A 115,343-nucleotide genomic window follows, 5' to 3' on the forward strand; every position below is an offset into this window, starting at 1 on the left:
TATGCATGCTTTCCAAGCAAAACAAAAGGGAGATACTTCAAAGAGCCAGAAGATGAGAATCGCAGCTGCTTTCAGCGTGATAGGGACCGTATCATTCACTCTAATGCGTTTAGAAAATTAGGATACAAGACACAAGTTTTTATCAATTACGAGCACGATTACTATCGCACTCGGCTCACTCATAGCCTTGAAGTTGCACAAATTGCAAGATCTATTGCGCGTAGACTCGGCTTAGATGAGGATATCACTGAATGCATAGCGCTTGCACATGACCTTGGTCATCCCCCATTTGGTCACACAGGTGAGGATGCTCTAGTTCAAGTTAATAATGAGAAGTATAAGTTTGATCATAATGTTCAAGCTATAAGAATTTTAACTTATCTTGAACAAAAACATGCTGATTTTGATGGTATGAATCTAAGTTGGGAGGTGGTTGAAGGGGTTGCAAAACATAACGGTCCCTTGCTTGGTCAAAACGCAGAATCTTCTACAAATAATCAGCTGTTATTAGAATATAATGAAAAATATGATCTAAAACTTGAAGAATTTTCAAGCATTGAAGCGCAAGTTGCCTCAATTGCCGATGATATTGCTTACAGTGTTCACGATCTTGATGATGCACTCAGGGCGAATTTAGTAACCATCGAAGATTTGCTGAATGTTCCTTTAATTGAAAAAATGTTTAAAGACATAAGGAGCAGATATTCAGAATTGCCTCAGAGCAAACTCATACATGAATCACTGAGTGGAACTATAGGAACTATGATAAGTGATGTTGTTTCTCAGACTGAAAGAAATATTGAAGATCACAAAATAAAAAGCGTAGAAGACGTAAGAAGTCTAAATAAAATGCTAGTCACATTTTCACCAGAAGTTGCGAATGCTACAAAAGAAATGAAAAGATTCAACATGGAGAAAATATACAGAAGCTATAAACTGAGTAGAACGATGAACAAAGCAAAACGCATAATACAGGAACTCTTTCAATGTTTTTATGAAAACCCAGGATTACTTCCCACAGAGTGGAGCAAACTCGCTTGTGAATCTCAGCGTTCAGTAATAATATGTGACTATATCTCAGGTATGACAGATAGATTTGCTATACACGAGCACAGAAGAATTTTTGATACCTCATACGAAATGACTTCTTTCTAATGACTGATGATCATTTCATGTCAATTGCATTAAGGCTTGCAGAAAAAAATCTTGGAAATGTTGCACCAAATCCTGCTGTCGGGTGTGTTATTGTAAAGGATGGTACAATTGTTAGTGAGGGATACACAGGGATTGGTGGGCGTCCGCATGCGGAGGTAGTCGCTTTGCAAAACGCTAAAGATTCAACTCATGGCGCAACTATATATATCACTCTTGAGCCATGTTGTCATCACGGAGTCACGGGGCCTTGCACTGCAAAAATCATAAAAGCTAGCATAAAAAGAGTAGTAATTGCAACTATTGACCCAGATAGTAGAGTTTCAGGCAGAGGCATGAAAGCTCTGAAAGAAGCAGGAATTGAAGTTGAGCAAGGTATTATGCAAAAAGAAGCAGAAGAACTGAATGTCGGTTTTTTCACCACTAAAGAATTACATAGACCATTTATAGCTTGCAAAGTCGCAACAACTCTTGACGGAAAAATCGCAACATTTACAGGCGATAGCAAATGGATAACAAGTGAAAATACGAGAAACTGGGTGCATGAGCTCAGAACGAAATATGATGCAATTATGATCGGCAGCAATACTCTTATTAATGATGATCCACTCTTAACTTGCAGATTACCAGGACTTGGAAGTAGATCGCCAATAAGGCTAATTATAGATAGCCAAGGGAGATTAAAGGAAGAGCATAACATTGCAAAGACTGCAGACAAAGTAATAACTTGGGTCATCACAAATAAAGAAGTAGAGAAAAAAATAAAAAACATTAACTACTTAGTAGTTAATTCAAGCAACGCAGGTAAGGTTTGCCTAAAGGACATGGCATTAAAACTTGTTTCAGAAATTGGTATAACAAGATTATTAGTTGAAGGTGGAGGAGTGTTAATCACAGAACTATTAAAGTGTAATTTAATCGACAGGTTGATAATATGCCGCAGTGGTAAAATTTTAGGCAATGATGCCACTCCTTTTGTAGGAGATTTAGGGATTCAATTCATTAACAACTGTTATCAGTTTAAAAAAACAAAGATAATAGAGTTTAGTGAGGATATAGTTGAGGTTTGGGATAGGTCGTCATAATCCTTACATACTCAAACAGTAAAAAAAAGGTATCCGTTCAGCGGAGCGGTAAAATAAAAAGTAGACAAGGAGTGCTAAAAACATAATATCACAAGTAGTATGTGTGGTAAATATGTCTGATCTACTAGCTAGTCTTCTCAAGCTCTGTGAAAGCTTTAAAATAGAGATAGAGCAACTAAAAGCAGAGATAAAGAGGTTAGAGATAGAAAACGAAAATTTTAGATCTGAGAATAAGGCGCTGAGAATCGAAAATGCTGAATTGAAAGAAAGACTAGGTCTGAATTCACAAAATTCATCGATACCGAGCTCAAAAGAGTTATACAAGCTAAAGAAGAAAAAGAAAAAAAGTGACAGGAAAATAGGGGCACAGATTGGGCATGAAGGAAAGTATCGCCCTAAAATGGAAGCAGATGAAGTGGTGAAAATAGAGTTCTTGCGAATGCGGAGGAAAAATTGCGATATCGAAAGAGCCATACATTCATCAAAAAGTTGATTTGCCAGAAATTAAGCCTTATGTTGTGGAATACCAATGGCCGCTGTTGCAAGTGTGGAAAAAGAAAAAGTAGCAGGCTACCAGAAGGTGTTACTGCGGATACATTTGGTCCAAAAGTTAAGTCAACAATCGCGGCGCTGAGCGGATTTTACAAGAACTCGAAAAGAGAAGTAGCAAATATTATAAAAAATATTTTCAACCTGGACATCAGTGTTGGTAGCGTGTCAAATAGCGAGGCTAGAGTTGCAGAAAAATGCCAAGAAGCATATGAGCAAATCGAGCAAGAAGTAAGTAAAAGTGAAGTTCTGCATATCGATGAAACGAGCCATTATAACAAAGGTAAACTTGGTTGGTGCTGGATGTTTGCCAGTAATACAGCAAGTTTTATAAAATTGACAGAGTCAAGAGGAATGAAGGTTTTACAAAATAGTAAGTTCTGCAATCGCAATAGCTTACGACAGGTACGCAGCATACAACTACTTTGCCGATAAAAACAGGCAAATCTGTTGGGCACATTTATCAAGAGATTTTGAAAGGTTAGCGCATAGTTGGAACATTGAAGTTAAAGTTCTGGGCTGTTACTTAAGAAACGTAGCCACTGAATTATTTGCACTAAAAAAGGCCTTGCTAAAAAATGAGATAGATGTTTTTAGATTTACCAGACGTGCCAGGAAATTGCGAAAACGTACAAGGTATTACTTGAAGGAGATATCCTACTTACCTGAAGCAATTGGAGCTTCTCGAGTTGCAAAAAATATTTTGAAATCTGAAAGAATAATGTGGAATTTTTTAGATGACCCAGAAAACATTCCGCTGACAAACAACCATGCTGAACAGCAGATACGGCATTATGTCGTTTATCGCAAAAATTCATATTTTACCCAATCGAAGTGGGGAACTTGAACGGATAATTTCATTATACTTGACATGGAAACAAAGGGGTCTCAATCCTTTCCAAAACCTCTTATCTATCATCTCTCACACCGCTTAGCTGAACGGATACAACCCAAGAAAGGTTTTTCTACGTCATACCGCCGCGGTATCTCAGCATAGATTCCGCTAACGAGTAGCGGAATGACGCATTTGTTGTTTTTCAAATTGTAGGTAAACCTAAGCCACTTTAGCTATATAGGGTCACAACAATAGATTTTTAAGATCGTTTACGGCCTTCTTAATATCTTCAGCCTTGAATATCGCCGATCCCGCAACTAAAATATCTGCACCTGCTTTTATTATATCAGCTGCGTTAGAAAAGTTAATTCCACCATCTACTGAAATTTGTGTTTTAAGGTTACGCTCTTGTATCATTTTTTTTATAGTAGATATCTTGTTCAACTGTGAATGAATAAATTCCTGCCCTCCAAAGCCAGGGTTGACTGTCATAATCAGCACAATATCTAGCTCATGTATTATGTATTCAAGCACACTTGGAGAAGTTGAAGGAACAATTGAAACTCCAACTTGAATCGGTTTTTTTTCGTCGTTTACATTTTTGTATGACTTTATCTTTCTTATCAACCTCTCAAGGTGTATCTCTGCTTCTGCATGTACAGTGATAATATCAGCACCAGCATTTATAAAGCTTTCAATGTGGTTACCAGGAGATTTGACCATTAAATGCACATCAAAAGGAAGATTGCTATATTTACGTATTGCAGAGACAACGCTAGGACCAATTGTAATATTTGGAACGAAATTCCCATCCATAACGTCTATGTGTATGTAATCTACACCTAAATCGCTAATTTTTCTTACTTCTTCCCCTAATTTTGCAAAATCTGCTGAAAGTATAGAAGGTGCAATTTTAATACTCATGAGCTGCCTTTTTTGCTAAAAAATAACTTATTTTTAAAACTCTGTCACCCTAATACTATGCGCACCATCTGAGTAGCTATAGAAACTGGATACTGATATCGGTATGCCTATTTAACTAGATCTTAAATTAGATAAAAAAAGGTAGTCTTGATAAAACTTATTTACAGCAAGTTTTTTTACATTTGGACTTTCTGTTTGTTCTTTTTTGTACCCTAATTTATAGCTTATTGAATCCTTATATGAACTGATCGTTTTGTATGCTTTGTTCATCTCTCTAGGAAAGATGCCATTAGCAATTACAATGCATAACCCTGTAGCTGTTGCAAAAGCTAGAGTGGTAAATGCTAGATTTTGTAAAAAATTCCTTCCACTAACTTTTTTTTCCTGTATATTAGCAGAGTGCGATTTGTTTGACACTTCTTCTAGATATTCATGCCATATGTGATTGCAGTGCGTACATTTTACCTTTCTTCCAGACGCACCAATTTGCTTAGGAGATACTAAGTAAGTCTTAGTACAATTATAACATTGTATTTTCATAGTACTTACGTATAAAGTAGTAACAAGCTTAAATGATACAGAGCTACAAATTTAATATCAATATATATATAACAAATGGAAGGTTTGCAACTAAAAAAAACACAGAGTGAGATAAAAGATATTTGGAAAAATAGAGAAAAATTTAATGACTGTAATCTAAAGAAAACAGCAAGAATAGCAATTAAAGAGGTAATTGAGCTCCTTGATAGTGGCAAAATTAGAGTAGCAGAAAAGCTATCAAGTGGAGAATGGGTAGTACATAAGTGGATAAAGCAGGCAATATTATTACATTTTCTCACCGAAGAAAATAAAATAATAGATAATACTAATTGCTGGTTTGATAAGATCGGTAACAAGTTTAGTGAATGGAATGAGGAGAAATTTCGCCGGTTAAAAATTAGAGCAGTTCCTGGGTGTTTTGTTCGCCGATCTGCTTATATAGGTACAAATGTTGTTCTAATGCCAAGTTTTATCAACGTTGGTGCATATGTTGATTCAGGAACAATGATAGATACCTGGTCAACGATTGGTAGCTGTGCGCAAATAGGAAAAAACTGTCATATTTCCGGTGGAGTGGGAATAGGTGGAGTTCTTGAGCCTATTCAAGCTTCACCTGTCATTATAGAAGATAATTGCTTTATTGGAGCACGTAGCGAAGTGGCCGAGGGTGTGGTAGTGAGAGAAGGATCAGTCCTTGGCATAGGTGTGTTTATTGGGGCATCAACAAAGATTATTGATAGAGAAACTAGCAAGGTATTTTACGGCGAAGTGCCACCTTATTCTGTAGTGGTACCAGGGTCTATTCCATCTAAAAATAATATTTCAACCTATTGTGCAGTCATAGTAAAAAAAGTGGATGAAAAGACGAGATCGAAAATCTCTATAAATGAAATATTGAGGGATTAAACTATCTTACTCCTTGTCGTCACTTTTTTTATCATTATTACTAACCACAGTAATGGCATACGCGCATAACTCTGAGAAAGAGACTCCATTTTCTTGAGATAGTTTATATAATTTTTGTAGACTTTCTTTTACTTTATTAGGAATATTCCCTCCACGTTCTTTTACAAGCCAGGAATCTTGATGATGAATTGGATGAGCATCACTTTTTGGATTTCCTATGTATATTGCAAAAGGTGAACTTTGTCCTTTGAAGTCACATTGTACAGTAAATTTTTTTATAGATTCAGCCATCTAAAGACCTCTACTTTTCTTTTTGGTCGATTTTATAGCAGGTGGAAGAGGTGGTTTCTTTATAAAATCTTGTCTATTGACAACACTTTCTCTACCTTCCAAAGCTCGGCGAACATCAGCTCTGCTTAATTGCGACTCTTTTGCTACCTTCATTCCATGCTTTGCCATAATATTAGCATATGCTAGTACTTTTTTTACCAATGCTAGATCACCATCTAGCATTTGAACTAGCACTTGAAACACTTCCGCTAAAGTTAGCCCATCAGCATTTATAACCTTGTTTTCTATAAAATTGACAGCTTCTTCAAATTTGTATTCAATACTATCATCTTGAGCTATAAGGGCAACATAATCGGTGTTTTTGTCGTCCATAACTGAAGCACTATTACTCACAAACTTAAGTGTATACTATATATATAAATACTCTACTATTTTATATTATGGCACGCTATAGTTAAACATTTATTAATAACATGCTCACTTATATACACGAATTAATTGACAAAAGTCAAGGATCAATATCCATCAGTGATTTCATGAATGCCGTTTTGTACCATGAAAAATACGGCTATTATACAAGTAAATTACCGCTTGGTAAGGATGGTGATTTTACTACCGCACCTGAGATCAGCCAATTATTTGGTGAAGTAATTGCAGTTTGGATAATGCATACATGGGAAAAATTAGGAAAGCCATCAAAATTTTCTCTAGTTGAACTTGGGCCAGGCAAAGGAACACTCATTCACGATATAATAAGAGTCACTAAAAAATACAGCAGCTTTTTTAATTCAATGTTGATCCACTTAGTTGAAATAAGCCCTACTTTACGGAAGATACAAAAGGAAAAATTAAAAAGCTTAGATGTTAATTGGCACAAAAATATTGACAACCTACCAGAACAACCAACCATTTTTTTAGCAAATGAGTTCTTTGACGCTCTTCCGATAGATCAGTTTGTATATCATGATGAGGGGTGGTATGAAAATATGGTGACAAAACAAGATGATGGCAGTTTCTTGGTGTCATGCCAGTGCGTGACACTGGAATCCAGAAAAAAAGAATCATGGATTCCAGTGTCAGCTACTCAGATGACAAATGGAAAATTTTTTAATGGTGCAGTGGTGGAAATATGTTCAGTTGGGGTTGAAATATTAAAAAAACTTGAGAAGAAGATATATAATAATAAAGGAGCTGCTTTGATTGTAGATTACGGTTATGTATACCCCGCATATAAGAGCACTTTGCAATCGATAAAACAACATAAGTATGCTAATTTTCTTGAGAATGTTGGTAATAGTGATATTACCGCACTTGTGAACTTTCAAGCGTTAAGAGATTCATTAAAGCATGTAGATTGTGAGATTTTAACTCAAAGGGAATTTTTATATCTTTTTGGCATAAAAGAAAGAACCCAGGCTTTAATGAAAAGCGCAAGTGATGAACAAAAGAATAGGATCTTTAGTGAATTCTTAAGGTTGACTGAAAATATGGGCACTCTTTTTAAAGCAATGCTATTGATATAGCTAACCCAAGAAAGGTTTCCCTACATCATACCGCCGCAGCGCTAACGAGTAGCGGAATGACGAATTTGTTGTTTTTCAAATTGTAAGTAAACCTAAGCCACTTTAGCTATAGCATAGCTAAAGTAATTTATGTTATTGGGTAAGTTAAAAATATGATATAAATAAGATAGGAGGGAGCTACTCACTATAGGAATAGAGTTGTGCACGACCCACAACTGTACGAACATTTGTTTGCGAAGAAATGTTATAGCTGGTTTTGCCTCAAACACAAAGATGTCATACGAGTAGCTGACTACTTGGATCCAGCCTTTCCATCCAAGACGGCAGTGCCCAGACACTGGAATAACAGCAGTCCTACGTCATACCGCCGCGGTATCTCTAGATCCCGCTAACAAGCAGCGGGATGACGGTTGTCTCCTAGCTGTCATCCCAGTACTGGTAGACTCAAATCACAATGCTCGTATAGCTGCAACCCTGGAGGTACTGTTTCTCACCCACTGGAGATATTGCACGGTACTATCTACTTGATCATCGTGGCGCGTTTCTGGGAACATTAAAATCTCATACTCAAAATCGTTCAGCCATACTGCTTGGTGCGGCAGAAAAACCTTGCCAGACTCTATAGTCGGAACAATTTGATAAAATCGAGTGAGTTTGTCATCATGTGGCATTATTTCAATAATGGGTAAATCACTGTTTGTCTTTAGCTCTTGTACTAATTGCTGACCACTTGTTTTGGCTTCGATCAAAATCGCGTGTGGTGACCATCTTGCAGCTAGTGATAAAACTTGTTCTTTAAGCTTTGGATACTCAAGCTTTGCGCGATATACATCAAGTAAATAGAATTTATTATCTATTTTTGCCCAGGTGGTGCAGACACTAAAGTTGCTCATGTTACTTGTTGAAACCGCAGTATCCCAACTTTGTGTTATATGCGAGAGATTATCAGGAAATTTTTTATAGCGTTTCAACCACTCTGGTTTAATTATACCACTTGAAAGCGGCAGAGGGTTTTGTTGATATTGAGCAGCAAAAGCGTAACTCCCAAGTTCAGCTTTTATTATCTCAACTTCTTCTTTTCCTCCATCGAGGGGATATAACAACTGACCTTCTTCTCTTGAATATAATATCCTTACAGGTGACGCTGGTTTATTATATAATCGCCTGGTCGCACAGTGCTGAGCTACTCGGATGATAGGAACGGGAGGTATTGGCTTTTTGATTGAATAAATAACCTGCTTATTTTCAGAAATCATTGGCAAACAAATATGATGCCATATGTTTTTTGGCTTGGAGAGAAGGTGTCCAGTTAAGTCCTCCTGGTGTAGCCTGTGCATTACAAGAACGATGACTCCTTTTTTTCTATCGTTCAGCCTGGTTACTAAAGTCTGATCAAACCAGTTTGTGGCACGCTTTCTAAGCGTTTCACTCAAAGCTTGAGCAGAACTGAGCGGATCGTCCACAATGATAAAATCACCACCTTCACCAGTTAGTGTTCCACCAACTGATGTTGCGATTCTGTATCCTCTCTGCACTGTTTGAAATTTATATTTGGTATTCTGGTCTTTGGATAGTTCTATCTCTGGAAATAGCGCTCTATACCAACTAGACTGCATCACGCACCTGGTGTCGAGCGAGTGCTTTTCGCTGAGCCGCTGAGAATAACTTGCAACTATTATTCTCGCAGTTGGTTGGTTTCCCAGTATCCATGCGGGCCACGCAACGCTTATACACATGGACTTCATCGAGCGCGGAGGCATATTGAATATTATTCGTTTCACTTCACCAGCGCTCGCCGCTTCCAGCCTATCTGCTATGACTTTTATATACTGATAATCGTTATACTCACACCCCGGCACTACCGTTTGAAAGCACAGTTCAATGAATTTTAGAAAGTTCATGATATAATGTTGAAACCAGCGCGTAACGCTGGGATGACAGAAAAAGGAGCACTGACCCTTTATGGTCTCTTAAATTGCAATTACAAATGTTAAGAAATTTACCAAATAAAAAAAAAGGCAAAAGAAGCCCCGTGGTTATTATCCGCTTTAAAATATTGGCGTTTTTTATGTTTTAAACGCTTGACAAGCGAGATTCAGCCGCTTTTAATTGCAACTAACCTACGCTGCAAATGTTTAAGAAATTTACTAAGCAGAAAAAAAGACAAAGAATCCCCGAGTTAGCTAGTCTTTTACTATCTCTGTCGAGTATTGGCATTTTTTGATGTCTTGTAACGCTTTATAAGCGCGTTCAGCTTATTTAGATAAAAATCTAGATGTAGATGAAGTTTTGTAAAGACATACAGTATCTATATACTGCAAAAAATTGAACATAAGACGCCGATACATTAAGTAATCCTTACCTTTTAATCTGCAGATTGGCGAAAGCAAATACAATAGCTTCACTATCATGATAAGGGCGCTGGCGAAGGGTGTCAAGTAAGTTTTTTCGTTTCTATTCCCAATAAAAGTTTGTTATATGGTTATGCAAGAAGTTTAATACTCATAGTTTCAAGCATATACTGAAATATTTCATTAGCTATAGCAACATCTTGGCGTGGGGCTTTGCCGTGTTCTATAAACACAGAGATTGCATAGCGCGGGTTATGGTAAGGGCCATAGGCGATAAATAACTTATGACTTTCGCCCTTAGAGTTTATTTCTGGTGTACCGGTTTTGCCGGCAATTTGTATACCGCTTAGCCCTTTCTTATAGGTTCCAGTTTTAGAATTCACCACATCAAACATAGCTTTTCGAACTATGCTAAGATGCTCACAATCCACATCAATATCGGGAAAATCTTGTATCGTTTCATTCATCTTAATGCGGGGAATTACCTCTTTTCCTGTTGCAATCCTCGCTGCAAGAACTGCAAGCTGTAGTGGTGTTGTAAGCATATACCCTTGTCCTATAACTAAGTTGATAGTGTCACCTAAATACCACTGCGAATATAGCTTTCGTGTACGCCAATCTCTATCTGGCAACAACCCTGGAGCTTCTTCTTTAAACGTTCCAATCAGTGGCCCACTTCCAATACCAAATTTTCTGGCCATTTCTACTAGAGAGTCTACACTTATTTTTTTTCCTATATTATAAAAGTAAGTGTTGCATGATAATGCCATTGCCTCATTTAAAGATACATACCCATGGACTTTGCTTTTCAGACAACGAAATTTCCGCTCACCTATTTTCATATAGCCCTTGCACGAGAATTTCTCTTCTGGTGTTATTATCCCGTCTTTTAAACCCGCAAGCGCAACTATTACTTTAAATATTGAACCAGGTGGAATTTGATATGATAACGCACGATTCACAAGCGGTAATGAAGGAGCATTCAAGTTTTCCCAAGTCTCATTTGATAGCCTGCTAGCAAAAAGATTATTATCGTAAGAAGGTGAATTATATAATGCTAAAATTTCTCCATTATTTACATCAATTACCACTGCGGAGCCTTGGTGATCTTTAAATACCTCTGCGGTTTTCTCTTGCAGATTAATATCAATTGTCAGTTGTACATCTTGTCCGTCTTGTTGTGGTATGCTTGATAATTCTTTTATGACGCGTTTTTTAGAATTTATTTCCTGCTCAGATTTTCCTGACTTGCCTTTCAATATATGATCATATGTATATTCAATACCGCTGATTCCTACTTCGCTTATGCCTTGCTGTCTTTTTGTATATCCGATTACATGAGAACACATTGAACCAAACGGGTAATAACGTTTATAAAGAGCAGTTATTTTTTCTGACGATTTTGCTATTTTAGACTCTACTTCTGATAATGTCTGCAAATCAACTTCCTTACCAGAACCATCAAACAAAACAACATACGAAATTTTGTTTACCGCAAGTTCAATGCTATTCCTATCTAAAATTTTGCCCCGCTTAGGCATAATAGTAGCAACTCTTATTCTATTACTATTAGATAGTGCTTCGTACTTTTGTCTGTTTCGTATTTGTAAATTATATAACCTGCAACTAAAAACCGCGGAAATGGTAAGCTGAATACCACCTAATATGAATGCTCTGCGGTTAAAGACTTTGTTTTTTGTCCACATAACATTCCTTCAAAACACACTTTTTTCCCCTCTTTTATTGTTACACTTCTGGCTTTTACCGTATTACAAACCCTTTTTTCCCACTCACTTAAGGTCACAAACTTATAACCTGATTTTTTTAGTATTTTAATAATATGAGGTAAAGCTTCAATTGTGTTTGACCTGTTATTGTGATCATGAAACAGTATAACTGCTCCATTATGTACATTACTTAAAACTCTTTCAACTAAAGTTTCTGGCTTATCACCTTGCCAATCTAGCGAATCAACTGTCCATAATATTGAATACATATTTAATTGATCAGTATTTTCAATCAGATTATCGTCATAACATCCATATGGCGGACGAAACCATTTTACATCTTGTTTTATTGCATTTTTAATTGCTGTATTTGTCTTTTCCAATTCTTGCAATTGTTCCTCACTTGAAAGTGATGTCAACTTCCTATGCGACCAAGAGTGATTGCCTAACTCATGACCTGATTCATGAATTTTCTTTACTATTTCAGACGTTTTTTCATTTATACGTTCACCAAGCACAAAAAATGTTGCTTTTGCTTCATAGCTTTCCAGAACATTAATAATATCGTTTACTCTATTGTTAGACGGTCCATCATCAAACGTAAGCGCAACAAACTTATCGTCGTTATTCAATAATTTTTTTATATTACTTAAATTTCTATATGATAGATCTAGATTACAACTGAGCCCACAGTATGGTAAATTAAAATTACAATCACTACAAAAAGCCGTACTTGAATATAGTAAGAAAAAAGTGATTATCCTTATAAACATTTGTAATCAGCAAAGTGATAGAATACTACACTTTTTTGCTAAGTTAAGCCATCTTTAATTGCTGTAGCCTTTACTTCATCGCTTCTTTAATATATTGTATTAACAATTTTATATAATATATTATGATTGCAAATATAAATACCGTTGCGCTTCAGGGAATTAGCACAGTAAATGTCAATGCACAAATTCATATGGCAAATGGTATTCCAGCTTTTAATATTGTTGGCTTGCCGGATAAAACTGTTGCAGAATCCAGAGAGCGCATCAGAGCAGCGTTAAATTCAATCAATCTACTACTACCTCCAAAAAGAATTACAGTTAATCTCTCCCCTGCGGATTTGCTGAAAGAAGGCAGTCATTATGACTTGGCTATTGCTATTGGACTACTTGTTGTAATGAATGTGATACCAGTTGAAAAAGTTCAGTCTTATATAATCATGGGTGAACTGGCTCTTGATAGCAGAGTTATTCCAGTTTCAGGTGTGCTGCCAACAGCAATTAATGCAAAAAAGGACAATAAAGGAGTAATTTGCCCGAGAGGAAATGGTGTAGAAGCTGTATGGGTGAAGAATGTTTCAATTCTGGCTATAGAGAAATTAACTGATATTATCAGACACTTTAAGGGTGAGCAATTAATTCAGCCAGTAATTTTTAATTATAGTGATGCACCCAAAGAAAAAAGATTGGTTCCCGATATGAAGGATATCAAAGGCCAAGTTGTTGCAAAAAGAGCAGCTGAAATTGCAGCAGCAGGTGGGCATAATATGCTTCTTGTTGGCCCTCCTGGTACTGGAAAGTCAATGCTTGCTAAACGCTTTATAGGGTTGCTGCCTGATTTGACCGAACAGGAGATGATTGATGTTAATATTATTTCCAGCATAACAAAAACTGGTAATGAAATATTCAAAGTAACTCGCCCCTTTCGTGAACCTCATCACTCATGTTCCATGCCAGCAATGATAGGAGGAGGAAAGAATGCAAAACCTGGAGAAATTACCATGGCTCACAACGGCGTGTTATTCCTTGATGAGTTGCCAGAATTTCCAAGACTTGTGCTTGATTCTCTGCGCCAACCACTTGAAGATAGAAAAGTTACCGTTGCAAGGGCAAATGCTCACATAACCTACCCTGCAAATTTTCAACTGATTGCTGCAATGAACCCTTGCAGGTGCGGTTATTTAGGTGATGCAAGCAGATCGTGCAACAAAGCTCCAAAGTGTGGGACAGATTACAAAAACAAAATATCAGGCCCATTGCTTGATAGAATAGACATATGCATTGAAATGCCAAACGTTAGCATACTCTCTCCTGAAATCTCTGTGGAGGGAGAAAGTACTAAAATCATAAGAGAAAGAGTGATAGCAGCAAGAAAAGTTCAAACTGAGCGCTATAGTGAATTAAATATTCGTTGCAATTCAGAAGTAAGCGGTGAAGCATTTAATAAATTTACTGAACCAGATCAGGCAGGGTTAGAATTGCTAAAATACGTACTAAAAGAAAATTACATTTCCAATCGAGGCTACACACGTGTATTAAAAGTTGCAAGAACCATTGCAGATCTTGCAAAAAGTGAAGAAGTAAAAAGAGCACACATTGCTGAAGCGCTGAATTACAGAATAAAGGTATATTAAAAAATTAGTTTACTTGACAGGCAATTTTTTTTACTATATGCTTCCTTAATGAAATTTTAACATTCTATTTAAGGAGTAGAGTTATGGCATTAACAAATTATAAGTATGGAAAAGGGGATGGCATTTTTCATGCTATTTCAGAAGGATATATACGAGCTGAAAAATACTGGGGAATTCCTGGTGCTGCTGGTGGAGCTGGTCAGTACGCTATGCATAATAAAGGGAGAACAGCATTATTTCCGCTTGCAGTTGCAAGTGTTGTCTTTACAGCAATGCATATGAAAGCAGGCTTTGTTAGTGCAGCAGAAGCTTCTGGGTTTCTTGCTAAGACTGCCAGTTACTTTGTTGGGACAAATCAAGCAATAGCTGCTTCATTACCTGGATTTATCGGAACAGGTGTTGCTGGTCAGATAGTTGCGGGTGCCATAATGGCAATTGCTGCAGCTGCTGTTCTTTATGGAACATATCAAGTTGCCTCAAAATTAAAAGATGTTGCGGTTGAAGCATGTGAAGGAAAAAGAAAAACTGCATCATAACTTCAACAAAACAAAAAGGGATAGGTTTCTGTCCCTTTTTATAAACATTTTCTATTTTTTGTATCGGTTAAGTGGTGTCGTTTAAGAATCTAGTTATTATAATTAACGGCACTTATTAGTATAAATATTAAGAATAAGTAAATCCCGTTTACTGTTTACGCCTATAGAAGTGAAAAGTATTTGCATATTATTAAAAAAGCGGTAACTTACTATCAAGTGAATTCGCTAAATTTGAGTAATTTAAATGTCTATTGATCTTAGTCTGCCGGAGTTACCTATATTACACCCAAGGATTACCGTTGTGGGAGTGGGTGGTGCTGGTGGAAATGCTGTGAATAACATGATCCAATCTAATTTGCAAGGAGTGAATTTTGTTGTCGCAAACACCGATGCTCAAGCACTAGAAAAGTCGTTATGTGATAAAAAAATTCAGCTTGGCATTAATTTAACTAAGGGACTTGGTGCTGGTGCTTTGCCTGATGTTGGCAAAGGTGCAGCAGAAGAATCAATCGATGAAATTATGGAGCATATAAAAGATAGTCATATGCTTTTCATCACAGCAGGAATGGGTGGTGGTACTGGAACCGGTGCAGCACCGGTAATTGCAAAAGCAGCCAGAGAAGCAAGAGCCGCAGTTAAGGATAGGGCGCCAAAAGAAAAAAAGATATTGACTGTTGGAGTTGTAACTAAACCGTTCGGCTTTGAAGGTGTGCGCCGTATGCGTATTGCAGAGCTTGGACTTGAAGAACTGCAAAAATACGTGGATACACTTATTGTCATTCCAAATCAGAATTTATTTAGAATTGCAAATGAAAAAACTACATTTTCTGATGCATTTAAACTTGCTGATAATGTTCTGCACATTGGCATCAGAGGAGTAACTGACTTGATGGTCATGCCAGGGCTTATTAATCTTGACTTCGCTGATATAGAAACAGTAATGAGCGAGATGGGCAAAGCGATGATCGGCACTGGAGAGGCAGAAGGAGAAGATAGAGCAATTAGTGCTGCAGAGGCTGCAATATCTAATCCATTGCTTGATAATGTATCAATGAAAGGTGCACAAGGAATATTAATTAACATTACTGGTGGTGGAGATATGACTCTGTTTGAAGTTGATGCTGCAGCCAATAGAGTGCGTGAAGAAGTAGATGAAAATGCGAATATAATATTTGGTGCTACTTTTGATCAAGCGATGGAGGGAAGAGTTAGAGTTTCTGTTCTTGCAACTGGCATTGATAGTCGCGATAACAAATCAGAAACTTCACCTATAAGTCAGAGTGAAGACTCAGAGAAAGAGAAGTTTAAGTGGCCCTATAGTCAAAGTGAAAGTATGCAAGACAAAACACTGGAAACAAAACCAGATGAACAGGTAAGCGAAGGAGCTAAGTGGGGCAGCAATATCTATGATATACCAGCTTACTTAAGAAGAAAAAAATAATGCAACTTTGGCTACTCAAGTCAGAGCCAAGTGAATACTCATGGCAAAAAATGGAAAAGGAGCAGGTAGTTGAGTGGGATGGTGTGCGCAATTATCAAGCTCAAAATTACATGAAAATTATGAAAGTAAGCGATCTTGCGTTTTTCTATCATACAGATAAAGAGAAAGCAATACTTGGAATAGTTGAAGTATTTAAAGAGTATTATCATGTTGATGACCCCAAGTTTGGATTAGTGAATGTAAAGTTTTTGAAACCTTTAAACAACCAAGTAACGTTAAATAATATAAAACAAAACCCACTTTTGAAAAATATGGCTATATTAAAACAACCACGTTTATCAGTTTCTCCAGTTTCGGAAATTGAATGGAATGAAATAATAAGCATGAGTGATGTGTAATACCCTGTCATCCCAGTGCTTGACACTGGAGTCCATAGTTCTCCTTTTCTGGTCACACGCACAACTGTACAAATGTTGCGATTTGAAAGTAGTCTCTGCTAGGAAGGATGTCATCCCAGTGCCCAGACACTGGGATCCAGGAAACTTGATTTTAAATGAGTGCACCAGATGGTTGTATAATAAAAACTGGATTCCAGTGTCAGCTACTTGCATGACACCCTTACTGGTGCGTTACTCATGTTAGAAGTAAATGTTCTTGATGAGAGATGGCGCAGCATTACAGATGATCCAGAAGGCTTTGTATTAAATATTATAAATGCTTCTCTAAAAGAATTAAAAATAGATCACTATAAACCAAATATATCAATAGCTCTGGCTGATGATGATTTGCTGCACCAACTTAATTTAAAATTTAGAAAAATGGATAAACCAACTAACGTGCTATCATTTCCGTGTGAACAATTATCTAATGAGTGTGATTTAGGAGATATAGCAATTTCAATAGACACAATAAAAAGAGAATCGCATGAGTATTGTATACCCATTCTTGCTCACATTGCACACATGTTAGTGCATGGATTACTGCATTTACTTGGTTATGATCACCAAAAAAAAGAGGAAGAAATTATAATGAAAAATCTAGAAAGAGAGATTTTAGCTTCACTTGGCTACAATATGTGCGCGATTTAAAAGGAATTTAATAAAAATATAGTAGATGATAATAAAATATGTTATCTACAAAGGGTTTTAGCTATAAACAATAAAAGGTAAGTGATATGGTTCAGTTTTCTTTGCCAAAGAATTCTAAAATTAATCAAAAGGGCAAAATTTATCCTATTCCTGCTAGAGCAAAAAACATCAGAAGATTTCAAATTTACCGTTGGTCTGCTGATGACGAGAAAAACCCTAGAATAGACACATTTTTTATTGATATGGATAGTTGTGGCCCTATGGTACTTGATGCATTAATAAAAATAAAGGATGAAATAGATTCGACTTTAACTTTCAGACGTTCTTGTAGAGAAGGCATATGTGGATCTTGTGCCATGAATATTGACGGAACCAATACTCTTGCATGTACTAGATCTATACATGATATAAAAGGTGACGTAAAAATATATCCATTACCTCACATGTATGTAATAAAGGACCTAGTCTCGGATTTGAGCCAATTTTATGAGCAATACAAATCAATTAAACCTTGGTTACAAGCAGATAAGCCTGCCCTACCAAATAAAGAATACTCTCAATCTTCTGAAGATAGAAAAAAATTAGATGGCTTGTCCGACTGTATATTATGTGCTTGCTGTTCGACTGGTTGCCCAAGCTACTGGTGGAATAGTGATAAATTTTTAGGACCAGCAATACTATTACAAGCTTACAGATGGATTGCTGACAGCCGTGATAATAAGACAGGTGAAAGACTTGATGTTTTAAACGACCCATTCAAGTTGTATCGTTGTCATACAATAATGAATTGCACAAAAACTTGTCCTAAAGGACTTAATCCAGCAAGAGCAATAGCGAAAGTAAAACAGCTCATGGTAGAGAGAGAAGGAGTTTAAGTATTATCTTTTGCATTCTTCGTAAGAGAACAGCAAACCTTCCGAAGCGTAGGGTATTGTTAATACCCTGAACGCTTTTCCGTTTGTGAAGTGCATCGTATCATCGTACGATTCAAATAATTTTTTGAACAACTCATGTCTTTGGTTACTAATAGTTTGAAAATCCTCTTTTTCTAAAAGCTTTTTAGATTCGAAGAGGTAAAGCATAACTTCGTGATAAGTTGGGTAAGATGCCAAAAATTTTGGGTCAAATTGAAAGGTTTTTATAAAAGCATTATTATAAAATTTTAGCTTTTGATTCTTACTATATATTACTATAGCAACCGGTAACCTCTCAAGCAAATTTTTCTGTGTAGCTAAATAACTGTTTAATTCAGTATATAATTTCTCTGCATCACTAACATCTTTCCCATACATTACTATGCTACCAGAACCTTGTATTGGAATTTTAACAAAATCGAAAACCTTAGGTTCGTTCTTATAAGTTATGACATGTCTTCCTGGTTTTGTGCTATGAGCGCTACCGGTAATAGCAAATTTCTTAGAACCATCTACATATTTATCATAAAACAAGTTATAAAATTCCACCTTTCTACTCTTGTTATATCTTAGTATTGGAAATGGTAAAGAGTTGAAAACGTTTTTATAGCTCTCCACTTCCTGTGTAAGCTTACTATTTTCTAACTCAAGTCCGTTAGCCTTTATCTTACAGTCTGAGACATTCCTTATCCATAACAGCACACCTATCACATTGTTAGAATCATCTATTATGCTTCTACCGTAACATATGCAATAAACCTCACTGTCTTTTGACTTTAAATCTAGAGTAAAAGATTTATTTATTTCCTTTGCCTCAACAAAATTTTTGATTAAGCTTTCTGATTGCTCAAAAAAATTCACAAACTCATTAAATGAGTAAAAAACAGTATTAAGCAAAATTAGTAAATTGGGAGAGAACTTTTCTATACGTTTTTTTGCATCCCAAATATAAAACCCATCATTCACAGTATCAATTAAATTATTTATGATAACATTTTGATGCTGTAAGTTCTTAATCTTATTACTAATTTTTAATTTAGAATAAGAGAGAAAGAATAATATTAGAATCAATATTAAAACCACTTCATACAAAAAAAACATAGCACTTTTAAAACAAATGTAAAAATTTGTAACCGCTCAGAATTATGCTGAAGAGGTATATAAGTAAAGATTGCCTAACATTTGAAAGCCCAATCTCTTATAAAGGTTCACAGAAGATTTCATACAATGTGCTACTATATATTTGCATTCAAGCTGTTTAGCTATCTTTATTCTTTCTAAAACCATTTGGGTACCTATTCCACGATTCCTGTAAATTGGTAAAACTCCATCACTATAAAAACCAGCTACGCTATCTTGAACATAAAGACCGCATGTCCCAATAATTTCATTATTTAGTGTTACAAGAAAAAATCTTAATCTTGAGTTCTTATCATCATAATTTGATAATCCGCGAAAAAATGTGCTGACAATTCCAACGCCATGATAAAAAATTTTAGAAGTGTGTAGATCTAACTGTTCTAAGAGGTTGCTACCATTCACAGCATTTAACCTCAAGTTTGGAATAACATCAGCAGGTAAAAAGTAATTTTTCATATTAAGTAAAGCTTTTTTTGGTGTGCTAACGTGTTTTATTTCACACTTTTCTAAAATATCTCTTATTTTCATATGTGAATTTATTACCCATGTTGCTTCTATATCTCTTGTTCTGAGATAATCTAGAGTTTTTTGTATAGAAAGCTCGGTACATTGATCTCCACAGAACACAAAATTAAATAATGACTCCCTGGTACCATTTATTGTAAATATGATGTTATCAAATTCATCGTGTACTTCCCACTCAGATAAATTCGCTGTGTACAGTATATAATCCTTTAGATTTTGAACAATTAAGCTTGAATAATAAATTTTTTTATCCTGCATACACCAACAATAAACAATAAAAGGCTCCTATAAGAACACAGGCTAAAATTGCAGCTATAACGTCATCTAGCATAATACCTAAAGGACCTTTGGTATTTTTATCGATTAAATTTATAGGCCACGTTTTTATTATATCAAAAAACCTAAAAGAAAAAAAGCACAACAACAATGAAGAACAATTCATCTCTTGGCTTAACAATATCGAAACTAAAAGTATCGTCAGCAATTGACCAACCACTTCGTCAATTACTACCTCTTTTGGATCACATGAAGTCTTGTAATGTTTTATATAATTACCTGTAGACCATAATCCAATTAAGAATAAAAAAGAAATAATTGCTGCACCTAAAATTTTGTTGCTCAGGATTACAGGAACAAGCGGAAAAGAAGCCAAACTACCCACAGTACCTGGCATTTTTTTTACTGTTCCAGACAGCCACCACGTTGATATTAATTTATATAAAAATTTCACAATATATCCAAATACAAAATTAACTTATAAGAACAGAAAGAGTATCCTCTATAGAGGCGCTTTCATACAATAATCTATAGACCGCTTCACATATAGGCATTTTTATCTTTAGCTTTCCTGCTAAATTAAATATGGACTCAGCAGTGCTAAAACCTTCAATCACTGACTTGCCTTCTGACAAAATCTGCTGAACATTAAAGCCATTGTCACTATTACCTATTTTAAACCCAAAAGATAAGTTTCTTGAATTCAAGGATGTGCATGTCATAATTAGGTCACCCAGACATGCTGGCCCAAGTAGTGTATTTATATCCACACTACCGTCACCAATTTTTGCTGAGTATAAAGCCTTAATTTCGCTCATACTTTTCGTAATCAATGCTGCATGAGCATTAAACCCAAGTTTACTACCTAGAACAATCCCACACGCTATAGCAAAAACGTTCTTTAACGCTGCACAAATCTGTACTCCTATAATGTCGTTACTAAACTCCAATTTAACATTTTCTTGTTGCAGCTCTGATACTAGCTTTGAACCTAATGTGTTATTTTGGCATGCAAGAACCATTGAATAGGGTAATTTTCTTGCAACTTCTACAGCAAAGCTAGGACCTGAAAAAATAGCAATAGGATTGTTAGGTAAAATTTCATTTACTATTTCACTAGGTAATTTTAATGTAGACTTTTCTATTCCCTTACAAGCTAAAATTATTGCTACATCTTTTTTCAGATTACAATTATGCAATTGCTGACATACCTTCCTCAGAGACTGAGTGGGAACAGCGAGGATTGTTACTGAAGCATTAATTATGTCTTCAATAGCCAATTTTACTGACACATTATCAGAAATTCGACAACCGGGTAGCTTGTCACTTTCTCTTTTCCCGTTGATTGATTCAAATGTAGTTTCATTGTGAGTCCACAAAATCACATCTTTCTTACTACCTAATGAAATTGCGATTGCTGTACCCCATGCACCAGCACCTAAAATTGATATTGCCACACAATATTCCTGAAAATATTACTTATACTTTAAAATAGTAGGATAAGTAAATTAAAAATATAACACAGACATATAGAATAGTTAAATATTTATTAACCGAAGTATTCTTTTAATAATAGTAACTTTAATTCAATATTTACTAAAAATATTATTACTATCATGGTATGTCTATTATATTTTAGATCTATTTATATAACTTTGGAACAATATATTTACTATTAATTAATAAGTGTAATTTTGATCATTTGTTAATAAAAATTTGATTTATTACTTTCCTTAGTTATATATATTACTAAAATTATAAATTATTTATGGGGTGTAAAATATGCGTATATTATTAATTGAAGATGATCAAGTAAGTGCAAAGACTGTAGTTAACGCCTTAACTTCTGATGGACACTTCTGTGACGTTGTTACTTCTGCACAAGATTATAACAATAATATGGTTTCCTCAAACGGAGATTACTATGACCTAGTTATTTTAGATATACACTTACCTGGTGATATTGACGGATATGATATATTGTTAAGACTAAGAAGTGCAAAAATCAAAGTTCCTGTCTTAATACTTTCATGCATATCCGCTGTCAATCACAAAGCTAAAGGACTCGGGTATGGTGCCGATGATTACTTAACCAAGCCATTTCATAAAAGCGAGTTATTAGCTCGAATTAAGGCCATAGTGCGTCGTACTAAAGGCCATCCTGAATCGGTGATAAAGATTGGTAATATAAATATCAATTTTGATCACAGGGTTGTTGAGGTGAAAGGTAAAACGGTTCACCTTACTAATAAAGAGTATTCTATGATAGAATTGCTAGCACTGCGTAAAGGAACAGTACTAACAAAAGAAATGTTCTTAAATCATCTTTACAATGGCTTGGATGAACCTTCAGATAACAAGATAGTTGATGTTTTTATGTGCAAATTACGTAAGAAACTTGAAAGTGCAAATGATGGAAAAAGCCACATAGAAACCGTTTGGGGCAGAGGGTATGTTCTGAAAGAGTATATTGATGATGATGAATATTCTAATGTTAATGTAGGCGAAAGTAGTGATGGCTATCAAGCAGAACAAGTGAAGGACAACGCATGAAATGCCTACACATTTAAATATAGCATGGCTTATATCGCACGTATCATGTGAACGCCTAGGTGAAATATAAGCCGAGTTCTGTTTATGTAGCTATTTATCTGGAGTAAATGTTACCATTTACCGCATGCGATTTACCCGAGTAGATATGAGGAAAACATAAAATCTACTTCTATTTAATCTTGCTCCTAGTGTTGGTTACTCGACTACCAATGTTGCCATTGCCATGGTGTGCTCTTACCACACCTTTTCACCCTTACCTAAAAATATTTTAGGCGGTAATTTTCTGTAGCCCTATAACTGGAGTTACCTCCGGCGGGCATTACCCGTCACTATTTTTCCTTGGAGCCCGGACTTTCCTCTGCTATGTTTATCACACAACAGCAGCTACTTATTTCACCTAGGAATTATACTTTAACATGAAAATCACAAAAGCAAAAGACAATTTCCTAACAGTCTACATATTAAAAACATTTAGACAAATAGCTAAAGGTGATATTCCGGCACATCATCACTATCCCAAGATAAGCTTTTTTCACTTTTAGACTCCGCTTCAGTTAGTCAAGAGCCTGGTCCACCGCTTGAAGACGATGAGCTACTTCTTGATCGACTACTACTTTCTACTGATATACTATTTAGCACTGTTTCAGATTGATATATAGTTCGCATTCTGTCATCAGTGGTAAAAATTTCTTCATCGCTACTTGAAGATGATCGCCTTCTATAACCCAAATCAGTTAGTTCTAACACAGGAGCAGCATTACGACCCTTAACATATCTATATGCTATGAATCCTATAATTCCAACAATACCTATTGCTCCAACCAAAGATCCCCCTATCATTCCTGCCCTATTAGACCCTATAGCAAGTTGAGTAGGCTGTGGTGAAGAAGTAGTTTGAGGAAGTAAAGTCGTGGTAAATATAGGAGTTGTTGATTCCTTTGTTTCAGCGCTCGGTATAGTGAACACGGTTTGCCCCAAAGTTGTTTGTCCATTAGTTGACATCGTAACTCGTTCAGTAGCTGTTGTCGCTTGCAGAGTAACAGTTGCTTTAGCTGCGGTTGTAGGTTTTACAGTACTTGTTTCAGTTTCCGAAGTTACTATCGGCGCACTAGTTGACGTTGTAGCAACCATGGTCGTTTGTGAAGTAGTAGTTGTTTTTGCTACTGTTGTTGGCTTCACTGTTACTGTACTTGTTTGAGTCGTTGACTCTGTTGAAGGTTTACTCATCATAGAAGTCGTTGCAACGGTAGTTGATGCTACTGTTGTTGGCTCTACTGTTACTGTACTTGTTTGAGTTGTTGACTCTGTTGAAGGTTTATTCATTGTAGAAGTAGGTGCAACGGCTTCCGTTGTCAGTTTAGTAGTCTTCACAGTGTCGGTTTCTGCTGTGTTAGTAATTGCAGCAGTCGGCGTTTTCTTAGAAGTCACAACCGTTTCTGTAATAGTTACAGGAGCCACGGTACTACTAGAAATAATATCTGGCGTTAATCGACCGTTAATGATATTAACAAAATCACTGAGAGTTTTGATGCTACTTGCCGGTATTATTGTTACCTTAGAAGGTTTTTCAAATCTCTGATGATTGAAAATTGCGATGTTTTCTTCACTTACTGCAGTTACAATAAAACTGTTTTGACCACTGTCTTTAACGTACAATTGCTCTATAGAATCTGCAAATTCGTAAACAGTAAAGTTCGATTTTGATCCATTCTTAACAAGATTTGTTAAATGTAACGTTTGTTTATCAGACAACCGGCCTTCTGCAAGAAAAGCAACTAGATTACCACCTTCAATATACTGCAAAAAGCTTATTTCATGTTCACTGGAGAGAGATGGTGCTTTATTTATTTGACCATTTCTATTACCAAGCAAATACTCATCTGCTCTCTTTCTATCCCTCAGATCCTGAATAACTTTAGCCATATCAAACTTAAAAATATGTGTCTTTTTTACCTCTTGATTTTCCTTAGTAATCCTTTTGCTCATTTGCGTATAAAGCATCATGTTTTCATTTAATACCAATTGCCCTGGGTTATCAAACTTCAATAATTTTCTTTCTGTAACACCACTTTTTCCATCTAATACTCTAAATTTTCCACTTTTGTCTGATTTTAAATACCAAGAAACTAAAGTTTGATCCTTTAAGTTATGGGCGATTACAATTACGTCACCATTACCAACTTTCACTGCTCTTGGTTGAAAGTAACTATTGCCCACATTTGCAAGACTATCATTATTAATATTCTTTTGTAATTTTGTTTTACCTAAATGTTCAACTGAAGGAATATTAACTGATTGTTTAATTCCGTAAGTGTTAAAAGACAAACCTTTAACGTATCTTTCTCCTTCTTTGCCAATTTCTTCTTCGGGAAAGATGATTCCAACTTTATCTATTTCAGCTAAATCTTCTATTAATGTGAGAGATAATTGATCTTTAAATTCATTTGCTACGCTGATATTTGTACCCCATTCGTATGTTTTTGATTGATATAATGGACTAATAAGTAATTTTACTTTACTGCTCCCATTACCATTATCTTGATAGCTGAGTCCATAAGCAACTCCATTCCCCTCAATTAATTCTACGTTTGTTGGATTAAAACCTATCGCTTCTTTAATTTCCGGTGTATTTGAGTTGATCCCGAGCAATCTTCTTAATATAGACATAATTTTATTTAAAATATTAATAAAATGCTATTATGATTACTCCTGTGTGTTAATGTCAATGAAAATTTTAACTAAAATTAAAAAATTAATATAATATTTTATACTAAAAGGTAAATATAAGCTTGAAGAGGGCTAAGAAGCTTTATGCTATTTCTCAAAAAACCAACAATTGCAATCATTGGTTCTACAGGTATAATCTGTTAAAGTTTACATGAGTCTCATGAATGATAGAAAAAGAAGAGCAGTTTAGTTTTACATCAGAAAACCTCAAGAAAGCGGGAAAGTTTATAGAGATGTATCCCAAAGGTAGAGAAGGTAGTGCTGTTATGCCTTTACTATATCTGGTTCAAGAGCAATGCGGATGGGTTTCTGAATCTGCTATGCGTTATGTTGCTGATATGCTGCATATTCCACATATTCGTGTATATGAAGTGGCAAATTTTTACACCATGTATAATTTAAAACCAGTAGGCAAATATCTAATACAAATTTGTAGAACAACTCCTTGCTGGTTGTGCAATAGTGAAGAAGTTTTAAATACCTTTAAAAAAAAACTTGGAATCGATATCGGTGAGACTACTAAAGACAATTTGTTCACTTTAAAAGAAGTTGAATGTCTCGGTGCATGCATTAATGCTCCCGTTGTGCAGATTAATAATGACTTCTATGAAAATCTTACTCCTGAGAAAGTAGAAAACATCATAGCAGAACTTTCAGGCAAATAGATGAAAGAAGAATTTGCATTCAAGATAATCAAGCAATCAGGTTCTGCAAGAGTTGGCATTATTAAAACTCCAAATGGAAACATAGAAACACCAGCATTTATATTTTGTGCAACCAAAGCTGCTATTAAAGCTGCAGATATCGAGAGAATCAGAGAAGAAGGTACTCAGATAATACTTTCCAACACCTATCACCTAATGCTTCAACCAGGAGAGAATACTGTTGCAAAACTTGGTGGTTTGCACAAGATGATGGGATGGAATGGGCCAATGCTAACTGACTCAGGTGGATATCAGATATTTAGCTTAGGCCACGGATCAGTTTCGGAAGAGATAAAAGGAATAAGAAAAAAACAAAAAACTTTGATCAAAATTAATGAGGATGGGGCAATTTTTCGTTCTTACATCAATGGCAAAACTTATTGCTTAACTCCTGAAAAGTCTATACAAATTCAACAAAAATTAGGTGCAGATTTAATCCTAGTTTTAGATGAATGCACTCCATTTCACGTAAGCAAAGAATACACAGCAAAATCAATGCTCATGAGCCACAGATGGGCTGAACGTTCTTTAAATGAATTTGAAAAAAACAATAATGGCAAGCAGGCACTGTATGGAATTAGTCAAGGCGGAATATATCACGATCTGCGTAGAGAAAGTTGTGATTTTATCAACAATTTACCATTTTTCGGCCAAGCAATAGGTGGATCACTTGGTCAAAGTAAAGAGCAGATGTACGATGTAGTTTCTTTCACTATGGACCACCTAAAAAAAGACAGGCCTACTCATTTGCTTGGTATTGGTGGAATTGTGGACATCTTTCATGGAGTAAGTCTTGGAATTGACACGTTTGATTGTGTGCATCCAACTCGTTTGGCAAGGCATGGTGGTGCACTTATTAAAGTAAAAAATAGAGATTCTATTTCTTCAAAGTGCAAAGAGCATGTTAATTTGCGGAATCAACAATTTGAGCTGGACAATAACCCAATTGAAAGTGACTGTTTATGTTTTACCTGCAGAAAACATTCAAGAGCTTATATACACCATTTACTGAAAGCTAAAGAACTGCTAGCTTACACGCTCATCACTATTCACAATGTTTTCTTCATGAATAAGCTTATGGAATCAATAAGACAGGCAATATTAGATGATAGGTTAGATCAAGAGAAGAATAACTGGATTAGTGAAATACCATTGCACTTTGATTTGGCCTCTCTTTAAGTCTTTTCTTTATGCCGTTGATTTTTACTTCTTGTTATATTTACTTTATTTATCACACTATTAATTAGAAAGGTTATAATAAATAATTAATCTATTAATGTTAGTCTCTACCCATATGATTTGTAAGGATTAGAGGTGAAGATATGGCTAAAGGAAATAATACCCTATTAATATTTGATTTTGATAACACTATCACTAATGGACACATGCATGGTGTTTTCTTTGGTAGACACTCCGGAATTAAAAAAAGTGATTTTAATTCTGCTGTGGAAAATGCAGTGACTGATCACAATATAAAAGATTTTCTAAAAAATACAGACGGAATAAAAAATGAAGAGGGGCTGAAATCTACATTACAGTCTGCACTTTCAAACGGAATAGAAGTGAATATTGCATCATATACAGGATATCCAAATGCTGTAAAAAGGGTTGTAGAAAATCATTTGGGCTTATCTAAAGAACAAGCAGACAGTATTTCTGTATTTGGCGGATTTCCAGCAGATTATGATAATGAGCTTCCAAAAGATCTCAAAGAACAACAAAGTCAAGTTGGAAAGAATTTACACATCTGTAAAGCAATTGTGAACTATAAGAACAATCACAATGGTCAGTTGCCAAAAAATGTAATGTTGGTTGATGATAGTGCAGGTAATATAAAAAAAATTAATGAGTTTGTTGAATCAATGAGCAAAAGAGAGGGATGGCTTGAAGAAAATGGACTTAGTCTTCAAGATATAAAAAACATTAAATTTGAAGGTGCACAAGTACCTATGAACAGAAATGGTAAAGTGGTAGGAGATGCTAATTATCTAGAAAGGGTACAGGAGTTTGTCAATGCTAATACCAACTCTCATTGTTGGCCAGTCAAATAGGAGACATTGCAGAGTTGTTTAATTGTGGAGCTGGCAAGAGAAGTAATAAATTTGCACAAAGCACCCTCAAGCAGAGCAATTGTATCGTATATTTTATTGCGCAAAATGTTCTGTTTTATATATAACCAAAGCCTCTCAACAGGATTTAGCTCAGGTGAGTACGGAGGTAGGTATATAATATCGATATTTTTAGGTACCTTTAAATTTTTTGACCTATGCCAACTAGCACAATCCATAACAAGAAAAGCCTCTCGTGTTTCTAGATATTGCGACATCTGCTCAAGAAATATGTTCATGCAATCAGTGTTGACATTTGGTGCAAATAAGCTAGAACTCTCTCCATTTCTAGGATTAACCGCACTATAGAGATAGAAATTTTGCCTACCTAATTTTGTTTTAACCTGTGTTCTAATCCCCTTTTTAAACCACCCATGTCCAACCTTTGAATGTGTGCCAAACCGTGATTCATCAAAGAAAAATAGCTCTTTTTCTGGATACTTGCTAATAGCTCCATTGAGATTTTTTTTTGAATTCCTCTTGTTTGCTTTTATCTTGTCCATTATGAACTGGTCTTGGTGTAATATATGAGAATTTCATCTTTTGCATATAGCGGTGTACTGTAGATTTGCTGATATTTAATCTGAACTTTTCCTGGATTCTTATTCTCATTTCTTTAATGGTAATATTAGGATTTTCTTCTATCCACTCTTCAATTTGCTGTAGTTGAACCTGATTTAATTTAGTTTTTCTACGGCGTTGTGGAGGAGCAAACAGTTTTTCTTCTCTGCCAAATTTCAAGAGTTTTACCCACGAAGTTAGTGCGCTTCTTGAAATGCAATATATTTTTGCTACAGCCGTTATACTGTACTTTTTTGCTGCAATTACAGCATTTAGTTTTTTTGAAACATATGCATTATTCCTTACTTTCTTCAGCATTTCTTTTGCTGATTCTACTACTTTTTCATCCAATAATTTTGATCTTAATGCCATTTATACCTCAACTATTTTACTTACTTCATTATGGCTTTTCTTCCATCTTTGTCCATCTGTTTGCCGTGTAATGGGAATTGGTATAACTTGGTACAAGAACCAATTTATGAAAATTTGAAGAAAGAAGAACCTATATACCAAAATCTTCAAGATATTCAGAGATCATTGTCTGAAACGGTACCAAAAGAACCTATATATCGGAACAATGAAAATCGACCACCATTACTTCCTAAAAAAAGGAAATCAAGTGATGGTATGGTTGCTGATGGTGAGAATAAAAAACAAGATATTAAGGGCATGTTGTCATCTGAAACACAAGCAAACCCAACACGCTCAAAACGTCATGCAATGATGCTTGACCCTCAGCAAATAGAATCTATACACCAGAATGCTGAAGAGCCACCACTAGGTAAAAAATACGCACATACTGAAACCATCTCCTTATCAAAGGCATTTGATACAATCAGAGATTTTTTTCAAGATTGTGGTCAAAAAATAATAAATACTATTCATAGATTACTAAAGAAGGAAGTAATAACAGGAGTTAAAGAGCAAGGCTATGATGTGAATAGTGAAAAAGGTAAAAGTGAAATTACGATTTATGGTAATAAATTGATAGATATTGACAAAATAAAAACGGATTTTATTGATACCTCTCTAATTCGAATAATGGAATTGGGTGAGGAGAAAATCAAAGATCTTAACAATAATTATAAAGGTGATCAGCTAGGGCGAGAGATATCGAAATTATTGAACGCTGGTTCGCAAAAGGAAAATATAAACTCAAACTATAATGATGGAGAGCCTATATTCCAGACTCGTAAAGAGGCATTGAACTATCCTCCGCAAAAGAAAGACATAAACTCGAACTCTGTGAGAGGAAACTATAATGGTGGAGAGCCTACACATCAGACCGTTCAAGAAGCACGGAACTATCATCGGCAAAAGAAAGGTATAGACTCAAACCCTGTAAGCAAAAAACCACTTGCACCACCAGTACCTCCTAAAAATTATACGGAAAAAGTTACGCAAAGCAGAAATGCAGGTGGGATTAAAATAGGTAAGTGATTCATGTATAAAAGACAAGAGTTAACTGACAGAAGAATTAAAACTAATGTCAGGCTCTTGTTTAATACATATAATTGCTTATATGTGTGGTTCATAGCACATTGTTTCAACTTTACGCTTCTTTAATCACTGTGCTATAGCTAACCCAAGAAAGGTTTTCCTACGTCATACCGCCGCGGCGCTAACAAGTAGCGGAATGACGAATTTTTGTTTTTCAAATTATCGGTAAACTTAAGTCACTTTAGCTATAAATTATGAAGATCTATTGTAAAGCAGCCAAATCAATATAACAGAATACACTAAGCTTTAAGCATAGAAACCACTTTATCGTAACTTGGCAGTGACTTAATTTCTCCAATTGCAGCTAGAGTGGCTTTTTCATGCTGAGATAATAATTCTTCTGCTGCTTTTTTTACGTTAGCAGTGGTAACTGCACTAATTTTTTCTATTAATTCACTTTTACTGATATATTTATTATAGTTACCATAGTAGTGCCCCAATGTTTCAGCACGTGAGCTCACACTTTCGCGTGACATTAAAATTTGGGATTTTACTCGCTCTTTCACTCTATTTACTTCTTCTTCCCTCAAATCATCTGTGGACAACTTCTTCAACTCTGTCGTTATAGATTTTAAAAGCTTATCTAAGTTACTACTGTCTGTACCAGCAAAAATGGAAAACATTCCTGTATCAGTATAGCTGGAATTAAATGAATAAACAGAATAAGCTAATCCCTGCTTTTCCCTTACTTCCTGGAATAAACGTGATGACATTCCGCTCCCTAATATAGAATCAAGCACTTGAAACGTGTGATATTTATCGTCATGGCGAGAAACACTAGGTAGACCAATTAGCAAGTGCACCTGATCTAATTTACGATGTTCTAAATACTCACCACCAGTGTGGCTCGTCGCATTTTGGCTTTTTTTCAGCTTTTTAGAATGAATCTTTGAGAAAAAATCTTTGGTTAATGCAACAACTTCTTCATGTTCAACATTTCCTGCAACGGCAAATAGCATATTCTCGCCAAAGTAATGCTCATTTATGTAATTATCTAGATCTCCTCGAGTAAAAGATTTTACAGTATCTTGCGTGCCTAAGATTGACCTGCCGAAAGGTTGATCTTTATAAGCTGCCTCAAAATATTTATCGAAAACAATGTCACTTGGTGAATCATTAGTTTGAAAAATCTCTTGTATTACAACGCCCTTCTCACGCTCCAATTCATCTTCTGGAAATGTTGAATTCATCAATATATCTATTAGTATATCAATACCAGTTTTGATGTCTTTCTTGAGGACTTTTGCATAATAGGTGGTGCTTTCCCTACCAGTGCTAGCGTTGAAAACTCCACCTATGTCATCAAAAGCTTTTGCAATTTCAAAGGCAGTTCTTGTCTTCGTCCCTTTGAAAGCCATGTGTTCTAAAAAATGGGATATTCCATTTTGATTTGCACTTTCTGCTCTGCTGCCAACGCCAACTCGTATGCTTAAAGCTACAGAATCAACATCACGCACCTGCTCAGTTATTATGCGCAGACCATTATCTAATTTTGTTACCTGGGGTACATTCATCTTATGTGTTCTTTTTTAAATTCTCTTCTGCAAAATCCCAATTAATTAAATGATCAAGGAAAACTTTTATGTAGTCAATTCTACGGTTTTGACAATCTAAATAATAGGCGTGCTCCCACACATCCATAGTGAGTAGTGGCACTTGGCCATAAATTATTGGCAAATCTGCATTTGGAGTCTTGGTGATTTTGAGCTTTCCTAACCTACCTTTTTCGAGCACTAACCATACCCATCCACTGCCAAACTGGCTTACTCCATGACTCGAAAATTCTTCATAAAATTTATCAAAGCCACCGATATCGTCTTGAATTTTTTTTGCTAGAAGACTACCATCTTTAGGCTTACCACCACCATTTTTTTTCATTGAATTCCAATAAAAAGTATGGTTCCAAACTTGTGCTGCATTATTAAATATAGGCAAGTTGCCGCTATTACCATGCACTTTTGTTATTAATTCCTCAATTTTTACATGTTGATAATCTGTATTTTCAACTAGCTCGTTGAGTTTATTTAAATATCCTTTATGGTGCTTATCATAATGAAAATCTAAGGTTTTTGCAGATATATAAGGCTCCAAAGCTGTTTTATCGTATGGTAATTCAGGTAAAGTAAAACTCATAAAAACCTCTTTATTTCTAACCTACTTGGATGGTAGGGCAATATATGCTTTTGTGCAACATATAATTAATAGCTAAAACATTTAGGTATCTATTGCTTTATTCTAAATTATACTACAATAACGATTATTATATAAGCCATAGAAATGGATTAAATGCAAAAGTTACTTGACACCCTTCGCCAACCCCCTTATCATGAAACTGAAGCTATTTATTTATCTTCTCTGTACAGATTAAATGACAAAAAAACTCACGTATCTGGCGTCTCATGTTTAATTTTTTGCACTATGTGCACCTTATGTCTTATAAAATTTCTACCTACATAAGCTGAAACGCGCTTATAAAGCGTTTAAAACATAAAAAAACGCCAACTTAAAAAATGGATAGTGAATAACTAGCTACCCTAGGGTTTCTTTTGCCTTTTTTTCTGTTTAGTAAATTTCTTAACGTTTATAATTTAGATTAGTTGCGGTTTAAAAGTAGCTGAATCGCGGTTATTAAACGTTTAGAATAAAAAAACGCCATACTTGAAAGTATAATGTAAGTAATTAGCCAACCACGGGGCTTCTTTTGCCTTTTTCTCCGCTTAGTAAATTTCTTAATGTTTATACGGAAGGTGTCATTCCAGCGCGTGACGCTGGAATCCCAAAAAAAGGATGATGTCATCCGAGTAGCTGACACTGGGATCCAGTTTTCCATATAATCTCATCGAAAACGTTGTAACCACTTTCTATGCTAGTTTGCTTGTGAGCAACCTGGATCCCAGTGTCTGGACACTGGGATGACAAAAAAAGGAGCACTGGGATGACATCATAGGGGCGCTGGCCTGACAATCGTCATTCCGCTACTTGTTAGCGGGATCTGGAGATACCGTGACGGTATGACAAGGAAGAACAGTTGCATTCCTGCACAATTTATTCTCATGACAAAAACGTCTTAACTTTTTCTCTACTTTTTCTGGGCAAGGTCACTAATTGACATGGTATCTTGTTAAAATATTTTTTGAAAAAATGGATTGAATTATAGGTAGATTTGGCTATTATTTGTAATACATGGGTATTGGATAAAATGTTTGAATTTAGTTCTGTGCTGCTAGCTCGAATTCAGTTTGCCTTCACAATAGGCTTTCACATTATATTTCCTGCTTTCACGATCGGGCTTGCAAGTTTTCTAGCCTTTTTGGAATGGTGTTGGCTTAAGACTGGTGATACACGTTTCCGTGATGTTTATAAATTCTGGATCAAGATTTTTGCCGTTGCTTTTGGCATGGGAGTGGTATCTGGAGTTGTAATGTCATATCAACTTGGTACCAATTGGTCGATTTTTTCTGACCGCATAGCCAATGTTCTCGGCCCTCTATTTTCCTTTGAGGTTTTAACAGCCTTTTTTCTGGAGGCATCTTTTTTGAGTATTATGCTATTTGGATGGAATAGAGTAAGTTCTCGTATGCACTTTGCTTCTACTTGTATTGTTGCAGTGGGAACGCTTATTTCAGCTTTTTGGATTATTGCAGCCAACAGTTGGATGCAAACACCCGCTGGATTCACGATTGGTGAGAATGGTCTCCTATATCCAACCAATTGGTTAGAGATTATTTTTAATCCTTCTTTCCCTTATCGCTTTATTCATATGGTAACAGCAGCCTATCTTACAACAGCTTTTGTGGTTGGTGGTGTAGGAGCATTTTATCTTTGGAGAAAACGACATGCTCCTCAAGCAAGAATTATGCTTGGTATGGCAACCATTATGGTAGCTTTAGCTGCACCATTTCAGCTGTTCATGGGAGATAGGCATGGATTAAATACACTAAAGCATCAACCTGCTAAGATTGCTGCAATGGAAGGTATATGGGAAACCGAAAAAGGGGCTGGCTTACTTTTATTTGCTTATCCGGATCAGCAAAATGAAATTAATCACTACGAGATAAAAATTCCTAATCTTGCCAGCTTGATCTTAACACATGATTTTTTAGGAGAAGTAAAAGGATTAAAGGAATGGAAAAAAGAAGATAGACCACCTGTAGTATGGGTATTCTGGTCCTTCCGTATAATGGTTGGAGTTGGAATTTTAATGATCATAATTGGGTCAGTAAGTGTTATACAGTATCTTCGTGGCAAATTATTCCAAAGTTGTTTCTTACATGGATGGTGGATATCAATGATGCCGTCTGGGTTCATAGCGTTACTTGCAGGTTGGTTCACTACTGAAATTGGTCGTCAACCTTACACTGTATATGGAATTATGCGCACAATTGAATCATTTTCACCTGCGATTACCGGTCCTCAGGTTGCATGGTCTTTGATTGCATTTATCGTTATGTATACCCTTATATTTGGAGCAGGTAGTTACTATATTCTGAAACTTATATACAAAGGAATTCCTGTCATTAAAGAAGAAGAGCAATTTTATAAACACGGTATTGGAGCTTCAGTGATTGATGCTGGTACATCTGGAAAGGACAACAATCATGTTTGATTTTTCTTCCTTAATTAATTTACCCCTAATCTGGGGATTACTAATTGCCATAGCTGTTTTACTGTATATTTTAATGGATGGGTTTGATTTAGGTATTGGTATTTTACTTCCTTTTGCACCGTCAGATAAATGCCGTGATCACATGATAAGTTCAATTGCACCATTTTGGGATGGAAACGAAACATGGTTGGTACTAGGTGGTGGAGGGTTGTTTGCTGCTTTTCCTCTTGCATATTCAATATTAATGCCTGCTTTTTATATTCCAATCATTATTATGCTGCTTGGCCTTATAGTGCGCGGAGTATCCTTTGAGTTTCGTTTTAAGGCAGAAGGAAAATACAGGCAATTATGGGATTATGCCTTTCATTTTGGGTCACTTGGTGCTGCATTTTGCCAGGGCATGATTTTAGGCGCATTTATACATGGTGTAGAAGTAAACGGACGCAACTTTTCTGGTGGCCAATTTGATTGGGCAAGTGCTTTTAGTGTAATGACAGGCGTTGCTGTGATATTTGGATATGCACTTTTAGGTTCTACATGGCTCATAATGAAGACAGAAAATATAACACAAGAATGGGCACGCAAGGTTGCTTCTTATACGCTTGGTTTTGTAGGTATTTTCATGGGACTAGTGAGTGTAGTGACACCATTTTTAAATGAACGTATTAAAAACTTTTGGTTTAGTATGCCAAATTTTTATTATTTATTTTCTATTCCATTACTCACATCTTGGCTATTTTTCATGCTGTGGTTTGATCTTCAGAATACTAAACGGGAGTACCGTCCATTCTTTCTCAGTATTGCTATTTTTTTTATGGGATATTTAGGTTTAGGAATTAGTATCTACCCATGGATTATACCTTTTCAATATACCATTCTGGATGCAGCTGCTTCTGGGCCAAGTTTATCTTTAATGCTCATTGTTATAATACCGCTTTTACCAATCATTTTAACTTACACTGGTTATTGCTATTATGTCTTTCGTGGAAAATCAAATTATGAACACACATATTAAGGAGTTAGTGACCTTATGGTTAAAACGTTACCCTTAAATCAAGCAGTCGTTCTGGCAATGGCGTCAACTTAAGAGCCTTCATTAGCAAATCCTCCTATGGATTTTCTGACTTCTTGTCATATAAGTAGCTTGACGCTGACATTCAGTTTTCTTTATAATTTTCTTTGTGAAAGAACAAAAATGCTTATTTGTAACGATAGCTGGCTTACCAAATGCTGGGAAGTCTACATTAATTAACAGCATCATAGGCAAGAAAATTGCAATTGTCACCCCTAAAGTGCAAACAACAAGGACGCAAATAAGGGGTGTTGCAACATGCAACAACACACAAGTTGTCTTTACTGACTCCCCAGGAATTTTCTCAGCAGAAACAAAACTTGAAAAAGCTTTAGTCAAATCTGCATGGTCGGCAGTTAAGGATAGTGACATCACTTTGTTGCTTGTTGATGTAAGCAATTATTTGAAAAATATAGAAAGAATTAAGACTATATTTATGCGGCTGCAGCGCACAAAAGGCAGATGCATTTTGGTTATCAATAAAACTGATTTGGTAAAAAGGCCTGAATTAAAGATGGCGCATGAGCATCTGAATTTGCTTTATAAATTTGAAAAGGTTTTTATGATATCAGCATTAAAGAATGATGGACTTTCTGATTTGATGAATTACTTGTCTGAAGTTGCATCGGTGAGCCCCTGGTTTTATGAAGAAGATCAAATAACCGATTCCTCGACAAATTTTTTATCAGCAGAAATTACGAGAGAAAAATTATTCTTGAACTTGCGTGAAGAATTGCCATACTCTACAGCTGTTATAACTGAACAATTTGAGGAAAAAAAAGATAAGAGTTTAGTCATCAAACAGATCATATTTGTGTTGAAAGATAGTCATAAAAAAATAGTGCTAGGAAAAGATGGCAGTAATATTAAAAAAATTAATATCGAAGCGCGTGCTGAACTAGAAAAATTATTTGAGTGCAAGGTACACCTCTTTTTATTTGTGAAAGTGCGACCTTGGATCGACCGTCCGGAGGAGTATATAGGCAATGCTTAATTCTTTATTGGTATTTGATATTGAAACTATACCAGATGTAAATTCCTGCAAAAATTTACTCAATATTAGTGATGATAGTAGTGTAGAAGAGAAGAGGGATGCATTAACAAAATATCATCTTGAAATAACAAACGGGCAAAACTCTTTTCTGCGTCAGCCTTTTCACCTTGTTGTAGTTATTAGTTTTTTACTTTGCAATATAAGCTACCAGAGTGGTTATGAGGTGTTCACACTGCAAGAAATAAGATCTGGAGGCACACTAAATTCCAGTGAAAAGGAGCTAGTGAAAGGATTTTTTAACTACATATCAGAGAAAAAGCCAAGATTAGTTTCGTTCAACGGACGCACTTTTGATATACCAGTGCTGAAGTATCGTGCTATGGTCCATGGCATTCAAGCGGAATATTTTCATAAAGCTGGCGATAAGTGGAATAGTTACAATCAGAGATATAGCAGTGATTGGCATTGTGATTTGCTTGAATCCCTCTCTGATTTTGGAGCTTCTGCGAGAGTAAAAATGAACGAAGTTTGTGCAGCATTTAATCTTCCTGGTAAGATTGGAGTTGATGGGTCACAAGTTATGGACTTATACGATAGCGGCAAGATACAAGAGATTCGAGATTATTGTGAAACAGATGTAATTAACACTTATTTGATTTACTTAAGGTTCATGCATCATCAGGGAAGGATTACTACTGAAAGCTACAACAAAAGTGCGGAAGAGCTGCTTTTAGAGTGCGAAAAAAAAGAATACCTAAAGAAATTTAAAGAAGAATGGGAAAGAACTTGTGGTGGAAAAATTTTACTTCCATAGAATAAATAGTCGAGTTATAATGCACTAACAAGCGAATCTCTGTACTAAATTTTGGTTAATATACACGTTGAGCATATTAAGAAAGTTGCTTTTAAGGTATTGCATTTTACTTTTATTTTCGTTATAAGGTTGCTTTAAGTTGAATTTTCAACATTTTTATACTATTTACATTTAAGATATGATTTCGAAATTTTTTGGGGGCACTTCATGAAAAAGTCTATGTATACTAAAACTGCTCTAGTTTCTTTATTAACTTTATGTTCTTTCAGCAGTTTTGCAGCTGACTTTCCTGATGAGAGTATGAAGGAAATAAAAAAGCAAGAGAGCACAAAAACTTCTGGAAAAACAGAAGTTATGAAAACATCAAATAAAAAACTGAAAGAAAAGATGGACAGAATATGTAATGCTGATCCAAGAAAAAAAGCTGAAGAGCTTAAGAAAAAGGAAGAGATGAGATTAGCAGCCGAGCAGAAGAAAAAAGAGGAGATCAGGCTAGCAAATGAGAAAAAAGCAAAGCTTATAGAGGATTCAAAAGCGAAAGCTCTAAACGCTAAGAATTCTAATATAGAAAAAGGTAAAGTTTCAAAAACTAAGCGTTCTAAAACTAAGAATGCTAAAGTTGAAGCTAAAGATGTAAAGAAGGATATAAAAGTTGTTAACAAAAATACAGAGGAAAAAGGTAAGGCAAGTCCTGTTGTTTCAGTTGGTGGAGTTGATATTATCGATACCAATCAAGGGCAAAGTAATTTAAGAATAACTTTTGGTGGTGTTGTTGATGCTCAAGGTTATGGCAAAGCTGGACCAAGTGGCGCAGATTATAAACGTTATAACGTTATGCCAAACAGATCTACAGAGTATTATAATGCCACTCCAGATATAACAAAAGGAGCAAATCCAATATTCTATGAAGGAATAGGAAATATTGGTGATTACAGCAACGATATGGGTATGATTGCTGATGCAATATTGCACCTCAGAGCAGAAAATAAGAATGAAGATTTAGGTCTTCTTTATGGTGCTGACGTGCAGTTTCATGTCCCAGTGACCGAAGGTAAGGGAGCTTCACAGGGTGTTTATGCTGCAAAAGGCAGAAGTGCGCATGTGTTTGTTAACTCAAAATATGGTGACGTGAAGCTTGGTTACCAATTTGGTCCTGAGGCTCTGATGAGGCTTGATGCAACAAGAATTGCGACTGTTGACGGAGCTGCAGATAGTGACTGGTTCAGAAAAGTGAACTTAGAAGGAAGCGCTGCTAGCTTTCCATTTTATGTAACACCACGTCTTTACACTGAAAGTTTTTCGAGTGAAAGTGAAAAATTCTCTTTCCGTATGGCAGGGAAATATAACAAAGGCGTTATGACTACACTGCCATTTAGAGTTGCTTACTACTCACCAAATTATATGGGCGCAAGATTTGGTATCAGCTACTCACCTCGTTATGATAGTGGTTTGTTTACTGTAAAAGAAACAGTTTCAGAAGATAAAGGCGGTAAGATAGAACATAAGGAAACGATAAAGCATGTCGGCCCAGACTATGAGCACATAGTAAGTGCTGGTGCATCATATGAATATGACTTTGATAAACATAACATAAAAGTTAAAACTTCTGCAGTTGGTGAATATGGCTTTCCAAAGCAACCAAGTAAAGATAAGCATCTTTATAAGGAATTTGTGGAGTATAATGACCTGATGGGTGTTAATTTGGGTGTAAGCGCTGATTATAAGATTAATGAAGATCAAGGCGTAAAATTTGCTGCCTCTTTTGCATACTTGGGCAAATCTGGTCAACCAAGTGGTATTACAAAACCAGGTGCTGATAAATATGAATCAATTAATAGTGCAGATCCTACTGATGGTAAAAGAGTGGGAGGGCTGGAAGCTCAATTTGGTAAAGATAGTATAGATACCATGTATTGGACCGTAGGAGCTGGGTATCAACATGAGAATATCTACACAAGTTTGACGTATTTTGGCAGCAGAATGAATGACAAAGATATGCTTCATGATGGTGCACTTGGCGTTCAATATGATCTGTCTCCTGCATGCAGTAAGAACAAATTTGTTCCTTACGCAGCTCTCCATTATTTTATGACTAACGAAACAGGTAAGCTGAAAGATGAGTCTGATGCTGATGTACCTTCTAACCAAGGAATTCTCCTTCTTACTGGTGTGAAGTTTTCTTTCTAACCAGCCAGTACACACCACAGTTAATTGTGGTGTATTCTTGTCTGTTAGTGTTTATTTGTCGATCAAATAAACATATGGTGTCCTCTCTCCTGTCATCCCAGTGCGTGACACACAACTGTACGAACATTGTGATTTGAGGACACTCCACCAAGAAGGATGTCATCCCAGTGCCCAGACACTGGGATCCAGCTTTCCATGCAACTTCATCAAAAGCGTTTATTCAGCATAAGATCAGCCACTTTTTATGCTCACCAAATCAGTTTGCTTACTTACAAGCAAAATTTCCTGGATTCCAGTGTCAAGCACTGGAATGACACCCTATGGTCACCGGAATGACGCTTTATGGCTACTTAGATGATGAGAAAAGAACACACTGCCCTTATTCTACTGGCCGTATAGCTACTTTCAAATTTAATCAATTAAGCAGGAGGCCCCTATGCAAACCACACTAAAAAATCATTTAGCTGGAGAATTACTTACCACTGCTACGTGCTGGAAATTAACGCTTGCAGGTGGAGAAGTAATGGGATTCACTGACTATGATGAAGACTTAAATATTGATAATATACTCTATAAATCTTCAAGTGGATTTACAGCCAGTAGTATAATATTAAACAGCGATTTAAAGACTGATAATTTGGAAATTGAGGGAATATTAAATAGTGTTGATATCAAAGAAAAAGATGTTTTATCAGGAAAGTACGACTTTGCAAATATTGAGATATTTCTTGTGAATTATAAAGACTTGACCCAGGGAACAATGAATCTACATTCAGGAATTTTTGGTAAAGTGACATTAAGTAGTGGAAGATTTATTGTTGAAATTAGAGGGCTTTCAGCAAAGCTTGAGAGAAGCATAGCAGAATTATACTCTCCTGCATGCAGAGCACAATTTTGCGATGATAAATGTAAAGCCGATACTAAAAAATTTAGTAAAATAAGTACAATCACTAAAGTAATAGACGAAAGAAGATTTGAAGACACGAATTTAACTGAGAGTGATGAATATTATAAGCACGGAGTAGTAAAATTCTTTGGCTCAATAGCGTTTGAAGGTGTAGTAAAAGAATATAAAAATAAAGTAGTTACGTTGTTTACTTCGCCTCCATACCAAATTTTTGCTGGAGATAAATATTCAATACTCGCAGGTTGCGATAAAACATTTCCAACTTGCAGAAGCAAGTTTAACAATACTGTGAATTTTCGTGGTGAACCCTATATACCAGGTTTTTATATTGTTTAGCAGTACAATTTTCAATATTATGAATAAGCATGGAAAGGTGGCTGAGTGGTCTAAAGCACACGCTTGGAAAGCGTGCACATATGAAAATATGTCGGGGGTTCGAATCCCCCCTTTTCCGTATGTTACTTCTAGAATAGTATAAAACCCCCGGTCGCGCACACAACTGTACGAACATTGTAATATGGTACAATGTTACAACTATGCGGTGGTAATTTACGATAAATTCATGTAGCCATTTCAAATTTAGCCATACCAATGTCAGTAAATTGATTAAGCAAATAACACTTGAGTAGCAGTTCCTTCCTACGATTAATTTCAGATTTGTTCCGAAAATTAAACCCGAATGTTTGTTTCAGTCGCGAGAAAAAACTTTCTACATAAGATCTTTTTCCGTAGTTTGTTTGCCTTTTCCACCTCTTCATTCCATCTTCGCTGTATGACTTTATTAGTCTAATTGCAGCATTTCTCTCTGCCATACTTTGGATGCTCTGCTGCATTGTTTTTTTGGAGGAATTTTTGTCTTTATGCCGCATTCATCACACAATTTATAGAGTTTATGTCTGTCATATGCTCTGTCTGCATATAGTGCTTTTATGGCATGCTGAAAATTAACTCCTTTAAGTAAATCGCAAGCTCCATAGTGATCAGACCGTTACTGTATTTTGCAGCTATGGCTTTTTTGCTGTTTATATTCAACATTACATGCAATTTTCTTGTCTGTTCATAGCCACGATATTTTCTATCAGCGCTATTTTCCTTGCTGTGTGTTGTTATAAATGCTGATGCTTGTGCTATCTATGGCAATTTCGATATCTTCCATATTATTTTTATCAATTCTGCAATCATTGATCTTAATATTAAGTTTTTTTTGAAGCTTGCGAATAGCTGATAACTGCCAAATCTCTTCCTATTTGTTGCAAATATCCTTTTATAAACCCGACTGTTTGTCTTAAGCCAATTCTAAAAAGATTAACGATTATATGCACTAAAATCACAACTTTATCACTATAAATATAGTTGCCGCCCTGCATTTTTGGACTATTTTCATACCAATTTTCGATAGCTTTATCGATGTAACGAAAAATATTTCCTCTTTTTTCTAGAAATTTGTTATATTCATGGCAGTTACTAACTCTCATTTTTTGTGGCATATTTTTTCTTCAACAGTTAAATAGCTATTTATAATGAATTTTGTCAGTAGCCACCAGATTTTTTCAGTTGCTATGCAACAAAGCTATCCCAGTGTCAAGCACTGGGATGACAGGAAAAGAGGCTATTTGGATGACATCTTTCTTCTTGGTATAAATTATTTTATATCTCAATGTTCGTACAGCTATGCAAGTTGCCGCATAGTGGATGAGCTCTAAGAGTATAGTTTTTACATAATAATATTTCGTTCATAAATCAATGTTTCAACGTACAGCAAGAACATTTCCATTGTAATTAAGGTTCTTAAGATGTATATTAATGAATCTTGTTTTCAATAAATAATGAAAGTAATAATTGTCATGATAATGTTATTGTGTAGCAGTTACACAATGGCAAGCGAGCGAATAAGTCTGGTGGGTAAAAAACTATCTCAAGGATATGTAGCTCCAGTGCTTACAGAAGATAGCGTTATTTTATCAGATAAGCACGGCGCTTTATATTCCTTTGATATTGATAACTCAAAGGCTATGAATTGGAAATTACACCTCTCACATAGGAAAAAAATTGGTAACATGAGCCTATTGCGTCACGGAGGAAATGTTTTCTTTATAGTGGATAACGTTCTACACACAATAGATGCAAAAACCGGCAAGATTGAGTGGGAAAAAGAATTGAGAGCTCCAGTAAGAGGGAAAGCAGCAGTAATAAATAATAAATTGGCAGTATTGACTATTGATAATTATCTGTACGTGTTTGATATAAAAGATGGCAGCTCCGTTTGGACTTATCAAAACGGTATCAATGAGGTTCGAGGTTTGTATTCCATATCGCCAGCAATTTCTAATGATAAAATAATAGCACCATTTTCAAATGGTGAGTTAATAGCTTTTAATGAAGACGGTAAAAAATTGTGGAGCCAAAAATTGGCTACAAACCTTTTGGATACACAGCTCACAGATGTAACTACTACACCGAGAGTACTTGGCGATACTTTAATAGCTACAAATAATTCTTATATTTATGGCATTGACGTGAAATCAGGAAATATTTTATGGTCAAAGTCACTGCAAGTAAAAAGTGTATCAGACATTGAATCATATTACAGTCCTCTCATTCCTGTAAAGAAACAAAAAGAAGGCGGAAGAATTTTTATAGTTACTAAAGACGATAAAATAATTGGCCTGGATATAAAAAATGGAGAAACAGTCTGGGCATCTGATTTAATAGAAAATACGCAACTATTTGCTCCAATTATGCATGCCCATACACTGTGGGTGACAAGCAATAAAAGTTCAATGTTTGCTTTTCCGGGATCTGAAAGTGCAGGAAAGGTAGTCAAAGTACCTGGTAATGTGTTTCACACTCCAGTGTTTACTCGCAATAAGATATATGTAACAACTGAGGGAAAAGGTGTTTATTCTTTAGAAAATAGGTTTGTTTTTTATGACTGATTATGATTTAATTGTTATAGGTGGTGGCCCAGGAGGCTATAAGTGTGCTATCGCTGCTGCAAAACTTGGATTGAAAGTTGCCTGCATAGATAAAAATAGCATTTTTGGTGGTACGTGCCTGCGGGTTGGGTGCATACCCTCCAAAGCATTGCTCCATTCTTCCTATCAGTATGCTCACACGAAAAATGATCTGTCGAAGCTTGGCATAAAAATTAAGGACGCAAGTTTCGATTTAAAAGAAATGCTAGGCTATAAGGACGCCAGAGTTCAGGAACTTGGAAAAGGTATAGAATATCTGTTTAACCTTCACAAAATCACTAAAATCAATGGGCTTGCTTCTTTTGACCAAGGTAATCTTGAAGTTTCAGTTGAAGGTAAGGTGCTGAAGACAAAAAATATAGTAATTGCAACCGGTTCTGACGTTATTTCTTTGCCAGGAATTAATATCGATGAGAAAGACATTATTTCTTCCACCGGTGCACTATCTTTAACTGAAGTACCAAAAAAACTTGTCGTAATCGGAGCTGGGGCAATAGGGCTTGAAATGTCTTCTGTATGGAGGAGGCTAGGGTCTGAAGTCACTGTAGTAGAATTTTTTGACAGAATCGCTGCAGCAATGGATGGAGAATTAAGTAAGTCTCTACTTTCTAGTCTACAAAAACAAGGAATAAAATTTTTACTTAGCACTAAAGTTGAGGAGATAAAACAAAGTAGTAATTCTTTGAGTGTGAAAGTTTGCTCTGCTCAAGATAACCAAACAAATACTATAGAAGCAGATAAGGTGCTGGTTGCAGCAGGACGCAAACCATGCACTGAGGGTCTTGAAAAAATAGAGAAAGACAGTCGTGGTTTCGTTCAAGTTAACAACAGATATGAAACTAATGTGAAAGGAATATTTGCTATTGGTGATGTGATCGGTGGAGCAATGCTTGCTCATAAAGCAGAGGAAGAAGGGGTAGCAGTTGCAGAGATAATCGCTGGGCAAGTACCTCACGTTGATTATGGAATCATACCATCTGTCATTTACACTCACCCTGCGGTTTCTTCGATTGGTAAAACCGAAGAGGAACTCAAAAATGCTGGCCGTGAATACAAAGTTGGTAAATGTCAATTTGCTGCAAACGGCAGAGCAAAAATCACTGATGATGCTGAAGGATTCGTGAAAGTGCTGACTTGTAGCAGAGCAGATACAATACTAGGTGTGCATATCATAGGAGCATACGCTGACACGCTAATAAACGAAGCAGCGGTTGCAATGGCATATGGCGCAGCAGCAGAGGATATATACAGAATTTGTCACTCTCATCCTGATATAAATGAAGCCTTTCGAGATGCGTGCATCGATGCTTTCTTTAAAAAATAATTGTGGACCTCGGTTCGATCATTGAAAAATGGTATGAGTGGCTGAGGTGCAACAGATCTTATTCACCAAACACTTTGGAATCATACATGAGGGACTTGAAGGATCTTATAAGTTTCCTAAATACTCACATTGGTGGAGAAGTAAATGTTGGTACTCTGAAAAATTTAAGTATACCTGAGTTAAGAAGTTGGCTTACCTCTCGTTACGCAAGAGGTGTAAATGCAAGATCCAACACTCGAGCACTCTCAGTAATCAGAAATTTCTTCAAGTACATAAAAAATAACCACAATATAGACAATGAAGCTGTATTTTCCTTATCAAGGCCAATTCAGAGAAGAACTCTGCCCAAAGCATTATCAATACCTAATATAAAAACTTTATTGAAAGAAATGAAACTATCCGACCTGGGTGAACCTTGGGTGGTAAAAAGAGAAATTGCGATTATCGTCCTGCTATATGGTACAGGCTTAAGAATCAGTGAAGCGTTGAACCTTAGGGTTAGTGATATTAACAATGAAAGTTTAATAGTAACAGGTAAGGGAGATAAACAAAGGCAGGTATTCATTCTTCCGGTAGTAAAAAAGTGTATACAAGAATATGTAAAAGCCTGTCCTTATCTTGGCACTAATAATGAAACACAATATCTTTTTTTGGGAGTAAGAGGAAAAAAATTGGGAAGAACTTATGTGGCTAATCGTTTGCAGAAAATAAGGAGAATATTAAATCTGCCAGAAATCTTATCTCCACATGCATTTCGTCATAGTTTTGCTACTCATTTGCTTCAGGAAGATATTGACATAAGATCAATACAACAACTGCTTGGCCATTCAAGCCTGGAAACTACTCAAGTTTACACTCACCTCAATTATCAAGATGTTTTTAATATGTATAAGAATTTCCAACAAAGTTTGGAGAAGAAGCCAAAACCCTTGTAACTCGAGGATTATCTGTGGCACTACCAGGTCCTATGTCTTTTTCATCTCCTTTGTATAAAAAATATCCTACTAAAAGAAGAACAAGTGCAACTGCTGCAAGACAAGCACCTATTACTGGATAATCGTATAAAACTGCTAAACATGCACCAACAGCAAACGCTCCAGACAACACAAAAGCAGCAGAAGCGTAGTTGCTTAGTTTTCTACCAGGAGAAATTGCTTGCGAGGATTTTTCGTTTTTATTACTCAGACTTTTAGTACGGAGCAGTCTATTTTCTGATGAAAGCCTATCTCTTTCTTCAGTCAGTCGAGCTACTTGATTAGTAAGAGCGCTAATCCTTGCTTGCTGACTTAATTTCTCTTGCTTTGCACTATCCAGCTCTTGCTCTGTTTCTGCAAGTTGAGCTTTTATTTTTTCAAGCTCAATTACAACTTCTTGAAAAGCTCGCTCAAAACCTGCTGGTATATTATTCGTATTTGCCACAGGTTGTTCCACACTTGCAGGAAATTTTTCATTTAGATAATTTTTAATGGACTCAGTTGGCTCACTAGCATTTCTCAATGCAGCAGTAACAATTGCACGATTTATGAAGCAATTATCCTTTACCAATTCTTTTACATCATCTAGATCTTTTCTATTAATAGTACCGGTTAATCGCTCTTTAATGGCTTGTTCAATTATTTGCTTCACCCATGGATTTTTCTCTATATCTTGTATTGGCTTTATTTGACTAAAATCTAGGTCTTTATGTTTTAAAAGTTTAGTCAATACTTCTTCGTTATCTAATGTTATTCCTTGTAAACATGATTGAATAATTAAGCTAAGCAGCGTTTCTATTTCTTCATTTCGGCTTCTTTTCCAGCAATTAGGGTTAAATTCTTGATTTAATGGTCTTTTCGCTTGGTAAATGTTTCCGCTAGAAAGAGCATCTAATAATTCTTTTCCTTTCTGTGCTCTTTCTAATTCTAGTTTTATTGTGTCCTCAAATCCTCTTGCAATACAATTCACAGAGCTTTTATATTTATAATTTCTGACATTAGTGCTTGCATTTGGGTGCGTGAGCAATATTTTTACCATATCTCTAGCTCCAACTTGGCAAGCAATATGTAGGGCTGTATTTTTTTGTATTAAGGGTGTCCTTACCTCCTCCTTTACACCGTCATAGCTTTCTGTCAAAACCTTGAAACCAATATTTTCTTCATGATATCCTACAAAATGATCAGTAGTAAACCATATAGGTTCATTATCATCTTTCGTTACTATTTCATTACTATCAATGTACTTGAATTTACTAGCGTTTATTGATCCCCGTCCATTTCTTAGTGTAAAGCGCTTGGAACCCAAAAAACCATCACGTACTATTTCTTTTCCAAGGTATTGAAAAACTACATGACCTTGGCTGTCTTTCTTTTGCCTTTCCTCATAAACATATTCCCTACTTCGAGCGTTAATATCGATACTGCTATTTTGTATAAGCAATTTAGCCATTTTTTCTAACATGGGTTGTCTACCATAAGTGACATCACAGGCTCTAGCAATAGACATCAAAGGTGTCGTGCCTTCTTCATCAAACGCATTAACATCCGCATCTCCTTCCAAAGCTTGTTTAAAAGCTTCTAGGTTTTCATCATCAATAGCTTTAAATAACTTTTGTGTCGGTGCATCTAGAGTTCTCTGATATCTGTAACCATTAGTATTTGTCCTATTCTCTCCATAAGGCATATTAAACCCATCTAATAATTTACTAACATAATTATGTAAAAGAAAAGGAAAATTGCAAGCAATTTATCTAAAATCCTAGAATTAACTACGACTCCAAAAACTTTTCTGCATCAAGCGCAGCCATGCATCCTGTTCCTGCTGCAACTACTGCCTGACGATATACCTTATCTTGAACATCACCTGCAGCAAACACTCCTGCTTTACTAGTTAAAGTTGTTCCAGGTTTTGTAATTATATAACCCTGCTGATCCATTTCAACAAAGCCTTTAAAAATACCTGTATTTGGTGCATGCCCAATTGCAATGAACACTCCATCCACTTTTAATTCTTGAGCTTCCGTTGATTTAACTATAATACCAGTAACTTTTTTCGGATTTTCTTCTCCAAGAATCTGCTCTACGGTATGGTTCCACATTACTTTTATTTTATCATTTTTAAAGAGCCTATCTTGCATTACTTTTTCCGCTCTCAATTTATCACGCCTGTGTATTAATATCACTTCTTTGGCAAATCGAGTTAAAAATATTGCTTCTTCAACAGCAGTGTTTCCACCACCAATCACGGCTACAACTTTATTCCTAAAAAACGCACCATCACAAGTTGCACAAGCTGAAACTCCGTAACCTTGAAATTCTTTTTCACTCTTGAGACCAAGCCATTTTGCTTGCGCACCGGATGCAATTATAATTGCATCTGAATAGTAGTCATTAGTATTACCAGAAGATCTAAACCTATACTCATTAGAATCCTCAAGTTGTTCAACGCTTTTTATCTCATCATCTATTATTTTTGCTCCAACCTTTTCTGCATGCAACCTCATTTGCTCCATTAGTTCTGGACCCTGTATTGAAACAAAACCAGGATAGTTTTCAACATCTGTAGTAATTGTAAGCTGACCACCAGGCTGCATTCCCGTTACTATAATTGGCTCTAAGTTTGCACGTGCTGCATATATAGCGGCAGCATAACCCGCTGCCCCAGATCCAATAATAAGAACTTTTGTACTAAATTTATAATTCTTCACTGTATGAGTTTAGATAATCAGCTACTCCTTCATCGCTTGCCTGCATTGCTGGCTTACCTTTTTTCCACCCTGCTGGACACACCTCACCATGCTCTTCATTATGTTTAATTGCATCAACGATTCTAACGAATTCATCGATATTACGCCCTAAAGGCAAATCATTTATCGATTGATGACGTACAATAAATTTATCATCAATAACGAAAGTTGCTCTCAGCGCAATTGAGTCATCATATAAGACCCCATAGTCTCTTGATATAGACTTTTTGATATCAGACACTAAAGTGTAGCTAATCTCTCCAATACCACCATCATTAACTGGAGTGTTTCGCCATTTATAATGTGAAAATTTTGAATCTACACTTATTCCTATCACTTCAACACCACGCTTTGCAAACTCATTTATTCTATTATTGAGCGATATCAATTCAGTTGGGCAAACAAAAGTAAAATCAAGTGGATAGAAAAAAAGGACAGCATACTTATTTTTTATGCGCTTACTCAGACAGAAATCATCAACAATTTCTCCGCCGGAGAGAACAGCTGGAGCAGTAAAATCGATAGCAGATTTTGTTACAAGATTCATAATTGACCTATTCTTTTAAAACAACTCTAATTTTACATCTTGATAAACTTATATGCAAGTTTTCTTTAGTTTTAGTCCTATAAAAACTTCCTAAAATAGCTCTTCTTTTTTACCGATAAGATACAATCCAGGTTGGAATACTGAGTTGGTGAGTATAAAATTCTACGTCATGCCACCGCGAACCGTCATACCGCCACGGTATCTCAGCCGCTCACAAGTAGCGGGATGACGGTTGTCGTTTAGCTATAAATGTTAAAAAATTTACCAAACAAAAAAAAGGCAAAAGAAGCCCCGTGGTTGGCTAATTACTTACATTATACTTTCAAGTATGGCGTTTTTTTATTCTAAACGTTTAATAACCGCGATTCAGTTGCTTTTAAGCCGCAACTAATCTAAATTATAAACATTAAGAAATTTACTAAACAGAAAAAAAGGCAAAAGAAACCCTAGGGTAGCTAGTTATTCACTATCCATTTTTTAAGTTGGCGTTTTTTTATGTTTTAAATGCTTTATAAGCGCATTTTAGCTTATATTAGGTAAAAACCTAGAAGTTTTATAAAGACATAAGGTGCACATAGTGCAAAAAATTAAACATGAGACGCCAGATACGTGAGTTTTTTTGTCATTTAATCTGTACAGAGAAGATAAATAAATAGCTTCAGTTTCATGATAAGGGAGTTGGCGGAGTTTGTCAAGTAAGTTTTTCGCTTCTGCGGGCTACTTGAATAACGGCTACAATGTTCATACAGCTATGTACATAGCTGGAACCCAAAAAAAGAACCAAGTAGCCAAGGCTACTTGGATGACAAAAGGTAATACAAGAAATCTATTGGCTCTCGTATATCTTAGTGAAACTTAACAAGTTTATCTATAGTTTTAGTGATGATTCTTGGAGTATCCGGAGAAACTGCTGAGCTCAGCCTATTTAACCGCTCTATAGCGAACTCGCTATTCTCATTTGCTATGAAATCACATAAAATATTTTCTATATCCTTAGTAACACTTTCATGCTTTCTCAGAGGATGATTATGTGGATACCTACTGATGGTTTTGATACTGGAATACTCAACAAAAGCTTGATCCTTAAAAGCAAGTTGTCTCAATTTCTCTTTGAATTTTCCTTCTTCCTCTTTTGCTAAAAGGCGAGACTTTATCAGTGATTTTATAATCAAATTTATAGCTTGATGTATTTCAGAATGCACTATAACTTTAATGGTATTTTCTTCTACTATACAATCATAAATATTTTTTTCGCTCTGTAACGACTCTATTAATTTCTTGCTACTTTGTGAATTCAATTCCAAATTCTCCTCACTCATAGGAGTTATTATGAAGGTGTTCTTACTCACTCTGATGTTAAATTGTGGAGAGCCTTCAGAAAAGGAAAATGCTACATCCTTAAATTCAAGTGCATGATTGTATGCAGCAAAAAGGGTGTGTGCTATAACACTGCTGGGCACCTTCATTCCATGTTTACTCAGGTGGTTCAATACATTTTCAACCTCATGATATGTAAAGTCTGTATCTTTTAGCAATTCAACAACTTCTATGCCGTTGTGTTGTTTATACTCTATTCTCACTTCTTCTGTAAAAAGTGTTTTAGCTGCTATATGTTTATCAAGCACTGTGAAAATCTTGATGAAATTCTCTAAATCTTGTTTGTTAACTAATTCGATACTAATTAAGTTTCTGCTAATAATTGAAATATTTTTTGTCATTTTTTCCCACTAAAAAAACTCACTGAATGAATTGTATTTTTAATTCATTAAGAATTGTTTAAAGTGAGCATACTAGTTTTCATTTACGTATTACACGACAAAACAAGATAAAAAGTTACATAAAATCATCATGTGGTATAACACACTCTCCACATTCATCATTGCTGTTTGTGTAGGTTGTGACATCAGTGTGATTGTCATTATTATTTAGCATATCATCCAACTTTCCTTCTTTTTCAAGATCCATCAATTTGTCACACCCCCCAATGTGCTTATCGTTGATAAAAATCTGTGGAACTGTTCTAACGTTATACTTTGATTTTATGTCGTTAAATAGATCTGAGTTTTTGAGCACATCAATTTCTTCATACTTCACACCTTTTTTATCTAGTAAATCCTTTACCCTTATGCAGTATGGACAGCCCTTCTTTACATATATCACAACATTTTTCACAATTTATCTCCGTAGCTTACTAAAATATAGTTATTATATATAAGAAACATGTAAAAACATCAAATTGTATGAAAATTATTTATAATTGTGAGCAAGGAATAGAAAATAATATAGCACTAACCTTCGGAAATTTCGATGGCATTCATTTAGGACACGAGTTTGCAATTTCTACTCTAAAGAAGGTAGCACAAGAAAGAGGATTACCCTCTGCAGTTTTAACTTTTGAGCCTCACCCATCAACTGTTTTATTTGGTAGAAACAATTTTAGGTTAATAGACCAAGAACAAAAAAAGGAACTAATCAGCAGCTATGGTATAGATTACTTATATATTATTAATTTTAATAGAGGTTTTTCTGAGGTTAGCTGCGATGACTTTATCAGTGAGATTTTAATAGATAAATATGGCGCTAAACACATAATTGTCGGAGAAAATTGCACTTTTGGTCATAAACGATTGGGTAATATATTAACTCTAGAGAAATATTCTGAAATATATGGATACTCTTTGACTAAATTAGAGCCATTAACAATTGACGGCAAAATTTGCTCTTCTTCTTCAATAAGGGAGTATGTACAAAGGGGCGAAATAGAAATTGCTAATAAATTGCTCGGCAGGCCTTATCAAGTTTCTGGTGTTGTGACAAAAGGTGCATGTAGAGGTAGAGAAATAGGATTTCCAACCATAAATATTCCTATAGAAGATTGCATGATAAAACCTAAGTTTGGCACATATTACGCTAGAGTGACTTTTCCTGATAGTAATCCAAATTGGTTATATGGAGTAGTCAATATTGGTATGAGACCTACTTTTAAGGATCTGAAAAAGCCTATAATAGAAATGCACATATTCGATTTTGATGAAGACGTATATAGTCATAAAGTCAATATACAACTTTTAAAATTCATAAGGTCAGAAAAAAAATTCCATAGTATTGAGGAGTTAACAAAACAGATAAATTATGATATACTTAAAGTTTATAGGTTAAAGGCAAATTTATGAAAAAGTTATGCTTAGTTGTTATATTAATTATAGTATTGATTGACCAAACGAGCAAATTGTACATAAACTCATTGATTGATGAAGGAGAATCAATTGAGATCGCTAGTTTTATAAAACTAGTTGAAGTTTGGAATTCAGGTATTAGTTTTGGAATGTGTAGCGCTTTACCACATGGCGGTTTCTTTTTTTCAGCATTTTCAATACTAATAATTGGTATACTTGCATATTTGATATACAAGTCTGACGATCAGTCAACTTACCTTGGTTTTTCTCTGATGATTGGTGGAGCAATCGGAAACGTAGTTGATAGGATCTATTGGGGAGCTGTATATGATTTCATATATTTTCATATTGATGATTGGTATTGGCCAGCCTTTAATTTAGCAGATTTATCTATAGTTTGTGGAATGTTTACATTGTTATATAAGTGGTATATATACGATATGCTTATTTCTAAACAAAATGAGGAATAAAATAATTGTTTTTATATTAGGTCGAAATAATGCTTCATAAGTTTTTTAGTTTTCTTATACTACCTGTACTTTTTTTTACTTACCCAATTTCTTCGAATGCTTTAAACATAGAGCACAACATAAAATATACTAAACTCAGTAACGGACTAGATGTTTATGTTGTTTCTAATCATCGGATTCCAGCCGTTTTACATGCAGTAATATACAAAGTTGGGGGAATGGATGATCCAATCGGCAAAGCAGGATTGGCTCACTACTTTGAACATTTAATGTTTGAAACTACAGGGAAGTTCACAGATATAGAAGCCACTATGAGTAGCATTGGGGCTCAATTTAACGCATTTACCACTAAAGAATATACCTGTTATTTTGAGTTGATCCCCAAAAAAGATTTACCACTTGCAATGGAAGTTGAAGCAGATAGAATGGGCAGCTTTAATGTTACTCAAGACAAAATAGATAGAGAAAAAAACATCGTATTAGAAGAAAGAAAGATGAGATTTGATAACCAACCTCATAACTTGTTATGGGAAGAAATGGATAGTGCATTTTACCGTACTGGCTATGGTAGGTCTGTTATCGGCTGGGAGAGCGATATCAAAACTTACAATTTGGATGACATAACGAGGTTTCATGATAACTATTATCACTCCGGCAATGCAATATTACTGATTGTGGGTGATGTGGAACTTGATGAAGTAGTGAAATTAGCAGAAGAAAAATATGGCGAAATTAAAGCTAAGCCTGTAATGAGAAATTACCCAAATCAGGATCCAGTGCATAATGCAGGTCTATCGGTGACCTTAGAGAGCACTGAAGTAAAAGAATCAGTTTTATATTTTCGTTATCGTGTTCCCTTATTTGATCACATAAATGAAGCCTCTGCTGCTCATTTAGCGGTTGACATTTTAGGTGGCGGCAAATCCAGCAAACTGTATAAAGATTTGGTTTTAGATAAAGATGTGGCAGTATCAGTGTTTGCTTATTATAATAGCCTAGCTTTTAGTGATGGCTACATTGATATTATGATAATTCCAAAAAGTGGCGCTAATTTAGATATTGTTGAAAGAGAGTTAGATAATGCTATTAATGGCTTCGTATCTAAAGGGGTGACGAGCGAGGAATTACAAAGCTCAAAATATAGGTATAAGGCAGCACAGTTTGATAATCTATCTGACTTAACTCATATAGCGATGTTCTATGTGCCACACCTTGCACTTGGTATTCCACTTGATGAAATAGATATTTCATATAGCAAGATTAATGATGTCAATCTAGAGGATGTAAATAATAAAATCCGTGCTATTTTTTCTGCTAATAAGTTAATTGGTCGTTTATTACCAAAAGGAGATAATAATGAGAATAAGTAAAATTATATTTCTATTTTTTTTCTGTCTAGGCTTTAATTTACAAGCAAGTGGTAACCTAAATATAGAGGAGGTCACTACCCGTAAAGGATTTAAGTTTTTATTTGTAGAAAATCATGATTTGCCAAAAGTTTCACTAAATATATCGTTCAAGGATGCAGGTTATGTGTATGAGAATAAGGAAAAACAGGGGCTTGCTTGGTTTACTTCTCTTGTAATCCAAGAAGGGGCAGGAAAAAATGATGCCAAAGATTTTGCGAAAAAGCTTGAAGATAAAGGGATTAGTTTAAATTTTATTGCTGATTTAGAAGCATTTAGGGTTTCATTAAATACTTTGTCTGACAATCTAGAGGAAGCAATTTCATTACTGAGCGATACTATAATGCGTCCTAAAGTTGACCCTGAAGGGTTGAATAGAGTTTTCGAGAAAGCCAAAGTTGATTTTAATAATCTTGAAAAAAATCCTTATTTTGTTGCTGGAAAAGAATTAGATACGTTATTGTTTAAAAAACATCCTTACTCAAAAAGTGTGTACGGTACTCTTGATACTATAATGAGCATTACTAGAGACGATGTTTTAACATACATAAAGCGTAATTTTGCTAAAGATAACATAGTTATCAGTGTTGCTGGTTGTACAAAAAAAGAAGAAATTATTACGCTATTAGATAAATATTTATCTAAATTGCCGTCAAAAAGATCAAAAGTTAGAAAAATACCTGTAAAAAATAATTTTGGTTCTGCAGAAAGTAAGAATATTTTTATGGATATACCACAGAGTGTGATACTTTTTGCTCAAAAAGGTATAGCTTATGAAGATCCTAATTATTATAACGCTGGTGTCTTAATTGATGCACTTGGTGGCATGAGGCTGAATTCAATATTAATGACAGAACTGAGGCAAAACTTGGGTATTACTTATGGTGTTTATGCAAGTATTATTTCCAATAAACATGGAAATATTATATCTGGATTTATAAGTACTGATAGTTCTACTGCTGGCAAAGCTATATCAGCAGTAAAAGATACATTTAGCAGAATAAAAAAGCAAGGAATTGACGAACAATTGTTCAAGGATGCAAAAATTGGCTTGGTAAATAATCTTGTCCTTTTCCTGTCCAATAACACAAATACAGCAACGCTGCTAGATAATATGCAGATAAATGATCGTGATGTTAACCGTATAAATAATTATGCGGATATCATTAATGATGTTAAATTAGAGGAAGTAAACGAACTGGCAAGTTCTTTACTGGAACCTGAAAATTTATTTTTTGTTGAAGTTGGAAAAAACGCTCAAGGTCAATAATTATTACAGTCATATATCTTCTGCTATTGACCTTACTGCTTCTACATAACACTTATGCTCCTCAGCTAGAATGCGTTCTGAGAGGCTTTGAATATCATCAGCTGGTAACACTGGTACAACAACTTGAGCAATTATGGCTCCAGCATCAACTTCAGGAGTGACATAATGTACAGTACAACCTGTAATTTTTACACCTGCTTTTAGAGCTTGCTCTTGAGCGTTTAGGCCTTTAAAAGACGGAAGTAAAGAGGGATGAATATTTATCACCTTGTTATGCCATTTACTCAGAAAATCAGCTTTGAGAATTCTCATAAACCCTGCAAGGCAAATTAAATCAACCTTATGTTGAACAAGTATTTCGTGAATTTTACCAGCATCAAGCGGTTTATCTTTAACAATAAACGCTGAGATTCCTGCTTGCTCTGCTATTTTCAGACCAGCAGCTTCGCTATTATTTGTGATAACACATGCAACTTCTGCGGAAAAATTCTGATCTTGACATGCTTCTATTAAGGCCTGCATATTCGACCCCCTACCTGAAATTAGTATTCCGAGTTTTATCTTTTTCATTATAGCACAGTTAGTTTAGAATTTAGTTAATACTAACAAAACAGCTCAAAAGGAAAACTTATTTTATAGCAAAGAAGGCAGACTAAACTCTTTATATAAGTGGACCTCTAATTTTGGACCTCACTGGACAACACAAAATAACGAATAGCCCCATGTACCCAGCTAAAACTAGCTTTAATGCTTAGATATTGTGCTATTTTTGTATAATATACTACTATAAGTATATATTTTTGTAATCGCGTTATTATTTATTTAACAAAGTATTAGTATAATTTATTACACTGGATTAAATGGAGAAAGTTCAATGAGTAAATTACCGAACAATGCAAAAATAGGTAAATCTCAGGTTACTCAGTGGGAGGTAATAAAAAATTGTGAATATGCTGATAATTGCTTGTCAAAAATAGTAACTTTGTACGTTATTAGAATAACTCAGCTATCAGATTTTTATACGAGTGACGAACCTGAAATTAACACTGTTTTAGCAAGAATAAGCGTGACAAGTGAAAATGTATTTTTAAACAAGGCTACTACTATTGAAGTTATGGAAGGTATTTTTCCGTATAAATTCAACAGCAAGAAGAGAAATAACGTATTAAGGTTAGAAGATTTGTATAATTATTTATGTTCTATTGTTAACAATAGCCTTCCAAAAGAAATGCTTGAAAGTCTTGTAAGGGAATATAAGGATGCTGTTAACTTATTTAAAGCAATTACTTAACTGAACGTAGTATTTTTAAGATTTTATTTTCTATTTCAGAAATGCCGCTTTCAAGATCTTTATCTATCAAATACATGGTAGAGAAATATGTTTTCTGCTTACTTTCAACATTGATAGTTAAAGTTCCGGGAGTGATTGTGACTGAATTGGCAAATAACGCAATGCTTTCATCATTATGCCCTTTGCATTTTCTTAGAATAATGATTGGCTCAAGCTTAGATTTGAGTTGTAGCACCTTTTTTGTTACATAAACACTTGATAAAATGATTTGGTACATTAACCATGGTATATAACTTACTAACTTATAAAACGACAGTCTACTCGTACTATTTAAAATCTGGCTAAGAGCTCTTTCAGCGTTTATCAACCTTCTAAAGATAAACGATGTGAATATAGAGGAAAACACTCCACAAAAAATAAAAAACGGCTCAAAATAACCAGACAATACAGTCCATAGAACAAATAAAATTATAAATGACAGAGAAAAAAACTTGATTTCCTTCCTAAAGTTGAGGTTTTTCATAGTCTGTAATATAACTTAAATGACTCTTTAAGGAAAGATAATAACGAATATTTAGGTTCTTGACTTCTATGTTAAAAGATATAACAACTAAGTTATGTATTTTAAGTGAGGAAGTTATGAAATATGACAAATTTATGGAAATATTAAAAAAAATAAATGACCTTTCAGATTTGAGCAAGGACAATATAGTTGAAAAAATAAAAGCTAAGTTACAAGAAGAAGATCCAGATTTATGTCAAGAGTGGGAAAAGAGTAAACCTGACAACGATAGTGGATCTGGCATAAATTACATATTTACTATATCTCGTGGTCAAAATTCTAAGGAAGTCAAATTGTTACATCTTGCTTCTTATTGGAACTGTGCAAATGTAGCAAAAGCTCTGATTGAAAACGGGGCAGATATTAATGCAGAACATGATAATAAAATTACTCCTTTACATATTGCTGCTCACTATGGCCACGAAGATGTAGTAACCATTCTAACTGGAAAAGGAGCAATTGTTGATGCAAAAAATGGTGATGGATGGACTTCTTTACATTTTGCTGTTGAAAAGAACCACGAAAATGTAGTAAACACTCTAATTGGAAAAGGAGCAAATGTTAATGCAGAAAATGATAAAGGATGGGCTCCTTTACATCTTGCTATTACAAATGGCCACAAAGAGATAGTACAAGTTCTATCAAAAGCAGAAGGAATCAACGTTGATGCAAAAAATAGTGATGGGTGGACTCCTTTACATCTTGCTGCTGCAAATGGCCGCGAAGATATAGTAGAAACTCTAATTGAAAAAGGAGCAGATGTTAATGCGAAAGATCATTATAAATGGACTCCTTTAACATTTGCTTTTCAAAAAGGCCATGAAGTGGTAAAAGGAGCTCTATTAAAGGCACAAGAGAACATCAAAGCTTTGCATTCAGCTGTTAAACATAATAATGAGGAGGAGGTGAAAAACCTATTAAATAAAGGAGTAAACGTTAATGCAAAAGATGATGATGGATGTACTCCTTTACATCTTGCTGCCAGAGAGGGCTGCGAAGATGTAGTAAAAATTCTCATTGCAAAAGGAGCAAATGTTAATGCAAAAGATGATGATGGATGTACTCCTTTACATCTTGCTGCTGAAAATAACCACATAGAGGTAGTAAAAATTCTAGTTGAGAAAGCAGATGTTAATGCAGAAGGTATTGTGGACGAGACTCCTTTACATCTTGCAGCCAGAGAGGGCCATAAAGATGTAGTAGACATTCTAATCAAAAAAGGAGCAAAGGTTAATGCAGAAAATGATGATAGATGTACTGCTTTACATCTTGCTGCTGAAAATAACCACATAGAGGTAGTAAAAATTCTAGTTGAGAAAGCAGATGTTAATATAAAGGATGCTGATAGATGGACTCCTTTGCATCTTGCTGCTGAAAATGGCCACGAAGATATAGTAAAAACTCTAATCGCAAAAGGAGCAAAGGTTAAGGCAAAAAATGGTGATAGACGTACTCCTTTACATCTTGCTGCTAAAAATGGCCACGAAGATGTAGTAAAAACTCTAATCGCAAAAGGAGCAGAGGTTAATGCAAACAATGGTGATAGACGTACTCCTTTACATCTTGCTGCTGAAAATGGCAAAATAAAAGTGGTGGAAGTTCTGCTACACACTGAAGCAGACCCTTCATTAAAAGATGTTGATGGAAAAACGCCAAGAGACCTTACTAAATATCAAGGTATAATTCAGCTTTTAGAGGAAGCGGAAAAAAAGCAAACGTTAAAAAATGAGAATAAAAAAACGCCAAAGGATCTTACTGAAAATAAAGATGTAATGCAGCTTCCAGAGAAAAAGGAAGAAAAACAGGTTGGAAAAAATGCAATTGTGAAAGAAAAAGAACAATCTGCAAAAAATGCAATTGTAAAAGGTGTTATTGTGTGTTTTGTAACTGCAGTGATAGTTGGTGTTGCACTTGCATTTGCTACTGCCCTATCTGTACCAGCAATAATTGGACTAGCTGCAGGATCTGCGCTCATAGTTGGTGCTGGTCAATATATAATGTCAAAGCCTAAACCTGAAATGTCAAAGCCTAAACCTGAAATGAAAGAAGTAAAGGAACCTGTGCCTAGAGAGACAGAAAAAGCACTTATTTGATTTTTGTTATCCTGTTGCTATCAGACTAGCCTGGCACCTTATATTTATTGGGATAACTGTTTTATTATGAATTAAGTCAAAAACTCTGTAATATATTGAAGCTTAAAGATATCTTTAGATATGGAAGTTATTGCAGAAAATAGGAAAGCAAGGTTTGAATATTTCATCTTAGAAGAATTTGAAGCGGGTATGGTCTTATTAAGCAGTGAAGTTAAATCGCTAAGAGAAAGAAAAGTAAATATTTCCGACGCCTACGTTGTTGAAAAGAATAGCGAAGTATGGCTGCACAATATGCATATTGCAGAATATAAAGCTGCGAACCGAAAAAATCATAAACCAAAAAGGGAACGTAAATTACTCTTGCATAAAAAGGAGATAAATAAACTAATTGGTCAAATCAAGACTGCTGGGATAACTGTTGTGCCGCTTTCGGTCTATTTTAACGATAAAGGATTTGCAAAAACTAAAATTGCCATTGTAAAAGGAAAAAAACTCTACGATAAGAGAGCAACCATAAAACAGAGAGAGTGGGATCGTGAAAAAAGTAGATTGTCTAAGAATAATTTATAGCAAAATATGTCTTTAAATCCAGTAATTTTCAGCATCGGTCCTGTTTCTATATATTGGTATTCCTTAGCCTACGTTTTGGGTATAGTGTTTGCATATTGGTATTTACATAAGCTAGATGACCAAAAAATATTTACTAAGAATTTTTACGATTCGTTATTAACAGCCACTATTGTAGGTATTATCCTTGGAGGTAGACTTGGCTACGTATTGATATATGATCCAGTTCTTTATATAAGCAACCCTATTGAGATATTGAAGACCTGGGAAGGAGGGATGTCATTTCATGGTGGTGCTATAGGAGTTTTGCTTGCAGTAATAATTTCGTGTAAAAGACATAATATCCCTACATTTTATGCACTGGACCTAGTTTCTTGCGGAGTTCCCATAGGTTTATTTTTAGGTCGCATAGGCAATTTTATAAACGGAGAGTTATTTGGCAGAGTTACAACTATGCCATGGGGTATGGTATTTCCAGAGAGTGGTGATAATTTGCTGCATCATCCAAGCCAGCTTTATGAGGCACTTTTTGAAGGACTGCTACTTTTTGCAGTTGCAAATTCACTGTTTTTCTTAACTAGAATAAGACTGTATCACGGTGCGTTAACTGGTATTGCAGTTATGTGGTATGGAATAGCACGTTTTTTCGTTGAGTTTTTTCGCGAACCAGACTATCAAATTGGCTATTTGTGGCTTGATTTAACTATGGGGCAGTTGCTTTCTATACCTATGGTTTTGCTAGGAATGCTTGTATATCTAGGCGCATTAAATTTAAAATTTAATACGAAATCTGTCACATAGAGAAAAGGTGAGTTCAATAGAAAAATGTAGCCAGAAGCCCCACATTATGCACAATTGTACGAATTTTCTGCGTTGCAGTAGAATGAATCGGTGGGCTTTGTTGCATCGCTAGCTATGATGGATTAAAGATAAAAAAGGTGGAGAATATCAGTAGCTTATTATTCTGGTATTTATAACAAGAACGGTCAGTGAATACCTAAATTTGAGTAAAAGAAATTTCACTACCACTCACTAATCTGGCTAAAATTCAAGAATTTCAATGCTTTAGCTATTTTCAATAGAATTAAATTTATTAATATAAATAACAAATTACTATTCTTAAATTTGATCAGATTGATTGCAAAAAAACAAGATTTTCAATAAGTTGCTTATAATCCTAATTATAGTTAGCCTTTCATAAGTAGCGATGCAACAAAGCCATCCCAGTGTCAGCTACTTTCATGACACCATTTGCTGTGCAGTTTACCTTCAAAAATGAATGTTCGTACAGCTATGGAATGAATCGCGGTATGACGTAGCTTCGCTATAGGCAATGAAGGAAATATTAACTATACTTCTTTTTACCATTGTTTATATTTCCTATTCACATATATTAATATTTTACTCACTTAAAGTAAGCTAACTACCGTTATTAATATTTTTGTAATAAAAATTGTATATGGTGCATGTAATCAAATTAAGAGGAAGATTGTGGAAATTACGCCATCAATAAAAAAAGAATTGAAGCAAAGTACTCTATATGTTTGCCTAGAAAAATGCAAAAGTGCATTTTGGTTTATCTTTTGGTTTAGTGCGGGAATCAATTTATTAATGTTATTCCTACCACTTTATACCTCTCAAGTGCTTGATCGGGTGATATCGAGCGAAAGTGTATCAACACTAACTATGCTGACAATTATCACTTTATCTGCATTTGCATGTTCTGCAATGCTTGAAACTTGTCGATATTTAGCCATGGCAAAAATAGGTGATTGGATCGATAAAACTGCAACACCAGATCTGATAGTAAGGTCAATCAGGCTAACGTCAGTGCAGAGCTCAACTTCAAGTGGTGAAGCAATACGAGATCTCGGAGTGATAAAAAATTTCATTACAGGAAATGGTATATTCTCACTGTTTGATACTCCATGGTCGTTAATTTACCTTGTTGTGATTTTCATGATACATACCTCCACGGGGTTTATAGCTATTACTGGAATTATTATATTAGTCTCTATGGCAATATGGAATGAACTTGCCACTAAACGAATATTACAAGAAACCAACGAAGAAACTATACGGAATATCAATGCTATAGATGTTGCAACAAGAAATGCAGAAGTGGTTGAAGCTATGGGCATGTCAGAATTCATAGTCTCTGATTGGTGTAAACGAAATGATCAGAATCGAGCAATGCAAATTAAAGCACAAAATCGCTCTAATGTAATTACTGGAATCACTAAGTTTTTGCGCTCAACTCTGCAAATATCAGTAATTGGAACAGGTGCATTACTTGCAATCACAGCTCATAAGACTGCCGGTAGCATCATCGCTGCTTCAATTTTAATGGGTAGAGTATTAGCACCATTTGATGCTGCGGTTCATACTTGGAAGTTTTTAAATCAGGCTAGAATGTCATATGGAAGGCTACAAAGACTTATATTAACATCGCCAAAAAGAGAGCAAACGATGGCTCTACCAGAACCTGAAGGAAAATTGGAATTTGATAGAGTATTTTTTACTCCTTATGGAAGCAATAAGCCGACAGTAAAAGGAATATCATTCATTATAGATCCTGGAGATGTAGTTGGTGTTATTGGTGCAAGTGCTTCTGGTAAATCCACTATCGCAAAATTAACTGTTGGTGTATGGAAGCCAATATCTGGTGTAGTCAGACTAGATGGCGCTGATGTATATACTTGGAATCGAGAAAATTTTGGTAATTATGTTGGCTACTTACCTCAGGATATTGAGTTATTTAACACTAGTGTCAAAGCTAATATTGCTCGCATGAGGCCAGATCCAAATCCTGAAGAAATAATCAAAGCAGCAAAAATTGCAGGAATACATGAACTAATACTAAGCTTACCAAATGGATATGATACAACAATAGGAGGTCCTGGAGGAGTAACGCTCTCTGGCGGCCAAAAACAGCTTCTTGGACTTGCCAGAGCTTTTTATGGTCACACAAAACTTTTAGTACTTGATGAACCAAACGCTAACTTAGATAGCAATGGAGAGGCATGCTTAATTAATGCAATTGGCATTGCAAGAAAACAAAATACTACTACTGTTATCATCACTCACAAGCTACCGTTATTGTCCGTAGTTGATAAGGTGATCCTCATGTCAGATGGTGTCATTTACGCTATGGGACCAAAAGATGAGATTTTGAGCAAATTAGTTGCTCCATCATCAAGTACCACAGAAGATGAGCGCTCTTCAGCAAATGGTTAGTTTACTTACAATAAATTCTGTATCTGAAATAACAACTGTTCCAGAAAAATATATATTTCTTTACCATTAGAAATAATATTACAAGAATAGTAAATATATTAATAACTCTTATTAATTAAAGTCAATCGGCAGATATAGCTAAAGTGGCTTAGGTTTACCTACAATTTGAAAAACAACAAATTCGTCTTAATGAATTTTCTTAATTTATTATCTAAATAACTTAATATTAGTGGTAATTTTATAAAAAAATTATAATATAAATAATGTTGCTGCGAAAATTTATAACAATATTTCCCTCTAACGTTTAATGAATTTCAATAAATTGCCTTTTTAATTCTAGATAAGTATATGCTTTGTTAATATGTTTAGTTCAAAATCCAAAAGTAAGTTTATGCTTTCTATTGGAGAAGAAGGCATAATGTTACTATATTTTAAAAATAATACTTTAAATAAAAGGTATTTTGTTAAGGGCAAAAACGATAAAGCAGTTTCCGATTTAATTTCATGTCTTTCGTCAGATAAAAAAGCACCTTTATACCTGGTGCTTAATCATGCAGATCAAAATTACTCGCTACAGTTTATTACAAGGGCAAACAAGATTAGTGCCTATCTATCAGCAAAAACAAAGATGGAGCATTTTTCTCGTAATAATGACATAAGTTCAGTTTTTTTGGTTGAGAAGCCAAACAAATTCAATCAAAACTGGTGCTATCTTCTTGTTTCATCAAAAGCAAAGCATTTAGTAGAATATTGGTTGAATGTGTTTATTGAGATAGGCTCCAACTTTAAGGGAATATTAATGTTTCCTATAGAAATAAGTAATATAACAAAAAAGATTCTACATAAAGATCCTAATAATTGGAAAATTATAGTTGCTGCAACTAAAACGGGAGGCTATAGACAAGTGGTTCTTAAAGAGAATAAAATGGTATTTACGCGCTTAACATCATTTACTAATGATAATTTACCAGGAATTATCGCTGGTGGAATATATCAGGAAGTGCAAGATACTATTCGATCCTTAACTAAGTTTGGGTTTGAAAAAAATAACCCTATCGACCTTTGTATCATAGTGTCAGAAGATATCAAAGCTAGTTTATCAGTCATAAATTTTTCAGAGAACAGTGTGAACATATTAACTCCATATGAGTTAGGCAAACTATTAGGAGCAGAACTAGCTATAAGTGAAAAAGATAACTTTTGCGATACCATAATTTTGTTTCATAGCTTTAAGAATAAATTAGCAGCTATTTTTAATACAAAGGAAACTAAAGAATTTTATCTATTCAATTACCTTTATTTAAACTCTCCTCGAATTTTTCTATACTTCGCCCTGGTTTTAGTTATAACAAACACCCTTTGTTTGCTAAATTTGTATTCAAATTTCAATGTCGCTGATAATTTATCAGCAAAGCAGAACACCTTAAATAACCAATTAACAAAACTTAGCCAAAGCTATAATGTAAAAAAAATAGATGAAATTTATGATTTTATTAATATCAATAATATTTTATCAAAAATAGAATACTCTCCTCTTACACAAGTTAAGTATGTAGAAAAGTTAAAAATACCAGGTATAGAGCTTCGATCATTTGAATGGAATTATAATGAGGCAAAAAGTTATATTACCACAACTTTAAAGTTTAATTTTCAATCCGGTAAAAATATTTCTCATCAATACGAGAAACTACGAAAAAATTTAAACGATAATTTTCGTACCTATGACATTAATATTTCTAGCTTACCTGCTGCTAAAGAGCAAAATCTATCTATTGATGTTGAAATAGGAGAGGCAATGTAGATTAATGACTATCTCTCAATTAAAAAGAAAAGCTACAATTCAGTTTATATCGTATTTGTTATTATCTGTTGGATTAATAGGGTTATTAACATATGTTGTTATCTATAACGAAAAGATTTATAATAAAAACCAAATTGCGATTGATAAAATACGTTCTATTAATTTACAGATTACTGGAATTCAAAAAAAGGAAGTTGTTCTAAATAAAAACCTAGATTTATGGAAAAAAATTTCTTCTTCAAATTTACATAGTAGCAGATACATTGCAAATTTAAATTTCGAGCTTAGCAAGTTATATAAAAAGTACTATATATTAGAACCTGAAATATCAATTTCTATACCCGAAGAAGTTGAGCTCCACAACAAAAGTGAACGCACAAAAGTAATAAAAAGTGAAGTGGTCCTAAATTTAAGCTCAATCAGCGATAAGCATATTTTTTTATTTCTACAGTCTATTCCAAATCTGCCCGGTTATGTTATGATCAAATCTCTTATTTTAAATAAGCAGAGAAATATTGATGCTGCAACTATGAATCAGATTTTGAATGGTAATATGATAGAGATAGTGAGAGCTAATATAGTCTTTGATTGGTATACTATATTAAGTAGATAAGGTGATGAACATAAAGCTGTTTTTTATTTTTACGCTACTCATTTCCAATGTTAATGCATATTGCAGTTGTGAAGATATCATAGAAAGCATAGAAATTTGTAAGGAGTATTCTTGCCGACAATATATTGGCAATGAAGATTTTATTGAGCATAAAATATTAGGATTAAATAGTGAAAATTTATGCGTATATATAGAAAAACAAGGTAATGATGAAATGGTTTGTCATCATTCTCAGTATGGAATGATGATAGAAAAAAGATATTTTGAAAGTATTCTTAAAGTTGGCAATCAAGAAATCGACGATTTTATTGATATAGCAAATTTGCGTGCAAAAGAGTGTTTCTTTATCAACAATCAAAAACTAAGCTATACAGATCGGGACGATATAATAAGAGAAGCAGTGGAAAGTGACTTTGACGTTTTGTCACAATATAGTAACGTAAAAAGCATTTTTTTTGATGAAGAGCCAGTTAATAGAATGGTCAATGAAATGGAAAAGTTCAATTTACGATCTTCAAGAGCTGTAAAAGAGGAGGTATCAGATAATTTCAACTGTAAGGTAGTGAGTTTAGACTCAATTTTATATCTTTCTCCCGATACATGGAAAATATGGGTAAATGGAAAACTGTTTATAAATACTAAGGATTTAAAAGTGCACTCAGTCACTGAAAATTATGTAACTTTTGTATGGACCGTAGATCAAAAAGCAATAAAAAAGCATGCGAATGATTCTCAAAATGTATATTTTGGATATGGGAGTATTATGTTTACGCTTTATCCAAAACAAAAATTTGACTTGGATGGCTTATCTATTAAATAACTTAAATATATATGCGCTTGTAGCTCAGTTGGATAGAGCGTTGCCCTCCGGAGGCAAAGGCCGTGGGTTCGAATCCCTCCAAGCGCACTTTTAATTAAATTTGACAATAGTATTTTCACATAAGATAATAAAAGGATTTATTTAGAGCATAATTATGTCTGGTGGTACCATAAACAAAGTCATACTAGTTGGTAATTTAGGAAAAGATCCTGAAATTAGGACTACACAAAATGGAAAAGAAATGGCAAGTTTTTCAATAGCCACGTCTGAAAGTTGGACTGACAAACTTTCCGGTATGCGCTCTGAAAAGACAGAGTGGCATAATATCGTAATTTTTAGTGAAGGATTAGTAAAAATCGTCAAAGATTTTGCACGCAAAGGCAGTAAAGTTTATGTTGAAGGTTCTTTGAGAACTAGAAAATGGACTGACCAAAACGGTGGTGAAAGATACACAACAGAGGTGGTTCTATATAATTTTAATAGCGCTCTTACTCTCTTGGATTCACGAAATAGTGCGCCAAATTCTGATTACAAGCCAAGTGAATACAAACAAGGTGAAACAGGACAAAAAGATAAACACGAAAGTTTTGACAACGATATAAAAGATGAACTACTCGATGATGAAATACCATTTTAACAATTTAAATTGAAATCTACATTTTTATGGACTGCTTGTGTTACTCCTTTTAATTGCAATGGAGATAGTATAGATTATAGCAGTTTGCAGCGTTTACTGACAATGCAAGTTAAAGCTGAAAATGGCGTAGTGTTGCTAGGTAGCACAGGTGAGAGCCTATCGCTTACTGATTCTGAAAAGCGTACATTAGTTGAATTCGTATGTAAGCTAAAATTAAATACGAAAATTATAATTGGCGTACCAGGAGTGAATCTATATCAGACTCTTGAATGGCTTGATTTTTGCAAGGGTATGCCTATTCATGGCTATCTAATGACAACTCCCATTTATGCAAAGCCCGGAATTATGGGGCAGACTTTATGGTTTGAAAAGCTGCTTGAGAAAGCACATGTGCCGGTTATGTTTTACAATATTCCATCGAGAGCAGGAGTGAGTCTTCACGCTGAAACTGTACGCAACTTATCTAGTCACGAAAAATTTTGGGCTATCAAAGATTCAAGTGGCACTGTTGATACTTTAACTCAGTATAAGAAAGTTGCACCAAATATTGAGGTCTTTTGCGGAGATGATAATATGATATCTGATACGGCCGCTTATGGTGCGGCTGGCCTGGTTTCCGTTGCTGCCAATGTTTGGCCACGCATAGCGCATGAATACGTTAAGAAGTGCCTCAATGGCAGGAACCCTCAGGCAGATATCTGGCAACAGGCTTGCGAAGCGTTATTTATTGCCAGCAACCCAATACCCACTAAAGCACTTTTGCATGATATTGGGCTCATAGAACATCAAACTGTCCGCCTACCACTCAGCACAGAAGACTTGCCTTCTGTTGAAAAATTGAGGCAAGTCAATAAAATGATTCTTGGATGGAAAGAATTGGCTACTCTCTAAATAGTCTTGCAACTTTGATTTAATATACAATCCAAGTGTCATTTGAACACTCCCGAATTTACCACTTTATGCCACTGGTCTTCATCTAAAATTTCTACACCTAATTCCACTGCCTTTTTATATTTGGATCCTGGTTTTTCTCCTGCAATTAGGTAGTCAGTTTTAGCAGAAAGATGTGAGCTGACCTTTGCTCCTAGAATTTTGGCTCTTACTTTTGCCTCTCCTCTACTCATAGCAAGTAGCTTACCAGTAAACACTATAATTTTATTATTTAAAACAGAGTCACTAGAGTTGGAGCTCACAGAAAGAATTTGAAGACAAGCAGTAAGATCATTTAACATTTTGATGTTATGTTCCTTAGAAAAAAATGATTCCAAAGATTCAGCTACTTTTTTTCCTATGCCGTCTATACCTACTAGCTCAGTATTATCTGATGACAGTTCAATCATCGAATTATACCAATTATCATAAGAAACATAATAATCTGCAAGCAATTCTGCTGCAACTTGGCCAATAAATCTAATACCTAAAGAAAATATAAACCTATCTAGAGTTATTACCCTTCTGCTTTGTATAGCATTTAATAAATGAGCTATTGATTTCTTGCCCCAACCAGACTGTTCTTCCAGATTAAATTCATCCAATTTTTCTTCTAAAGTAAAAATATCATGGATTTGTTTTATCAGACCAAGGTCGTAAAAAAACTCTATCTGCTTATCACCAAGGCCAACAATGTCAAATGCATCTTTCGATACAAAATGCTTTAGTTTTTCTATTATTTGAGCTTTACAGGCAAATTCCTCAGGACATCTTACTGCAGCCTCTCCCTCAACCTGACGTACTTTACTACCACATTCAGGGCATACTTCAGGAAACACAAATTCAGGTGTATTTGGAAGACGAGAATCTCTGCTTACTTCAACGATCTGGGGAATTACATCCCCTGCCCTTTTGATTGTTACAATATCTCCCTCTCTTATGTCTTTACGTTTTATCTCATCTTGGTTATGCAGACTTGCTCTACTAACTAGCACCCCACCAATATTAACTGGCACTAAATCTGCAACTGGAGTTAAAACCCCTGTTCTGCCCACCTGTATAAATATTTTATTTAACTTTGTTTTTGCATAAACCGCAGAAAACTTGTATGCAAGTGCTGAGCGCGGTGCTTTGTGAGTATTCCCTAGACGATTTTGTAGTACCAAATCATTTACTTTATAGACTATTCCATCAATATCATAATCCAAGTTATAGCGACAGTTATAGACCTCGTTATAGAACTTCAGCATTCCATCTAAACTACTCGTTAAGGACTGATGCTCATTTACGCAAAAACCAAGTGCCTCAAGCTTATTTAGTATTTCACTTTGACTTTTCTCTGCCCCACCAATTAAAGAATAAGCAAAATATCTAAGAGGTCTGCTTGCTGTAATGTTTGCATCCAATTGCTTCAGAGAACCAGCGGCTGCATTTCGAGGATTGGCAAATTCATCGTTTTCATTTAACTTTAAAAAGTCGCTGTTACCGATGTATATTTCACCTCTTACTTCTAGTCTTCCTTGCACAACTTGCAAAAACTTAGGAAAGCCTTTTATTGTTGCAACATTGTGAGTGACATCTTCCCCTACAAAACCATCACCTCGAGTTGCAGCTTTAACAAATCTTCCATCCTCATAAATTGCAGAAAACGACAACCCATCAATTTTTGGTTCACATAATATCTCTATTTTGTCCTCAATTAAAAACCTCTTTATTTTAGACAAAAATTTCTCTACACCTTGTTCATCATAAGCATTCTCAAGGGAAAGCATAGGTTCTTGATGTTCCACCTTAGAAAACCTCTCATCAGGTGGAGCACCAACACTATCTTGTGTTGCATAAATTTCTGGCTCTATTTCAGCTAACTTTTTCTTCAGTTCATCATATTCAGCATCACTTATTTCTGGCTTATTTTTTTGGTGATACAAAACATTATGATAATTTATTTGATCTTGCAGTTTTTCTCTCATCTTTTCTAAGTTAGTCATGATACCAATATAATGCTACATTAGCCTTTGTCGTCAAGCTGTGAATTTTCTTGAATTTATCATATGGTCTTAATCCATCAAATATCAAAGGTGCCACAATGCTATAGCCATACTTATTCTTCTCTTGCTCAATTGTATTAGCAGATCTCGCTTGCTCTAGCCATATATTTATATAAAATTAAAATAAATTAGAGTAAACAATATTGCTATTTAAATGCTAACAAGATTCGCTCCAAGCCCAACTGGTTACCTCCACGTAGGAAACGTACGAACTGCCTTGGTTTGTTGGATGTACACACGCAATCAAAATGGAAAATTTTTACTCCGTTTTGATGATACTGACCTTCAGCGTTCAGATGTCAAATATATAAATGATATCATACAAGATTTGAAATGGATTGGTATCAATTGGGATGCAAGTTTCAAGCAATCAGAGCGCTTTGAGCGTTACAATGAGGTGTTTTTGCAGTTAATAAAAGAAGGGCATATTTATGCATGCTATGAAACAAGAGAAGAGTTAGACATTAAACGAAAATTGCAGTTAAAACAAGGACTTCCCCCTGTATATGACAGAAGCGCGTTACTTCTAACTGAGCAAGAGAAAATTAGTTATGAGCAAGAAGGAAGAAGACCACATTTTAGATTTAAGTTGGATAGAAATGAGGTTGTTAAATGGAATGATGAAGTTAAAGGTGAAATAAATATTGCAACCAGTAGCATAAGTGACCCTGTGGTAAAAAGAGAAGATGGAATTTACACATACATGTTACCTTCTGTTATTGATGATGTTGACTTTAATGTAACCCATGTTGTACGCGGGGAAGATCATGTAACTAATACCGCAGTTCAGCTCCAAATGATTAAAGCATTAAAAGCGAAAATCCCTACATTTGCTCACCTTTCTCTGCTACATTTTGATGATAGCAAGATATCCAAGCGAGCCGGCGTGCTAGATATCAAATCTATAAAAGAAGATGAAATTGAACCGATGGCACTAGTTAGTTATTTAGTGAAGCTCGGAACATCCAATCCAATTGAAGCTTGCGCCTGTATGCAATCTTTGATTGATTCATTTAATATTAAAAAATTTAGCTCAGCATGTACGCAATTTAGCTTGAGTGAAGCATACAAGCTAAATAGCAAAGTGCTGCAACAAATGCCATTTGAAATTATACAAGAACGTTTAAATCAAATTGGAGTGGACTCCTCAGAGTTTTGGTATTTTATAAAGAACAATATAGAAAGGTTTTCTGAGGTGGCCAAGTGGTGGAAAATATGCAAATCCGATATAGAGCCTGTGATTCTTGATAAGGAGCTTATAAAAATCGCGCTCAATACATTGCCTCAAGACGATTATAATGAAAACACATTATCAGAGTGGGTCACAACTATTCGGCACACAGTAGATATAAAGGCAAAAGACCTATTTATGCAGTTGCGCTTAGCTTTAACAGGAACAGAAACAGGACCAGAGCTCGCTAAATTATTAATTTTTATCGGCAAAGAAAATATCATTGCAAGGTTAAAAGAAAAGTGAAAACTAAAGAATTATAGCTAATGCAATCCCTACGTCATACCGCGATTCATTCGCGGTATCTCGGCAATAGATCCCGCTAACAAGCAGCGGGATGACGAGCTTATCGTCACGCCGCCACGAACCGTCATACCGCGATTCATTCGCGGTATCTCTTAACATAGATCCCTTACTTAACCGTCATACCTTAACATAGATCCCGCTAACACGTAGCGGGATGACGAGCTTATCGTCACGCCGCCACGAACCGTCATACCGCCGCGGCGCTAACAAGAGATCCCGCTAACAAGCAGCGGGATGACGGTTGTCGTTTAGCCATAAACATTAAGAAATTTACCAAATGAAAAAAAAGGCAAAAGAAGCCCCGTGGTTATTATCCGCTTTAAAATATTGGCGTTTTTTATGTTTTAAACGCTTGACAAGCGAGATTCAGCCGCTTTTAATTGCAACTAACTTACGCTGCAAATGTTTAAGAAATTTACTAAGCAGAAAAAAAGACAAAGAATCCCCGAGTTAGCTAGTCTTTTACTATCTCTGTCGAGTATTGGCATTTTTTGATGTCTTGTAACGCTTTATAAGCGCGTTCAGCTTATTTAGATAAAAATCTAGATGTAGATGAAGTTTTGTAAAGACATACAGTATCTATATACTGCAAAAAATTGAACATAAGACGCCGATACATTAAGTAATCCTTACCTTTTAATCTGCAGATTGGCGAAAGCAAATACAATAGCTTCACTATCATGATAAGGGAGCTGGCGGAGTTTGTCAAGTAAGTTTTTGTATTTTAATTTTAGAATTTTATAGGCTTTTGTTCTCATGAAAATTATGTTCTCATGAGTAAATTAATGTTATCCTTTTTTGTTGATCTAAAGTTTCTTATGTTCATACACTTACGTGTTCATAGTGTTTATTCGCTGCTTGAAAGCTCGGTTAAAATTGAGGAGCTGATCGGCCTTTGTTTGCGAAATAAAATGCCAGCGGTTGCAATTACTGATTCAGGTAACTTGTTTGGCTCGCTCGAGTTTTCAGAATATGCGGCAAGTAGGGGAATACAGCTAATAATAGGATGCAATATTATAGTTAAACATTCAGAACAAAATTTACCTATATTATTGCTTGCAAAAAATGAGCAAGGGTACACTAATTTAGTCACTTTGGTGAGTGAGTCTTTTAGAAAGCGCAAGAATAACAGCGATATTCCTTACGTTGATTTTGATGAGCTATTGAATTTAAGTACGGGTCTGATCGCTTTAACCGGTGGATGTTTGGCTCAACCATTGTTGGGGCAAGATAAAGAAACGGTTGAAAAACTGCTTTCAGCATTCAATGGTCATTTATATGTTGAATTGCAGCGTCATGGGCTGAATAAAGAGCTAGAGCTTGAAGAAGCTTTGATAGACTTTGCTTATCAGCGCAATATACCACTAGTTGCAACGAACGATGTGTTTTTTCCAAATAGGTCTGACTATGAGGCTTATGATATATTAACGTGTATATCGGAGGGGAGTTATGCCCTGGAGAATAACAGAAAGAAGTTAACTACCGAGCATTACTTCAAGTCTGTGGCAGAAATGGAGGAGCTGTTCAGCGACATTCCCGAAGCAATTCATAACACTTTAGTGATAGCTAAGCGGTGCTCTTACATGCCAAGAAGCAGGCAGCCTATTTTGCCTAAATTTCCTTGTAGAGAAAATAAAACTGAGAATGAAGAACTGAGGGAGCAGGCAGTTGCAGGATTAGAATTCCGTATTGCGAATGAGACAGACATAGACCTTAAACAATACTACGATCGGCTAAATTACGAACTGAGTGTGATAACTTCGATGAACTACGCTGGCTACTTTTTGATAGTTTCTGATTTTATTCGTTGGAGCAAAGCAAATGGCATTCCAGTTGGTCCAGGAAGAGGCTCTGGTGCTGGATCAATTGTTGCTTGGGGCTTGCAGATTACAGACCTTGATCCAATAAAGTTTGGCCTAATATTTGAAAGATTTTTGAATCCTGATCGTGTATCGATGCCTGACTTTGATATCGATTTCTGCCAAGAGAAAAGGGACCTGGTTATTGATTATGTTCAGAAAAAGTACGGTTATGTTGCTCAAATAATCACTTTTGGAAAATTGCAGGCAAGGGCAGTATTGCGTGATGTTGGGAGGGTATTACAAATGCCTTACTCTCAAGTGGATAAAATATCTAAAATGGTTCCATTTAATCCAGTAAATCCTGTAACTTTATCGCAAGCGATAGAGTTTGATCAAAATCTGCAGAAAGAACGGGATAGTGATGAGGTAATTGCAAAGCTTCTTGATATATCTCTTAAGCTTGAAGGGATATATCGTCACGTTTCAACTCATGCTGCTGGAATTGTAATATGCGATCAAAAATTAGAAAATTTTGTTCCTGTGTATTATGATCCAAATTCGGCTCTGCCAATCACTCAATACAGCATGAAATATGTAGAGAAAGCTGGGCTAATAAAATTTGATTTTCTTGGACTTGGTACGCTAACGCTAATAGATCATGTATGTCGTTTAATTAATCGTGATGGAAAAAAGATTGATATTTCTTCAGTTCCTTTAAATGACCAAAAAACCTATGAGATACTCTCAAGCGGTGATTCAATTGGAGTGTTCCAGCTTGAAAGTTCGGGAATGAGAGAAGCTTTAATTAAACTAAAACCGGACTGCATTGAAGATATTATCGCTTTAATTTCCCTTTATCGTCCAGGACCTATGGATAACATTCCAACTTATGTTGCAAGAAAACACGGACTTGAAAAGCCAGATTATATTCATCCGTTACTTGAGGAGGTATTAAAAGAGACATTTGGGGTAATAATTTACCAAGAACAAGTGATGGAAATAGCCCGTATTCTTTCCGGGTATAGCTTAGCGGAAGCAGATCTGCTGAGACGTGCCATGGGTAAGAAAATCAAGGAAGAGATGGATAAACAACGTGAACTTTTCATCCAAGGAGCAACAAAGAATGGCGTTGATTATGACAGGGCAAGTTATATTTTTGACCTTGTTGCAAAATTTGCTGGTTATGGGTTCAATAAATCTCATGCTGCAGCATATGCGGTGATATCTTATCAAACGGCTTACCTTAAAGCTAATTATCCATTAGAATTTTTTACAGCACTAATGAATCTGAATATTGATGATAGAGATAAACTGAATTTATTTTATCATGCAGCAAAGTTTAGTGGCGTTACCGTTCTTTCACCTGATATAAACAAGTCTCAAGCTGAATTCTCAATAGAGGATGAACGCATACGTTATGGTATTGCTGCCTTGAGGAATGTTGGTTTTTCTATAGCGGAAGGAATAGTGAACGTACATTCAAGCGCTTGTAAGGACATATGGGAATTCATTCAAAATTCAGGTCATACAATAAATAAGAGAGCGCTAGAAAGCCTGATTAAATCCGGAGCATTCGATAGCGTGCATAAGAACAGAAAGCAGCTATATGAGTCAATGGACACGCTGATTTACTTTGCAAATAAAAACAAACAGGATAGAGAATCAAGTCAAGCTGCTTTGTTTGGTAGTCTTGATGTCCTCAAACCGAAACTTGAGAATGTGGAAGATTTTGATGAAGAGGAAAAATTAGAACATGAGTTATTTTCACTAGGATTTTATTTAACTAATCATCCGCTTGAAAAATTTAGAACTCTTCTGGAAAAGTTAAATATTGGGTTTATCGGAGAAAATAGAACAGCAAAAACTGCTGGGGTAATATTAAATGCACGTATGAGAACTTCAGAGCGTGGAAGGTTTGTTATCCTCACACTTTCTGATCCCCATAACGTTTCTGAAATAGCATTCTATAATAATGAAATAATAGAAGAAAAAAGAGATTTATTTTCACCAGGAACATTTGTGATAATTGATCTTGAAGCTTCGGAAAATACGACAAGATTAGCAGGCAAGGATATATCTGAATTTACAAAAAGAGTCACTTCTATAATAAAAGAATTAGTTCTCACCACTGAGTGCACGGATTCGCAAAAAGCCGCTATGGAATTAAACGCAATATTGAAAGATGAAGGCAGAACCAAAATAATGCTAAGACTTCTTCTCGAAAAACATAAAGTGAGCATCTTATTACCAGGTGCATACTCAATTGCTCCTCAAGTTATTTATGAAATATCTAACTTAAGCTGGATTAAAGGCGTAGAAATTAACATAAATAACTTGCTTATATAAAAAAGCTTTATATAATGAAATATTTAATCGGTATTAAAGGAAGATATAGTGAATCTTTATGAATTTACTTTTATAACACAACAAGGATTATTACAGCAAGAAGTAGAGGAGATGGTCCAAGAGCTAGCTATTTCATTGAAAAATATTAAAGCAGATGTTATGTTCCAGCAAATCAGGGATATTCTGAAAAAAGGAAATGACAAGCTTACAACACAAGAGTTAGAAGTGCGTGCTGAAAACATTAAAGAAGGTCTAGTTGCTTACTCTGATTTCTTGGAAGATCTTACAAAAATTTTATGGGTTGAATTAGAAGAAGATCTTTCAAATTTGAAAGAAGTGAAGTCAAAAATCGATAAAGAGTTGAAAGATGACCTAAAAGATTTAGGAATAACGCAAGATTTTACAAAATTTCTAGGAGGCAGTACTAAAAGTGCGTTTATCCATAACGCAGTAAATGCTTTGAAGAGAAATATTTCAGAACATCTAATAAAGATTTTTCAAGATATTTTGAAAGATTTTAGAATAAACGGTCCAACTCAATCGAGCAAAGCGTTGGAAATGCTTTTGAAAAACATTGAAGCATCAGGATTAATCAAGTATGAACATTGGGGTCTTTTGGATTTTGCATATCACAAAAATAAAATGAAGAGCGGTCATTATTGTATAATGTGCATAAGTTCTACTGCAAGCATTCTGGATGAATTTATGCGTAGAATGAAACTTAATGAGAACGTTATTCGCCACTTTCCTGTGCAGGTTGATAAAATTTTTGAAGGTAAATCTCATATGATGAATAAACAAATTGAGGAGCAAAGCGCATAATGATGAAAAGACGAAATAGTTTTAATAATTCTTACGTATCTGTAAATAATAGGACTGGCTTTAGGCGTTCTAAAGTTTGCCCTCTTGCTGCGTCTAAAGATGAAGACATAGATTATAAGAATATAGATTTATTATCCAAGTTTACCTCTGACTATGGTAGGATATTACCTAGAAGATTAACAGGCGTATGTGCAAAAAAACAAAGGAAGTTACGCTTAGCGATCATAAGGGCACGTTTTTTAGCTCTTATTCCTTACTGTACTAAAAAAGTTTAGGTAATTTATGTTGATAATTTTAAAGGAAAATATAAGGACTTTAGGTAAGCTTGGTGAAGTTGTCAAAGTTAAACCAGGTTATGCACGTAATTTTCTTTTTCCACAAAGAAAAGCGGTGAAAGCTACCAAGGAAAATTTAACAAAGCTAGAGGAGCAACGTTTATTACTGGAAGAAGAGAATATAAAAAGATTAAATGTAGCAAAAGAGCTTGCGTTGTCACTACATGATAAGTTTGTGGTATTAATAAAGCAAGCTTCAGAGGATGGTAAAATTTTTGGTTCTGTAACAACACGTGAAATTGCGAAAATTTTACTACAAGAAGGACATGTGATAGATCACCGTAGTTTATCTTTTGGTGGAATAAGCATCAAAAACTTGGGTGAATACCAAGTAAACGTAGAATTACATAGTGAAGTAGTAGTACCAATTACTATATACGTCGTGAAATCCGAAACAGATGCAAATGAGCTAAGGCAAGTAAAATTGCAAAATCAGAAGTCTGAGCAACAAGAGGCAGAGCAAGATGCGAATAAAGAAGCTGCTGATGGTGATGATAGCTGATCAAAGATGATCCCTTGTTATAGCCGAAAAGAAATGTCTGCCATGGCTAAGCTGGTGTCATCCCAGTGCTCCTCTCATGTCATTCCAGTGCGTGACACTGGAATCCAGTTTATTTCATCATGGACATTATTTTATGCTTCTAGAATCCGTTGTCCATTGAATAATTTGCAAATACTTTTATATCTGGATTCCAGTGTCACGCACTGGAATGACACCATTATTGGAATAAATCAAAAATGATTCCCCGCTATAGCCGTAAAGAAATTTCTGCCATGGCTAAGCTGGTGTTATTCCAGTGCGTGACACTGGGATCTAGCATGTTCGAAGATAAGACGGGGGTCATCTAATGATTCCTCGTTATAGCCGAAAAGAGATGTCTGAGATTTGGGAAGAGAGCAACAAGTTTAATATATGGCTTAAAATAGAAAAATTAGTGTGTGAAGCTCAAGCAGAGTTAGGAGTGATTCCGAATAATGTTGCTGAGAACCTCTCTGGTGCTATTGAATTTGATGTTGAATGTATCAACGAAATTGAATCCATTGTAAAACATGATGTTATAGCTTTTCTGACATATATTGCTGAAAAAGCGGGAGTTGATGTTCGGCATCTACACTATGGAATGACAAGTTCTGACGTTTTGGATACATGCCTTGCGGTGCAGTTGAAAAAGTCATGTGATATTTTACTCGAGAATCTAAAAAATTTACTTGCAGCATTGAAAAAAAAAGCTGAGGACTATAAAGATATTGTTTGTGTTGGGCGCAGTCATGGAATGCATGCAGAACCAACAACTCTTGGATTAAAATTTGCTAGATTTTATGCTGAATTTAAACGCAATTATCAGAGATTAATTAGCGCGCAAAAAGAGATCTCAATTTGTAAAATATCAGGTGCAGTAGGTAATTTTGCAAATGTTGATCCGTTTGTTGAAGAGTATGTAGCGAAAGAAATGGGACTCATACCTGAAACCATATCATCTCAAGTCATTCCTCGTGATAGACATGCCATGTTCTTTTCAGTTTTGGGAGTGATTGCAAGCTCAATAGAAAATATTGCAATTGAAATTCGTCATTTGCAAAGAACTGAAATCGGCGAAATTTCTGAGCATTTTTCCACTGGGCAGAAGGGAAGCTCTGCTATGCCACACAAATGTAATCCTATTTTAAGTGAAAATCTGACTGGACTCTCACGTTTAATACGCAGTTATGTTTTTCCTGCGTTAGAAAATGTTGCATTGTGGCACGAACGTGATATATCACACTCGTCTGTGGAAAGATGCATTGCTCCTGATGCTTGTATAACAATGGATTTTGCTTTAGTGCGATTAACAGATTTGATAGATAAATTGGTGATCAATAAGGAAAACATTGAAAAGAACTTAAATTCTTCAAAAGGTTTAGTTTTCTCACAGCGTGTATTGCTTGAGTTAGTAAATAGTGGTTTGGCGAGGGAAGAGGCGTATAAAATTGTTCAGAGCAATGCAATGAAAGTGAAACAAAACAACAGTGATTTTCTGGCCGAATTGAAACAAGATAAACTCTTACTTAAGGTTATTAACTCGGAAAAACTTGAATCTTTGTTTGATTTGAAATACTATACAAAACATGTAGGTCACATGTATAGCAAGGTTTTCAATTAGGCTGAGTAGCTCAGTTGGTAGAGCAGGAGGATCATAATCTCTTGGTCGGGGGTTCGAGTCCCTCCTCAGCCACTCGAACTAAACTATGTTTAGCAAGATAGTGCTATTGGTGAAACCCAGTGTCAACTACTTGGAGTGAGTTGTGTATCCACTCAGGTGAAGAGACAATGGATAAGAGATTGTGAAAAGGGTTTAGCTTTTGGCCTATGATCTCTTTAAATGACAGAATTTCACTACAAAACTTAACTTTCTTCTATGCAGTTAGCTAAGTCAAGAAAGGTGAATCTATCTCTTGTTGTAAACGCAAGATCGACCACTTTACAATATTGTTCTTTATTCCAACTGAGGTGCTCTGGTAAGTGTGGAATTGATAGATCTTCAAATATTTTTTGCAGGTGTTTTGCAGGTAGTAAATTTTGCTTAATGAAACTAGAAATATTATGCCATTCTTTACAAATAATCTCTTGGATTTTTTGCTGCAGAATTTGCTTCTGTTCAAAAATTCTTACAAATTCGATATTATCAAAGTACTGAGTTATATGTTTTACATCTAAAGTGGTCGGTTTGATAATCGGGTTTTGTATTGATAATATCTTTTCCTGTAAATTAGCCATAGTAATCGTTGTGACAGCAATTTTTTCACCATGTAGTGAGGAATAATCTTTTGTTACCATTTCCATTGCGTGAGCTATCATATGCTCTCCTTGGCTTGCAGAATAGCTGCCTTTTGACATCACCATTCCAAGTCCTGAAATTAGTAGAACTTCCATAAGTAATAGGACCTCTTTTCCACTTCTTTTAGTAAGCGCCGTATATTCTCTTAGCAAAATTTGCTCCAAATCGTGAACAAGTGTAAAAGGTAATTCATTGTATTCTGTGCTAAGCAACAAATGAGATAGTAGCCAGTCAGCCTGAACTGTTGAACGACAAATGAAATCTGCAAATCCGCTTAATGTGAGGCGCAGTGGTGCATTGGCAAGTATGTCTATATCTATATATATTGCTCTTGGAAGATGTGCTTTGAACGATTTTTTATATCCATTTACTAATATTGAAGCATTTGCGGATGTATATCCATTCATAGAAGCGGCTGTTGGGAAGGATATATAATCTTTTTTCTCGAGGTAGCTTGCATATTTGCAGATATCGTTAACGGTGCCGCTACCAAATGCAACTATTAAGTCACTATCTTTTACTTTGTTTCTCACTAGATTTACGGTTTCAAGAGAGGCAGCTCTACTTGGTGTCATTTCTCTACCTGATGTCATCCCAGCGCGTGACACTGGAATGGCAGGTGGGGTTGGAATAATTAAATGAGAAATTTTATTAAATACGTTTTTGTTTAAAAGTTTTGCTGTATTTTCATCTGCAACTAGAAAGATGTCATTTCCGTGTCGTGTGCATATTTCATAGATATCATCAGCAAGGTGGTAATCTGTTATTACTTCCCTTAGAAAAGTTTGTTGGGCTTGATGTAATATTTGTTTTAAATAATGCATAGAGTGTTTACAATATAGCAATATAATTATTTTAAGGTTGACATGAAAATTGACCCTGTAGAGCTAACTAAGAAATTGATCTCTTTTGAGAGTATAACACCAAGGGACGGCGGGGCAATAGAGCATATAGCAACAATCTTCAAGAAAAGTGGCTTTGATTGTGAAATTTTAGAGTTTGGTGATAAAGTTAAAAATCTTTATGCGAAATATATAAATGGAGTACCAAATTTGTGCTTTGCTGGGCATGTTGATGTTGTACCACCGGGTCAGTTAAAAGATTGGGCATTTGGTCCATTTAATCCAGAAGTGAGGGATGGTATATTATATGGAAGAGGGGCGGCTGATATGAAAAGCGGAGTAGCTGCGTTTATTGCTGCTATGGTAAATTTGATTGCAGAGAAGTTTCAGTTCAATGGTTCAATAAGTGCATTGATTACCAGTGCTGAAGAAAGCACGGAAGAATATGGAACAAAGGCAGTTTTGGAATGGATGAAAAGTAAGCAAAAAAAGGTGGATTTCTGTGTGGTTGCTGAACCAACCAGTAGTGAGAAATTAGGTGATACCATAAAAATAGGCAGAAGAGGTTCTGTAACATTTGAATTAATTTGCCATGGAAAACAAGGGCACGTTGCCTATCCAGACCTAGCAGATAATCCAATATATAAGGTAATATCGATATTGAGTAAGGTAAAAAATACTACTTTTGATCGTGGTAATAAATATTTTCAGCCTTCACATTGCGAAGTTACTACTATCGATGTTGGAAATAATACTAGCAATCTAATACCTGGTTCAGCAACTACACGTTTTAACATTCGATATAACAATGAACAAACACCGGGTGACCTATATAAGCTGATTGATGAAATATGCTCTAGTGTAACTAACGATTATAAGCTTTCTATGCATAGCAGCAGGGACGTTTTCCTCTCTACTCCCGATAGGAATACTGATATTATGCTTGATGCAATAAATAAAGTTACCAGTATTGATGCTGCGCTGAGCACAAGTGGTGGCACATCTGACGCTGCATTTATCAAAGATGTTTGTCCAGTGATTGAATTTGGTATAATCAATAAAACTGCACATCAGATAAACGAATGCGTATTAGTAAACGATATACACAAGTTAACAGCTATATATAAGGAATTTATAGAAAATTATTTCAATCCCACTAATAAAATATTGAATCAGGTCAACGTGGTTAGTAATATATCTAGTGGTCCATTGTTAGCTTAGATGTAATCAGATCTCTTGCATAACTGTTGTTTGAATAATAACTTGTATCATTCCAGCAAAATGTGTCAAGTAAGTTTTTTCGTTTCTATAGCTACTTGGATGACAAAAGAAGAAATACTAGACTTTATACCTTTTGCACTCAAATTCACATAAATCATGAATTATGCACGTTTCACACGAAGGTTTCTGTGCTTTGCAAACATATCTACCATGCAAAACTAGCCAATGATGAGCATAAAGCAGGTATTTTTTGGGAACCACATTTAAAAGAGATTGCTCTGTTTTAAACACATCTTTTTCTTTCACAAGCCCAATTCTATTGCTCACTCTAAAAACGTGAGTATCAACTGCCAATGTTGGAATGCCAAGCCCCGAATTTAAGAACACATTAGCGCTCTTTCTCCCCACTCCAGGCAAAGACACCAAATCATCAAAATTAGTAGGTACTTTGCTGTTGTATCGTTCTACCAATATTTTACTAAGCCCGATTATATTTTTTGCTTTGGAATTATATAAACCAATACTGCTTATGCATTTTTTCAGCTCACTCTGCCCAAAGCTCAGCATTTTTTCTGGCGTATCAGCGATATTAAATAGTTCTCTTGTAATTTTATTAACGCTTACATCAGTTGTCCGCGCTGATAAAACTATCGCAACCAGTAACGTAAAATGATTGGTATAATTTAGCTCTATTTTTGGCGCAGGATTTGATTGTTGAAACTTTTCAAATATTAGTTCTACTTTTTTTGAGTCCATTTCATTTACCACACCTCTTTTAAATATTTAAACAAAGAACCCCTCTTTCCCATCATACAAATACAATTTGTCCATTCTAACCACGTCAAAATTGTGTTCTTCAAGTTTGATTAGCAAGTTATTCACATCACTATTTGTAATAGCTTGCTTTTCATTATTTGCGATAAACCTACAGGTTATTTGATCACTTGAAGGTTTTGAGTTTCCTGGCCAAATCGCAAGACCTTTTGAGTATATTGCTATCATTTGCAGATTACTCGATTCAAATAACCTAACTATTTGGTCAAAGTTGCTGGATTTGTCCCAAGCAAGCGCTATATCACTACCTACTAGCTTTTTGGTTTTATAGTCCTGTTCATAGCTATTTTGTATTTCACTTATTTTGCTATTTGTACTGCTACCGACTGTAAGCTCAGATAATGTTTTCGGTTTTTTTCCTAGATTATCTATAACGGCTTCTGCAAATTCTTTGGTACCAATTTTCTGTTTACTCTTTTTCTCTTTATATAAATCGGCGGTATGTATTCCATCCTCCAAAGTCTTGAGCCATGCATCGTAAATTAGTTTTGCAGTACTCACTTGACTGATGTAGACCAACATATGCACTGCAGCATTCAAAAGTCCAGAAGGATTAGCTATGTTTTTTCCTGCAATATCAGGAGCAGAACCGTGCACTGCTTCAAACATTGCATATTCATTACCTATATTGCTACTTCCAGCGAGTCCAACAGATCCAGAGGTTTGCGCCACAATGTCCGATAATATATCGCCATATAAGTTCTCGGTTACTATAACATCGAAATTCTCCGGTTCTGTGGCAACACGTGCCATCCCAATATCGACTATATAATGTTCTGCCTTTATGTCCGGGTATTCCTTTGCAATACGATCAAACGCCGCATGGAAAGTTCCGTCAGTCATTTTCATTATGTTATCTTTAGTAAGACAAGTTACCTTCTTTCTACTATGTTTTTTTGCATATTCAAAAGCGTACCTGCATATTTTTTCTGAGCCGGATCTAGTAATAATTTTAGTGCATTGGTAAGAGTCACCAGTGAGCCTGTGCTCTATTCCGGTGTAAACGTCCTCTTCATTTTCACGTATTACTACGATATCAAACTTGTCGAATTTATTTTCTATAACAGGATGATATGAAATGCATGGTCTGATATTTGCATATAACCCTAGGTTCTTTCTGAGCGCTACATTTAAGCTTTTGTGGCCTTTACCTTGAGGAGTTGTTGTCGGAGATTTTAATAATATTTTTGTCCTTTCAATTGATTCCCAACCACTTGGAGAAATTCCGTGAGACCATTCTTTACTGTAAACACGCTCACCTATTTCAATAATATCTATTGAGATTTTCGCTTCTGCTTCGTGCAATATCGACAGCACCGCTTCCATAATTTCTGGTCCGATACCGTCGCCATATGCAACTGTGATTGGTGTTGACATAACTTCCCTAACTGTAAATGATTTAATGTTAATTCAAATAATAGAGTGACACAAGTAGCTAATATTACCCAAATTAGTATATTTACGGTTATTTAATAACGTATTTTTATATTATATGATGATATTATGAAATATAGGTGGGGTTATGAATACTGAAATAAATGTTAAAGTAAATTATGTAGGGTTTGCAAGGCGTATTGTGGCAGAAGTACTTGACTTTCTCATATTTTCTCCTGATTTTATCTATGTTGTATTTATGTTATTAAGTGATGAAGATTTTGTTCAGGAAATTGAACAACTAGTAACAACAATATCACTTGTAGCTTATATAGCGATCTCAACATTAGTACTAACAGTATTCAAAATATTAATGATAACAAAACTTGGTGGTACCCCAGGAAAACTATTGTGTGGTATGCATATTAAAAATGCTAATACATTTACAAATGCTACCCTAATGCAAGCAACAATAAGATGTATTTCTAAGGGAAGCATCTGGATTATTTTTCGCTTTTTGCTTCATCTGCATTATCATGGTTATACTTTTCTATATCTTTTAATTGTGCTAATTTTATTTTTGTTTGCAGTATTTGATCAACGTAAACAAGCATTCTATGATAGGTTTGCAAAAACAGTAGTAATAGACTATAAACCTAGTTGATATTTTTCTTTATAGGTAGTACATGGATAAAAAAGTAAACTACTCAACGATGACAAGACGTACTCTAGCATTTATAGTTGATTGTATTTTATTTATCGCAATACCATTTGGTTTAATGGCGGTGGGTTTCTCACTTACACACGCAATACAAGGGATCATGGGTGCAATAATTGTAATCACCACGATTGTATTTTCTTTATTTTTAATGATACCATGTATATTTCATATATTCATGCTAGTAAAATTTGGCGGCACTCCAGGACACTTGTTATTTAGCATGCGTGTAAAAGACAAAGATACATTTGAGTCAATCACTACAATGCAAGCAATGAAAAGGACTATAGCTCTTTTTATAATTTATTGCATATCACTTTGTAATCCCATTTTATTCTTAGCTATACTAATCTTAGTTTTAGTATGTGCAGTAGGTGATGAACATAAACAAGCTTTTCATGACAAAATTGCAAACACGGTAGTGATAGATTATAAACCTAGTTGATATTTTCCTTTAGCTGTCTGCCACCAAGGGTGTCATTCCAGTGTCACGCGCTAACTTAAGGTAAATTGCCAACTTAACTATAAATATATTTTGGTAAATCCAAATTATTTTAGCTATAAGAGCGTTTTACTTTTTGCTCAGCATATCCATCATAACTGGCTTACTTTTAGTGATTCATGGAGTTAAAAAAGTCAGCATTGCTCTTTGTTAAAAGTAGTTTGTCACGTAAAAATTCCATTGCTTCAACGGGTCCCATAGGATTGAGTATCCTACGCACCACCCATATTTTATTTAGTATAGCCTTATCAACTAATAGCTCTTCCTTCCTTGTTCCGGATTTTGTAATATCAATAGCTGGAAATATACGTTTATCAGAAAGTTTTCTATCAAGTATGATCTCAGCATTTCCTGTACCTTTAAACTCTTCAAAAATAACTTCATCCATTTTTGAACCAGTCTCTATAAGAGCTGTGGCGATTATAGTTAAAGAACCCCCATTCTCAATATTACGAGCTGCTCCAAAAAAGCGTTTTGGTCTCTGCAGTGCGTTTGAATCTACACCACCAGTTAGAACTTTCCCAGACGAAGGAATAACCGCATTATAAGCACGTGCAAGTCTAGTAATATTGTCAAGTAGAATTACCACATCTTTTTTATGCTCAACCATTCTTTTAGCTTTTTCTATTACTATTTCAGCAAGCTGTACGTGACGGTAAGCAGGCTCATCGAATGTAGAACTTACTACCTCACCTTTTACAGAACGTATCATATCTGTTACTTCTTCAGGTCTTTCATCTATAAGTAACACTATTAATTCTACTTCAGGGTGATTTATAGCTATAGAGTTAGCCATTTGCTGAAGCAATACAGTTTTTCCTGTGCGAGGTGGAGCAACTACTAACGCTCTTTGCCCTTTTCCAAGAGGAGCTACTATATCTATAGCACGCATGCTTAAGCCTTTTTTATCATCACCATTATTACACTCAAGTACTATGCTTTCCTCAGGATAAAGAGGAAGCAAATTATCAAAATGGACGTACTTTCTTAATTCACTTACTTCAGTAGAGTTTATACTTTGAACCTTAGTTAAAGTAAAATATCTCTCTTTATCACCAGGTGGCCTTATTTCTCCATATGCCATATCTCCTGTACGTAAATTAAACTTCTTTATTTGCCCGTTAGAAATATAAACATCATCGGTACTTGGGGCATAATTTGCACTTGCTGAACGTAAGAAACCAAAACCATCAGGCAATATTTCCACTATTCCACTCCCTGTGGTTATGCCTCCTTCTTCACTCATTTTTTTCATTAAGCTGAATATTATTTCCTGCTTTAGCATTCTACCATTGCTTTTACCGTTAGTTGAAATTTTTCTTTCTTCAGCTAACTCTAACAATTCTTCTGCTGTTTTCTCTTTTAATTCGCTCAGATCTAATGTTTTTCTGTTTTTCTCAGTACCTTCATTGACCATCTGTTTTACTGTATCGTTATTGTAAATTTGCTCACTTTTTTCAGGTTGAGCTGTAACCTTTCCTTTTGCCAAAACATCTTCATTGATTGTTGTCATAATCCTCCAAAAATTTTAATTGATGCTTACTAACCTAAAATGTGACTATAAGATAATAAATTAGGCTGAGTTAGTTTCAGTGCGTATTAAGCTTAATTATCATTAAACCCCGTACTTTACTTACATTATACTAATAAACACTAGCAAGTCAAGTTAATTTAATGTTAACAAAACACAAAAATTTGAGGATTTTCAATAGCTATTCTTTATATTTTTTTAACCTTTCTTGCTTCTCCTCTTCTACTTTTGCTTTTTCCACTTCTGCTTCTAAATTTTCTTGACTACATAAGCCGAGTAGTACAGGATCTTGGGGTTTTATATTTTGCATGTTATGATGAGATCCATCTCTTACCTGCTCAACTGTGTAATTTGTTGTACTAATTAATTTAGCTATAACGTTATTGTCCAAGATAGGAAATTTTTTTACTAAATAATAAATCGCATCAGGTTTATCTCTACGTCTTGCCGTAGAGGCAAAGCCAAGAATGCTACCAATCGCTTTACTCCTTTTTTTTATATTTTTTATAATCAAATTTGGTACACGATTTGGATTTTTTTTGCAATCATCGATTTCTTTTTCAGTAATTATTCCAGAAATAATAGGGTTATATTTTTCTACTTCTATTTCCTCATCAGCTATGTCTTGTACTTCTTCAAGGGCCAATCTGCAACATTGTGCTATTTGATTAAAAGTTAAACCAGTGTTGTCTACTAACCAAGCAGCTATTTGCACTAGAAACTGTTTATTTCTATCGTTATTGCCCTTAGAAGATTCCATTGACATCAAAAAAGCATCTCCCATTTAAAGTATCCCTTACTGTTATACAGAGCTAAAATATAAACTATTAAAACTAAAAAAGCATTAATTTTGTCATTCAATAACTTTTTGTTTGTCACTTCCCACCTCTTAAGTTAATTAAATGCGCTTACCTTTAAGCATATTTCAAACAAAATATTTCCCCTTCCTAAGGTATAGTATAACTCAGTTAAACATATGTTCCTATTTAAGATTAGAGAGTTAAATTTTAAGTTAATATATTGTAATATTATATATATTAGCTAATAAAGCAACAGGTTTACAAGCATTAAATTATCACTATTCTATAATTAATCATTAATTAACTGGGTTTAAAATGAATGTTAAAAATTTTTTCACTAAAGTAACCGTTGTCCTTTTAGCTTGCTTGTTAATCTTCATGGGAATTGGCAACCTTTTATCAGGTGATGATGAAAAAGAAGAGGTAGCTAGGGTTGGAAAAGAAGTTATAACGTCAGATGAGTATAAGTCGCTATATCAAAATTATGGAAAACAAATTTCTGGATCTGATGCGAGTAGAGAACAAGTAAAAAAGCTGAAATATGATTTGCTTAACGCACTTATAGAGCAAAAACTATTGTTTAACCTAACTAGTGAGCTGGGGTTGACAGTTGGAGAAGAATCTATAAAAAACCATATTAAAAACACCAAATACTTTCAAAATGATAAAGGTGAATTTGACAAAAATAAATTCTATGAAACGCTAAATGACCTGCATATGACAGAGAAAGAGTATATAGCAAAGCTAGAGAAAGTCCTGCCTGCAATGATGTTCATGACTTCATTATTTAAAGATAATTATCCAGTAACTTTTGGCGAGAAAATTGATGAGCAGATATACAAAAGTCGCTACCAAACTAGAGTAGTTGATATTGTTAAAATAACTGAAGATGCAGTTACAAACATTCCTGAACCAGATGATCAAGCCTTACTTGATTTGTACGAAAGAAATAAATCCCATTTTTATTATCCTGAGTATCGAACTGCGCAATATATTTCCCTAGGCCAAAAGTATTTTGAAGATCAAATCAAGATCTCAGATGAAGAAGTTGATGGTATAATAGAACAACAAGAACTTAAAAATCAAAGAGATATATTCAATGCAATATTTTCTACCAAAGAAGAAGCTGAGACAGCAAGAAGAGCATTTGAGGAGGGTAAAACAAGCTTTGAACAGATAGTAGAAGAGTTTGGCAAAGCAAAACTTGAGGAAACTAGAGTAAATAATATAACTAAGGATTTTTTACCAGAAGACGTGAGAGAGAAGGTATTTGCTCTTAAAGTAGGTGAAGTAAGTGAAGTTTTAGCAAGCAGTTTTGGTTGGCACATAGTAAAAGTGGAAAGTGCGCATCAAATCTCTGATGAAGACTTAGTTGATTTAAAAAAAGACATAAAGTCAGTTCTAACTAACCAAAAGTCTTTTGAAAGAGTCAATGATTTCATAAACCAAGTGAACTATAAGATATACAATGGTTCAGAAATTGAAGAAATATTGAGTGAATATAATTTACCTATACAAACTATTGGTCCAGTAGATGCGAGTGGAAAAGATCAAAGCGGTAATAACGTAGGAGATTCTGGTGATTTGATTTCTTTCATTTTTTCGCGAGAAAAGGATCAGAAAGGTTATTTTAAGGGCGTTGGGGACGCTGTTGTTAGTGTAAAAATCATCGATATCGTTCCACCTAAATCACAAAGTTTTGAAGAAGGCAGGGCATTAGCGGTAGAGCTTTGGCGTAGTGAGTTTATAAAAGAAAGAATGTTTAAATTCGGGCAAGAGGTTGCAGTTCAACTAAGAGAAAAAACAGATTTGGAAGAAATTCAAGGTGTGGAATTAGTTAAAGGTCAGCAGATGCACCGCAATAAAGTGGATCAACAAAACTACCCCTTTTCTTTTGTAGAAGAGATTTTCAATATGAAAACAACTGGTTCAGTGACAGATCCTATTCAATACAATAATGAAATTATAATAGGTGTTCTAAAAGAAATGCATTCATCAAATGGCAAATTAAACATGCTTGACACTGGAAAACGTGTGATGATATCGCTAAAAGAGCAATTAATTAGCTATCTGGAATCAAAGTATAAAGTCGAAGTTAATCACGCTATACTTGATGATATATAGTCAAAAATCTTATAAGTTGCTTCAAACGCATCCAGTGCCCAGACACACAACTGTACGAACATTGCGATTTGAGAGCAATCTTCACTAGAAAGGATGTCATCCCAGTGCCCAGACACTGGGATCCAGGAATTTTATTAAGTTGGTAAGCATAAAAGTAGCCGTTTTATGTTAAAATACAACGTTTTAATGATTAAAAAAAGGCTGGATTCCAGTGTCAAGCACTGGAATGACACCATTTGCTGTGCAATTTACCTTCAAAAATGAATGTTCGTATAGCTGTGCGCCCGGCACTGCCCTACATTATTGGTAATTATATTATAAGGTGCAAAAGTTGTATAATTCATTTGACTTAAAACGGCTCATTGTATAAAATTGTGGCTAATATATGAATAAAGGTTAACATGGCAGTTAAAATAAGGTTGGCGAGGTTTGGCGCAAAGAAACGCCCTTTTTATAGGATAGTTGTAGCTGATTCACGAGCACCAAGAGATGGGCGTTTTATTGAGAAAATAGGACAATATGATCCAATGTTACCAAAAGACAATAAAAATCGTGTTGTGGTGAAAGCTGATAGATTAAAACATTGGCTAAGTGTAGGCGCGCAGGCAACTGAAAGAGTACTGTGGTTTATCAAAAAAGGCATAGTAACTTTAGAAACAGAACCAAAGAAAACAGAAAAGAAGAAAGTAGAGAACGAGAAAGCACAAGGGCAAGAGGCATAAGTCTCTTAAAATGCTAATAACAAACAGCGATAGATTAGACGATATTGTATCTTCTGATTTGTCAGCTATGAATGACTTTGTCTTCAAAAATGTCAATGATGAAGATGCTAAGCTTGCTACTGATATTATATCTCATCTTGTTAGGTCAGGTGGAAAAAAAATAAGGCCTAAACTAGTTTTTATTATATGTAAAATGCTAAACTATTCTGGGGAGAATAGGATCAATGTTGCTGCATCGGTAGAGTTTATACACAATGCTACTTTACTTCATGATGATGTGCTCGATGAAAGTGAGGCACGCCATGGAGTTAAAACAGCGAATAAGATTTGGGGAAATAAATCAAGCATTTTAGTTGGTGATCTATTGTTGACACTAGCATTTAGATGGCTTATAGAGTGTGGAAATTTAAATATTCTCTCTATTTTATCTAAAGCATCGCATTTACTTGTGAAGGGTGAAATAAAGCAGATGACAGCACGCTTTGACCCCCACACAGTCAGGGAAAATTATTTTGATATCATTGGAGAAAAGACAGCATCTTTATTTTCTGCATGCTGTGAAGCTGCATCAACAGTATCTGGTGCAACAAATGACGAAACAGAGAGGCTAAAGAATTTTGGTTTTAATTTTGGTATGGCATTTCAAATAGTTGATGATATGCTCGATTATACTGCTAATCAAGGCACTTCTGGAAAGCAAGTCGGAAAAGACTTTTTCGAAGGTAAAGTCACCTTACCTGCTATTATAGCATACGAAAAGGGCAGTCCAGCAGAGCAAAAATTCTGGGAAAAATGCTTTTCTTCAGCTAGACACAATTTTGACCAAGCATTACACTATATTAATCACCATAATGCCATTCAGCTTTCTATGGAAAAAGCTAGACACTACATTAATATGGCACAAAATGATATTAGTACTTTTTCTGATTCTTTTTATAAAACTACTTTAATTAACTTTTTAAATGCGAGCATAGAAAGACGAATGTAGCTGGCGCTTGATATTTTCAGATTAATTGTTATATATTTATTAGATTCTTAAGGGTAATGATATGTCAGATAGCAGTAAGGAGAAAAAGAAGAAGTTTGCTGATATGGTAAGTAGGCAGAAAGGTGACGACCAACAAAGTGATAACCATAAGCAAGCTGATGATTTAAATGAAGATCTCAATACATTAAAAGAACGTGCAGTTCAGCTTGAAGATCATTTACGCCGTGCTGTTGCAGATAATGAAAACGTCAAACGTATAATGCAAAAGCAAATTAGCGATGCAAGTGACTACGCAGTCACAAAACTTGCACGTGATATGATCGACTCGTGCGACAATTTAAAAAGAGTAATGGAAATTTTGAAAGACGGTGATCCTGTTCATGAGGGGATTAAAGTAGCTTATCAAAAAATTATAAATGATCTAAAAAAACATGGAATAGAGGAAGTAGATCCACTTGGTGAGCTTTTTGATAGTAATTTACACCAAGCTGTTGTGGAAAGAGAAGACAATGAAAAAAAGCCTGGCACCATTGTAGAAGTACTACAAACTGGTTATACTATCAAAAATAGGTTGCTCCGTCCTGCAATGGTTATTCTTTCTAAGAAATCTGCTGATTGTGGAAGCGATTAGCATGAGGTAAAAGTATAATGACAAGTATTGTCTTTTCAGGTATCCAGCCAAGTGGCGTACTACATTTAGGTAATTATCTTGGTGCAATCAAACAGTGGATAGACTTACAGGATAAATACAAATCTCTTTTTTGTATTGTCGACCTACACGCAATCACAGCAAATAAGCTTCCCGCAAGTGAATTAAAAAGTAATATTTTCAAAACAGCAGCAGCTTATATTGCATGCGGAATAGATACAGAAAAGTCCATTATTTTTAGTCAGTCCACAGTTAGTGGTCATGCAGAACTGGGCTGGCTGCTTGGATGCTATACACCAATTGGTTGGCTTAATCGCATGACTCAATTTAAAGATAAAGCTGGCAGCGATAAACAAAAAGCCTCTCTTGGATTATATAGTTATCCAGTACTTATGGCTGCAGATATATTGTTGTATCAAACTAAATACGTTCCTGTTGGTGATGATCAAAAACAGCATTTGGAGCTTGCACGTGATATTGCATCAGCTTTTAACAATCATTATAAGCTGGATTATTTCATCGTACCTGAAATCTTAACTTTGGATTGCACATCAAGGATAATGAGCTTAAGGGATGGCACAAGCAAGATGAGTAAATCTGATCCTTCAGAACATTCGTGCATTAACCTTGATGATACGGATGACTTAATTGTCAAAAAAATAGAAAAAGCAAAAACAGATTCAATTCTAGGCTTTGCTACTTTAAAGTGCCGACCAGAAATAAGCAATTTGATAAACATTTATTCAGTGCTTAGTAATGTAAATGCGGAAAAAGTATGTGAAGAAGTGAACAAACATGACATGAAGCACTTCAAAAAAGAGTTAGCTGATTTAATTATCAGTGTTATATCACCCATACGTGAGAAAATGAATGATCTTTTAAAAGACCAATTCCATTTACATGAAATATTAAAAAAAGGCACAAAGAAAGCAGCAGAAATTGCAACCCATAATATAAAAGAAATCAAGGATATTATTGGATTTGCTCAATATCTGTAAGGTTCCAAAGTGTGATGGTGCGAACCGTCATACCGCCGCGGTATCTCAGCCGCTAACACGTAGCGGGATGACGGTTTTTCAAATTGTCGGTAAATCTAAGTCAGTTTAGCTATAGGCAGCAATTTTCTGTATTTATTTTAAGTTGAAGAAAGCTCAAATGAAAAATCGTGTTTTGCTAAAAATCACAGAATGCAGTCTGGTTACAAAATTCTCTAATGGTCTTAAATAAAACTTCCAGTGAATGATTGTCAGACATATTGTGCTCTGCTGATTTTATTAAGTGTACTTCAACATCGGTTGACTTAATTTTTTCAGCTAAATTCAATGAAGTTTGATAAGGAACATCTTTATCATTAATGCTATGCAGCAAGCGCACAGGACAGTTTATATCTATTGTCTTTTTGTTTAAAAGAAGGTTCTTTCTGCCATCTTCGATCAAATTTTTAGTTATTTTGTATGTACAATGCTCTGAAGTAAAATCTATTACACCTTTAGAATCTAGTTCTTCTTTTTGCTTGCCTGACAATTGCTTGAATATCAAATCTTCAGTAAAATCGGGAGCAGACGATATACCAATTAGTGCTGCAATTTTTTCTGGAAATTGAAGGGCAGTGAGCAACATCAGCCATCCTCCCATACTTGAACCTATAATTATTTGTTTATCGCTAGTTAATTCACTCATTACTTTAGCACAATTTTTTTGCCAATCACTTATCGTGTAATCAATAAAATTACCACTTGAATGACCGTGACCAAAATAATCAAATAGCACAAGTGCTACGTCATTTTCTTGGCAAAATTTGTAAATAGCAGTTGCTTTAGTTCCATCCATATTGGATGCAAATCCACCGAAAAAAACTACAGAAGCTTTCTTTCCTTGTAGCTTTCGATATGCTATGTGACCATTATTTCCATCAAACAATTTACAATAATCCATACTACTTTGGCAAAGCAACCGGGCTATCACTCAATTGATGCAAATAACTAACTAGATCTGCAATTTCTTGTGGATTGGAAATACCTGCAAATGCCATACGTGTACCTTTTATATAGGCTTTTGGGTTCTTTAAAAAGGCAAATAGCTCCTCATACCCCCATTTTCCACCTCTTTCAAGCACTGCTTTTGAGTAATTGAATGAGTTACCAAGATGGGCCTTTTTATTTCCAACTATGTTCCATAAGTTTGGTCCTACTTTATTCATTCCACCTTTCTCAAAACTATGGCAGGCTATACATTTTTTTGCTGCTGATTTACCTTTCTCAAAGCTAGCATTCTGCATGAGCGCTCCAATATCAAGCGCCACTTGCTCGATTTTTTGCTGGAACTCATTGCTACCAGCAGCTACTATCGTTTGGTGTTCAATCTTATATTCTTCTGGACTGTAAAGCATATCAACTACATTACTAACTATCATAATGATTAGCCCAGAAAGTAAAATCGATGCTGCAATCTTATTAAGCTCCATAGTTAATTTTTATTAAGTAATGTTACTTAAATTATGCGAATATTTTCGCAAATAGCAACCAATTACCTTGAAGCTCGCTAAAGATGAGAGTCTCTATAGCTGACCCAAGAAAGGTTTTCCTACGTCCATACCGCCGCGAACCGTCATACCGCGATTCATTCGCGGTATCTCAGCCGCTAACAAGAGATCCCGCTAACAAGTAGCGGGATGACGAGGTTCACTGCCATTAAGTTAAGGAAAGAATGGTTAAAAACTGAACTAAAAAGTCAGAAATAATTAAGGATTTATGACAAATACTGAAACAGAATAGAGTAAACTTTAAAGCAGATAAACTCTGAAGTGTAAATTACTTAAGAAATAGTTTGTTTAGAAGTCATTTTACAGGAGCTATGGCAATAAGCTACCCAGTTATTATCAGAAGATATGAATACTACCTCTAGTCAAAATATGTGTTTTCTAACCCTTTTTTGGTAATTGAACGAACGAAGATAAGGTACCTTATGACGATCAACTTTCCTTCCCTTTCTTACCGCCAAAGTGTTCATCAAAAATAGCTTTGATAATTGATCCATAATGCAGTCAGTATCCGATTCCGTAGCAAAAATGTCGAAAGCCAAGTTTTTGATCGCGTTAAATGAGACAGATTTGTTAATGCTCCTCTTAAGCTTATCATCGGTTAAGTCCATATTCAACGCTTCTTCTACATCTTCTGTCATAACACTTTCTAGGTTGCTAATAAAGATAGCTGACCAAAAATCCTGTTTAACAGACTCAACACTTTTTCCTGTAAAATTTTCTAGACTTAGTCTTCCTTTGAGTTTTGCAAAAAATGTCTCAACTCCCCAGCGTAAAAAATATAACTCCTTAAATCCTCCAGTTTGAAACTTTTGTTCATCCATTAATGATGTAGCTAACACTTCAATTTCACCAGATGGCAGTACCACTTTGAAGCGTTATTCCACTATTTTCTTGTTTTATCTTACGCTGAGCACATATGGTAACCTCAACACTAGATGGGCTTTTTTCTTCAAACATAGCATTCACTTCATTAAAAGATGATCTGGGACATCGAATGACATAAGCAATTTTTCTTTTTGTAAGGCTAGAAAGAAATTTATAAGATAAATATACAAATCAGTAAGTCATTAGTATTTACAACTTTAAGCATTTCATCTGCTAAGTTAATTTCATGAGTGTTACCTCTATCTAACACTGACCTTATGGCAACATTATTTAGCACATCTTAACAAACCGCAAAGGTTGCACTTGCATAATCACCTAAATCTTTTGGTTTTTGGTTACGTATTTTTCTTGAGCCAAATTCATTTTTTATTTCAACGCTTGTTGGTAAAATGATTTTGGAGGCATCAAGAGCTAACACTCTAAAGCCAAAACAAGTTTTAAATTTTTGGTCTTGGTAGTACAAGGAAACCACACCTTCGTTAATTTCTGAAAATGCACTGTGTTTCATTTTTTTTCTTGCTTGACTAAAAGCACTAGCAGTAACGGTATAGTCTTTTTTCCTATATAAAATAAATTCGTTTAGTATTACTTGCAGCGACTTTACACTTTTTCTTAAAATTAAGATAAATATGTCAATAAAAGATAACTTCCTCTTTCTCATAAAATCTTTTGAAGATGATTTATGGGATTATATAAATTCTAGACTTGCCAATTCATTTTGAATAAATTTTATTACTGCCTTTTTTACTCATACTACCTTTAAACTTATTGGTATACATCATTATCCCATAAAATCTATCTTTTTTCCTTAACTTAATGGCAGTGTGACGAGGTTATCGTCATGCCGCCACGAACCGTCATACCGCGATTCATTCGCGGTATCTCTTAGCCGCTAACAAGTAGCTGGATGACGATTGTCAGGGTGTAATCCCAGTGTCCCTATGATGTCATCCCAGTGCCCAGACACTGGGATCCAGGAAAGTTTGCTTGTAAGCAAGCAAACTAGCACAGAAAGTGGTTACAACATTTTCGATGAGATTATATGGAAAACTGGATCCCAGTGTCAAGCACTGGGATGACAAAAAAAGGAGCACTGGAATGGCACCATTTGTTATGTTTAACAAAGTTCGTACTTAGCTTCATGTTAGCCATAAATATTTAAGAAATTTACCAAATGGAAAAAAAGGCAAAAGAAGCCCCATGGTTAACTAGTTCTGACACTGGTTTCCATCCAAGACGGCAGTAGCCCCTTCGGTGTCATTCCAGTGTCAAGCACTGGAATGACACCATTTTGGATGGAAACCAGTGTCAAGCACTGGAATGACAAAGGAGAGCAGTGTCAGCTACTTGGATGACACCTTTTTTCTACTTAGTGTGGGTTATACAAGAAGTCTATTGTATAGCTATTGCTGATTGTATATTACTTATAGCTTATCTATTCAAATTTTGACTTTATTTTTCATAATTCATTATTGACAGAAATTATTAATTGGGTTATTATTAAATTATCGTTAACAAGTGAGGCAAAGAAATGATGACATCCAATAATTCTTCATTGCTAAAAGATAGTCAGGAGCTTACTAAAACTAAGGGGACTATATGGAAACCTTTAATTGCTGTTTCATTATTATCTGTATTTAGTTTTACAGCTGGTCAATATCTTCCTTATGTTATTATAGCAGTGTCTGGTTCTGGTGCCATTGCAGCAGTTCCTTTAGCAATCTTTGCTGTTTCTGCGGTTGTTGCACTTATTTCAGTGACATATCTTGTTAAACTGGCTATTTCTAGAGATGATAATAAGAAAGAAGCAGGTCTTAATGGACAGGAATTCGGCCATACTCCATCTCAAGAACCACAAAAATTTGTGTGTAAAAATTGTACTAATCTGGAGAATAAATCAAATGTACCTACTCCTCAATCACCTCCAGTAACGTTTGGAACACAACCAAATCCAAGTGCCAATATGCTACAGCCGCCGCCTCCTCCTCTATCAAGCTGTGCATCACCACCACCTCCTCCTATGCCAACTCCTGAGCAATTGAATCAAACAAGTGGTGCAGTACCTCCACCACCTCCTCCTCAAAATTCATCAACTCAACAGGGTAGTAATGATTTACTTAATAGTATAAAAAAAGCTGGCGGTAAGGCAGGTATGAGCAAAGAACAGAAAAAAGCACGCGATGAAAAATTAAAACAAAATAGGGAAAAACGAGAAAAGAATAGTGAAGGTGAGCAAACAGATTCCAAAAATGCTTTACTTGCAGAAATAAGAGGAGGTTTTAAATTGAAATCAGTTAATAAAAATCAACAAAGCCCTGAGAAGAGTACTCCAAAAACAGAGTGTGATATAGCTGTTATTCTTCCAAGGAGAGTAGCCATGGAATGCTCAGATAGTGAAAGTGAGAGTTCTAGTAGAGAGTCAGGTTGGTCTGATGAAGGCGAACAGGAAGAAGTAGAACCGAAACAAAAGATGCTGACAAAACACAGGAAAAAATCTATGCCTTCAAACCCCCAATCGTTCCATAAAGAAAGAAGCAAGAGTCCTGACAGTGGGCATGTATCTGGTGATGATGCAAAACCTGAACCCACATCTCCGTCACATCCTGCACCAGAGGCAGGGAAGCCACCGATACCGCCTAAGCCTGCTGGTTTACAAACGAAACCTGAAGCTCCTCCTGTAAAAGAAGAGAGTCCAGTAAGCAGTGAGATGAAAGATCCATCTACTCTTTCTGTTGAGGATCGCATAGCACAGTTTGGTGGAAAAGCGTTGCGATGCCAAAAGGAAAATGTTGTACAAGGACTATGATAACTATGAAATGGTCAGCCATGCACTTCCCTTCTTTTTCAAAATAAGTTTACCTATAGATCTGATTGTATTAAGATTGTTTAATACAATCAGATCTATTATATGCGTTTATCCAAGTATTACTTACCAACTCTAAAGGAAAAGCCTGCTCATGCTAAAATTATCTCCCATCAATATTCTTTACGTGCAGGTTTAATAAAGCAGATAGCATCTGGCATTTATTCCTGGTTACCACTTGGTCTCTTAGTGCTTAAAAATATTGAAGACATTATCAGAGATGAAATGAACAAATCCGGTGCTATTGAAGTGTTGATGCCTTGTGTCCAACCAGCAAATCTTTGGCGAGAATCAGGGCGTTACGATGATTACGGTAAGGAAATGTTACGTATAAGGGATAGGCATGAGGAAGACATGCTTTTTGGTCCAACGCACGAGGAGGTGGCAACTGATCTAATTAGAGATATGGTAAAAAGTTACAAAGATTTGCCACTTTGTTTATACCAAATTCAATGGAAGTTTCGTGATGAGGTAAGACCACGTTATGGTGTTATGAGGGGCAGGGAATTTTTGATGAAGGATGCGTACAGTTTTGATGTAGATTACGAAGGTGCACTGAATTCATATAATTTGATGTACAAAACTTACATAAAAATCTTCAAACGCATGGGACTTACCCCAATTGGAGTGAGAGCTGATACGGGGCCAATTGGAGGAAATTTGAGCCACGAGTTTCATATATTGGCAAACACTGGTGAAAGCACTTTATATTACGACAACAAATTTTCTGAGTTGCTAGAAAGCGAAGATGTTGAAAGTTTGAAGAGTATATACGCAGTTGCAGATGATATGCATGATCCTGAGACTTGCCCTATATCACAAGAGCAGTTAAATGTTAGTAAAGGTATTGAAATAGGGCATATTTTTTATTTTGGCGACAAATACTCAAAGCCTATGAAGGCAAGTGTTACTTCTCAAGATGGAAAAAATGTCAATATACATATGGGTTCGTATGGCATTGGAGTTTCAAGGCTTGTCGGTGCAATAATAGAAGCTTTTCATGATGATAAAGGAATTATCTGGCCAGAATCGGTGGCTCCTTTCAGAATTGGTTTAATCAATTTACAAACGAAAGTAACGGAGGCTGCAGATAAAATATACAAAGCTTTGAAGAGCGATGAAGTGCTTTACGATGACACGGAAGGAAGTGTAGGAGTAAAATTTTCTAGAATGGATCTGATAGGCTTGCCGTGGCAAATAATTGTCGGAAAAAAGGCAATAGATGAAAAGATAGTTGAAGTAAAAAATAGAGCAACTGGAGAGGTAAAGGAAATGCAGATTGAGGAAGCAATAAATCACTTTAGCACAAAATGATACACGGTATCGGCACTGACATAGTATATATACCAAGAGTATCGAGGATATTACAAAAATACGGGGAAAAATTTCTCAATAGAATCTACACTGAGAAAGAAATAGAGCTAAGTAGAAAGTATAATAGTCAAGAAATGCGAGCAAGGTATTTTGCTAAACGCTTTGCAGCAAAAGAAGCTTTTGTTAAAGCACGAGGTACTGGATTTAGTCAGGGCATTACAATGAAAGATATAGAAATATACAATGATGTGAGAGGCAAGCCATATCTTACCGTTAGCAAGGATTTTATCTCCAAAATTCATCTTTCTTTAAGTGACGATGGAGATTACGCTACTGCATTTGTTGTAATTTGCGTCTAGCAGATATTTTCAATTTATGCAGTTGATTTTATGCTACTTGTAGCATGCACAACAACTAAAAAAACATAGCGGTTTTTCTATGATTTTAGTATAATTCTAGCTTTACCTAAACAAAAAGATGAATTATTTAATGGACTGTGTTTTAACGTCTCTTTCCTTACCATTTTCAATTACTGAGAATTATTTATTAATTACTGCGTTGATTCCACTTTTAAGTGCGTTAGTTATTTTTTTTACTGGTAAATGGCCCGGAGTGAACAATAGTATTACTGTCACTTCTTCTGTACTTCTGTTTACGTATACGTGTCTGTGCACTTTATATTGGGTATATGGTGATCATTCTCAATTTATTCTCATGGATTTTGGTAATAATTTGCACATTAGTTTAAAGCTAGAGTCTACTGGAGTAGTATTCAGTTTATTAATATCGTTTTTATGGATACTAACCAGTGTATATGCAATATGTTATATGCAGAATAACTATGCTGATAGCAATCACTCAAGTTTTCTATGCTTTTTTTCAATATCGATTAGCTGTGCAATGTTTATTGCTTTTTCTGGAGACTTGCTCACTACATTTGTCTTTTATGAGCTTCTAACTATTAGTACATACCCTCTGGTTACTTACAACTCAACAAATGAATCAATGATTGCAGGACGCTATTACTTTGGCGTGCTATTTTTCTCTTCTTTGGTATTGTTTTTTCCTGCAATAGGCCTTTTATATAATGAATTTCATACTTTAGACTTTGTAAGCGGTGGAATATTCAAATTTGATACTTCACTCATCACTTTCATTGCAGTGTGTTTTGCTATGCTGATTTACGGAATAGGAAAAGCTGCATTAATGCCAATGCATTTTTGGTTACCAAAAGCAATGGTTGCACCAACTCCTGTGAGTGCACTACTGCATGCTGTTGCTGTTGTGAAATCCGGAGTTTTCATTATCATAAAAGTTATATTATACACTTTCGGCGTCGATAACATGCAACGTTTTGTGCAGCAAAATTGGTTTGCTGGAGGGTGGCTTCCGTACGCTGCTGGATTTACTATTATTACTGCATCATTGATTGCACTAAAGCAAAAAGAATTAAAGAAGTTGCTTGCTTACTCTACCATCTCTCAATTGTCGTATATTATATTATTCGCTTCAATTTTTAGTGATCTCAGCATGAGGGTTGCAATTTTTCAATTAGTTTGCCACGCATTTGCAAAAATCACTTTGTTTTTCGTTGCCGGAGCAATAATAACGAGAGCAGGTGAGAAATATATAGATAAGATTTACGGTATAGGACGCAGTATGCCAATTAGCATGACAGCATTTGCTATAGGTGCATTGTCTATGATAGGGGTGCCGCCTGCTCCGACTTTTTGGGGTAAATTTCTCATTTTTCAAGCTGTTTTCAACTCTGGCAATGTAATACTTTCTGTGTTTGTAACTCTAGTGTTAATTGTTAGTACTATACTCAACGCTCTGTACTTTTTACCGATAATTTACAATGCCTTTTTCTTAAAACCTTCTCAGAATTACTTTATTAAAAAAACACCAATTCTTCTAGTTTTACCTCCAGTTATTACTGCTATGTGCACTTTGGTTATTTTTTTTAGCTACCAAGTAATATTTTAAAATCTGTATTTATAACCATTAACAATAAATTTAAATGGTATTATACCAGCCAGAGTTGCTTTTATATTCGACAAAGTGAAGCTAATCTCCACAGTATCCTCCTTATTTTGCTCGGTTGTAAAAACTACAGTAGCATTTCCAGCAAATGTAACTAAGTCCTTGGTCGATCGATCAATAGATAATGTTATTACATTTATGTTGGCGATTTTTCTTTTAGATAAAGACAAATTACCAGCTTCATTATTCGTTTTTTCCTGAAAGCCTTGATAGATTTTATGTATAGAATTGTTTCTTATAAAATCTTCTTGGTACTTCGGTTCAACGATCTTAATGGACTCGTATATTTCAATGTATTTACTTATTAAGTACCTCGCTGTGGAAGTGTATTCATCTTCCTTTTTACTGAAACTAAGCTTATGCATTGCAGAGAACTCATCTTCTGTGTGGTTCATATACTTCACAAAATTTAAATCTTTTTTAATAGGAAATAACAGGTATATGTTTAATGTTAATAAACATAAGCATACTAGGAGAAGCGATACTATTAATGCCATCCAAGATCTTTCTGCTACACAAAACAGATACCTATGGCAGTACCATTCGACTGCTTTACTGAAATAACTTTTGTTTTTTACTGATTCAAGCAATTTATCTTCCATAACACAATACTACCAGACCTAATCGGATCATTATAATAACAATAAGCTTAGATACTCTAAAAAAAACTTTAAAATATGTCTAAATTTTCCCAAATAGGATGAATGATTATATCACCTTGTTCTGCAATGAGGTAGAATTTATCGATTTTGCTCACATCTATATTTATCATTTTTACACTGAAATTTTCAGGATCATAAGTATTACTTTCTACACTTTTGTGATAATTATAATAATGTAATTTATTTTGATCATCAAAATAACCAAATTCATCAGCAAAGGTTCCCACTTTTCTACCTTTACCACTTTTGACTAGCTCAAATAGATCAATTACATGGTTTTGGGATCCAGGCTCAATAGGCCCTTCTGCAGCAAAAAATTTAGGTGCATGACCAATGTATTCCTTAAATTTTAGATTATGAGTCTTTTTTACACTACCAAAATCCACAAATTTATATTCATCTGAAATACCAGAATATTGTGGATCATACTTTTTATATTCAAAAAACTCATTACCTAAAAAATTACAAAACGTTAATTTATAATTATCATGATCGGATTTTACGACTTTAAGGTAATGAAAATCTCCAGGAATCTTTACTTCCTCTTCCGTAATATGATTACGTACAACAAGCTCACCATTTAGCATATGATAGCCAATTTTTGGCAAAGTAGCTATATTGATTGTCTTGTTTAGCTTAAAATTTGCTTCATAAATGCCACTTAACAACTCCTTTCCTTTTTCTAGGGTTATGTCTTGATCTGAAGCTATATTCTTAATTAAGCTTAATTTTTTCTGCATGTTCAATATGGCTTTCGTCAAAACTTCTATTGATTGCCATACAGTTAATTTATTATCAGTCAAATTATATACTTCGAGTATTAAATTAACAGAATTTTATCATGAATTTATGTTAAAAGTATTATACTTTGTAAACTTATGTCATGATATTAACTACATTAGCTAAAACATGCTTTTTATCTAAGTGGAGTTGCTTTGCGGCAACGAAAAGTTCATCTATTTTTTTCCACTGACTTAGCAGAATTTCAACACCATTTACCTCTCTCTTTATGCTTTCTAAAATGAAGGCCTGAATTATATATGATGCTAGTTCTAGTTCGATTTCGCTATTAATTACTTTATTAATCATATTGGGATTCTTTAAATCATGAAGAAATTTATAAAAGCATTTGTATGCTTCATAAGCATCACTACTTATTGTATTTATTATCATTCCTGGCATTCCAGGAAATAAAGTAATCATTTCGTCAAACGTTTGATTATCAAATTTACATTGAGATGAAGCAACTTGCTTTGTTTCATCATAAGTTAATGGGAGTAAATTTAGCTGAAAGCACCTACACAAGATAGTGGTTTGTATATCATATGGCTTATGGCTAATTATAAATATCTTAGAATTTTTTGGCGGCTCTTCTAATATTTTCAATATTGCGTTTTTAGCGTTATTAGTCATTGCCTCTAAGCTATCTATTATAGCTATTTTGTGTTCTGATTGAATGGGACTTAAGTGTAGAAAGTTTTTCATTTCTCTGACTTTTTCTATTCCGATAGTATCACCTTCAACAATGTGTAAGTCCAATGCTACTTCATTATAGTTTTTTATGAGTAACCAATTGGAGAAGGATTTTGCAAGTGTTGCTTTTCCTATACCTTTTTTACCACAGATCAGCCAAGACTGAACAGATAAGTTGTTCATTATTTTTTTTTTGGCTTGGTTGTGGCCTATTACTTTTTTCATTCTTTCTCCTATAGATTTTAGTTTGAAAATGCGTTGTTTACTGTTTGTAATGAAATTGCACCTTCCCTTAAAACCTTAATCTTATCTTCGGTTAAGTCAATAATAGTAGATTCTATACCAGAAACTAGTTCGTCATCTTCAATCACTACAGATAAATGTTGCTTAATGGATTGTGGTATATCGTTTGCCTTACATACACTTTCTTTTCCTGAAATATTTGTACTAGTTGCAACTATTGGAACTTTCAGTTTGTTTAGTATTGAAATTGCAATAGGATGCTCAGGAATTCTGATACCTATACTATCTTTAAAGAATTCGTTTGGCAATATGTTGTTGTTTTTAAGTGGTAAAATATAGGTAATTGGTCCAGGAGAAAAGTGGTTTATTAAATCAATATATCTTTCCTTTACCTTTGCTATTTTTGTCAAATTGTAAATATCACTAACAAATATAGACAGTGGTTTATTTTGAGAGCGTTTCTTTATCTGATATATTTTTCCTATAGATTCATTATCTAGTGCATTACAAGCAAGAGCATACACTGTTTCTGTTGGAAAACACACTAATAAATTGTTCTGTATTGCATTTATTATTTTAGATACCATATAGCTAAAAACTTATTCATAACAACTAGATCAGTTTTGTTGCACTGTATCTTATATAGTAACTGCTAGTTTTTGTAAACGTAATGCAACGCAGCTTACCATTTGTTATGCAGATTTGCTACAACCCAAACTCTTCATTGACTTTATCAATTATTGCCTGTGGTGGATCCTCTCCCCATCCTGAATACAAAATCTCTCCATAGTCTGCAACATCTATAGAGCCAGTTCTGCTTTTTGCTAGAAACATTTCTCTTTTCTCTTTATCAACTAATACATAATGCCACGCTGATTTTCCACGATCTTTACCACGGACTAAGTATATAAGATCTGACCTACTTCTTTTTGTTGCATCAGCAAAAGATCTTTCATTGACAGTTCTGCTTTTACTTTTTATGCCGCCACTTTCAGAAAAAGCTTCCTTGGATTCGGTTTTTTTGCCTGCTAATTCAGAAATTTTTCCTTTTTCCCCTAATGCCCGTTCTTTGGTGTTTTGAGACGAATACTTACTGGAAAAACCTTCCCCTGTACCGCCAGGAGTCCTGTTTGTGAAACGCTTAGTAAATGAATTATTGTCGTTGTTTTCTGCCATAAAAATCTCCAAACTTTAGATTGTAGAATCCAAACTTTTACTACACTTTATCATATGTTAATTAAATTAATATAAATGAAAAATAATATAGTAATTATTACAGGAATTACGGCCTCAGGTAAATCAGAATTATGCGATAACCTGATAGAAAAATATGGAAATATTAGTATAATAAATTGTGATTCAAAGCAGGTATATGAAGAAATTCCCATAATTACTGCTCAACCACCAAAGCAAGAAGTATTTTATAAACTATATGGTTATGTTTCAGCAAAAGAAAATTATTCCGTGGGTCTATGGTTAGAAGATTTAGAAAAAGAAGTTAATCACGCATTAGAAAATGCTCAAATACCTATCATCACTGGAGGAAGCGGGCTTTACATCAGCAGTTTAATCAAAGGCTTATCATCAATGCCACAAATAAGTCAGGAAGTGAGGAAAAATGTAAGCGAATTAAGGAAAAATTTAAGTAAAGAGGAGTTTTACAAATTAGCGCTAAGCAAAGATCCAAGGATTCAAGGTAAAGTGTTCATGAATGACTCGCACCGCCTTTCAAGGGCACTTGAAGTTATCACTGAAACTGGCAAGTCAATTTTTGTATGGCAAGAGAATAGACAGCCTCCTTTATTCAATAATTTTAAGATATATACAATTCTGCCTAAACGTGAAGATGTATACCGAAAAATAAATTCTCGTTTCATTACAATGATTGAAAATGGAGCAATTGATGAAGTAAAAAAGCTACTTAGCATGAACCTAGCCCCACATTTGCCAGCTATGAAAGCACACGGAGTGCCAGAAATTATAAAGTACTTGAAAGGTGAGATTACTTTAGACGAAGCGATACAAATTGCTCAAACAAACACAAGACACTACGCGAAACGTCAGTATACCTGGTTTAAAAAACAATTTCTAAATGCTGAAGTGATTGATTGTGCAAACAAGCTCAAGATATTTTAATTCAGGCCGTGCTCATTACTACGAATAGGGGGTTCCATATTTTCCAGATGGTCGCTTACTTCTAGTGGATCGCCTAAACCATGCTCTATTTTTATTTTAAAAAATCCAAGCCTCTCGCACAATTTCTGAAAGTATTCTTTTATAATGTCAAATAAGCTTTTATCACCTATATTATAGTCCTTCAGTCTCTCAGGAACAGTAAGTGACAAGTTACCATTTGTGTATGTTACATTTTTATCATCTTGAGACTTAAGCGTGAATTCTAGTGAGCTGGATAGATCACACACCTTGTCACCGAATGTACCGTCACTCCTTTGGAAAAATATTGGTAATGTCATATCAGATTTAACACTCACATTATTTTGGCTAACACAGTCAATACTTATTACTTTTTCAGGGCTTTCTATTATGAATGAATGCTGGCTAAGTGCACCTTGAAACTCTATATGTACACCAGCTTCATATCCTGCTTGATTACAATTGATAACTAATTCTTCCAAGATAGAGTCACTTGGAACTTCTGCCTTAGCGTATTTGAACATCTCCTTAAAAACTTTTCTTGCAAATGGGCGGTAGTCTTCATTTTTACCTTCACTTTTTGGCAGTAAACTATCATGTTCTTTGTATAGCTCGGCAATCAAATCTCTACTTATACTTTTGCCGTTAATAACAAAATCCATTCTCTGAAAATCTAAGAACGCTGTATTACCAGAATTCGCTTCAGCATTGTCTTTACCAGCTCTTAACTTGCTAAAACCAAACTTTTCTGCTTGAGCTCTTAATGTAACTACTGGATTTTCCTTTTCTTCTGATATAGAGCTACTCATTATGAATACCTTGATATAGACTGCTGATAGTATAATAATACATAAGAATGATTAATAAGTTAATAAAATACCTACTATAAGCCCTATGATAGCAAATATAGTTAGGGGTAACTTAGGCTTACCGACGATTTTAAAAACAACAAATTCGTCATTCCGTTACGTGTTAGCGGCTGAGATACCGCGAATGAATCGCGGTATGACGTTAGAGAGCTGTGCTAGCTATAGTGCATACCTGACCATAAGGTGACAAGATTTTAAAAAGGCTCTATAACAGTTTTACACATGTATGAATCTCAATGAGCAATCAGATTTTTCTAAATAGCAGGCTGGAGAATATACCTAAGTTCCATTCCGCAATATTGCCTAAACTTTGTGGTGGGGACAAGGTGGTGGATCTGCTGTTTTATAAGCCACTTAGTTATGTGGATAGAAGCAAGTTACTATCTGATGCTCGAGTTGGAGAATTTACAACTTTCATTGCAAAAGTTTATGAACATCAGTCGCCCACTTTTAGAGGTAGACCATATAAAATAGTCGTTGAAAGTGAGAGTCAGTATATATTTATAGTCTTTTTTAATTACTCAGTTAAGTATTTATATAAACTATTTCCAATTGGAGCGAATGTGATCATCAGTGGCAAACTCGAAAAATTTGCTGAACATTGGCAAATTACTCATCCAGATTACGTGTCGCTTGACATCAACCAATTTAAAGAAATAGCTTGCATAGAGCCAGTTTACCAATTATGCCGTGGCATTACCAATAAGCGCATTGGGAACATAATAAGCTCTAATCTAAAGGAATTGCCTGATTTACCAGAGTGGATAGATGATACATTAATCAAGCAAAAAAAATGGTTAAGTTGGAGGGAAAGCATCATAAAGTTGCACAGACCAAGCTCATTGGTGGAAGCTGAGGTTTGTAGAAAAAGGCTTGCTTATGATGAATTGTTTGCGTATCAGCTAGCGCTGAAACTTGCAAGAAAAAATCATGTGAAAGAAAGGGGAAGAGAATTTATAATATTGAGTAAATATAAAGAGCAAGTTTTAAATGAATTGTCGTTTCAATTAACAAATGATCAAACTCGTGCAATAGATGAGATCTCAGAGAGACAAAAATCCAAGTATCGCATGATAAGCTTGCTGCAAGGTGATGTTGGTAGTGGCAAAACCGTAGTTGCACTTTTTGCGATGATAAATGTGGTAGAAAACAACATGCAGGCAGCTCTAATGGCACCGACTACTATCTTGGCGGAGCAACATTATAATTGGATTGAGGAAGTTTTATCCTGTACCGATATAAAAGTTGCTCTGCTTACTGGTAAAACTTCGCGCAAGGAAAGAAAGATTATCATGAACGAACTTGCAAGTGGTGTTTTAAATATAGTGATTGGCACTCATGCACTATTTCAAGCTAACGTTACATTTAAAAATTTAGGGCTTGCAGTCATAGACGAGCAACAGCGATTTGGAGTGATGCAGAGAAATCGCTTGGTAGGAAAAGGAGAAAATGCCGATATACTTTTCGTTACTGCAACTCCCATTCCAAGAACTTTGCAGCAAGCTATGTATGGTGACGTTGAATGTTCAATTTTGAAAGAAAAACCAAAATCCAGATTGCCAATAAAAACTGTAACTATGAACATTAGTAGGGTGCCAGATGTTATTGAAAAGCTAAAAGGTGCTATAAACAGGGGCGAAAAAGCATATTGGATTTGTCCATATATAGAAGAAAACGAAGAGACCAATATTGCTGCAGCAGAGATGCGTTTTCAGGAATTACAAAAAACATTTCTTGATAAAGTCGGGATAATACACGGAAAATTGACTCAGGAGCAGAAAGATCAAGTTATGTTTTCCTTCAAAAGGAATGAATTTTCTCTGCTTGTTGCAACCACTGTGATAGAAGTTGGTATAGATGTGCCAGATGCAACCATCATGATTATAGAAAATGCAGAGCAATTTGGGTTATCACAATTGCATCAGTTAAGAGGCAGAGTAGGGCGAGGAAACAAGCCATCTTTTTGTGTATTATTATACGATAATTTAAGTAAAAGCTCATCTTCAAAGTTAAAGATCATGTGTGAGTCACAAGATGGATTTTACATTGCTGAAAGGGATATGATGCTAAGAGGCAGTGGAGATATTTTAGGCACAAAACAATCAGGATGTATGGAATTTAAATTTGCTGATTTATATCAGGACAAAGAGCTGCTCAATCTCGCGTATAATAACGCAAAAGGCGCAATGGCTGATTTTGAATTACTGCTTGATATATTTGAATATAGGAGTAGATTACATTTTTCAAAATTTCAGTAGGAAAACCAGGTAGCCCGCAGAAACGAAAAAACTTCCTTGACAAACCTCGCCAGCCCCCTTATCATGAAACTGAAGCTATTGTATTTGCTTTCGCCAATCTGCAGATTAAAAGGTAAGGATTACTTAATGTATCGGCGTCTTATGTTCAATTTTTTGCAGTATATAGATACTGTATGTCTTTACAAAACTTCATCTACATCTAGATTTTTATCTAAATAAGCTGAACGCGCTTATAAAGCGTTACAAGACATCAAAAAATGCCAATACTCGACAGAGATAGTAAAAGACTAGCTAACTCGGGGATTCTTTGTCTTTTTTTCTGCTTAGTAAATTTCTTAAACATTTGCAGCGTAAGTTAGTTGCAATTAAAAGCAGCTGAATTTCGCTTGTCAAGCGTTTAAAACATAAAAAACGCCAATATTTTAAAGCGGATAATAACCACGGGGCTTCTTTTGCCTTTTTTTTCATTTGGTAAATTTCTTAATGTTTATGGCTAAACGACAACCGTCATCCCGCTGCTTGTTAGCGGGATCTCTTGTTAGCGGCTGAGATACCGCGAATGAATCGCGGTATGACGTAGATTGCTGTCATTCCAGTGCTCCTTTTTTTGTCATCCAAGCAGCCTCCTATGGTGTCATCCCAGTGCCCAGACACTGGGATCCAGCATTTCATGCAATCCCATCAAGAACGTTGTATTTTACATAACACTTTTATGCTTACCAACCCAGTGTCCAATCAAAATTCCTGGATCCCAGTGTCTGGGCACTGGGATGACATCATAGGGACACTGGGATGACACCATAGGGGCACTGCCGTCATAAAGGAACCAGTGTCAGCTACTTGAATGACATCATAGGGGCGCTGGCCTGACAACCGTCATCCCGCTGCTTGTTAGCGAGATACCGCGAATGAATCGCGGTATGACGGTGTAATGACGGTTAAGTAATTCGTTATCCCGCTGCTTGTTAGCGGAATCTGCTGTGGCGACATAAACTCAAATCATTTCAAATTTCAATCCAAAGAGGTATCATTATGTCAAACAACTTCAATTTTAAAGAATTTTTTAACCACTATGAAACAAATAGTACGTCAGATGATATACAAAGGTATTATTTGCTGTGGAAATCAGTAATAGCGCAGGCGATGACTGATGCAGCAAGTAACTGTAAAAAAACAGAAAGCTTGGTAGAAAAACGTAAGGCAATTTCTTGGTTGTCAGACTTTAGTCAAGATTTTGTGCACACATGTATATTGGCTGATTGTGATCCGGTATACGTAAAAAATAAAATACAGCCAACCTTAAAAAGCCTTACTAGATAAAGCCTTTTTATATACTTAATGAGGTTTACTCCTTTTACCGAAAAAAATATAATTCAATCTCCTATCTATAGTTGCCTCTATATCTTTGATTAATAGCTGCTTTATCATGTTTACTTTTCGCTTTGCATCTTGAGCTTGACGCTCATTGTTACCACTGCTATTGCTGTAATTATTCTTATTACTATAACTACTGCCACTTGGTTTACTACTGTTACTGAACTCACTACCCTTTTTTCTTCTTGTGATTATGAACATAAGTATCCATATTATCTTTTCCTTTAAAAAGGACTTCCAGCCTGTGCTAAGGAACAACTTATAGAGAAAATGCGGAGTAAGGAATGCTACTAACACTCGAATAGAAATTCCATAACCGAGATCTTCCCTATTTTCATAATACAATTTGCAATATTGAAACAAATGGTAAAACGCATTTTTTAAAGAGCCAAATTCTACAGCATACCAAAAGCCATTGGTGAGAAACATGAGCATAATGCTGGATGTATAAAGATACATTGTGAAGAGAAACAGTTTCACAGTTATATCTTTTAGACTACCTAATATATAATTTAATAATCTTAATCTATAGAAAAGTGATATCATTTCACACCCACTTCAATATGGCTGGGGTGGAAGGATTCGAACCTTCGCGTGGCGGTATCAAAAACCGCTGCCTTACCACTTGGCTACACCCCAATACTACTTACATCAATAACACTATTAGCCCAATTAGTAAAAGATTTATTTGCTTTTTCTATGGGCATCACAGCAATAGCTGGCTGATCATAAGAATGCATTGCTTCAATTTTTTCTACAATTTTATCAACTTGATCATTTTTGCTTTTCATAATTGCTACTACTTCACAACTATTACTAATTTTACCTTCCCATAAATACAGAGAATTCACTTCGGGAAATATATTTACACATACAATTAATTTCTCGTTTAACAATTCTTCAGAAATAGTTTTAGCTTCTTCAAAATTTGAAAAAGTTGTATAAATCAAAACTAAACTACTCATTAGAATCTATATAAACGCACTGCTACTATACTCTACCGAGGTTTATTCATCAAGAGAAAATAACGCCAGCGCGTACTGTATGAACATTTGTTTGCAAAGGTAGTATGTTAAGTGTTATAGCTAGTTTGCCTCAAACGTAAAGGTGTCATCCCAGTGCCCCTGTGATGTCATTCCAGTGCTTGACACTGGAATCCAGTTTTCCATATAATCTCATCGAAAACGTTGTAACCACTTTCTATGCTAGTTTGCTTGTAAACAAGCAAACTTTCCTGGATCCCAGTGTCAGCTACTCGGATGACACCTTTCCTAGCAGAGAAATCACAATGTTCATACGGTTGTACGCATACCGCTGGGATCTAGGATTTTTCTATAGTTTAAAAACAAAAAAGGATGTTACTCATTGAGTAACATCCTTTTGGAGAAGGTGGATAGCTTTGTTTAGTTCGTTTTCATAGCTGTTTGTGCAGCTTGCTGTTGAACGTCAGTGTCAACAGCTACTTTCGTAGAAGGCTGTCCCACCAGTTTGTCCAGATGACCTGTCTTTCTTAAGTCAGCTTGGGTTTTTGCCTTGCCATTTTCAGTAAACATTGTATGTGTTGGAGAAGAAGTTGGTGAATTGAATCCACTATCAGAACCATTACGATTACTAAAAGAATTGTGTAATGTAGATTCAGTTTTAGCACTTAAACTAAATTCTTTTAAGTTTTTCTCCATTGCTGCCCCAACTTCATCTTTACTGAAAGATTGTTCCAATCTTTCTAATGAGCTTGTTGGTGTAGAAGGACCAGATGAACCTCTTGCACTATCAAAAGAATTACTGCGAGTTAGAGTTCCTTTATTCGAATTACCAAGATATTGGTTTACTTTAGGATCACTGAGAACATCTTCACTGAAAGAACTTTGTCCATTTAAGTTAGTCAATGAGGCGCTTCTAGTTGGTACTTCTGGAGTTTCTACCCTAGTAAGGTTGCTAGTACTATTACGTCGTGCAACTCCTGGTCTTCCTCCTATTGTTGCAGTTTTATTAGTATTCTCAATTGGAGTAGGAGTATCAACGTAAAAAGTGCTATTTCCTATTTTTCTAGGCAACGTGTCTGATTCAGAAAGAACTTGATATTTAACTTCAGAAGTTTTTTCTGACTTTTTGCCACTTTTGAAAGGTGATGAAACCTTATCCCAAAGTGAAGTAGCTGTTTTCACTTCTTTATGGTTTGCAGGATTTAACAATTCCGCTTCACTGCTAATGGTACTGTCAGTACTTACAGAATTTAGAAAACTCATTGAACTGCTTCTTGATGAGCTGTTTTCAAAAGATTGCATTGAACCTTTTCTGATACCATACTTTCCTGCTACTTCATTAAGGTTCTCTATAGAGTTAGAAAGTTTATGCTCTGTTTTGCATTTTTTAATAATCTCCTTAATTTCATTATGATGTTCAGAGAAAATTTCATAAAGACTATTATTATCCTTAGACAACAAATTTTGCAACTTCTTAGCGTCTAATTTATTGACAAAATCTACTTGCTGTTTCAACCGGTTGATCAACTGGTCCTTTTTGGCACTTTGTTGACCATCAACAGAATAAGCTTTCTCTAATATTTTTTCTCCCAGCTTAGAAAATATTTCCTTAGTTAAAGCAGAGTTATTCACGGCTTTGTCTTCAAGAACTTCCTTAATAAACATCTCCTTTACACTATTGAAATTCCTTGTTTTTTCTTCTGTTTTCAAAACAACAGTTTGACCTTCGTTACCTATTGAATATGGGATGCCGTCTAAACTAGACATACTTTCACTTAAATTACTTAAACTGCGCCCCATTTTTCCTAACGTAGCACCAGTTCCCTCTCTTGTTGCTCGTCCCACAGAACTTATAGCTCCTTTTACTGAATAATAACCTTCTCTTGCTTTTTCTGCAGTATATACTGACGCGTCCTTAACTTTCCCAGCAGTATATTTCGCCCCATCAACTGTTTTTTCTGCTGACCACTTGAGCCCTTTATATCCAGATTGAACTGCTTTTACAGCGACTTTTACAGCGAAATATAAAGCAAGACCAACTATAGCACCTGGTATAGCAAGTGTTGCACCAACTGCCAAAAGTGGTAGTACTGCCGTAAATAATCCACTTGCTGCACTTACTACAAGAATCTTATCTCCTTGTTCCATCTTAGAGAATTCTGTATCCCCTTTTAACAGGTCAGTAATTCTTTCTTTTAGCTTCTTGGGATCCTTAGCAGCCTCTAAATTTAATGAATCTTGCGTCGTTTTATTCAAACCAAGATCATTTCCTTGTTCAGTTACAACAGAATTTTTTTCACTAGGTGACATTTTAAACCTCACTATTAATTAAATATATTATAATTGTATTCCTTGATTCTTAAGTTAGTGTTAAATTGATTGCCAGTATTTATTTGTCTTCAAATAATTTCGCTTGACGTGTTTTGTGGTAACATAGAAAATTAGGTCAAGAAGCTGCAGCATTTATGAAGTATAGAAAAAGAACACTCATCTTTTTGGCTGTTATAACTTTAATAATAATAGCTTTACTATTTAGGTATAATTCCCATTTTCACAAAGACGTAGTGCACTTAAAGAGTGACAACAAAGAATTCAAAAAAAAGCCAGAAAATTCCATAGAGTCGACCATATTACATAGAGAAAAGGAAGTGTACGATCATGTTTTCCATCCTGATGATTAATTTGTAAATAAAATAGCAATTTATGTTTGCATTTTCTTATTAAAGAAGTAATATTAGCGTATTAATTATAGAATCAATCATTATGTTTGATGATAATAATCCTTGGAATCTGGGAAAGAAACCGGTAGGGAACAAAACTCCTAATAATGAAGATATTTTAAGTAAAGCTGTATCTGATATAAGGTTCTTTCTTAATGGATTAACCAGAAACAGGGGCAAAAAACCTTATTTCATCATTTTCATTATTTTGCTGTTCTATGCTTGCACTGGCTTTTATATTGTCCATCCTAGTGAAGAAAGTATAGAACTTACCTTTGGTAAATATTCTAATACAGAAACACCTGGTTTGCGTTATCACTTCCCCTACCCTATTGGCAAGGTTTTTAAAGTGAACGTTAAGGAAGTAAATCGTGAAGAAATTGGGGTAAGTAGTTCTTATGGGCGAGATACAGATCGCGGTGAAGGCGTGATGCTAACTGGAGATGAAAATATAGTCAACGTTAACTTCGAGGTTCAATGGCGCGTTAGAGATGCTAAGGACTATTTATTCAAAGTGCGGGATTACAAACCCGGTTTCAGTGTTAAAAATGCTGCTGAAAGTGCCATGA

Annotated in this window: 108 protein-coding genes, 4 tRNA genes, 1 other RNA gene and 3 pseudogenes (2 of these 116 cut by a window edge); 71 read left to right on the forward strand and 45 right to left on the reverse strand. The window is 35.1% G+C overall.

What is annotated here, in order from left to right; genetic code table 11:
* The 3 genes and pseudogenes from INQ25_RS02645 to tnpC all read left to right on the forward strand — a co-directional run.
* Positions 1-1,155, forward strand: partial view of a deoxyguanosinetriphosphate triphosphohydrolase gene (locus INQ25_RS02645; RefSeq protein ID WP_213863002.1) — the 3' portion only. It extends 27 nt beyond the left edge of the window; only the last 1,155 of its 1,182 coding nucleotides appear in the window; its start codon lies beyond the left edge, outside the window; its stop codon occupies positions 1,153-1,155.
* Positions 1,155-2,237: a bifunctional diaminohydroxyphosphoribosylaminopyrimidine deaminase/5-amino-6-(5-phosphoribosylamino)uracil reductase RibD gene (gene ribD, locus INQ25_RS02650; RefSeq protein WP_213863003.1), complete on the forward strand. Its 1,083-nt coding sequence runs from the start codon at positions 1,155-1,157 to the stop codon at positions 2,235-2,237. Before INQ25_RS02645 ends, ribD begins: the two co-directional genes overlap by 1 nt.
* 112 nt (positions 2,238-2,349) lie before the next feature.
* Positions 2,350-3,721: pseudogene (gene tnpC, locus INQ25_RS06605) on the forward strand (IS66 family transposase).
* 143 nt (positions 3,722-3,864) lie between these two features.
* On the opposite strand, the gene rpe reads toward tnpC, so the two are convergent.
* Both rpe and INQ25_RS02665 read right to left on the reverse strand, forming a co-directional pair.
* On the reverse strand, positions 3,865-4,545 hold the full coding sequence (gene rpe, locus INQ25_RS02660) for a ribulose-phosphate 3-epimerase (protein ID WP_182309494.1): 681 nt from the start codon (positions 4,543-4,545) through the stop codon (positions 3,865-3,867).
* Between the two features lie 111 nt (positions 4,546-4,656).
* Complete coding sequence (locus INQ25_RS02665) at positions 4,657-5,085, reverse strand: zinc-ribbon domain-containing protein (protein ID WP_007549510.1); 429 nt, start codon at positions 5,083-5,085, stop codon at positions 4,657-4,659.
* A 75-nt stretch (positions 5,086-5,160) separates the two neighbouring features.
* Here INQ25_RS02665 and dapD point away from each other — a divergent pair, with 75 nt between their 5' ends.
* Positions 5,161-5,991 carry a 2,3,4,5-tetrahydropyridine-2,6-dicarboxylate N-succinyltransferase gene (dapD, locus tag INQ25_RS02670; protein WP_010962782.1) on the forward strand — a complete coding sequence of 277 codons (831 nt, stop codon included), beginning with the start codon at positions 5,161-5,163 and terminating at the stop codon, positions 5,989-5,991.
* A gap of 6 nt (positions 5,992-5,997) precedes the next feature.
* On the opposite strand, the gene INQ25_RS02675 is transcribed toward dapD, so the two are convergent.
* Together INQ25_RS02675 and INQ25_RS02680 are read right to left on the reverse strand one after the other, a co-directional pair.
* Positions 5,998-6,282 (reverse strand): DUF2610 domain-containing protein, encoded by a 285-nt coding sequence (locus INQ25_RS02675; protein ID WP_010962783.1) that lies wholly within the window; start codon positions 6,280-6,282, stop codon positions 5,998-6,000.
* Positions 6,283-6,654 (reverse strand): hypothetical protein, encoded by a 372-nt coding sequence (locus tag INQ25_RS02680; RefSeq protein ID WP_077188297.1) that lies wholly within the window; start codon positions 6,652-6,654, stop codon positions 6,283-6,285.
* A 101-nt stretch (positions 6,655-6,755) separates the two neighbouring features.
* On the opposite strand from INQ25_RS02680, the gene INQ25_RS02685 reads away from it, so the two are divergent.
* Positions 6,756-7,805 carry a class I SAM-dependent methyltransferase gene (locus INQ25_RS02685; protein WP_213863004.1) on the forward strand — a complete coding sequence of 350 codons (1,050 nt, stop codon included), beginning with the start codon at positions 6,756-6,758 and terminating at the stop codon, positions 7,803-7,805.
* Positions 7,806-8,254: 449 nt separating this feature from the next.
* On the opposite strand, the gene terL is transcribed toward INQ25_RS02685, so the two are convergent.
* The 3 genes from terL to INQ25_RS02700 all read right to left on the reverse strand — a co-directional run bounded on the left by terL (position 8,255) and on the right by INQ25_RS02700 (position 12,656).
* Entirely contained in the window at positions 8,255-9,706 is a 1,452-nt protein-coding gene (gene terL, locus INQ25_RS02690; protein ID WP_213863005.1) for a phage terminase large subunit, read from the reverse strand.
* Positions 9,707-10,287: 581 nt separating this feature from the next.
* Positions 10,288-11,862 (reverse strand): penicillin-binding transpeptidase domain-containing protein, encoded by a 1,575-nt coding sequence (locus INQ25_RS02695; protein ID WP_213863006.1) that lies wholly within the window; start codon positions 11,860-11,862, stop codon positions 10,288-10,290.
* Positions 11,817-12,656 (reverse strand): polysaccharide deacetylase family protein, encoded by an 840-nt coding sequence (locus INQ25_RS02700; RefSeq protein WP_010962787.1) that lies wholly within the window; start codon positions 12,654-12,656, stop codon positions 11,817-11,819. The genes INQ25_RS02695 and INQ25_RS02700 overlap by 46 nt, the downstream gene beginning before the upstream one ends.
* 122 nt (positions 12,657-12,778) lie before the next feature.
* On the opposite strand from INQ25_RS02700, the gene INQ25_RS02705 reads away from it, so the two are divergent.
* The 7 genes from INQ25_RS02705 to INQ25_RS02735 all read left to right on the forward strand — a co-directional run bounded on the left by INQ25_RS02705 (position 12,779) and on the right by INQ25_RS02735 (position 18,227).
* Entirely contained in the window at positions 12,779-14,287 is a 1,509-nt protein-coding gene (locus tag INQ25_RS02705; RefSeq protein WP_213863007.1) for a YifB family Mg chelatase-like AAA ATPase, read from the forward strand.
* Between the two features lie 83 nt (positions 14,288-14,370).
* Complete coding sequence (locus INQ25_RS02710) at positions 14,371-14,823, forward strand: hypothetical protein (RefSeq protein WP_213863008.1); 453 nt, start codon at positions 14,371-14,373, stop codon at positions 14,821-14,823.
* Positions 14,824-15,067: 244 nt separating this feature from the next.
* Positions 15,068-16,264 (forward strand): cell division protein FtsZ, encoded by a 1,197-nt coding sequence (ftsZ, locus tag INQ25_RS02715; RefSeq protein ID WP_213863009.1) that lies wholly within the window; start codon positions 15,068-15,070, stop codon positions 16,262-16,264.
* A complete protein-coding gene (locus INQ25_RS02720) occupies positions 16,264-16,662 on the forward strand; it encodes an EVE domain-containing protein (protein WP_213863010.1) in 399 nt (132 codons plus the stop codon). Before ftsZ ends, INQ25_RS02720 begins: the two co-directional genes overlap by 1 nt.
* Positions 16,655-16,906, forward strand: a complete 252-nt coding sequence (locus INQ25_RS02725; RefSeq protein WP_213863011.1) for a WPE palindromic element domain-containing protein — start codon at positions 16,655-16,657, stop codon at positions 16,904-16,906. The genes INQ25_RS02720 and INQ25_RS02725 overlap by 8 nt, the downstream gene beginning before the upstream one ends.
* Positions 16,900-17,352, forward strand: a complete 453-nt coding sequence (gene ybeY, locus INQ25_RS02730) for an rRNA maturation RNase YbeY (protein ID WP_213863136.1) — start codon at positions 16,900-16,902, stop codon at positions 17,350-17,352. The genes INQ25_RS02725 and ybeY overlap by 7 nt, the downstream gene beginning before the upstream one ends.
* A gap of 86 nt (positions 17,353-17,438) precedes the next feature.
* Entirely contained in the window at positions 17,439-18,227 is a 789-nt protein-coding gene (locus INQ25_RS02735) for a succinate dehydrogenase iron-sulfur subunit (RefSeq protein ID WP_010082472.1), read from the forward strand.
* Between the two features lie 3 nt (positions 18,228-18,230).
* On the opposite strand, the gene INQ25_RS02740 is transcribed toward INQ25_RS02735, so the two are convergent.
* Genes INQ25_RS02740 through INQ25_RS02755 form a run of 4 tightly spaced genes read right to left on the reverse strand, consistent with a single transcriptional unit; the run spans position 18,231 to position 21,664 of the window.
* The gene (locus INQ25_RS02740; RefSeq protein WP_010962793.1) at positions 18,231-19,367 is read right to left on the reverse strand and encodes a hypothetical protein; all 1,137 of its coding nucleotides are present in this window, start codon (positions 19,365-19,367) and stop codon (positions 18,231-18,233) included.
* A 42-nt stretch (positions 19,368-19,409) separates the two neighbouring features.
* Positions 19,410-20,189, reverse strand: a complete 780-nt coding sequence (locus INQ25_RS02745) for a GNAT family N-acetyltransferase (protein ID WP_006280097.1) — start codon at positions 20,187-20,189, stop codon at positions 19,410-19,412.
* Positions 20,179-20,661 carry a phosphatidylglycerophosphatase A family protein gene (locus INQ25_RS02750; protein WP_006279290.1) on the reverse strand — a complete coding sequence of 161 codons (483 nt, stop codon included), beginning with the start codon at positions 20,659-20,661 and terminating at the stop codon, positions 20,179-20,181. Before INQ25_RS02750 ends, INQ25_RS02745 begins: the two co-directional genes overlap by 11 nt.
* 19 nt (positions 20,662-20,680) lie before the next feature.
* Positions 20,681-21,664 carry an NAD(P)H-dependent glycerol-3-phosphate dehydrogenase gene (locus INQ25_RS02755; RefSeq protein WP_010962796.1) on the reverse strand — a complete coding sequence of 328 codons (984 nt, stop codon included), beginning with the start codon at positions 21,662-21,664 and terminating at the stop codon, positions 20,681-20,683.
* Positions 21,665-21,989: 325 nt separating this feature from the next.
* On the opposite strand from INQ25_RS02755, the gene INQ25_RS02760 reads away from it, so the two are divergent.
* Entirely contained in the window at positions 21,990-22,760 is a 771-nt protein-coding gene (locus INQ25_RS02760; protein WP_010962797.1) for a response regulator transcription factor, read from the forward strand.
* Between the two features lie 51 nt (positions 22,761-22,811).
* Here the strand turns inward: INQ25_RS02760 and rnpB are convergent.
* An RNA gene (gene rnpB / locus INQ25_RS02765) (RNase P RNA component class A) lies at positions 22,812-23,161 on the reverse strand.
* A 157-nt stretch (positions 23,162-23,318) separates the two neighbouring features.
* The gene (locus tag INQ25_RS02770; protein ID WP_213863012.1) at positions 23,319-25,427 is read right to left on the reverse strand and encodes a hypothetical protein; all 2,109 of its coding nucleotides are present in this window, start codon (positions 25,425-25,427) and stop codon (positions 23,319-23,321) included.
* A 224-nt stretch (positions 25,428-25,651) separates the two neighbouring features.
* On the opposite strand from INQ25_RS02770, the gene nuoE reads away from it, so the two are divergent.
* The 3 genes from nuoE (at position 25,652) to INQ25_RS02785 (ending at position 28,242) form a co-directional block, all read left to right on the forward strand.
* Positions 25,652-26,152: an NADH-quinone oxidoreductase subunit NuoE gene (nuoE, locus tag INQ25_RS02775; protein WP_213863013.1), complete on the forward strand. Its 501-nt coding sequence runs from the start codon at positions 25,652-25,654 to the stop codon at positions 26,150-26,152.
* Positions 26,153-27,370: a tRNA guanosine(34) transglycosylase Tgt gene (gene tgt, locus INQ25_RS02780; RefSeq protein WP_213863014.1), complete on the forward strand. Its 1,218-nt coding sequence runs from the start codon at positions 26,153-26,155 to the stop codon at positions 27,368-27,370.
* Between the two features lie 143 nt (positions 27,371-27,513).
* The gene (locus INQ25_RS02785; protein WP_246484076.1) at positions 27,514-28,242 is read left to right on the forward strand and encodes a hypothetical protein; all 729 of its coding nucleotides are present in this window, start codon (positions 27,514-27,516) and stop codon (positions 28,240-28,242) included.
* On the opposite strand, the gene INQ25_RS02790 is transcribed toward INQ25_RS02785, so the two are convergent.
* Positions 28,221-29,232, reverse strand: a protein-coding gene (locus INQ25_RS02790) for an IS630 family transposase (protein ID WP_094745768.1) whose coding sequence is annotated in 2 segments (ribosomal slippage) — positions 28,221-28,769 and positions 28,771-29,232 — 1,011 coding nt in all. Because the reading frame shifts where the segments join, the coding sequence is not laid out codon by codon here. The genes INQ25_RS02785 and INQ25_RS02790 overlap by 22 nt on opposite strands.
* A gap of 114 nt (positions 29,233-29,346) precedes the next feature.
* On the opposite strand from INQ25_RS02790, the gene INQ25_RS02795 reads away from it, so the two are divergent.
* On the forward strand, positions 29,347-30,300 hold the full coding sequence (locus INQ25_RS02795; RefSeq protein WP_246484077.1) for a hypothetical protein: 954 nt from the start codon (positions 29,347-29,349) through the stop codon (positions 30,298-30,300).
* 299 nt (positions 30,301-30,599) lie between these two features.
* Here the strand turns inward: INQ25_RS02795 and INQ25_RS02800 are convergent, their stop codons facing one another.
* From INQ25_RS02800 to INQ25_RS02810, 3 genes are all read right to left on the reverse strand, one after another.
* A complete protein-coding gene (locus INQ25_RS02800; protein ID WP_213863015.1) occupies positions 30,600-31,874 on the reverse strand; it encodes a M16 family metallopeptidase in 1,275 nt (424 codons plus the stop codon).
* A gap of 1 nt (position 31,875) precedes the next feature.
* Positions 31,876-32,493: a superoxide dismutase gene (locus tag INQ25_RS02805; RefSeq protein ID WP_151807956.1), complete on the reverse strand. Its 618-nt coding sequence runs from the start codon at positions 32,491-32,493 to the stop codon at positions 31,876-31,878.
* A 660-nt stretch (positions 32,494-33,153) separates the two neighbouring features.
* Positions 33,154-33,324, reverse strand: coding sequence for a hypothetical protein (locus INQ25_RS02810; RefSeq protein ID WP_213863146.1), 171 nt, complete (start codon positions 33,322-33,324; stop codon positions 33,154-33,156).
* Between the two features lie 235 nt (positions 33,325-33,559).
* On the opposite strand from INQ25_RS02810, the gene INQ25_RS02815 reads away from it, so the two are divergent.
* From INQ25_RS02815 to INQ25_RS02850, 8 genes are all read left to right on the forward strand, one after another.
* Positions 33,560-34,966, forward strand: coding sequence for a cytochrome ubiquinol oxidase subunit I (locus INQ25_RS02815; protein ID WP_213863137.1), 1,407 nt, complete (start codon positions 33,560-33,562; stop codon positions 34,964-34,966).
* Entirely contained in the window at positions 34,959-35,981 is a 1,023-nt protein-coding gene (cydB, locus tag INQ25_RS02820) for a cytochrome d ubiquinol oxidase subunit II (RefSeq protein ID WP_213863016.1), read from the forward strand. Before INQ25_RS02815 ends, cydB begins: the two co-directional genes overlap by 8 nt.
* Before the next feature lie 166 nt (positions 35,982-36,147).
* A complete protein-coding gene (era, locus tag INQ25_RS02825; protein ID WP_012673254.1) occupies positions 36,148-37,032 on the forward strand; it encodes a GTPase Era in 885 nt (294 codons plus the stop codon).
* Complete coding sequence (locus INQ25_RS02830; protein ID WP_065094884.1) at positions 37,025-37,846, forward strand: 3'-5' exonuclease; 822 nt, start codon at positions 37,025-37,027, stop codon at positions 37,844-37,846. The genes era and INQ25_RS02830 overlap by 8 nt, the downstream gene beginning before the upstream one ends.
* A gap of 207 nt (positions 37,847-38,053) precedes the next feature.
* The gene (locus INQ25_RS02835) at positions 38,054-40,033 is read left to right on the forward strand and encodes a WD0745 family porin (RefSeq protein WP_213863017.1); all 1,980 of its coding nucleotides are present in this window, start codon (positions 38,054-38,056) and stop codon (positions 40,031-40,033) included.
* Positions 40,034-40,189: 156 nt separating this feature from the next.
* The gene (locus INQ25_RS02840) at positions 40,190-40,369 is read left to right on the forward strand and encodes a hypothetical protein (RefSeq protein ID WP_155975174.1); all 180 of its coding nucleotides are present in this window, start codon (positions 40,190-40,192) and stop codon (positions 40,367-40,369) included.
* 100 nt (positions 40,370-40,469) lie between these two features.
* Entirely contained in the window at positions 40,470-41,276 is an 807-nt protein-coding gene (locus tag INQ25_RS02845; RefSeq protein ID WP_141457018.1) for a DUF2163 domain-containing protein, read from the forward strand.
* Between the two features lie 31 nt (positions 41,277-41,307).
* Positions 41,308-41,394 (forward strand) — tRNA-Ser (locus INQ25_RS02850).
* Between the two features lie 106 nt (positions 41,395-41,500).
* Here the strand turns inward: INQ25_RS02850 and INQ25_RS06945 are convergent.
* A pseudogene (locus INQ25_RS06945) lies at positions 41,501-42,427 on the reverse strand (IS5 family transposase).
* 33 nt (positions 42,428-42,460) lie between these two features.
* On the opposite strand from INQ25_RS06945, the gene INQ25_RS02865 reads away from it, so the two are divergent.
* From INQ25_RS02865 to INQ25_RS02880, 4 genes are all read left to right on the forward strand, one after another.
* A complete protein-coding gene (locus INQ25_RS02865) occupies positions 42,461-42,643 on the forward strand; it encodes a hypothetical protein (protein ID WP_213863018.1) in 183 nt (60 codons plus the stop codon).
* Between the two features lie 123 nt (positions 42,644-42,766).
* Positions 42,767-43,876: an outer membrane protein assembly factor BamB family protein gene (locus INQ25_RS02870; protein ID WP_213863019.1), complete on the forward strand. Its 1,110-nt coding sequence runs from the start codon at positions 42,767-42,769 to the stop codon at positions 43,874-43,876.
* The gene (gene lpdA / locus INQ25_RS02875; protein WP_213863020.1) at positions 43,869-45,239 is read left to right on the forward strand and encodes a dihydrolipoyl dehydrogenase; all 1,371 of its coding nucleotides are present in this window, start codon (positions 43,869-43,871) and stop codon (positions 45,237-45,239) included. Before INQ25_RS02870 ends, lpdA begins: the two co-directional genes overlap by 8 nt.
* Before the next feature lie 2 nt (positions 45,240-45,241).
* Complete coding sequence (locus tag INQ25_RS02880) at positions 45,242-46,174, forward strand: tyrosine recombinase XerC (RefSeq protein WP_213863021.1); 933 nt, start codon at positions 45,242-45,244, stop codon at positions 46,172-46,174.
* On the opposite strand, the gene INQ25_RS02885 is transcribed toward INQ25_RS02880, so the two are convergent.
* The 5 genes from INQ25_RS02885 to grxC all read right to left on the reverse strand — a co-directional run bounded on the left by INQ25_RS02885 (position 46,119) and on the right by grxC (position 51,679).
* Positions 46,119-47,897, reverse strand: coding sequence for an ankyrin repeat domain-containing protein (locus tag INQ25_RS02885; RefSeq protein ID WP_246484079.1), 1,779 nt, complete (start codon positions 47,895-47,897; stop codon positions 46,119-46,121). The genes INQ25_RS02880 and INQ25_RS02885 overlap by 56 nt on opposite strands.
* Positions 47,898-47,982: 85 nt before the next feature.
* Positions 47,983-48,921, reverse strand: a complete 939-nt coding sequence (gene trxB, locus INQ25_RS02890) for a thioredoxin-disulfide reductase (protein ID WP_213863022.1) — start codon at positions 48,919-48,921, stop codon at positions 47,983-47,985.
* A complete protein-coding gene (locus INQ25_RS02895; protein ID WP_155969063.1) occupies positions 48,908-49,507 on the reverse strand; it encodes a peroxiredoxin in 600 nt (199 codons plus the stop codon). Before INQ25_RS02895 ends, trxB begins: the two co-directional genes overlap by 14 nt.
* Positions 49,508-50,352: 845 nt before the next feature.
* Positions 50,353-51,225 carry a hypothetical protein gene (locus tag INQ25_RS02900; RefSeq protein WP_007550039.1) on the reverse strand — a complete coding sequence of 291 codons (873 nt, stop codon included), beginning with the start codon at positions 51,223-51,225 and terminating at the stop codon, positions 50,353-50,355.
* Positions 51,226-51,340: 115 nt separating this feature from the next.
* A complete protein-coding gene (gene grxC, locus INQ25_RS02905; RefSeq protein ID WP_213863023.1) occupies positions 51,341-51,679 on the reverse strand; it encodes a glutaredoxin 3 in 339 nt (112 codons plus the stop codon).
* 68 nt (positions 51,680-51,747) lie between these two features.
* On the opposite strand from grxC, the gene ribF reads away from it, so the two are divergent.
* Genes ribF through INQ25_RS02925 form a run of 4 tightly spaced genes read left to right on the forward strand, consistent with a single transcriptional unit; the run spans position 51,748 to position 55,829 of the window.
* On the forward strand, positions 51,748-52,680 hold the full coding sequence (ribF, locus tag INQ25_RS02910) for a riboflavin biosynthesis protein RibF (protein ID WP_010082493.1): 933 nt from the start codon (positions 51,748-51,750) through the stop codon (positions 52,678-52,680).
* Entirely contained in the window at positions 52,677-53,153 is a 477-nt protein-coding gene (lspA, locus tag INQ25_RS02915; RefSeq protein ID WP_006279329.1) for a signal peptidase II, read from the forward strand. The genes ribF and lspA overlap by 4 nt, the downstream gene beginning before the upstream one ends.
* A gap of 29 nt (positions 53,154-53,182) precedes the next feature.
* Positions 53,183-54,523: a M16 family metallopeptidase gene (locus INQ25_RS02920; RefSeq protein ID WP_010082492.1), complete on the forward strand. Its 1,341-nt coding sequence runs from the start codon at positions 53,183-53,185 to the stop codon at positions 54,521-54,523.
* Entirely contained in the window at positions 54,510-55,829 is a 1,320-nt protein-coding gene (locus INQ25_RS02925; RefSeq protein WP_213863024.1) for a M16 family metallopeptidase, read from the forward strand. Before INQ25_RS02920 ends, INQ25_RS02925 begins: the two co-directional genes overlap by 14 nt.
* A 9-nt stretch (positions 55,830-55,838) precedes the next feature.
* Here INQ25_RS02925 and purN read toward each other — a convergent pair whose 3' ends face one another.
* A complete protein-coding gene (gene purN / locus INQ25_RS02930) occupies positions 55,839-56,399 on the reverse strand; it encodes a phosphoribosylglycinamide formyltransferase (protein WP_010082490.1) in 561 nt (186 codons plus the stop codon).
* A gap of 304 nt (positions 56,400-56,703) precedes the next feature.
* Here purN and INQ25_RS02935 point away from each other — a divergent pair, with 304 nt between their 5' ends.
* Positions 56,704-57,120: a hypothetical protein gene (locus tag INQ25_RS02935; RefSeq protein ID WP_010082489.1), complete on the forward strand. Its 417-nt coding sequence runs from the start codon at positions 56,704-56,706 to the stop codon at positions 57,118-57,120.
* Here INQ25_RS02935 and INQ25_RS02940 read toward each other — a convergent pair.
* Positions 57,113-57,643: a Na+/H+ antiporter subunit E gene (locus tag INQ25_RS02940; protein WP_010962821.1), complete on the reverse strand. Its 531-nt coding sequence runs from the start codon at positions 57,641-57,643 to the stop codon at positions 57,113-57,115. The genes INQ25_RS02935 and INQ25_RS02940 overlap by 8 nt on opposite strands.
* Positions 57,644-57,711: 68 nt before the next feature.
* Between INQ25_RS02940 and INQ25_RS02945 the strand changes: the two genes are divergently transcribed.
* The 10 genes from INQ25_RS02945 (at position 57,712) to dapA (ending at position 68,341) form a co-directional block, all read left to right on the forward strand.
* Entirely contained in the window at positions 57,712-59,775 is a 2,064-nt protein-coding gene (locus INQ25_RS02945) for an ankyrin repeat domain-containing protein (protein WP_213863025.1), read from the forward strand.
* Between the two features lie 120 nt (positions 59,776-59,895).
* The gene (gene smpB, locus INQ25_RS02950) at positions 59,896-60,345 is read left to right on the forward strand and encodes an SsrA-binding protein SmpB (protein ID WP_007548863.1); all 450 of its coding nucleotides are present in this window, start codon (positions 59,896-59,898) and stop codon (positions 60,343-60,345) included.
* 6 nt (positions 60,346-60,351) lie between these two features.
* On the forward strand, positions 60,352-61,143 hold the full coding sequence (gene lgt, locus INQ25_RS02955; protein WP_010962823.1) for a prolipoprotein diacylglyceryl transferase: 792 nt from the start codon (positions 60,352-60,354) through the stop codon (positions 61,141-61,143).
* Between the two features lie 690 nt (positions 61,144-61,833).
* Positions 61,834-63,579: a type I secretion system permease/ATPase gene (locus INQ25_RS02960; RefSeq protein ID WP_015589192.1), complete on the forward strand. Its 1,746-nt coding sequence runs from the start codon at positions 61,834-61,836 to the stop codon at positions 63,577-63,579.
* Positions 63,580-63,940: 361 nt separating this feature from the next.
* Complete coding sequence (locus INQ25_RS02965) at positions 63,941-65,380, forward strand: hypothetical protein (RefSeq protein WP_015589193.1); 1,440 nt, start codon at positions 63,941-63,943, stop codon at positions 65,378-65,380.
* A 4-nt stretch (positions 65,381-65,384) separates the two neighbouring features.
* Entirely contained in the window at positions 65,385-65,993 is a 609-nt protein-coding gene (locus INQ25_RS02970; protein WP_065094800.1) for a hypothetical protein, read from the forward strand.
* A 4-nt stretch (positions 65,994-65,997) separates the two neighbouring features.
* Positions 65,998-66,813 (forward strand): hypothetical protein, encoded by an 816-nt coding sequence (locus INQ25_RS02975; RefSeq protein ID WP_213863026.1) that lies wholly within the window; start codon positions 65,998-66,000, stop codon positions 66,811-66,813.
* A gap of 13 nt (positions 66,814-66,826) precedes the next feature.
* A tRNA-Arg gene (locus tag INQ25_RS02980) sits at positions 66,827-66,900 on the forward strand.
* A 67-nt stretch (positions 66,901-66,967) separates the two neighbouring features.
* Entirely contained in the window at positions 66,968-67,450 is a 483-nt protein-coding gene (gene ssb / locus INQ25_RS02985; RefSeq protein ID WP_213863027.1) for a single-stranded DNA-binding protein, read from the forward strand.
* 9 nt (positions 67,451-67,459) lie between these two features.
* Positions 67,460-68,341: a 4-hydroxy-tetrahydrodipicolinate synthase gene (gene dapA / locus INQ25_RS02990; RefSeq protein ID WP_213863028.1), complete on the forward strand. Its 882-nt coding sequence runs from the start codon at positions 67,460-67,462 to the stop codon at positions 68,339-68,341.
* A 38-nt stretch (positions 68,342-68,379) separates the two neighbouring features.
* Here the strand turns inward: dapA and ligA are convergent, their stop codons facing one another.
* On the reverse strand, positions 68,380-70,368 hold the full coding sequence (gene ligA, locus INQ25_RS02995) for an NAD-dependent DNA ligase LigA (RefSeq protein ID WP_213863029.1): 1,989 nt from the start codon (positions 70,366-70,368) through the stop codon (positions 68,380-68,382).
* Between the two features lie 214 nt (positions 70,369-70,582).
* Here ligA and gltX point away from each other — a divergent pair, with 214 nt between their 5' ends.
* The 8 genes from gltX (at position 70,583) to INQ25_RS03035 (ending at position 79,483) form a co-directional block, all read left to right on the forward strand.
* The gene (gene gltX, locus INQ25_RS03000) at positions 70,583-71,905 is read left to right on the forward strand and encodes a glutamate--tRNA ligase (protein ID WP_213863030.1); all 1,323 of its coding nucleotides are present in this window, start codon (positions 70,583-70,585) and stop codon (positions 71,903-71,905) included.
* Between the two features lie 878 nt (positions 71,906-72,783).
* The gene (gene dnaE / locus INQ25_RS03005) at positions 72,784-76,113 is read left to right on the forward strand and encodes a DNA polymerase III subunit alpha (protein WP_213863140.1); all 3,330 of its coding nucleotides are present in this window, start codon (positions 72,784-72,786) and stop codon (positions 76,111-76,113) included.
* A gap of 48 nt (positions 76,114-76,161) precedes the next feature.
* Entirely contained in the window at positions 76,162-76,935 is a 774-nt protein-coding gene (locus tag INQ25_RS06730; RefSeq protein WP_213863031.1) for a 30S ribosomal protein S6, read from the forward strand.
* Positions 76,935-77,210 (forward strand): 30S ribosomal protein S18, encoded by a 276-nt coding sequence (rpsR, locus tag INQ25_RS03015; RefSeq protein WP_007548890.1) that lies wholly within the window; start codon positions 76,935-76,937, stop codon positions 77,208-77,210. Before INQ25_RS06730 ends, rpsR begins: the two co-directional genes overlap by 1 nt.
* Positions 77,211-77,217: 7 nt before the next feature.
* Positions 77,218-77,772: a 50S ribosomal protein L9 gene (rplI, locus tag INQ25_RS03020; RefSeq protein ID WP_007548891.1), complete on the forward strand. Its 555-nt coding sequence runs from the start codon at positions 77,218-77,220 to the stop codon at positions 77,770-77,772.
* 6 nt (positions 77,773-77,778) lie between these two features.
* The gene (locus tag INQ25_RS03025; protein ID WP_213863032.1) at positions 77,779-78,012 is read left to right on the forward strand and encodes a hypothetical protein; all 234 of its coding nucleotides are present in this window, start codon (positions 77,779-77,781) and stop codon (positions 78,010-78,012) included.
* Between the two features lie 106 nt (positions 78,013-78,118).
* Positions 78,119-79,411: an adenylosuccinate lyase gene (gene purB, locus INQ25_RS03030; protein WP_213863033.1), complete on the forward strand. Its 1,293-nt coding sequence runs from the start codon at positions 78,119-78,121 to the stop codon at positions 79,409-79,411.
* Positions 79,411-79,483, forward strand: a tRNA-Met gene (locus INQ25_RS03035). Before purB ends, INQ25_RS03035 begins: the two co-directional genes overlap by 1 nt.
* A 170-nt stretch (positions 79,484-79,653) precedes the next feature.
* Here the strand turns inward: INQ25_RS03035 and INQ25_RS03040 are convergent.
* On the reverse strand, positions 79,654-80,910 hold the full coding sequence (locus INQ25_RS03040; protein ID WP_213863034.1) for an iron-containing alcohol dehydrogenase: 1,257 nt from the start codon (positions 80,908-80,910) through the stop codon (positions 79,654-79,656).
* Between the two features lie 42 nt (positions 80,911-80,952).
* On the opposite strand from INQ25_RS03040, the gene dapE reads away from it, so the two are divergent.
* Positions 80,953-82,149, forward strand: coding sequence for a succinyl-diaminopimelate desuccinylase (dapE, locus tag INQ25_RS03045; protein ID WP_213863035.1), 1,197 nt, complete (start codon positions 80,953-80,955; stop codon positions 82,147-82,149).
* Between the two features lie 117 nt (positions 82,150-82,266).
* Here dapE and nth read toward each other — a convergent pair whose 3' ends face one another.
* Positions 82,267-82,905 carry an endonuclease III gene (gene nth / locus INQ25_RS03050; RefSeq protein WP_006279797.1) on the reverse strand — a complete coding sequence of 213 codons (639 nt, stop codon included), beginning with the start codon at positions 82,903-82,905 and terminating at the stop codon, positions 82,267-82,269.
* Between the two features lie 27 nt (positions 82,906-82,932).
* A complete protein-coding gene (icd, locus tag INQ25_RS03055) occupies positions 82,933-84,360 on the reverse strand; it encodes an isocitrate dehydrogenase (protein WP_182320693.1) in 1,428 nt (475 codons plus the stop codon).
* Positions 84,361-84,505: 145 nt separating this feature from the next.
* Here icd and INQ25_RS03060 point away from each other — a divergent pair, with 145 nt between their 5' ends.
* On the forward strand, positions 84,506-85,021 hold the full coding sequence (locus INQ25_RS03060) for an RDD family protein (protein WP_213863036.1): 516 nt from the start codon (positions 84,506-84,508) through the stop codon (positions 85,019-85,021).
* A 22-nt stretch (positions 85,022-85,043) separates the two neighbouring features.
* Entirely contained in the window at positions 85,044-85,520 is a 477-nt protein-coding gene (locus tag INQ25_RS03065) for an RDD family protein (protein ID WP_006279800.1), read from the forward strand.
* 166 nt (positions 85,521-85,686) lie between these two features.
* On the opposite strand, the gene rho is transcribed toward INQ25_RS03065, so the two are convergent.
* Both rho and INQ25_RS03075 read right to left on the reverse strand, forming a co-directional pair.
* Entirely contained in the window at positions 85,687-87,090 is a 1,404-nt protein-coding gene (rho, locus tag INQ25_RS03070) for a transcription termination factor Rho (RefSeq protein ID WP_007549497.1), read from the reverse strand.
* A 199-nt stretch (positions 87,091-87,289) separates the two neighbouring features.
* Entirely contained in the window at positions 87,290-87,892 is a 603-nt protein-coding gene (locus tag INQ25_RS03075; RefSeq protein ID WP_010082495.1) for a cell cycle transcriptional regulator TrcR, read from the reverse strand.
* Positions 87,893-88,223: 331 nt separating this feature from the next.
* Here INQ25_RS03075 and INQ25_RS03080 point away from each other — a divergent pair, with 331 nt between their 5' ends.
* The 5 genes from INQ25_RS03080 to trpS all read left to right on the forward strand — a co-directional run bounded on the left by INQ25_RS03080 (position 88,224) and on the right by trpS (position 93,389).
* The gene (locus INQ25_RS03080) at positions 88,224-90,032 is read left to right on the forward strand and encodes a peptidylprolyl isomerase (RefSeq protein WP_213863037.1); all 1,809 of its coding nucleotides are present in this window, start codon (positions 88,224-88,226) and stop codon (positions 90,030-90,032) included.
* Positions 90,033-90,433: 401 nt separating this feature from the next.
* The gene (rpsP, locus tag INQ25_RS03090; RefSeq protein WP_006279266.1) at positions 90,434-90,754 is read left to right on the forward strand and encodes a 30S ribosomal protein S16; all 321 of its coding nucleotides are present in this window, start codon (positions 90,434-90,436) and stop codon (positions 90,752-90,754) included.
* 10 nt (positions 90,755-90,764) lie between these two features.
* Entirely contained in the window at positions 90,765-91,742 is a 978-nt protein-coding gene (locus INQ25_RS03095) for a polyprenyl synthetase family protein (RefSeq protein WP_213863038.1), read from the forward strand.
* Positions 91,743-91,803: 61 nt separating this feature from the next.
* Positions 91,804-92,373, forward strand: a complete 570-nt coding sequence (locus INQ25_RS03100) for a nucleotide exchange factor GrpE (RefSeq protein WP_213863039.1) — start codon at positions 91,804-91,806, stop codon at positions 92,371-92,373.
* A gap of 17 nt (positions 92,374-92,390) precedes the next feature.
* The gene (gene trpS / locus INQ25_RS03105; RefSeq protein WP_006280207.1) at positions 92,391-93,389 is read left to right on the forward strand and encodes a tryptophan--tRNA ligase; all 999 of its coding nucleotides are present in this window, start codon (positions 92,391-92,393) and stop codon (positions 93,387-93,389) included.
* Positions 93,390-93,564: 175 nt separating this feature from the next.
* Here the strand turns inward: trpS and INQ25_RS03110 are convergent, their stop codons facing one another.
* From INQ25_RS03110 to INQ25_RS03120, 3 genes and pseudogenes are all read right to left on the reverse strand, one after another.
* Positions 93,565-94,326: an alpha/beta hydrolase gene (locus tag INQ25_RS03110; protein ID WP_012673268.1), complete on the reverse strand. Its 762-nt coding sequence runs from the start codon at positions 94,324-94,326 to the stop codon at positions 93,565-93,567.
* A 1-nt stretch (position 94,327) separates the two neighbouring features.
* Positions 94,328-94,855 carry a c-type cytochrome gene (locus INQ25_RS03115; protein ID WP_010082469.1) on the reverse strand — a complete coding sequence of 176 codons (528 nt, stop codon included), beginning with the start codon at positions 94,853-94,855 and terminating at the stop codon, positions 94,328-94,330.
* A 440-nt stretch (positions 94,856-95,295) separates the two neighbouring features.
* A pseudogene (locus tag INQ25_RS03120) lies at positions 95,296-96,551 on the reverse strand (IS4 family transposase).
* Between the two features lie 181 nt (positions 96,552-96,732).
* Here INQ25_RS03120 and INQ25_RS03125 point away from each other — a divergent pair.
* Positions 96,733-96,897 carry a hypothetical protein gene (locus INQ25_RS03125; protein ID WP_162829040.1) on the forward strand — a complete coding sequence of 55 codons (165 nt, stop codon included), beginning with the start codon at positions 96,733-96,735 and terminating at the stop codon, positions 96,895-96,897.
* Positions 96,898-97,022: 125 nt separating this feature from the next.
* Here INQ25_RS03125 and INQ25_RS06610 read toward each other — a convergent pair whose 3' ends face one another.
* Positions 97,023-97,145 carry a hypothetical protein gene (locus INQ25_RS06610; protein WP_281410243.1) on the reverse strand — a complete coding sequence of 41 codons (123 nt, stop codon included), beginning with the start codon at positions 97,143-97,145 and terminating at the stop codon, positions 97,023-97,025.
* Between the two features lie 204 nt (positions 97,146-97,349).
* Between INQ25_RS06610 and INQ25_RS03130 the strand changes: the two genes are divergently transcribed.
* The 4 genes from INQ25_RS03130 (at position 97,350) to INQ25_RS03145 (ending at position 101,981) form a co-directional block, all read left to right on the forward strand.
* The gene (locus INQ25_RS03130) at positions 97,350-98,624 is read left to right on the forward strand and encodes a WH2 domain-containing protein (protein ID WP_213863040.1); all 1,275 of its coding nucleotides are present in this window, start codon (positions 97,350-97,352) and stop codon (positions 98,622-98,624) included.
* A 102-nt stretch (positions 98,625-98,726) separates the two neighbouring features.
* Positions 98,727-99,995 (forward strand): proline--tRNA ligase, encoded by a 1,269-nt coding sequence (gene proS / locus INQ25_RS03135; RefSeq protein WP_015589211.1) that lies wholly within the window; start codon positions 98,727-98,729, stop codon positions 99,993-99,995.
* Positions 99,992-100,354, forward strand: a complete 363-nt coding sequence (locus INQ25_RS03140; protein ID WP_213863041.1) for a holo-[acyl-carrier-protein] synthase — start codon at positions 99,992-99,994, stop codon at positions 100,352-100,354. Before proS ends, INQ25_RS03140 begins: the two co-directional genes overlap by 4 nt.
* Before the next feature lie 130 nt (positions 100,355-100,484).
* Entirely contained in the window at positions 100,485-101,981 is a 1,497-nt protein-coding gene (locus INQ25_RS03145) for a proton-conducting transporter transmembrane domain-containing protein (RefSeq protein ID WP_213863042.1), read from the forward strand.
* Here INQ25_RS03145 and INQ25_RS03150 read toward each other — a convergent pair.
* The 5 genes from INQ25_RS03150 to INQ25_RS03170 all read right to left on the reverse strand — a co-directional run bounded on the left by INQ25_RS03150 (position 101,978) and on the right by INQ25_RS03170 (position 105,592).
* Positions 101,978-102,640, reverse strand: a complete 663-nt coding sequence (locus INQ25_RS03150) for a conjugal transfer protein TraJ (RefSeq protein WP_213863043.1) — start codon at positions 102,638-102,640, stop codon at positions 101,978-101,980. The two genes, INQ25_RS03145 and INQ25_RS03150, sit on opposite strands and share 4 nt — an antisense overlap.
* Before the next feature lie 68 nt (positions 102,641-102,708).
* Positions 102,709-103,503, reverse strand: a complete 795-nt coding sequence (locus INQ25_RS03155) for a hypothetical protein (protein WP_022626354.1) — start codon at positions 103,501-103,503, stop codon at positions 102,709-102,711.
* A 73-nt stretch (positions 103,504-103,576) separates the two neighbouring features.
* Positions 103,577-104,398: an AAA family ATPase gene (locus INQ25_RS03160; RefSeq protein WP_151807995.1), complete on the reverse strand. Its 822-nt coding sequence runs from the start codon at positions 104,396-104,398 to the stop codon at positions 103,577-103,579.
* A gap of 17 nt (positions 104,399-104,415) precedes the next feature.
* The gene (locus INQ25_RS03165) at positions 104,416-105,003 is read right to left on the reverse strand and encodes an L-threonylcarbamoyladenylate synthase (RefSeq protein WP_006280292.1); all 588 of its coding nucleotides are present in this window, start codon (positions 105,001-105,003) and stop codon (positions 104,416-104,418) included.
* Positions 105,004-105,121: 118 nt separating this feature from the next.
* The gene (locus tag INQ25_RS03170; protein ID WP_010082479.1) at positions 105,122-105,592 is read right to left on the reverse strand and encodes a hypothetical protein; all 471 of its coding nucleotides are present in this window, start codon (positions 105,590-105,592) and stop codon (positions 105,122-105,124) included.
* A gap of 75 nt (positions 105,593-105,667) precedes the next feature.
* Between INQ25_RS03170 and miaA the strand changes: the two genes are divergently transcribed.
* Positions 105,668-106,552 (forward strand): tRNA (adenosine(37)-N6)-dimethylallyltransferase MiaA, encoded by an 885-nt coding sequence (miaA, locus tag INQ25_RS03175; protein ID WP_065094524.1) that lies wholly within the window; start codon positions 105,668-105,670, stop codon positions 106,550-106,552.
* Here miaA and INQ25_RS03180 read toward each other — a convergent pair.
* Positions 106,549-107,379, reverse strand: a complete 831-nt coding sequence (locus INQ25_RS03180; protein WP_065094525.1) for a hypothetical protein — start codon at positions 107,377-107,379, stop codon at positions 106,549-106,551. The genes miaA and INQ25_RS03180 overlap by 4 nt on opposite strands.
* 296 nt (positions 107,380-107,675) lie before the next feature.
* Between INQ25_RS03180 and recG the strand changes: the two genes are divergently transcribed.
* The 3 genes from recG (at position 107,676) to INQ25_RS03195 (ending at position 111,017) form a co-directional block, all read left to right on the forward strand.
* Positions 107,676-109,697 (forward strand): ATP-dependent DNA helicase RecG, encoded by a 2,022-nt coding sequence (gene recG / locus INQ25_RS03185; protein ID WP_038199133.1) that lies wholly within the window; start codon positions 107,676-107,678, stop codon positions 109,695-109,697.
* A gap of 595 nt (positions 109,698-110,292) precedes the next feature.
* Positions 110,293-110,493, forward strand: a complete 201-nt coding sequence (locus tag INQ25_RS03190; protein ID WP_213863044.1) for a hypothetical protein — start codon at positions 110,293-110,295, stop codon at positions 110,491-110,493.
* Positions 110,494-110,729: 236 nt separating this feature from the next.
* On the forward strand, positions 110,730-111,017 hold the full coding sequence (locus INQ25_RS03195) for a hypothetical protein (protein WP_213863045.1): 288 nt from the start codon (positions 110,730-110,732) through the stop codon (positions 111,015-111,017).
* Between the two features lie 15 nt (positions 111,018-111,032).
* Here the strand turns inward: INQ25_RS03195 and INQ25_RS03200 are convergent, their stop codons facing one another.
* The 3 genes from INQ25_RS03200 to cutA all read right to left on the reverse strand — a co-directional run bounded on the left by INQ25_RS03200 (position 111,033) and on the right by cutA (position 112,036).
* Entirely contained in the window at positions 111,033-111,500 is a 468-nt protein-coding gene (locus INQ25_RS03200; RefSeq protein ID WP_246484080.1) for a hypothetical protein, read from the reverse strand.
* Between the two features lie 135 nt (positions 111,501-111,635).
* Positions 111,636-111,710 (reverse strand) — tRNA-Gln (locus INQ25_RS03205).
* Positions 111,701-112,036 carry a divalent-cation tolerance protein CutA gene (cutA, locus tag INQ25_RS03210; protein WP_015589221.1) on the reverse strand — a complete coding sequence of 112 codons (336 nt, stop codon included), beginning with the start codon at positions 112,034-112,036 and terminating at the stop codon, positions 111,701-111,703. Before cutA ends, INQ25_RS03205 begins: the two co-directional genes overlap by 10 nt.
* 164 nt (positions 112,037-112,200) lie before the next feature.
* On the opposite strand from cutA, the gene INQ25_RS03215 reads away from it, so the two are divergent.
* Positions 112,201-112,440, forward strand: a complete 240-nt coding sequence (locus INQ25_RS03215; protein WP_213863047.1) for a hypothetical protein — start codon at positions 112,201-112,203, stop codon at positions 112,438-112,440.
* A gap of 34 nt (positions 112,441-112,474) precedes the next feature.
* On the opposite strand, the gene INQ25_RS06950 is transcribed toward INQ25_RS03215, so the two are convergent.
* Positions 112,475-114,364, reverse strand: a complete 1,890-nt coding sequence (locus INQ25_RS06950) for an actin-bundling T4SS effector WalE1 family protein (protein ID WP_246484081.1) — start codon at positions 114,362-114,364, stop codon at positions 112,475-112,477.
* A gap of 453 nt (positions 114,365-114,817) precedes the next feature.
* Between INQ25_RS06950 and hflK the strand changes: the two genes are divergently transcribed.
* Positions 114,818-115,343 carry the 5' portion of an FtsH protease activity modulator HflK gene (hflK, locus tag INQ25_RS03230; RefSeq protein WP_006279849.1) on the forward strand. It continues 509 nt past the right edge of the window, so 526 of the gene's 1,035 nt are visible here — the first part of the coding sequence; the start codon lies at positions 114,818-114,820; its stop codon lies beyond the right edge, outside the window.

The organism is Wolbachia endosymbiont of Rhagoletis cerasi, from assembly GCF_018454475.1.
GTDB classification, from domain to species: domain Bacteria; phylum Pseudomonadota; class Alphaproteobacteria; order Rickettsiales; family Anaplasmataceae; genus Wolbachia; species Wolbachia pipientis.

Bases quoted from the DNA above. Each gene is read 5' to 3' on its own strand.
- INQ25_RS03095 (WP_213863038.1), top strand. From the start codon at position 90,765: ATGCTAATAACAAACAGCGATAGATTAGACGATATTGTATCTTCTGAT.
- proS (WP_015589211.1), top strand. From the start codon at position 98,727: ATGCGTTTATCCAAGTATTACTTACCAACTCTAAAGGAAAAGCCTGCT.
- INQ25_RS03065 (WP_006279800.1), top strand. From the start codon at position 85,044: ATGGATAAAAAAGTAAACTACTCAACGATGACAAGACGTACTCTAGCA.
- INQ25_RS03215 (WP_213863047.1), top strand. From the start codon at position 112,201: ATGTCATTCCAGTGCTTGACACTGGAATCCAGTTTTCCATATAATCTC.
- INQ25_RS02940 (WP_010962821.1), bottom strand. From the start codon at position 57,643: ATGAAAAACCTCAACTTTAGGAAGGAAATCAAGTTTTTTTCTCTGTCA.
- rplI (WP_007548891.1), top strand. From the start codon at position 77,218: ATGTTGATAATTTTAAAGGAAAATATAAGGACTTTAGGTAAGCTTGGT.
- INQ25_RS02845 (WP_141457018.1), top strand. From the start codon at position 40,470: ATGCAAACCACACTAAAAAATCATTTAGCTGGAGAATTACTTACCACT.
- INQ25_RS02725 (WP_213863011.1), top strand. From the start codon at position 16,655: ATGTGTAATACCCTGTCATCCCAGTGCTTGACACTGGAGTCCATAGTT.
- ybeY (WP_213863136.1), top strand. From the start codon at position 16,900: ATGTTAGAAGTAAATGTTCTTGATGAGAGATGGCGCAGCATTACAGAT.
- ftsZ (WP_213863009.1), top strand. From the start codon at position 15,068: ATGTCTATTGATCTTAGTCTGCCGGAGTTACCTATATTACACCCAAGG.
- INQ25_RS02770 (WP_213863012.1), bottom strand. From the start codon at position 25,427: ATGTCTATATTAAGAAGATTGCTCGGGATCAACTCAAATACACCGGAA.
- smpB (WP_007548863.1), top strand. From the start codon at position 59,896: ATGGAAGTTATTGCAGAAAATAGGAAAGCAAGGTTTGAATATTTCATC.
- dapD (WP_010962782.1), top strand. From the start codon at position 5,161: ATGGAAGGTTTGCAACTAAAAAAAACACAGAGTGAGATAAAAGATATT.
- INQ25_RS02865 (WP_213863018.1), top strand. From the start codon at position 42,461: ATGAATTTTGTCAGTAGCCACCAGATTTTTTCAGTTGCTATGCAACAA.
- ribD (WP_213863003.1), top strand. From the start codon at position 1,155: ATGACTGATGATCATTTCATGTCAATTGCATTAAGGCTTGCAGAAAAA.
- lpdA (WP_213863020.1), top strand. From the start codon at position 43,869: ATGACTGATTATGATTTAATTGTTATAGGTGGTGGCCCAGGAGGCTAT.
- INQ25_RS02835 (WP_213863017.1), top strand. From the start codon at position 38,054: ATGAAAAAGTCTATGTATACTAAAACTGCTCTAGTTTCTTTATTAACT.
- rpsR (WP_007548890.1), top strand. From the start codon at position 76,935: ATGATGAAAAGACGAAATAGTTTTAATAATTCTTACGTATCTGTAAAT.
- INQ25_RS03060 (WP_213863036.1), top strand. From the start codon at position 84,506: ATGAATACTGAAATAAATGTTAAAGTAAATTATGTAGGGTTTGCAAGG.
- INQ25_RS02695 (WP_213863006.1), bottom strand. From the start codon at position 11,862: ATGTGGACAAAAAACAAAGTCTTTAACCGCAGAGCATTCATATTAGGT.
- INQ25_RS02900 (WP_007550039.1), bottom strand. From the start codon at position 51,225: ATGACAAAAAATATTTCAATTATTAGCAGAAACTTAATTAGTATCGAA.
- INQ25_RS02935 (WP_010082489.1), top strand. From the start codon at position 56,704: ATGAGTAAATTACCGAACAATGCAAAAATAGGTAAATCTCAGGTTACT.
- INQ25_RS02815 (WP_213863137.1), top strand. From the start codon at position 33,560: ATGTTTGAATTTAGTTCTGTGCTGCTAGCTCGAATTCAGTTTGCCTTC.
- trpS (WP_006280207.1), top strand. From the start codon at position 92,391: ATGACAAGTATTGTCTTTTCAGGTATCCAGCCAAGTGGCGTACTACAT.
- INQ25_RS02800 (WP_213863015.1), bottom strand. From the start codon at position 31,874: ATGAATGTACCCCAGGTAACAAAATTAGATAATGGTCTGCGCATAATA.
- INQ25_RS02920 (WP_010082492.1), top strand. From the start codon at position 53,183: ATGCTTCATAAGTTTTTTAGTTTTCTTATACTACCTGTACTTTTTTTT.
- gltX (WP_213863030.1), top strand. From the start codon at position 70,583: ATGCTAACAAGATTCGCTCCAAGCCCAACTGGTTACCTCCACGTAGGA.
- INQ25_RS03040 (WP_213863034.1), bottom strand. From the start codon at position 80,910: ATGCATTATTTAAAACAAATATTACATCAAGCCCAACAAACTTTTCTA.
- dnaE (WP_213863140.1), top strand. From the start codon at position 72,784: ATGTTCATACACTTACGTGTTCATAGTGTTTATTCGCTGCTTGAAAGC.
- rpsP (WP_006279266.1), top strand. From the start codon at position 90,434: ATGGCAGTTAAAATAAGGTTGGCGAGGTTTGGCGCAAAGAAACGCCCT.
- INQ25_RS03145 (WP_213863042.1), top strand. From the start codon at position 100,485: ATGGACTGTGTTTTAACGTCTCTTTCCTTACCATTTTCAATTACTGAG.
- INQ25_RS03165 (WP_006280292.1), bottom strand. From the start codon at position 105,003: ATGGTATCTAAAATAATAAATGCAATACAGAACAATTTATTAGTGTGT.
- INQ25_RS02740 (WP_010962793.1), bottom strand. From the start codon at position 19,367: ATGTTTTTTTTGTATGAAGTGGTTTTAATATTGATTCTAATATTATTC.
- tgt (WP_213863014.1), top strand. From the start codon at position 26,153: ATGAAAGAAGAATTTGCATTCAAGATAATCAAGCAATCAGGTTCTGCA.
- INQ25_RS03170 (WP_010082479.1), bottom strand. From the start codon at position 105,592: ATGGCAGAAAACAACGACAATAATTCATTTACTAAGCGTTTCACAAAC.
- nuoE (WP_213863013.1), top strand. From the start codon at position 25,652: ATGATAGAAAAAGAAGAGCAGTTTAGTTTTACATCAGAAAACCTCAAG.
- lgt (WP_010962823.1), top strand. From the start codon at position 60,352: ATGTCTTTAAATCCAGTAATTTTCAGCATCGGTCCTGTTTCTATATAT.
- INQ25_RS06950 (WP_246484081.1), bottom strand. From the start codon at position 114,364: ATGTCACCTAGTGAAAAAAATTCTGTTGTAACTGAACAAGGAAATGAT.
- INQ25_RS03115 (WP_010082469.1), bottom strand. From the start codon at position 94,855: ATGGAGCTTAATAAGATTGCAGCATCGATTTTACTTTCTGGGCTAATC.
- INQ25_RS03195 (WP_213863045.1), top strand. From the start codon at position 110,730: ATGTCAAACAACTTCAATTTTAAAGAATTTTTTAACCACTATGAAACA.
- INQ25_RS02705 (WP_213863007.1), top strand. From the start codon at position 12,779: ATGATTGCAAATATAAATACCGTTGCGCTTCAGGGAATTAGCACAGTA.
- INQ25_RS02925 (WP_213863024.1), top strand. From the start codon at position 54,510: ATGAGAATAAGTAAAATTATATTTCTATTTTTTTTCTGTCTAGGCTTT.
- INQ25_RS03150 (WP_213863043.1), bottom strand. From the start codon at position 102,640: ATGGAAGATAAATTGCTTGAATCAGTAAAAAACAAAAGTTATTTCAGT.
- INQ25_RS02840 (WP_155975174.1), top strand. From the start codon at position 40,190: ATGTCATCCCAGTGCCCAGACACTGGGATCCAGCTTTCCATGCAACTT.
- INQ25_RS03075 (WP_010082495.1), bottom strand. From the start codon at position 87,892: ATGGGAGATGCTTTTTTGATGTCAATGGAATCTTCTAAGGGCAATAAC.
- INQ25_RS03160 (WP_151807995.1), bottom strand. From the start codon at position 104,398: ATGAAAAAAGTAATAGGCCACAACCAAGCCAAAAAAAAAATAATGAAC.
- INQ25_RS02975 (WP_213863026.1), top strand. From the start codon at position 65,998: ATGAACATAAAGCTGTTTTTTATTTTTACGCTACTCATTTCCAATGTT.
- cydB (WP_213863016.1), top strand. From the start codon at position 34,959: ATGTTTGATTTTTCTTCCTTAATTAATTTACCCCTAATCTGGGGATTA.
- ribF (WP_010082493.1), top strand. From the start codon at position 51,748: ATGAAAATTATTTATAATTGTGAGCAAGGAATAGAAAATAATATAGCA.
- terL (WP_213863005.1), bottom strand. From the start codon at position 9,706: ATGAACTTTCTAAAATTCATTGAACTGTGCTTTCAAACGGTAGTGCCG.
- dapE (WP_213863035.1), top strand. From the start codon at position 80,953: ATGAAAATTGACCCTGTAGAGCTAACTAAGAAATTGATCTCTTTTGAG.
- INQ25_RS02720 (WP_213863010.1), top strand. From the start codon at position 16,264: ATGCAACTTTGGCTACTCAAGTCAGAGCCAAGTGAATACTCATGGCAA.
- INQ25_RS02745 (WP_006280097.1), bottom strand. From the start codon at position 20,189: ATGCAGGATAAAAAAATTTATTATTCAAGCTTAATTGTTCAAAATCTA.
- INQ25_RS02895 (WP_155969063.1), bottom strand. From the start codon at position 49,507: ATGAATCTTGTAACAAAATCTGCTATCGATTTTACTGCTCCAGCTGTT.
- nth (WP_006279797.1), bottom strand. From the start codon at position 82,905: ATGGACTCAAAAAAAGTAGAACTAATATTTGAAAAGTTTCAACAATCA.
- INQ25_RS02685 (WP_213863004.1), top strand. From the start codon at position 6,756: ATGCTCACTTATATACACGAATTAATTGACAAAAGTCAAGGATCAATA.
- recG (WP_038199133.1), top strand. From the start codon at position 107,676: ATGAGCAATCAGATTTTTCTAAATAGCAGGCTGGAGAATATACCTAAG.
- cutA (WP_015589221.1), bottom strand. From the start codon at position 112,036: ATGAGTAGTTTAGTTTTGATTTATACAACTTTTTCAAATTTTGAAGAA.
- INQ25_RS02830 (WP_065094884.1), top strand. From the start codon at position 37,025: ATGCTTAATTCTTTATTGGTATTTGATATTGAAACTATACCAGATGTA.
- INQ25_RS02870 (WP_213863019.1), top strand. From the start codon at position 42,767: ATGAAAGTAATAATTGTCATGATAATGTTATTGTGTAGCAGTTACACA.
- INQ25_RS02945 (WP_213863025.1), top strand. From the start codon at position 57,712: ATGTTAAAAGATATAACAACTAAGTTATGTATTTTAAGTGAGGAAGTT.
- INQ25_RS03025 (WP_213863032.1), top strand. From the start codon at position 77,779: ATGATCCCTTGTTATAGCCGAAAAGAAATGTCTGCCATGGCTAAGCTG.
- ssb (WP_213863027.1), top strand. From the start codon at position 66,968: ATGTCTGGTGGTACCATAAACAAAGTCATACTAGTTGGTAATTTAGGA.
- INQ25_RS03200 (WP_246484080.1), bottom strand. From the start codon at position 111,500: ATGTTTCTCACCAATGGCTTTTGGTATGCTGTAGAATTTGGCTCTTTA.
- INQ25_RS03100 (WP_213863039.1), top strand. From the start codon at position 91,804: ATGTCAGATAGCAGTAAGGAGAAAAAGAAGAAGTTTGCTGATATGGTA.
- purN (WP_010082490.1), bottom strand. From the start codon at position 56,399: ATGAAAAAGATAAAACTCGGAATACTAATTTCAGGTAGGGGGTCGAAT.
- INQ25_RS03110 (WP_012673268.1), bottom strand. From the start codon at position 94,326: ATGGATTATTGTAAATTGTTTGATGGAAATAATGGTCACATAGCATAT.
- INQ25_RS02665 (WP_007549510.1), bottom strand. From the start codon at position 5,085: ATGAAAATACAATGTTATAATTGTACTAAGACTTACTTAGTATCTCCT.
- INQ25_RS02885 (WP_246484079.1), bottom strand. From the start codon at position 47,897: ATGCCTTATGGAGAGAATAGGACAAATACTAATGGTTACAGATATCAG.
- INQ25_RS03180 (WP_065094525.1), bottom strand. From the start codon at position 107,379: ATGAGTAGCTCTATATCAGAAGAAAAGGAAAATCCAGTAGTTACATTA.
- INQ25_RS03130 (WP_213863040.1), top strand. From the start codon at position 97,350: ATGATGACATCCAATAATTCTTCATTGCTAAAAGATAGTCAGGAGCTT.
- INQ25_RS02805 (WP_151807956.1), bottom strand. From the start codon at position 32,493: ATGAGTTTTACTTTACCTGAATTACCATACGATAAAACAGCTTTGGAG.
- rpe (WP_182309494.1), bottom strand. From the start codon at position 4,545: ATGAGTATTAAAATTGCACCTTCTATACTTTCAGCAGATTTTGCAAAA.
- INQ25_RS02675 (WP_010962783.1), bottom strand. From the start codon at position 6,282: ATGGCTGAATCTATAAAAAAATTTACTGTACAATGTGACTTCAAAGGA.
- icd (WP_182320693.1), bottom strand. From the start codon at position 84,360: ATGTCAACACCAATCACAGTTGCATATGGCGACGGTATCGGACCAGAA.
- INQ25_RS02735 (WP_010082472.1), top strand. From the start codon at position 17,439: ATGGTTCAGTTTTCTTTGCCAAAGAATTCTAAAATTAATCAAAAGGGC.
- INQ25_RS02680 (WP_077188297.1), bottom strand. From the start codon at position 6,654: ATGGACGACAAAAACACCGATTATGTTGCCCTTATAGCTCAAGATGAT.
- ligA (WP_213863029.1), bottom strand. From the start codon at position 70,368: ATGACTAACTTAGAAAAGATGAGAGAAAAACTGCAAGATCAAATAAAT.
- INQ25_RS03140 (WP_213863041.1), top strand. From the start codon at position 99,992: ATGATACACGGTATCGGCACTGACATAGTATATATACCAAGAGTATCG.
- INQ25_RS03080 (WP_213863037.1), top strand. From the start codon at position 88,224: ATGAATGTTAAAAATTTTTTCACTAAAGTAACCGTTGTCCTTTTAGCT.
- lspA (WP_006279329.1), top strand. From the start codon at position 52,677: ATGAAAAAGTTATGCTTAGTTGTTATATTAATTATAGTATTGATTGAC.
- INQ25_RS02700 (WP_010962787.1), bottom strand. From the start codon at position 12,656: ATGTTTATAAGGATAATCACTTTTTTCTTACTATATTCAAGTACGGCT.
- INQ25_RS02760 (WP_010962797.1), top strand. From the start codon at position 21,990: ATGCGTATATTATTAATTGAAGATGATCAAGTAAGTGCAAAGACTGTA.
- INQ25_RS02970 (WP_065094800.1), top strand. From the start codon at position 65,385: ATGACTATCTCTCAATTAAAAAGAAAAGCTACAATTCAGTTTATATCG.
- purB (WP_213863033.1), top strand. From the start codon at position 78,119: ATGATTCCTCGTTATAGCCGAAAAGAGATGTCTGAGATTTGGGAAGAG.
- INQ25_RS02785 (WP_246484076.1), top strand. From the start codon at position 27,514: ATGGCTAAAGGAAATAATACCCTATTAATATTTGATTTTGATAACACT.
- rho (WP_007549497.1), bottom strand. From the start codon at position 87,090: ATGACAACAATCAATGAAGATGTTTTGGCAAAAGGAAAGGTTACAGCT.
- INQ25_RS02710 (WP_213863008.1), top strand. From the start codon at position 14,371: ATGGCATTAACAAATTATAAGTATGGAAAAGGGGATGGCATTTTTCAT.
- INQ25_RS02965 (WP_015589193.1), top strand. From the start codon at position 63,941: ATGTTTAGTTCAAAATCCAAAAGTAAGTTTATGCTTTCTATTGGAGAA.
- miaA (WP_065094524.1), top strand. From the start codon at position 105,668: ATGAAAAATAATATAGTAATTATTACAGGAATTACGGCCTCAGGTAAA.